The organism is Acinetobacter sp. NIPH 2699 (assembly GCF_022549355.1).
Lineage (GTDB): Bacteria > Pseudomonadota > Gammaproteobacteria > Pseudomonadales > Moraxellaceae > Acinetobacter.
In genome coordinates this window covers 57,672-173,014 of sequence record NZ_JAKZGL010000002.1, presented here as the reverse complement: position 1 = coordinate 173,014, position 115,343 = coordinate 57,672, and the positions used below count along the sequence as shown (strand labels likewise).

The following is a 115,343-nucleotide window of genomic DNA, read 5'->3' as shown; positions in this document are numbered from 1 at the left end:
GATTTTTGGCGCTTTCTTTATGCTGGTCGGTTCGATCGGTATGATTCGCCTACCTGACTTATTCATGCGTCTACATGCACCAACAAAATCAAGTACGCTTGGTTTGGGTAGTTTTTTAATTGCAGCCATGATTTTTTCTGCAACACAAGGCCGTTTTGGTTTTGCCGAATTACTCATCACATTCTTTGCATTTATTACAGCCCCCGTATCTGCAAATTTGATGGCGCAAGCCGCGATACATTTACGTCTACGTTCGAACAGTGGTGATGTACCAGAAGCCTTAAACCGCCCCCTTCCTTGGCAGCGTTATCGTCGCGTTGTCAATAAAAAAGACCAACTGTAGTTGGTCTTTTTTATTTTAGATTTCTAGAACTTACCGTAACAAGTTATTAATATATAACACTTTGATTACTAATAAGATCCTGTAAATACACTTGTTCACGCTGATTCGTCATAATTAATAGATCCTGATAGGCATCACTAGGCTGACCGCGAACACTCAATGTATTGGTTTTAGCATCTGTGTCATAAATAATCTCGATATAGCCTGATAAATTCGAGTCATTGGCATGACTATCCAATATCTGGGACAAATCAATCTGGTCTTCTGTAAGCTTAAAATCACTTACATAATCCACAGCAGTTTCACCAGAAGCATTTAACAATAATTGCAGAATATCGTTGCCCTCATTTAAGACAAACAATTCACTGATAGTTGCATCACTAATGAAGGTATTACTTCCTTCGTCACCAACCAGAATACGAGTCACTTCATCTTCAGCATTTAAAGGTCGATCAACACCAAATACCTGATAAAGCTGATGTGAAGAAATACTACCGCCTGTTTCAAAGCTAAAAGACTCAACCTCATGCGTACCGCCTAAGAAGAAATCTTTAACCGTCACCTTATTAGTATTACTGCCATTCACTTTTAAAATCAGATCATCACCAGATTTCGTTAGATAATTACCAACTTGACTAAAGGTAATTCCATTTCCAAAGATTACTTGGTCTGTTCCCAACTTTTCATCAATCACCATCGCACCAGAACTGTAGTTATAGATAGTATTAAAGGCATCTAAATCAGTTGGTTCAGGTGGTACATTTACTGGTGAACTTTGTTGTGGCATCGTCATTCCAAATGCCCCAAAAATCTGCTCTGCGGTAATTTGTCCACCTGTCTCAAACTGGAACGTTTCTACTAAATATTGCCCGCCTAAGAAGAAGTTTTTTACCGTGACTTTATTAGTGTTACTACCATTTACTTTCAGGATTAAATCATCACCAGACTTGGTTAAATAACTGCCGACTTGATTAAAAGTAATGCCATTTTTAAAGACCACCTTATCATTACCTGAATGTTCATTAATGGTTAAAGCGCCTGAAGTGTAGTGATAGGTGGTATCTCCTATAACCTCTGGACTTTCAGGGTTCTCTGGTTCATTTGGCGAAGCTGGAATGGTTAATCCAAAAGCTCCAAAGATTTGTTCGGCCGTAAGCTGTCCACCAGTGTCGAACTGGAATGTTTCTACTAGATATTGACCACCTAAGAAGAAATTCTTCACTATGACTTTATTGGTATTACTACCATCCACTTTAAGGATCAGATCATCACCTGATTTGTTGAGATAGTTCCCAATCTGACTAAAAGTAATTCCATTTTTAAAGATGACTTTATCAGTTCCAGAATGTTCAGTAATGATCAACTCTCCAGATGTGTAATTATAAGTCGTATCTCCTACAACCTCTGGACTTTCAGGAGTAGAAGGTTCAGGATTCTCTGGTTCAGTCGGTGAAGTTGGAATGGTTAACCCAAAAGCTCCAAAGATTTGTTCAGCGGTGAGCTGACCACCTGTTTCGAATTGAAAAGTCTCGACAAGATGATCACCACCTAAGAAGAAGTTCTTCACTGTGACTTTATTGGTATTACCACCATTCACTTTTAGAATTAGATCATTCCCCGATTTATTCAAATAATTACCAACTTGGCTAAATGTAATTCCATTCTTAAATAGGACAGTATCTTGACCAGAATGTTCTGTGATTGTCATTGAACCAGAACTATATTGGTAAATGGTATCGCCTATAGGATCAGACGAACCTCCAGAAGATGCATTCACTTTGACTGCAATTTGTGCAGCAGTAATGGTATACCCTCCATTTGGTTGCACACTGCTAATCGCCTTCTCACCACCTAAAAAGTGGTCTTTTACTCGAATCGACTGATTTGAGTTGTTATCAATCGTGACAATCAGGTCATTATTTTCTTTGGTAAATTTAATTCGATCTTCAGTAATACCATCATCCATTAACCAGAGGACATCATTACCCCCTCCGGTCTGGTCAATCGTTTCAGTACCATCAGTTAAATAATAGAAATATTTATCATCACCTGCACCTCCATCTAGGATATCGTGACCTGCACCACCTCTTAACGTATCGTTGCCATCACCACCATATAAGATGTCATCGCCTGCACCTCCATAGAGAATATCATTGTCCTGATCGCCATACAGGATGTCATCACCTTCATTACCTTCTAGATAATCTGCACCTATACCACCATACATTATGTCGTTGCCAGCTTGCCCCCATAAAGTATCATTGCCAGCCTGCCCGTAAATAATGTCGTTTCCAGCACCCGCATAGACTTTGTCATCACCAGCCCCCATTTCAAAGGTTTCATGAGTATTTCGATAGCCCCAAACCTCATCATCATTGGCTGTACCATGATAAGTCACATGGTTTTCAATATAGCTATTATCCCAAGTGGTTGAGTCAGCAAACTGAATTTCATTGATCTTATGATGTCCACCCACAAAGTAGTTTTGGATAGTGATTTGATCTGTCTGATTGATATGTTTGATGACGAGATCACTACCATAGCGATGTAAGCTAATATCAGTCGTTACTATATTTTGATCAAAGCGTAATACATCAAATGAGACAGCAACATTGTTATAATTTTGACCTGCTGGACGTTCAATAATCATGTCTTGACCATCACCTAAATTAAACAGGTAAACTTCATCACCAAATGAACCATAGATGGTATCGTTGCCTTGACCGCCTTCTATGTAAACAGCTCGTTGAGCTTCAGTCAGTTCAATATCCTGAATGACATGGTAGCCATCTTCATTATGGATAAAATCATTTTGGTTATAACTATCCACAAATTGTCTTCGGTTTACATTAACAATGAGTATGTCATCACCCGAACCACCAGAAAGTAATCCAAGTTCATCACCATACAAACCTGTTAAGGTGAGATGATCCTGTCCATCACCACCATAGAGTTTGCCTTGTCCTGTGATGATGTCATTACCTGACTGACCTTCCAATACGCCTTGCCCAGTCAGAATGTCATTGCCGTCACCACCAAGTAGATGTCCAGAGCCTTCAATTTCATCATCACCAGCACCACCATCTAGATAGCCTGTGGCATAGATTTTGTCGTTACCGTTCCCACCATAAACAAAGTATTGGGTTTCTGGTGATTCTGAATAGATTGAACGGCCATAAACAATATCATCACCATCACCTGCATGAATCACATCATGATCTGTGGTACCTTCGATAATATCGTCTAATTCAGTTCCCTTAACTGCCTGAATATTGAGTGCGGCCTCATTCCATTCTGTCTGGTCATCAAATCGAATTATATTAATTGGCTTATTGGACAGGTAGTCACTAAAGTGTGACTCAACAACCAATTGATCTCCTGTAGTGCGGTGAACAATCACCATATCTTGACCAACTTTTCTGACAATTAAGTCATTTGGATTGATGTTTTGAAACTCAATCACATCAATATCTGTTTGGTTTTTGGATTCATATCGGATCGTGTCCTGTCCCCAACCCAAATCAAAGCGATAAATATCGTTTCCTTGTCCACCAATCAGTACATCATCACCTGATCCACCAACTAAAACATCATCACCTGATCCACCATTTAGTTGGTCTGAACCAGCCCCGCCATCCAAAAAGTCATTGCCAGCCTCTCCATTTAGAACATCATTCCCAGTACCACCATAAAGCTGATCTGAACCTTCTCCTGCATCTAAAAGATCATCGCCAGAACCACCAATTAATACATCGTCTCCAGTTCCACCATAGAGTTGATCATCATCAGCACCACCATCCAAGTGGTCATCTCCATTGTCACCATAGAGCTGATCCTGTCCTTCACCACCGTAAAGCTGATCTGAACCGATATTTCCATGAATGACATCACTTCCAGCTTCACCTGAAATAGTACTACCTGTTGCATAAGCTCTTAAAATATCGGCTTCGGCTGTTCCCAATAAAACCAAAGCTTTTACAGCTTCAACATCAAGTATGGTATTATTTGAAAACTGAATTTGATCAATACGATAATGCCCTAAAGCATCCTCATTAAAGTAACTCTGTACCGTGATACTATTTTCACTATCCAACGTGCGAATAACCAAATCATTGTTATGCCGTCTAAAAGTAAAATCACTTTGCACTAAGCCCTCAATAAACTGGATGACATCCTGACGGTTTGCTGTACTGTCATAGTTATAAATAATGTCGTGACCAAAATGAGGAGCAAATACATAGGTATCATTACCTGTACCGCCATCCAGATAGTCATTACCATCACCACCAATTAGGGTATCATTTCCTATACCACCATAGAGCTGATCATCACCATCTCCACCATTTAAGTTATCATCGCCTGCATAACCATACAGCGAATCATGACCAGCCAAGCCATTGAGTTGGTCAGCACTGCTATAACCTTGTATTACATCATTATCTTCGGTTGCTTCAATAACTTTGGCTTTAATCGTTTCAACATCCCAAATAGTGCCATCTGCAAATGCAATTTGATCAATTCGGTACGCTGTTTCACCATTCTGATCAAAATAGTTTTTAACTATAATCTGATCATTTTCTGAATACTTAACAATCAGATCATGATCTTGACGTTTTAGACTTACGTGTATAACTTCAATACCTTCTTTAAAGACTATACGATCCAATTTATTGATATTATTTTCATAACTATGAATCGTATCTTGCCCATCACCTAAACTAAAAATATAAGAGTCATGGCCAGCCAAGCCATTGAGTTGATCAGCACTACTATAACCTTGTATTACATCATTATCTTCAGTTGCTTCAATAACTTTGGCTTTAATCGTTTCAACATCCCAAATAGTGCCATCTGCAAATACAATTTGATCAATTCGGTACGCTGTTTCACCATTCTGATCAAAATAGTTTTTAACTATAATCTGATCATTTTCTGAATACTTAACAATCAGATCATGATCTTGACGTTTTAGACTTACCTGTGTAACTTCAATACCTTCTTTAAAGACTATACGATCCAATTTATTGATATTATTTTCATAACTATGAATCGTATCTTGCCCATCACCTAAACTAAAAATATAAGAGTCATTACCTATTTTTCCATCTAGAATATCATTTCCTGTTCCTCCTATTAAAATATCATCACCGGTTAAAGTGGCAGATAAAATATCACCCCCATTCGTTCCAAGTATATAATTTTTAAGACCAATATTATTTTTAACAATTTCATAATCATCTTGGCTTAAATTATTTCTTAGTTCGACATCCATGCTATTTCTAAACGTATTATAAATATGATTATTATAAGGATTTATACCTCTAATGAAGGTGTACATTTCATTAACAAAATTTAAAACATCCAAAGAAACTGGCTGTTCCAATAAGGTATTTACAATATACTGATTAAATTGGGTGAAGTCAGCACTCCATGCCCCATTCACTCCTTCTATAAATTCAATTTTATCAAATAAATATGCATTATGGCTTTGTTGCATAAGTGTACTGTAAACAGAATTAAAGTACTTTTGATAAACAGTTTCTATACCAATAAATTCTGCTTGAGTAATACTACTCACTGGACTTTCGCCTAAAATCTTTTCTACTACTCGTACATGTTGAGCATTTATATTATTTCCCAAGGAGTTTACCTGTACATTCTGTTGCCCTGCCCAATGTAAAATAATCTTCTCAACTAACGCTAATCTAGTAAACTCATCTTTAAACTCTGCAACAAATTGCTTAACTAATTGTTTTAATTCACCAGTTGCATCAAGCTGCATTGCATGATGTAGAGAATAGACATTACCAAAACCAACCAATTCAGGTAATAACTGGATATCTTGATCAACCTGAATTTCTGAACCTTGATGTATACTTACAGGAACACTATCTTTACGATTGCTATCAAACCAAAGTGTATTGGTCACTGCTGTTGTGCCATCTCCATAAGTAAATATACTATTTTCTCTATGCTCAACATTATTTTCATCTCTTGTTATATTTGACTGATAATTTGTTGCGATTGAGCTAATATTTAGTTCTGTGAGTGATTTCAACTCTCCATCATCGACTACACCATTACTATTTAAATCCTGCCAAACACGCAGTTGTTGATAAATTTGATCTGCTTCTGTAATTTGCCCATCCAAATTATCATCTAGCTCACTTAACGCAACATAGCCATTCTTTGCCAGTGCACCATTTGATAATATCGTTTCTGTTCCAAATAATTCTGCCCCACCATCGATCTGACCATTACCATTTCGATCTAACACCAAGAATCCATCTTCTGGTGCAACCCAAGCTGTTTTTTCAGCAAATCCGCTATTATCCAAATCAAAATGTACACCTTGATCTATTCCAATCGTGGCAATTTTTCCATCACCATTTAGGTCTAAAGTCAAAGGGTCTCGTGGTGGTGGTGCAGGCGTATCAGATTCTGGTGTTGGTGGCTTGGGTTTTGTTGGTGAAGATTCTGTTAAAGTTAGGCCTAAATCACCATCTTCCCAAAACCATATTTGATATTGATATTCCCAATGATTAGCACTTTGTATAATTAGATTATATTTTGGCGTTGTAAATAAATCTGGACTATACAGCTCTTTAAAAGTTTCATCTGACCTTGCATACCAATCAGAACTCAATCCAGATGTTTCATAGCGTGTGATAACATACTGTTCATCACTACTTAACCATGTATTTGCAAATAATTTTCTGCCGATCTCAAGTTGATTTCCCAAAATAAGCTGCTGACCTCCTATATTCAGCATTGTACTCATTCGAATTTCACCCTGACCATCTACATCAAAGAGATTATCTATATAAAACTTGCCTTTAAAATTATTCTCTCCTCTAATATATTCATAAGTATCATAACCAGTGCCTCCCATAAGGAGATCCCCCCCTTTTCCACCCAAAAGGCGATCATCTCCAGCATCACCAACTAGAACATCATGATCATCACCACCATATAGTTCATCATCACCATCGCCACCAAAGAGGATATCATTTTCTGCATTTCCAAATAATTGATCATTATCCTTGCCACCGTATAGGTAGTCTATGCCTTCTGCACCTACAATATAATCATTACCTGCATATCCATAAGCATAATTGATCGTTCCACTATCACCCGCGTTTCCGAAGACCAATTTATTTCCTGTGTAGATTTCATCGCCACCTGCACTGCCATAAAGCTTATCGCTGCCCGAACCACCATACATAATATTCTTATCAGTATCCAATGTAGAGAGACGTTCGAAATCGACTTCTGTTCCTAACTTTCCATCGGTATCACCACTCTCTCCTGCGATTAAAATATCATCTCCAGCTCCTCCATATAACTCATCACCACCAAGCCCGCCAACTAAACGATCCTTATTATCTCCTCCATCTAAATAATCAACACCTGTTCCCCCATATAAACGGTCATCGCCATCCCCGCCATGCAATTCATCATTTTCGGCCCCGCCATACAGTAGATCGTTTCCATCTCCTCCATATAAAAAATCAATTCCATCCATCCCCTCTAAATGGTCATTATCATCCCCACCATAGAGTTCATCACTTCCAGCACCACCTTCTAAATAATCATCACCCTTTCCTCCAAAAAGTCGATCATTTCCACGACCACCATATATATGGTCTTTTCCAACAACCCCATGTATATCTATATCATCTCCTTCTGACCCAAATATAAAGGAGTTTTGTGGGGTACTAAGATTTGCTCCCATTTTAACCACTTTTATTCCTGTACTTAGATCTTCAATCAACCAGTTTTGATCTGGTAAAGGTGAACCTATTGTTGTTCCTGTTATCCAATAATTTCTTATAGTTAATAATGCCTTGGTTCTATCCTCTATCCACTGTTCAGTAATTTCACCTTGTTCTGTTAATGGATTATATAGTCTAAATTTGCTTTGGACTGCTGAACTTGTTTCGACTGATACCATTGAAAGCGCACTGAGAGCAGAACGAACATTTACATTTGTTTTTGCTAAAGTGATTAATTCGGATAGACTTGATTGGTTTAAAGATTGTGTTTCTAAATCTAAAATTGAGCTTTGAAAAAATGCTCTTGCATTCGCAAAAAAGTTATCATCATTCGTTGTTCCTATAATTGATTTGCCTAATACAGCACCCATTAACATATCAAGAAAACGATTTACACCAACACTATTAATTAAACCAAACGAAGATAATAATTTTTGATTATCTGTTCCCATTGCTAGAGTAGAGACATAGTCAATAAATGTTTTTTCTCCAGTAACATAACCATAAAATGTATCACCCAAAATTACCTGATCTGTACTTTATTGTATTGATTTTTCTAATAAAAATTTTGCTCTTGCTGCTTTAAAACCTGCTTCATAGCTTACATACGCATATAGCACATCGCGCCAGTCATTGAGGGAATCTACAGCTAAAGGATTATCTCCTTTACTCATTAAACGATAACTTTGATCACTTGTCAGTTGCGTGAAGAGCAATGTTCCTGACCATGCGGAGTTTGCTTTTTCTGATGCAGCAGTATCATTCGGGTCACGATTAAATAAAATCTTTCCTACTGCTGTTGCATCCTTACCTGCAATATCTTCAATTTTTGGTATGATTGCGTATGTATCTTCATTATCATTAACTTCATCAAATAAATATTTTAATAAGTTTTTAGCCACTTCATTTGATGCTTCTTGCATTTTTGATTCAGAGACTGTTTCCCCATAACGCAACATTGCCTGAGTACTACTATAAACACGAATAAGTTCAGACATCGAACCACGTCCAGCATTGGCTTCTGTTGCCCCTCTCAACCAAAGCACTGTTGGATTGGTTGATTCATAACCATAGTTGGTTTGTAATAAATTAGCTAAAGTTTGATAAATTCGCCAATAACCAATTTGTCCATTTTCTGCCTGTAGACGCATAGCAGCAATTTGATCCATATGTACTTAGCTTAATTTAGTTGACATAATTTATTTCCTTTATTTCTTCTTTTAAAATTTTTAATGCAGTTAGACAAACATCTAAATATTGATCATCTGTAATCTTTTTAGAATAGGTATTAGCATCAATATTAATAACTACTCCATTCCACTTGAAAATCTTCCTAAATGTATCTGATTTACAAGCTCTATCACTACTCAAATAATCAGTTTCACGATTATAATATTGAGGTGAGTACATAAAAACTCGAAACCCATCTTCCATCACAACATTATCCTCCCATTTTTTTTTCATTAGCTTATTAATATCTCTAACTCTAATAGTAAACCCATTAGCACCATAATATTCTCTAGGTATTAACCAAAAACGACCATTACGCTTTAATAGAGCATATTTGCGAGAGTCAAATTTTGGTAATCTAGCAAAATCTTCTGATGTATATGAGTCGAACTCTTGAGCTAGCCTCATCCTTTGCCGTTCCATCAATGAATGAATACGAGCATCCTGTCTCTTCTCCGTTAAAGGAACACATTTATATACTAGCCAAGCTGTAAAAATGATTAAAAGTAAAGTCCATATAAAACCTTTTGATGGCCTGTAGTTTTTTATATTCATCATTATTATTTATCCATTTTTAATAATTTTTTAGGTCTAACTTTTTCCACCTCCCCAAACAGACTAAATGTCTGATTTACATAATTCACTACACCACTTATTTGATCCATATAGTGCATAAGTTCAGGTGTTTTCTCAGCTTGAAGCAGTTTTATTGTGCGTGATGGATCAAAACCATCAAATTGACAGTAAAATAAAGGTTCACCACGTTTTAGAATTAAATCTGTAGAAGTGTCATGCCATTCAAATGCCCACATTAGTGGTCGAGGCCAGATATGAATCGGAAAACGTCCACCAAAGATCGTGCCTGGTAGCGGATTCTTGCGGTAATGCCCAAAGGCATCTAGTTGAGTGAGATACACTACTTCATCTGCAATAAAGCAATACGGAAGTTTCAGTTGTAAGATTGGGACTTGAGGTGTACGCCATTCATTCTCATTGACAATTGTGAGCAGCTCTCGTAATTTATTGGCACGCACGGGTGATTGATCACCAAGTACATTGACTAAGCTTGGTTTCCCTTGTGCATCTCGTGCAAAACGTAGATGAAAATCAAATGGGCTATTAATAACAAAATAGCGACTTTCCAACTGCAACACCGCAGGACAACGGCTTGCTGACTTTGCATGTTTAGTCTGAGACTGAGAACGCATCCGATAAGGTGCTTCATATAGAATTGCAGCTTTATCATCTGTTAAAAACCAACCAACCGGAATCGGTCCTTCCCCAATCAACTTTTCGTTATCTTCAATGGTAAAATGGATATGCATTTTAAATTTTTATTTCAGCCTTTTGTCTGCAATATTTTACGCTGACTTGCTTCTTTTTCATACAGATCAGTCTGCATATATTTTTGATTTAGCTAGCAAAATTTCTTTTAAATGAGCTACACTTCTCTTTAATAATCTTTTATTTCGAACAAACTAATTCACTCATTCCAATCCAAACACCTAACATAAAAAAGCCACCCTCAGGTGGCTTTTTAACTTATTCTTTATCTTGCTCGTGTTCAGGCAAATCCTTCACAGCTTCAGCAATCAGACCAAACATATAGTTACCATACGCATTGGTTTTATCATAATGGAAACGCAATCTTGGCGTAATACGCGTCTTGATGCGACGACTCAATTCATGACGCAAGAAACCAGAAGCCTTATTCAGCACATCTAAAGTTTCTTTATTTGCCGCTTCACTTTGATCATCACCCAGTTCACGCCCCATCACAGTGACATAAACTTCAGCATATCCCATATCGGCACTGACTTTCACGGCTGAGATGGTCACTAGACCACCTAACCGTGGATCTTTAAGCTCCTGACGGATGAGCTCAGACAACTCTCGTTGTACAGAATCCGCCATGCGCTTTAAGCGTTGGCTACCCGCCATTAAAGACTCCGTTTAATCAATTGAACATCATAGACTTCGATCTTATCTTGTACTTTGATGTCTTTATAACCTTTCACCGCAAGACCACATTCCATACCTGCGCGAACTTCTTCAACCACTTCTTTATAACGACGAAGAGATTCAAGTTCACCTTGGAACACAACCACGTCATCACGTAATACGCGAATCGGTTTATTACGGTGTAACATACCTTCAAGTACCATACAGCCTGCTGCTGCACCAAATTTACTTGAGTGGAATACTTCACGTACTTCTGCCACACCCAAGATGGTTTCACGGTGTTCAGGTGCAAGCTTACCACTCATTGCTGCTTTTACGTCATCAATCAGTTGATAAATGATACTGTAGTAACGAATATCAATACCGTCTTGGTCAGATTTCTGACGCGCAGTGTTGTCCGCACGGACGTTGAAACCAAGTAATACGGCTTCTGAAGATTCAGCTAAAGTGACATCTGACTCAGTGATTGCACCAACACCAGAACCAATCACACGTACTTTCACTTCATCAGTTGAAAGCTCATCAAGCGCAACATGCAATGCTTCTAAAGTACCGCGTACATCAGTTTTAAGCACAACATTCACATAAGGCACATCTTTCTTGCCCATAGACGCCATGATGTTTTCAAGACGCATCGCACTCGCACGTTCTAAACGCTTATGACGTTCGCGATCAGAACGAGCATCAGCAACTTCACGTGCTTTCTTCTCATCATTGACCACAAGGACTTCATCACCCGCCATTGGCGCTTCAGGTAAACCTAAAATCTCAACTGGAATTGAAGGACCCGCAGAGGTAATACGTTTGCCATTTTCATCGACCATCGCACGGACACGACCATACGATGAACCAGCAAGAACTAAATCACCAATGTTCAATGTACCGTTTTGTACCAGAATCGACGTAACCGCACCACGACCTTTATCAACACGTGCTTCAATCACCACACCTTGAGCCGCACCGTCCGCAGAAGCTTTGAGTTCCATCAATTCAGCTTGGATCAAGATCAGGTCAAGTAACCCATCAATACCGACACCTGAATGTGCTGAAACTTTAGCGATAGGGACATCACCGCCCCATTCTTCAGGCACGATACCTTTGGTGGTCAATTCATTTAAGACGCGATCGACATCTGCTGATTCTTTATCCATTTTGTTGATGGCAACAATAATTGGTGTACCAGCAGCACGCGCATGATCAATTGCTTCTGCAGTTTGTGGCATAACACCATCATCAGCAGCAACAACCAGTACCACGATATCAGTCGCTTTTGCACCACGTGCACGCATAGACGTAAACGCTGCGTGTCCTGGGGTATCTAAGAAAGTAATAATGCCTTTCTCAGTTTCAACGTGATAAGCACCAATATGTTGAGTAATACCACCCGCTTCACCCGCAGCCACTTTAGAGCGACGGATACGATCCAGTAATGATGTTTTACCATGGTCAACGTGACCCATGATTGTGACCACTGGAGGACGCGTTGTTTGCTCACCACGTGCTTCTTCAGCCGCAACTAACAAATTATCTTCTGCTTGCGTATCAGAAACCAGAACAGGATTATGTCCCATTTCTTCAACCACAAGTACCGCTGTATCTTGCTCAATGGCTTGATTCTGCGTGACCAACTCACCCATTTTCATCAGGGTTTTGATGACTTCACGAACTTTAACAGCCATCTTTTGAGCGAGATCGGCAACAATAATTTTCTCGCCAATTTCAACATCATAAATCTGTTTTTTCACAGGTTTTTCAAAACCATGCTTGTTGGCTTGGCTAGTTTTCAAACCACGCTTATGATGGGTCTTACTAAAGCTTTGTTCAGACTGAGCATCACCACCACGACCGCCTTTCTTACCCGCACGTGGATTTGCAGTTGCGCCACCACGTTTGATTTCACGGTCTTCCTTATTAAAGGAATCTTCATACGCCTGACCAACGAGACCCGCTGCTAAAGGCGAATCATCAATCACACGAACAGTGGTAGTGGTATCATCATTTGAATATTTTGATGCCATTTTACGCATTTGTTCAAGCGTACGTTGCTGAGCTTCTTCAGCCGCCTTACGACGCACTGCTTCTTCAGTCGCTTTTAACTGAGCCGTTTGAGCTTCACGCGCTTTTTTCTGTTCAGCCGTCTCTGATGGTTTTACCACTTGAGGCGCTTTAATTACCTTATCGCTATTACGCTTTTTCACCACAACAGCCGTTTTTGCTGGCGCTTGTGTTGAAGTATCAGAAGTATGCGCTGCACGCATCGCTTCTAAGGTTGCATTTGCTTTTTTCTCTGCAACATCACGTGCATTTTGCACTGCTTCAGTACGTACATTTTGTTCAGCACGTACTTTCACATTTGCTTCTACACGTGCTTTTGCTTCAGCAGCAAGCAACTCTGGGTTCGGTTTAGCAAAAACTTGTTTCTTACGAACTTCAACATTGATGCTTTTTGCTTTACCCGAAGTACTTGTAACTTTAGCAGTACTCGTTGTTTTACGTTTCAACGCAATTTTTCCTGTGTTACCACTTTCCTGACCATGAACTTTTTTCAAATGATTGACTAAAGTGTCTTGTTGCTCAGTGGTAATAATATCATCTGCTTTACGCTGTGGTAGACCTGCATCACGAACCTGCTCTAGGAGTTTCTCTACAGGACGTTCTACGCTGAGCGCTAACTCTTGAATCGACTTGTCCGTCATCTATTATCTCCTAGTTAAACCATGATTCACGTGCTTTCATGATGAGTTGACCCGCTTTGTCATGACCTAAGCCTTCGATATCAGAGATATCATCAGTCGCTTGATCTGCCAAATCATCAACAGTAATCACACCACGTGCCGCCAATGCATACGCAATCTCAGTCGTCATACCTTCCATACCGAGAAGTTCTGCACTTGGCTCTTGAATATTTTCTTGCTGTTTTAACGCATCGGTTAATGCAGCTTCTTTTGCACGACTTTGTAGTAATTCAACTAAGTCTGCATCAAGCTCGATTTCATCAAAGGTCTCAGCAGGAACATAAGCAATTTCTTCTAATGAAGTGAAGCCCATTTCTACTAAAGCCATCGCTAAATCTTCTTCAATATCGAGACGTGATACAAACATATCAAGATATTGTTGTGCTTCATTTTGCTGACGAGCACGATACTCTTCTTCTAACATCATGTCGAGTTTATAACCGGTTAATTCCGATGCTAAACGAACATTTTGTCCTTGCGAACCAATCGCACGTGCCAACTGATCGCTGGTCGCAAAAATAATATCTGCGCTGCGTGCATCTTCATCAAGTACGATACCTGACACATCTGCTGGCTCTAATGCGCTTGCAATATATTGCGCTGGATCATCAGACCACACCACAACATCAATACGCTCACCATTTAACTCTTGTTGTACCGCTTGGATACGCGTACCACGCATACCAATACATGCACCCACAGGGTCAATACGATGGTCATTGGTTTTCACTGCAATTTTAGCACGCACACCCGGTTGACGCGCTGCTGCTTTAATTTCAATGATTTCTTCAGAAATTTCTGGAATTTCTTTTTTCATTAACGCCATTAGCATTTCAGGGCGGGCACGAGACAATAGCAATTGTGCACCACGGCCTTCACGGTTCACGTTATACAAAATTGCATTGATACGCTGCTTAGGACGTAAAATTTCTTTATGAATGGTTTCTTCACGTGCCAAATATGCTTCCGCATTGTCACCAAGATCAATGATAAAGCCATCTTTGGTTTGCTTTTTCACTTCACCATAGATCAGTTCGCCAACTTTAGACTCATAAGCATCTGCAACCAATGCACGCTCAGCTTCACGAATCTTTTGCACAATCACTTGTTTTGCGATTTGTGCTGCAATACGACCAAACTCGATCGATTCAACTTCAAGCTCGCGGATATCACCAATTGACCATTTTGTTGCGTCTACATCAGAAATCGCATCTTGACACGCTGGCATTTCATGATCTTCATCCGCAACGAGCGTCCACTGACGGAAAGTACGGTAATCACCTGTTTTACGGTCAATCTCAACACGAAGTTGAGCTTCTTCTGAATTTGTGCCTTCGTAGAATTTTTTCTTCGTCGCGGCAACAAGTGCTTGCTCTAACGCTTCGAAGATCGCTTCACGACTAACACCTTTTTCATTACTAACCGTTTCTGCAACGGTAAGAATTTCACGGCCCATAAGTCACCTACCGATTTCTTATAAAATTAAGTTAATATTAGTCTTGATAGATTAAATTTGCTTTATCAATATTATTACTATCAATTTCAAGCACGTGATCACCTTCGACTTCAACCTGAATCATTTCATTTTCGAGGTCAACAGAAAGTAATTTCGCTTGAAATTTACGACGGTTCTCGACAGCAGCAATTAATCGTAAAGCGACTTGCTGTCCAATATACCCAGACATTTGTGACAACTGAAAGAATGGGCGATCCCAACCTGGTGAAGACACTTCTAGAGCATACTCACCTGAAATCGGATCATGGACATCCAGCATTGCACCCACTTGTTGTGTGACCAGCACACAATCTTGAACGCCAATACCACGCCCTTGTTCTGCTTCACCCTCTTCATTTAGAAGTGGTTCCACATTCTCATCGGTCGCTTTGTCAATATAAATACGTAATAAAGAACGTTTACCTTGTGGTAGGAACTCAATCCCCCACAGATCTACATCACAAGCAGCTACAGCTGGTGCGATAAGATCAAACAGTGCTTGAGATTTATTTGATAATTTCATTTACTCTCGTCGCTCTCATGCGAGCCAATCAATCTTAACCGTATAGTGAACACGATGATTTGATCTTGCGCCGTATACGGCTCATATCGACACTACACGATAGCTAAACAACCAATAAAAAAGGGCGTAATCGCCCCTATGTTACACAGAAAAGCAAAGCCCACTGTGCAAAAAGGCCCACCTATTGTGAGCCTCTTTTTAGAAACTTGGTAGCGGGAGCTGGATTTGAACCAACGACCTTCGGGTTATGAGCCCGACGAGCTACCAGACTGCTCCATCCCGCATCAACGTGCAAAATTATATACAATTATGAAGAAAAGTCAATCTAAGTTTTCTTCACCATTGCTTGATTAAGTTGCACCTTAATCAAATGGTAGCGGGAGCTGGATTTGAACCAACGACCTTCGGGTTATGAGCCCGACGAGCTACCAGACTGCTCCATCCCGCATCAACAAATCACTGCGTACACCAAACTTACTGGTTATTAAGCTTGGTGCGGAAGGGGGGACTTGAACCCCCACGCCCGAAGGCACTACCACCTCAAGGTAGCGTGTCTACCAATTCCACCACCACCGCAGCTTTGTGGGACGAATTCTAGTACCTAAAACAGAAAAAGGAAAGCATTAATTCAGCTTATTCAGTCGTTTTTGGTGCATTTGGTGAAGTTTCAGCCGATGTTACTGGAGCGGAAGTTGAACTTTGCACAGTTTTTAAACTATACGCATCCGTTGTATGTTTTTTGGCAAGCACAGCTAAAGTTAGACTGGTCACAAAAAAGATTGCAGTAAAAACTGCGGTTAAACGCGTCAAGAAGTTACCCGCACCTGATGCGCCAAATACGGTTGCAGCGCCGCCGCCGCCAAATGATGCGCCTGCTTCTGCACCTTTACCTTGTTGTACTAAAACCAAAGCAATAATCAAAATTGCTAAAATAATGTGTACAACGAGTATAAAACTATACATTTCTATTCCTCGTTATTTGCTTTGTGCAAATGCTTTTGCAATTTGGTAAAAAGATTGTGCATTGAGAGATGCACCACCGACTAAGGCACCATTGATATCTGGGCATGCCGCCAATTCAACAGCATTTTCAGCTTTAACACTACCGCCATATAAAATGGCCATGTTTGCGCCATATGATGTGATTTGCGTTAAACCTTCACGGATTTTTGCATGCATCGCCTGAGCATCTTCTGGTGAAGCCGTCTTACCCGTACCTATTGCCCAAATCGGTTCATAAGCGACCACGATATTTTGCCATTGTTCAACATTAACAACAGAAGCGATATCACAGATTTGCTGTAATACCACTTGATCAGCCAAACCTTGCTCACGTTGATCAAGACTTTCACCTACACAGTAGATCACAGTTAAACCTGCATTTAATGCATGATGCAACTTCTCTTTTAAAATTTCGACCTTATCACCAAACAACTCACGGCGTTCAGAATGGCCAATGAGAACAAATTCAATGCCACTGTCTTGAAGTAATTCTGCACTCACCTCTCCCGTGTATGCCCCTGTGCCAGCCACCCGCGAAAGATCTTGCGCGACAGTATAAACCGTTCTAGCTGCATCTTTTAGTTGAGCTTGAATACTGGTTAAAGCGATTGTGGTTGGTGCGACACCGATATGACACTGCTCAGGAGCAATATTATCTTGCTCTAATAACTGTTTAAATTCTTGTATTAATTGGAAAGCATTCGCATGCATTGGATTCATTTTCCAATTACCAACAACCCAAGGGGTAATGGTCGAATTCGACATACTCCGCCTACCTAATGTTAATTTCTCAAAAATGCTGCATATTTTACACGGATTTTTATCAAATTGAGTTTTTTTCTATTGTTTAAATATAAATCAGATCGAAAACGAACACATCTCAATAAAATATCCTTCGAGAACTCACGGTTACTTTCTATATACACTGGAAAACTAAATCGCATGCTTAAGCGCAAATTAATCTCATGCCCTTTAGCAGTAGAAGCAATAAAAGAAAATTAATTTATAAAAAACTCGATTAGTTCAAAGTTTTATCTATGAACCAAGTCAAAAACGACACTTTCTCTAGTAGTATTTTTGCATAACAAAAGTATAATTTTTAGGATACATATTATAAACATTTATTGTCATAAGGCGGACAGATGTCAGGATTACATACGTCTCCAAAATTTTCGGGGTTTATTCGACGGTTGGTCGAAGATGGTCATATGTCTGCATCCAGTATGCAAACAGCAATCGACACAGCAAAAAAAGCGCAACAAGATATTGTTGCGCATCTGATTGAACATCATCGTCTTTCTCAACTTACCATTGCTGAAACTATTGCAGTAGAATTCGGTGAACCCGTATTTGATTTAGCGGTGTTTGATACGGCTTTGTTGCCGCGTGAACTCGCCGACAGTAAGCTGGTCCAAAAACATCGGATTGCACCTCTGATTCAACGTGGGCAAATCTTATATGTCGCCACCAGCAATCCAACCAATATCGATGCACTGGATGCGATTCGTTTTAACACCAAACTCAATATCGAACCGATTATTGTTGAGCACAGCAAACTAGAAAAACTCATCGAGCAACAATTTGGGGATTCTGGCAGTTTTGATTTTGGTGATAGTGAAGATTTTGATCTCGATATTGATGTTGTTCCAGATCAGTCAGATGACGATGATAATGCCGCGTCTCAGGGCGATGAATCACCGATTGTAAAATATATTAATAAACTGTTGATTGACGCGATTCGTATGGGTGCATCCGATTTGCACTTTGAACCGTATGAAAAAACCTATCGAGTTCGCTATCGTGTCGATGGTGTTTTAAGACAAATTGCCAATCCCCCATTACAAATGGCAACTCGGCTTGCTTCACGTTTAAAAGTCATGTCGCAAATGGACATTTCTGAGAAACGAATGCCGCAAGATGGCCGTATTAAGCTCAAACTGTCCAAGACCAAAGCGATTGACTTTCGTGTCAACTCATTACCCACCTTGTTTGGTGAAAAGTTGGTTCTGCGTATTCTTGATCCATCTAGCGCCATGTTAGGCATTGAAGCACTCGGTTATGAAGATGCACAAAAAGCGTTATTTTTGGAGGCACTCGACAAACCTCAAGGCATGCTATTGATCACAGGTCCAACAGGGTCTGGTAAAACGGTTTCTTTATATACCGGTATTAATATCCTGAACACTGAAGACACCAATATTTCAACAGCAGAAGATCCCGTTGAGATTAACTTAGAAGGGATCAATCAGGTTAACGTCAATACCAAAACGGGCTTAACCTTCTCCGCAGCACTTAAAGCCTTTCTCCGTCAAGATCCTGATATCATCATGGTCGGTGAGATTCGTGACCTAGAAACTGCTGAAATTGCAATTAAAGCAGCGCAAACAGGTCATATGGTGATGTCTACACTACACACCAACAGTGCACCTGAAACACTGACTCGTTTGCGTAATATGGGCGTACCTTCTTTCAATATCGCAACGTCGGTTAATCTGGTAATTGCCCAACGATTAGCGCGTCGCTTATGCCCACAGTGTAAACAAGCGATAGACATTCCAAAACAAAGCCTTTTAGAGTTAGGATTCACTGAAGAGGATTTAGCAAATCCTGAACTTCAAATATTTCAGCCAGTGGGTTGTTCGGAGTGTCGTGAAGGCTATAAAGGTCGTGTGGGTATTTATGAAGTAATGAAAGTGACCCCTGAAATCTCTAAAATTATTATGGAAGATGGCAATGCTTTACAAATCGCAGCCGCATCTGCACAAGCTGGTTTTAACAATTTAAGGCGTTCAGGTTTACAAAAAGTCATGCAAGGGATCACGTCATTGCAAGAAGTTAATCGAGTCACCAGTGAATAAAATTAATAAAAAGGATTAATAATCATGGCAGCTAAAAAAGCGCAAATGATGCCTACTTTTGCTTATGAAGGGGTAGATCGTAAAGGGGCAAAAATTAAAGGGGAATTACCTGCACGCAATATGGCTTTAGCAAAAGTCACGTTACGTAAGCAGGGTGTAACCATTAAGAATATTCGAGAGAAACGCAAAAATATTCTCGATGGCTTAACGAAAAAGCGAGTCACAACACTTGATATTACTGTGTTTACTCGCCAACTCGCGACCATGATGAAAGCAGGTGTACCGCTGGTTCAAGGTTTTGAAATTGTTGCTGAGGGTTTAGAAAATCCATCTATGCGCGAAGTGGTACTCGGTATTAAAGGCGAAGTCGAGGGGGGGAATACTTTTGCAGGTGCACTCAAAAAATACCCACAGTATTTTGATAACTTATTTTGTTCTTTGGTTGAATCTGGTGAACAGTCTGGTGCACTGGAAACCATGCTGGATCGTGTCGCTATCTATAAAGAAAAAAGCGAACTCCTAAAACAAAAGATCAAAAAAGCCATGAAATATCCAGCCACAGTTATCGTGGTTGCTGTGATTGTGACGATTATTTTGATGGTCAAAGTTGTACCTGTTTTCCAAGACCTGTTCAGTTCATTTGGTGCTGACTTACCGGCCTTTACAAAAATGGTGGTGAATATGTCGGTATGGATGCAAGAATACTGGTTTATCCTGATTATTGTGATTGGTGCAATTATTGCTTGTTTTCTCGAAGCAAAAAAACGAAGCAAGAAGTTCCGCGACACACTGGATAAAATGGCACTGAGATTACCTATTTTTGGTGATTTAATTTATAAAGCCATTATCGCGCGATATAGCCGTACTTTAGCGACAACATTTGCAGCAGGTGTTCCACTGATTGATGCCCTTGAATCAACGGCTGGTGCAACCAATAACGTGGTCTATGAAAATGCAGTGATGAAGATCCGTGAAGATGTCGCAACTGGACAACAACTACAATTTGCCATGCGTGTATCGAATCGCTTCCCATCTATGGCGATTCAAATGGTTGCAATCGGTGAAGAATCGGGTGCTTTAGACAGTATGCTCGATAAAGTGGCAACCCACTATGAAAATGAAGTCGATAACGCGGTTGATGGCTTAACCGCCATGATGGAACCACTCATCATGGCTATTCTAGGTGTACTGGTCGGTGGGCTTGTGATTGCAATGTACCTTCCAATCTTCCAAATGGGCTCTGTGGTCTAATGCAACAATTCGTATCGTATTTTGTCGAAAACCTAACTGCGCTATATATTGCAGTTGGGTTATTGAGTTTATGTATTGGTAGTTTCCTCAATGTGGTTATTTACCGCACGCCGAGAATGATGGAGCAGGAATGGCAACAAGAATGCCAGATGTTGCTACATCCCGAACAACCACTCATCGATCAAAGTAAATTAACTTTAAGTCAACCCGCGTCAACATGTCCCCAATGTGAATCAACTATCCGTTGGTATCAAAATATTCCTGTGATCAGTTGGCTCGTGCTACGCGGTAAATGTGGTTCTTGCCAAAATCCAATCAGTATGCGTTACCCATTGATTGAACTCTTAACCATGCTGTGCTCACTGGCCGTGGTTGCGGTGTTTGGCGCAACATTACAGATGCTATTTGGATTAGTGTTGACGTGGATACTGATCGCCCTCACCTTTATTGATTTTGATACACAACTGCTTCCTGATCGCTTTACCCTTCCCCTTGCAGCGTTAGGCTTGGCAATTAACAGCTTTGCAATTTATACCACAGCAACCGCAGCTATCTGGGGCTATGTGATTGGTTTTCTGTGTTTATGGATTGTGTATTACCTCTTTAAACTGATCACAGGTAAAGAAGGTATGGGCTATGGCGACTTCAAGCTGCTCGCAGCATTAGGTGCTTGGATGGGGCCGTTGCTACTGCCTTTAATTGTTTTACTCTCTTCAATTGTGGGTGCAATTGTGGGTATTATTCTGTTGAAAATGCGTGGTGAAAATCAGCCTTTTGCATTTGGCCCTTATATCGCGATTGCAGGTTGGATTGCTTTTTTATGGGGTGATCAAATTATGAAAGTTTATCTTGGAGGTTAACATGCAATTTATCTTGGGAATTACAGGTGGCATTGGTAGTGGCAAATCTGCGGCGACCCAATGGTTTGAATCTCAAGGTATTTGTGTTGTTGATGCCGATATTGTGGCAAGAGAAGTGGTTGAGCGTGGTCAGCCTGCATTAAAAAGCATTCAACAGACCTTTGGAGATTGGGTGTTATTAGAAGATGGCAACCTAAATCGGCGTGCTTTGCGTGAGCATATTTTTCAATCACCAGACGCGCGTCAAACTTTAGAAAAAATTACCCACCCTGCGATTCGCCAGTCCATTATCCAACAACTCCAACAAGCCCAAAGTGCTTATGTGATTTTGGTTTCGCCACTCCTATTTGAAACCAACCAGCATGAATTGGTTCATCATACGTTATTAATTGATACGGATGAGCATATCCAATTACAACGTGCCAGCCAACGCGATGGGCAAAATGAAGCAGAGATTAGAAAAATTATTGCAGCACAGATGCCTAGAACTCAAAAACAACAATTGGCCAATGACATTGTGCTCAATGATGGTTTATTAGAACATCTGCACAAGCAGCTTAAGCCCTTACATTTAAGTTATTTACAACAGGCCGAGCAATTTTTTTAATCGTGTTTTTGCTGAGCGAGTTGTTTAGCTAAGCTATCTTGGCGGAACCATCGCCATGGCTGTAGTGCTCCGATTGCCATCCCCAGCAAACCACAAGCAACAGCAGCACTTAACGGTTCATCTAACAAAGGAACTGCAAGTACAGCAGCGATAAACGGCGCTAAAGTGACAATACTTCCCGTCTTAAATGCCCCTAAGCGTTCAATTGCAGCAATATAGGTCAACGTTGCAACAATCACCACCAACACGCCATGAAATAACCCTTGTACCAGTAAATGTACAGCGTCAACGTCTTGGAAATGCTTTGGAATAAACAAAAAATAAATTGGTAGATAAATCAATGCGGACCAGATTGCCACACTTGCCATTGCATGCCATGCGGATAACTGCCACTGTTTCAACAACACAGTGAAGAGTCCCCACCAAACTGCACTCAAAAAGAATAACAAATCACCCAAACCAAATGAGGAAGCCTGCTCATGCAGCATCAAATAGCTCATGACTGCCAACGCACTCAACATGATGATCAAACTCAACCATGTATGTTTATCAAAGGTCTGCTTAAAAAATAAATAAGCAGCAACGGCAGTACATAATGGGATAAAACCATTTAAAAAAATCGCTGCATGTGCGGCAGGAGCATGTAGAAAAGCAGTATAGACGGTAAAACAGTACGCTAGACCACCTGTTAATGCCAATATCACGGCCCGTGGATGCCACAAAAAAGCCAAATCTTTCTTGTACATCAGGATCGGCATCAGAATCGTAAATGCAATCGCAAAGCGCATTGCCACCAAATCCCAAGCACTGATATGCCAATGCGCATTTAAGCGGGAGAAAATGGTAAACCCGCCCCAAATACACATGGTAATGAAGACATATAAATAGCCTTGCGTTCGAACAGTCATGCTAAATCACTTGAATCATCATACCGCATCAATGATTATACATTGCGCTGACGACATGCCTCATACAATGCCATCCCCGTGGCCACACTGACATTCAAACTCTGTAAGTCACCTGACATTGGAATATAAACCGTGTGATCACATTGAGACTGGGTAATTGGTCGCAAACCTGTATCTTCAGCGCCCATCACGATCACAACAGAGCCACTAAAATCACATTGCTGAAGAGGCAATGCCTTTTCATCTAGCATCGTGCCAATAACACGAGTATGCGTGGTGTCTTTTAAATGTGCCAAAGTACGCGCCAGATTGGTGACTTGAATAAATTTAACTTTTTCAGCTCCCCCTGCTGCAACCTTACGAGCAGTCGGTGTCAGACCTGCCGAACGGTCGCGAGGCACAATCACAGCTTGCACCCCCATTGCAGCAGCGGTACGAATACAAGCACCAAGATTATGCGGATCAGTCACTTGATCGAGTGCTAACAGCAACGCATTTGGAGACTGTTGCATCAGTTGATCTAAGTCTTGTTCATTTAAAGTCGGATGTGGACGTACAGCAGCGACCACCCCTTGATGGAAAGGCAGACCTGCCAACTTTTCCAAACTGTCTCGACTGGCCTTTTGCACACTAATACCAAAAGGTTCTGCAAGCTGTAAAATTTTTTGTAGCCGTTGATCATCACGACCTTTTAGGGTAAATAAAGTCAAAACTCGCTCAGGCTCTAACTCTAACAATGACTCCACTGAGTGAACACCATAATAATATTCAGATTTTGCCATGAACGAACGACCTCTTTAAAAAACCCACTCTTCAAAAAGGGGATTTAGCTTGTAAAAAGTTTCTCTTTTAAATGGAGAACTTATGGGAGACTTATAAAAAATAAAAATCCTGCAAAGTGACTTTACAGGTGAGGAGCGAATAGCTCCGCAATGGAATTTAATAAAAAAATCCTGTAAATGACTTTACAGGATTCTCTTTAGATATAGTGTACTCGATTTAAACGGCAATAGGTTAGCCTTCTAGATGGCAGACATAATCGAGGACTTCATCAGCTTCGATATGAAAGACACTATTACCTGGCACATAAAAAGACTGACCTGCACGGAATAACTCACTTTCAGTGCTGTCTGCAATTTTTACGCGACATTCGCCAGAAATAATTTCCATACGCTCTGGCACATGTGTCTCAAATGCTAAAGGCTGTTCAGTAGGCAAAAGCACACCTAAAGTCTTTTTCGTACCATCTTCAAATTGTACCGTATGGCTAATACATGCCCCACCAAAATACACATTTGACTTTTTAATGACCGTAACATGATCAAACTGCACTGAACTCATGCCTACTCTCCAAATAATGCAGCATTTATATTAGGTTATGATGGACGTAGTTTAATTGTGCCTGCGCCACTAATCAATCCATTTTTTTCATGCTTTTTGCAGCAAATCGCCAAGCGCCAAAGTGCTTTGTCACAGCGAGAACCACCATATCCTAGGCAAATAAGCAAAATGCTGTATTCAACCCTTGTGGCAACTATAAAACTTCTCTATCTTTAAGCAAAAGATTTTGTGCATTGGATGCGTTTATGCTCACCCATTTAACTTTAATTAATTTTGCACTCGCCGACCACCTCGCTTTAGATATTGAACAAGGTTTTAATGTACTTACTGGTGAAACTGGTGCAGGTAAATCATTATTGTTAGATGCATTGTCAGCTTGTTTAGGTGAACGTACAGACACCCATTATGTCCGCTATGGGGCGGATAAAGCTGATGTGACTGCCGTATTTAGTTATCAACCCGAAAGTGCTGAAGCCTCTTGGTTGAAAGAACATGAACTGGATGATGACACAGGTGAAATTCATTTAAGACGTGTGGTTTTTGCCACTGGTCGAAGTAAAGCATGGATTAATGGACGACCAAGTAGTTTAACTGAGCTGAAAGAAATTGGTCGTTTGCTGGTACAACTTTATAGCCAACATAGCCAACAACAATTACTTGAGCCGCCTTATCCTAAACATTGGTTAGATCGTTATAGTAACTTTGCAGAGCCAGCCAACGCTGTACGTCAGGCTTATGCAACTTGGCAAAAAAACATTCAACAACATCAAGCTGCTTTAGATGCGCAAACAACACGTATTCAAAGAATACAAACGCTCGAATCCCAGCTCGAAGAACTCGAAGAAGTCATTCAAACGGATTATCGTGACACTGAACAAGAATTTGATCGTCTGAGCCATCATGAACACATCATGCAAGACTGTGGTTCTAGCTTAAATGTGCTAGATGAAGCCGAACAAAATATCACCCAAGAACTTGCATCTATCATCCGTCGTTTGGAATCTCACGCAGGGCGTAGTGAACAACTTTCTAGTATTTATAATTCATTATTGAATGCGCAAAGTGAAATAGATGATGCCACGGCGAGCTTACGTCAATTTATTGACCGACAAAGCTTTGATCCTGAGCGGATGGAACAGCTCAATGCCACTTTAGAGATTTTCCATCGACTTGCACGTAAGTATCGTACCCAACCTGAACAACTCAAACAGGAATACGAAACTTGGCAACAAGAGCTGCAACAGCTACATCATCTTGAAGATCCAGAAACCTTGGCTGAACAAGTTGAGCTTTCATATCAAGCGTTTATGCAGAAAGCACAACATTTAGATGAGATTCGTCGTGCAGCAGCCATTCCATTGGCAAAACAACTGATTGAACAAGTCAAACCACTTGCCTTACCTGAAGCCTATTTTGAGTTTAAGTTCGAACCTTTAACGCCAGCCAATGCTGAAGGTTTAAGTGCTATTCAACTGTTATTTACTGCCAATAAAGGCATCCCACCGCAACCGCTGGCACGCGTGGCATCAGGTGGTGAGCTGTCGCGTATCGCGTTGGTCATGCAAGTCATGAATGCTGAAAAAACCGAAGCTGAAGTACTGGTATTTGATGAAATTGATGTCGGGATTAGCGGAGGAACGGCAGAAGTGGTTGGTCGCCTCCTTGCTGATTTGGCACAACATGTTCAGTTACTGTGTATTACCCATCAAGCGCAAGTGGCAGCACAATCTGACCAGCATCTCTTAGTGAAGAAGCAACAAACTGATCCTGCCAGCAGCACCATCATTGAACTGGATGAGGCACAACGCATTTTGGAACTTGCACGTATGTCTGGTGGTGTTGAAATTAGTGAAACCACCTTACAGCATGCCAAACAATTACGTCAGCTCAAGTTTCAATCGACCTAAGTTCTGCAACAAAATATCAGAAAATGATTGGCGAAATCCGATTAACTCTTGTATGTTGATAAAAAGAACCTATATAGGGTCTGTTGGCATTTCACAAATACTTGCGCCAGATGGAATGTCAACAGACCCTCGATAAATCAACAGAATATTTTGATGGAGAACCACCTAGGTGACGAAACAATATTTAACTCATCGTTGTCTAATTGCTCCACCAGACATGGCAGATGACTTTTTTGCAAACACAGTCATTTATGTTGCTCGCCATGATGAAGACGGCGCTCAAGGCATTGTTATCAATCGCCCTTCTGACCTACAAATCAAAGAATTGCTCAATGATTTAGAGATTGATGCCGACAATGTACAACCCCATGCAGTTTTGCAAGGTGGACCTTTACGTCCTGAGGCTGGCTTTGTCCTACATACCGGTCAACCGACATGGCATTCATCAATCGCGGTGGGTGAAAATGTTTGTATCACCACCAGTAAAGATATCTTGGACGCGATCGCACACAATGAAGGGGTTGGTCGTTATCAAATTGCATTGGGTTATGCGAGTTGGAGCAAAAATCAACTTGAGGAAGAAATGGCTCGGGGTGATTGGCTGATTTGCGACTCAGATATGGATTTGATTTTTAATTTACCCTATGACGACCGTTGGGACGCGGCCTACAAAAAAATTGGGGTAGATCGTACGTGGTTTGCTTCCGAGATTGGTCATGCCTGATTTAAACACTGCTCAATCCATTATGGCTTTTGACTTTGGTACCAAAAAAATGGGCATTGCGATTGGTCAGTCGAGTATCGAAAGCACCAACCCTCTCCCTCTATTCATCATGAAAGATGGCATTCCTGACTGGAATCAGTTATTGAAACTGGTCAAAGAATGGCAACCCAATCTTTTTTTAGTGGGTTTGCCACTGAACATGGATGATAGTGAGTCAGAACTTTCTGCACGTGCCCGCAAATTTGCACGACGCTTACGCCATCAAACCAACATTGAAACATGGATGGTCGATGAACGCTTAACCACTCGAGAAGCACGAGAAGAACTTGAATTTTATCAAGAGCGAGGTCGCGCCAAGCGCATATCTGCGGATAGTTTTGCGGCTGCGTTGCTGATTCAAAGTTGGTATCGAGATCCTACTGGAGTTACGCCTTAAATCATTTCTCAATAATTCTAACCGTTGCCGTACGTCCAGACACAAAAGCCAGCGGATTCTGAGGTTGTTCATCTAATACGATTTTAACAGGTACACGTTGTGCTAAACGCACCCAACTAAAGGTTGGATTCACGTTAGCCAGTAGGTTAGAACTACCTGAACGCTCACGATCCTCAATCCCTGTTGCCACGCCTTGAACATGCCCCTGAATCTGTTGACGATCACCCATGAGTTGAACCGTTGCGTGATCGCCAACATGGATGCGATTTAATTTGGTTTCTTCAAAATACCCCACCACATAAAGCTGATGCCGATCAAGTAAAGCGGCAACGGCTTGACCCACGTTGACATAACTCCCGACACGCAAATCAAAATTTGATAAGGTTCCATCCGCAGGCGCAACCACTTCCGAGCGATGTAAATTCAATTGAGCTAAATGCAAACTACTTTGAGCAACGTCAATCAACGCTTGTTGTTGTTGAATGGCTGCATTGGACTGTTCAATACTTGCAACCAGTTGCTCGCGTTCTGCCACAGCTTGATCACGGCTTGCAAACACTTGATCCTGCTCTTGCTTGGAAATCGCGCCATCCATGAGGCTGGCATATCGCGCCGCATTCTTTTCAGCCAAATTCATAGTGGCTTCGGTTTTGACTAAATTTGCTTTAGAGCCCGCCAAATTCGCATGGGCTTGAGCCAGACCAGCCTTGGCTTTGGCTAAATCAGACTTGGCTTGCTCAACATCAAGTGCCTGACGTGCAACATCAATTTTAAAAAGCACCTGCCCCTTTTTCACAGTTTGGTTATCTTGGACCAAGACCTCCGTGACTAGACCATTGACATCTGATGCAACCTGAATCACATCCCCTCGCACACGACCATCTCGCGTCCACGGGGCTGCATTATAGTAATTCCATAAATGCACGACCGCATAAACCGCGATCACCATCGCAACGAGTAAGACCATAGGACGTATGACTTTTCGCACATCAAATGCATTCATGTTAATTACCTTTAGTACGTATTTTTAAATCAATAAATTTCAAACTGAGCGTTTATTAACAGCGTTTAGACCCACAACCATACAAATAGCCCATGTACCAGTAACAACAATGCTAAGTAAAAACATAGATTGAAAATACTCGGCAGTGCGATCCAGCCCTTGATGATCAATCGATCCACCCATGGACTGAACAGCTTAAACAAGACATAAGCGACGATGGCTTGCACCAAAAGAATGGGGATATAAATGCCATAAAGATTAATTTCACCCATGTGACACTCCTACGCCTAACATTGCTAAATCCAGCTTGTCTGTTGAAATATGACCAATGCTTTCACAAATATTATTCAGAGAAATCAATAGTCGTTGCTGTAATTGCGCATCTTCAATCTGCTGAGCAATGCGATGAAGTACATTCACTTGTTGCACAATTTGGATTGAAAAATGATGCAATGAACCTTGTTTCTCTTGGGCTTGGAAATATTGAGTTAACTGCTGTTGTAATACTGCAACTTCAGTTTGCAGTGTGGGGAGCTGTGGCAGCTTTTGGCTAATTTCCTGTAAACGAACCAGATCAACAATCGAACTACTCTCAATCAATGCATTCTGAATCGCTGTTTTAATCTCAGGATTTTGCACCAACTTAGTATTTAGGATACCCACGCGATCTAACATACTGCGTAAATGGATTTTAAAATCACTGCCATACGACATACTGATTGCCTGTCGCATCGCTTGGTAATGTAAAGCCAAAATACGTGTCGCACTGGTATCCGGCGAAACTGCACGGACCAAATCAATGACGATCAGCGAAACCAACACCCCCAAGATCATGGCAAAGGAACTATCCAGATAAGAAACTGCATCCATCGTATATTGGTTATGCAGATTTAAACCCATCATGGTATTGATCCCAAGGACCATGCCAATCGGCATCAGCATTTGATTGGCCATCATGGTCACAGCCACAAGGAACATTGGAAACAACACCAAAGCCAATTGCCAAAAGTGTGTAACATGCGGAAAAATACCAAAGGCATATAAAAACACCAGACCCGCAGAGAAAATACTGCCCCAAATGAAAATCCGCAAAACAGGTACAGGATTATCCAAAGCAGTCAAAATACAAGCCGTCACCGCTCCCATTTGCGCCATCATAAACCCAGCTTTCCAACCTGAAAGAATCCATGCGCCAGTCACAATAAAGGTGATCAGCACAGCACTGATCCCCCCACGAACAGCGATACCATGATCACGATGTAAACTTGGATACTTGGTGGTAATCGCGGTAATTTCGACGGGGATCTCTTTGTTCCCCTGCTGAATTTGCTGCCAAATTAGCTTTACCGCCAAAATATTGGCAATAAAATGACGAACATCCATTTTTAATGCAGCCAATACAATTTGCTGTTCAGAGCTTGCCATCGCCATCAGTTCAACGAAATCCTGCTCAAAACCGCTCGGTAAGGTCTGTAAATCGCTCGGTGTTAACAACTGTTCCTGCTTTAAAAATGCCAAACTATGCTGATGAATGAGATCTAAGTGTGGTGCAAGATTGGCCATCTGCATTTTTTTAAGTTGTTTCACACGTTGGGACAATGCGACAAGATTCGCGACCACTAACGAAACCTGATGCAACATTTCCTGCAAAGGTTTGGTCATCCCCCTCAACTCGCCTTTTTCATAGGCCAAATGCACCGCCAACGCATGAATGTCCGAAGCATCACGCGTGATCACAGATAGAATTTGCGTATCATCTTCAGAGCTTGCCTGAACAGTCATTAGATTCTTAAAGGTGCTTTCCAGATCACTTAAGGTTTTATTGACACGCTGCTTAATCATTGCGCCAACATGAACAGGGAGAATTGTTGCCGAAACCACCGCTGATGCAATCACACCGATTGAAATTTCTAATACTCGCGCCAATGCAATATCAAAAATATTGTAGGTATCGATATATGTAATCGCGTTATAAACAATCATTGCAGTTGAATAGCCCGCCAACATAAACACATAACTACGTGGCGTACGATCAAGCAATGAAACATATAAAGCGAAACCCACCCATAAAGACAAAATAATGGTGAATAACCAAGGCGTATTAATAAAATGCGGGGTTAACAATAAGGCAATGATTGCCCCAACCACAGTTCCCACTAAACGATAAACACATTTTGACGACACCATGCCTGAATATGGATTGGCAATAATCAACACCGTACCAATCGACCACATTGGATTAATTAAATCGAGTTCAAATGAAATAAACAGTGCCAGCATACCTGCCACAAAGGTTTTACAGGCAAAAATAAGGTCCAGTCGGCTCGGTCTAAAAGCCAACAACTGTTTAAATAACATGAACGTGTCTCAATTCTGAGTCAGTCTTCTCACGGGTATTCTTTCAACCACATAAATTTATGTGACGACGAATTCAACTGACTTGGGTATGTCCAAATCAGTGTGATATGAGCAAAGCTGATGATGGGGAATAATGCACAATGCTTAGCGGTTTCTAGGATATTTATTCTAAAAACAATTATCCAAATAAGACATTGTGTGGTTAATTTTTCCAAAACAAAGCCAAATAGTCAACATAAATTATCACTATTTGATAATTTTTCAATTTAATTTAAAATTATCTCACTAAAGGTGATCTTGTTTCTCAAAGTAGTACTTACTTGATTAATCCATCGTGCTCAGATTTAAAAGCCCATACACGAAGCAAGGCTTTTCTGTTATAAAACAATAAAAGTTTGATTTTCACGTTATTTTTAAGGAGTAGATGCCCCATCATGGCAATTTCGAGTTTTGGTAAGATTCTCACTGTACTGGATCTATTCTCAGTTTCACGCCCAATTATCAATGTCGATATCATTTGTGATGAGCTTGGTCTATCCAAACCTACCGCCTATCGTTATCTTAAAGAACTGGTTGCGACCGATATGCTGAAACGTATTAGTGGCACTTCAGGTGACTACACTTTAGGGTCTAAAATCGCGGTTTTAGACTATATATCGCATAGCACTGATCCTTTAGTCCAAATTAGTATTCCATTTATGCGGGATATTGTAGAGAAAACCGAACTTTGCTGTTTGCTGACCTATTTAAATCATGACTATTGCATTGATTTACATCATGAAACCTACAAAGAATCAGAGTTATTATCCTTCGGCCGTGGTTGTCCACGCCCTGTCTATATTGGCGCATCACCTAAAATCGTCATTGCACATTTAACCAAACAACGTATACAGGCTTACTACCAACAGTTCAGCCATGAGCTTGCTCAGGTCGGATTTGCACAAAACTTAGATGAACTTGTTCAACAGATGCGAAAAATCAAGAAACAAGGCTTTTATCTATCACAAGGTGAGATTGATCCACTGGTTTGCGGTCTTTCAGTACCGATTCGTTTTTCAAGCAAAGAAGCACCGATTGCCCTCACTTTAGTGGCATCAAAAAAGCGTTTTGACTTTCTCAATATTCAAAAACTGATTGAGATTCTGCAAAACAATGCTGCTCATATTGAACTTAAGTTTGCAACGCTTTCAGACAGTCAGCTCAGCTAAATTCGAGAATATAAAAAACATTTACATTTTTAACCGTTGTAAAAATCAATAAATTCTCATATTATGATTATGTTCTTCAGCATTCTCTCTAAAAGAGTATGTTTCCTCAGAGAACTAAGCTTATCCTTGTGATGGGCTTTTTTCTTGTCTTGCTTTTCATACAACCAATAAAAAGCCCTCCATCAGGAAGGCTTAAGAATTTTGCAGCGGATCAATAAAAAATCTGTTTTAAGGTTGTTTCAAATATGGCCACGCAGCTTTGAGATAGATAAACATTGACCATAATGTCAAAATAACCGCAGCATAAAGCAAAGCATAGGCCCACATTTCCAGTGGTTTCCAATTCAACAAAAACACACTAATCGCGATCATTTGAAAAGCGGTCTTATACTTGCCTACGGTTGAAACCGCAACATTGGTCCGCGCACCAAGTTCAGCCATCCACTCACGCAAAGCAGATACGGTAATTTCACGGGAAATAATCACAATTGCAGCGAATGCCATAGATATCGTAGGTTGCCATTGCACCAATACAATTAATGCGGCAGCAACCATCAACTTATCTGCAACGGGATCAAGAAATCGCCCAAAAGCTGAACTTTGATCTAAAGTTCTCGCCAAATAGCCATCAAACCAGTCTGTGAGCGCAGCAATTACAAATATTGCTGTCAGCACCATATGGCGCAGCATTCCCCCATGGTGTTCAGCGCCAATGGCGGGTGGCCAATAAGCGATGACCAAAAATACTGGTATTAGAGCAATACGCGCCAAAGTTAAGATATTGGGAATGTTCAGGATTTGCCCTGTACTCATAAACACCGCCATGTTGTTCGCGTCAAATTTGCATATTGCACAAAGGATGTACCGAGATTGTATCCATCTGTAAGCAACTTTATACGAAATATAGCCCAATGTCGATTAGGCAAAAACAGCAACGGTCTGTCTCAACACTGCAATAAGCTGGTTTTCTTGATCCCACACATAAGCATATTCCGTTGAATAGCCCTGATGAGCAAACTCAGTCACCACTTTATATTTAAACCAATCCTGAACTTGATGTGCAATTGGACTGAGATACGTAATCTGCCATGTCAATGAACTGGCGGGTGCTGGAGTCTTAAACATCGGTAATACGCCAGGGGGCCAGACATCCATTAATGCAAATAAATCTGCAAGTTGCATATCACGATTTGGATGTAAGCTAGGTGCAAAACGACTCCAACCACCAAAGTCTGGCACTTTACTGCCTGCCATTGGATAGCTTCCCTCTGCCCAACACAGTTCAAATTGTTGTAAGCATTCAGGCATCAAGCCTTCGAGATAGAAAGTTTTTTCCAATTGGTCTGCCGTCGGATAATCAGGAACTTGTGGCAAATTACGCACATGAATACGAGACTCGCGCTGTGAACCAAAACTTGCAACTAAAATACTTTGCACCGCATCATCTTGCCACAAACGTACTTCCAAGCTTGTGACCGATTTTCCCTGTCTTAGAATCTCAGCACTCAGTTTTGCTCGCCCTTGTTGTACTGGGCCAACGAAAGTGATATTACAGCTTAAAAGTTGTTTTGCTGCATCATTCACCACACTCATGGCTTTTTGAATCATTAAGCCTGCAACTAAACCACCAAATACCGTCCGACCTTGTAGCCATCCCGATGGAATATCAATCCATTCTTGTTGTTCTACCTGCTGATATAACGAAAGCAATGACATTATTTTTCCCTTAAACTTCAGAACATCCTATCTTTGAATGTTTTGACCGATTTGTGAATGATCATTGACCCATCAATCCGTGAAAGATTTGGTCACTCAGTTGAAATCCGAAACTTATAATTGATCTAAACGAAGTTCTAATGGTGTTCCAAGCCAAGTTGCATACACCGTATGCGCTAGAATTTCATTCTCAAGAATTGGATGAATGAGAACAGAAAAACCCAGACATTTTTGAGTCAGTACTTGCTGTACATAAATCGCATCTACATTTTCATATTCGAGCTGGAACATCGGCTTTGGTAATGGACCTACCGCACGACATAATAACCTGCCAACAAAAATTCGCTCTGGGAAAATGTGTAATAGCTGTTCTCTTAAACGTATCGCGGCTTGTTCATGATCTAGGTCAAAGAAAATATGAGCATGGTATTGCATGATTTAATCCGACTTACTCATGCAAAATTTTATAAATGGTGCGTGCCATGACTTCACCTAAGCCTTGTACCAGCGTGAGTTCCTTTTCAGATGCCCTCAGCACACCTTGTATCCCACCAAAATGCGTCAGTAGATCACGACGACGTTTAGGACCTAGCCCTGGAATCGCCTCCAAGACTGAACTACTGCGGCGTTTATCGCGCTTCGCTCGATGCTTGGTAATCGCAAAGCGATGCGCTTCATCACGGACCTGTTGAATCAAATGCAAAGCCTTATGATCTTCTGCCAACTGGAGTTTAGTACCATCCGTAAAATGTAGCGTTTCCAAGCCAGCTTTACGCCCCTCACCTTTAGACACACCGATCATAAAAGCATCCAATTCTAATTCTTGCATCACCTCCATTGCCATATGTAATTGGCCTTTGCCCCCATCAATGAGGAGCAGATCAGGCAATATATTTTTCTTATAGCGACGAATCAATGCTTGACGCATAGCGGCATAGTCATCACCGCCCGTGATATCTTGAATCGCGAACTGGCGATAATCCCGCTTTCTCGCACCGCCTTGATCAAACACCACACAGGAAGCAATTGGTGCTTCTCCCATAGTGTGACTAATATCAAAACACTCAATCCGATCAACTGGTCTTCCAACTACCTGTTCAAGTTGATGAAAACGCTCGTTGAGCTCTAGATAATTACTGAGTTTGCCTTTAATCGCATGTTGCACATTCATTTGTGCCAACTCTAGCCACTCCGCACGTGTTTCACGCACCTTATGTTTGATTTGAACTTTCTTATTAAAGGTTTGCTGTAACGCTTCTTCGAGTTGTGGTCGATCAGGCACCTCAATATTCACAATCAACTCAGTCGGCACTTCATCAGCCACCTGAAAATAAAAGTTTGCGATAAAATCACTGAGCATCTGCCCCAAATCATCTCCCAACATATCTGGAAAATAACTTTTTCCCCCAAGCATTCTTCCGTTACGAACATACATGATCTGCACACAAGTTACGCCCGCTTGATAGGCAATCGCCAAAATATCGGCTTCACCTTTAATTTTAAAGACGGCCTGTTGTGCCTGAACCTCACGCAATAAGCCTAAACGATCCCGATAGAACACCGCCTTTTCAAATTCCAAGGCTTCTGCCGCTTGTTCCATTTTTCCAATCAGCTCTTGATTCAGCTCTTTGGTATCGCCTTGTAGAAAACGAATCGAGTTATCGACATCTTCTTTATAGGCTTCAGGGCTAATCAAACCGACACAAGGCGCGGTACAGCGCTTGATTTGATATTGCAGACAGGGACGTTTTCGTTGAGAAAAATAACTATTTTCACACTGCCGCACATTAAACAGTTTTTGTAAGGTTAACAGCGTATCTCGAGCACTATAAGCACTTGGATAAGGTCCAAAAAACTTGCCAATTTGATGTTTGCCTTTGCCACGTCCACTCGCAATCCGCGGATAAGGTTTATCTGCTGAGACAAAGATATAGACATAAGACTTATCATCGCGCAGCATAATGTTATACGGCGGATGGTGCAGTTTGATGAGATTTTGTTCCAGTAATAAAGCTTCTGTTTCTGAACGAACAATCAACGTTTCAATGTCATAAATACGTGCCACAAGCGCTTGTGTTTTAGGATGCTCAATGGTTTTCACAAAATAGCTGGATACACGATTTTTTAAATTTTTTGCCTTCCCCACATACAATAACTCACCCTCTTTGCCTAGCATTTTATAAACACCAGGCAATTGGGTCATATGAGTCAAGATTGTTTCAATGTGTTCACGTGCGTTTGAGTTCACAATAGCTTTTCATGAGCAGAATTAGGTTGATGATGTAGTCTGTGCACCCGAATTTCAAGCCTAACTCAGTGAAATTGATGTGTTGTTCGGTATTGATTAGAATACTCGACCTAAGATTCGATCAACCTGTTTAAATGCTGATTCATTAAAAAAGTCACAGGCCAATACATTATTGGGCTGTGCCGTATTCACCTCTCTTTCATTGTGGAAAAAGCCCCAATGTTCCTTCGCTTGATAACGAATTCTTGTATCCGCTAAATTAAGCTCAGTATTGGGTTGAAAAGCCGTCCACGCGGCATTTTGCCAAACTCCTTGGTTTTGGATATTGCTATCGATACTCACATGAGTAAGGTTTTGTGTTGGATATGACTCAATATAATCTTGGGTACTGAGTTGAACTTGTTTTTGCCAACATGTTGCGCCTGAAGGGAACTTATCTTGTGTAGAAAAAATGAGATTCTGAATAATTTGTAAAGTTACATCACTGATTGATGCTGAAGCAGAGGCTTGATTCATAAAATAACGAATATAGTCAGCTACATTCAGTCCTGATAAATCAACTTTTTGTAATTGATAACTGAGTTTAAAAGATGCTTTTTGCCCAAAATTATAAGGTTCATATTCTAAAACAGAATCATTGAAAATTACTTTTGTTCCAATCAGATATTCGCCTGCTGTATTTTGCGGAGGTAGTATGGTCGATATTTCATCTTTAGTTAAAAGTTACGTAACGCTTCTGTCCGTAATTTCGGCGTTTCCGAGTATGTTAAAGAAAGAATTTTATCTTTATCGACTTGATATACTTTTTTGATTAATGCCTTTGAAGCACGAGCTGACTCAATATCATAGCTATAAAAGCCTTTATTTTTAGGGTCGACCACACCATAAATGTCATCATTTTCTTCTGTGCAAGCAACCAAACTCAATACACTCATACATATCAATAATTGTTTTTTCATTATGTATTCTCATCATTCAAAATCGCATTGATTATCTTATTTTGTACCATTTGATACAACTAGACATTGATTCTAATGGTGCTTCGATGACAATAAAAAAAGCCCTGAAAATCGGTTAAGACTTCAAGGCAGAATATCAATCTCTTTGCTTATCGGTAGCTCATAACTCAGTGGCTACAGCACACCTTTAAATACATAAGGTCGAACAAAAATAAGGAAGAATAAGCCAAGCATGATGAACCATTTCAAAAAGTAATAAAGCTGACGATTTGATTTCTTCAATGCTTTCGCTTTAATACGAATTTGATAGACATAACCGAAGGCTTTATTTAAGCCGCCAGTCTGATCGCCCACTTCATTGGGTGAACTTGCAGCTGTCATCACACTTTTACCAAACCAATGATTAAACTTTTCCATGAAACGCGTTTTTAATGGACGCTCAACATCAGCGAAAAAGATAATACGGTTTTGATCTGTTGTATTCTCTGCATAGTGAATGTAGGTTTCATCAAACACCACACTTTCACCATCACGCCAAGAATAACGCTCACCATCGACATCAATGAAACAGCGATCATCGTTCGGTGTAATCAAACCTAAATGGTAACGCAATGAACCTGCATAAGGATCACGATGGCGCACCAAACGGCTGTCAGGTGCAAGTTCAGTAAACATCGCGGCTTTGATACTTGGCAGTGTTTTTAACAAAGCTGTTGTTTTTGGACAAAATTCTGATGCTGATGGATGTGCAGAGTCATACCATTTCAAATAAAATCGCTTCCAACCCGTTTTAAAGAAAGAATTAAAACCCAAGTCATCATATGTGCTTGATGCTTTAATGCCACCTTTGTCATAAAGCGCTTGCGCTTCATCACGGATCATTTCCCAGTTTTCATCTAGAACTTTTAAGTCCTTAAAATGCTGTGTGTCGATATAGGGTTGATTCGGCACGCTGGAAAACATGTACATTAAATAGTTAACGGGTGCGAATAGCGTTGAATGGTCAAAAAATTGACGATAAAACGAGTGTCTAACTTTACCACGGCGATGAATATACAAAGCCGAAATGATAAAAATCGCTAATATGATCCATTTAATCATATAGTTACTCACTTTTGCGTATTACTTCAAATACAGCAATGAAATGTTAAATTTTAAAAGTGAGAAGATAGTATCAAATTATTAAAAAAAATTCAGATCAAGTTAATATAACGACCATGGACCTCTAAAAACATTAATTTTGAGAGGTCCATATACTCAATATGTTTTAGTTTTTATAAGGCTGCCAATCTAAAGATGGTAAAGTATAGAGTGCTTCTGCAGCTTTTTCGTTATACACATAACAACCAGACTTCAATTGAGCAATCTTTAATTTTGCAGCACGGATCTGTTCCGTCTCACTTACATTTTTTAGATATGTTTCCCAATGTTCAATTTCTTTCTTCGCAGTCCATTCAATGCTACTGGTATAATCAGCTTCATAAGTTTGACCTTGATATTGAACAGCTACACTCTCATTAGCTGAAAAGCCTAAACTTGTGCTGTAAATGGTCGTCCAAGGTACGCCTTGCCACGTTCCTTTGGCCGCTCTATAAGTGAAACCAAATGGGTTATTTGCATTGAGACCAGATAAATACCATTCATTCTCTAGATTAAAATCTACAAAACTCTGTTCAATCATCGTTTTTTGATTGAAAGCAAACGTATCTTGATTCGATTTTCTAGATACCAATCGATAACAAGCACTTCCAGAAGGGAATACCTTATTGCCATGAACATTTAAGAATATCTCAGCATTACCCAAAGTAAACTCATCAAAGCCCAAAGCTCGGTAATTAGGCAATACTGTATCGAACATATTTTTGTTTGCGAGATCAACGCGCTCAAGTTTCCAATCTTCTTTGACATCGCCAATGACATCATATGTCCAACCTGTCATCGAACGAACATTCATCACCTTAGTTGCGATATCAGTCGGTGAATAAAGCTTTTTCTCTGTTAATAAATATGAATTTAATGGTTGATTTGATGCAGAGTCCTTGACTTGTTTATTAAAAATCTCGAATGCACCAAAAGATAAGGTATCACCGATATCCATATCTGTATCTTCAAACTTTGTGACTTCATAGTCCATAAAATAATAACGTGTCCCATTGGAAATAGAGTCCTGCGCTCCATTACCACCTGATGAACTACTATTACTTGAACTATCGCCACCACCTCCACACGCACTTAGCATCAATGGAAGCATTGCCAAAACAACAAATTTAATTTTTAACATAATATTACTTTCTAGAACATTTTTATAACACAAATTTTATCCAAATATACAGAATCAGACAACACTTTCTGTCCAACAATTCATAAAAAAGTCGTACTTTTTTATCATTAATTCAAAAAGAATTAACAACATCAGCACTCCTTATCATTTTTCTACACACTGGCTTTTTTCTAGATAACAGCATTATTTCATCACTCTTTTTTATAACTTGGATTATCCAATAAAGTAACGTGTCTTTATCCATTTAGTACATTTTTCGATCTTTTTATATTTAAATCTGACCTAAGCAACGATCAGTGATCTATTCCTTAAAAAATTGATGACCACTGCGTCACGGCTTGATACAACTTGTTATGTCCTTTTTGGATATAGTTATCGTAAGATTAGCGAAGCTTTTTTGTGTGCTTCATCGCACACATGCTTTATGACATCCACTCAGAATCCTCCACAACAAGGGAGATCAGGCATGATCCACGCTGGCAATGCCATTACCGTCCAAATGCTTGCGGACGGAATTGCAGAATTCCGCTTTGACTTACAAGGTGAGTCGGTTAATAAATTTAACCGTGCAACCATTGAAGACTTCCAAGCAGCGATTGCTGCGGTTAAAGCCAATAACGATATTAAAGGCTTAGTTGTAACTTCTGGAAAATCAACGTTTATCGTTGGTGCAGATATCACTGAATTTGGCGATAACTTCGCCGCAGGTGAACAAGCAATTGTTGATTGGCTTATGCCTGTACACGAAATCTTCAATAGCTTTGAAGATTTAGACATCCCTAAAGTTGTTGCTATTAATGGCATGGCGCTAGGTGGTGGTTTCGAAATGTGCTTAGTCTGTGACTACCGTGTCATGTCTGAACAAGCACAAGTCGGCTTACCAGAAATCAAATTGGGTATCTACCCTGGTTTTGGTGGTAGCGTACGTTTAAGCCGTGTCATCGGTATCGACAATGCCGTTGAATGGATGGCAATGGCGAATCCGAAAAAACCTGCTGCTGCACTTAAAGATGGTGCTGTAGATGCGGTTGTTGCTGCTGACAAACTCCAAGAAGCTGCTGTTGACTTGGTTAAACAAGCCATTGCTGGTCGTTTGGATTGGAAAGCAAAACGTCAAGAAAAATTAGACGCGATTAAATTGAACCCACTTGAACAAATGATGGCGTTCAATACAGCGAAAGGTGCGGTACTTGCGAAAGCGAACCCTGCACAATACCCTGCTCCAAAATTATTGCTTGATTCATTACAAGCAGGTGCAACTCTCACACGTGATGATGCATTAAAAGCAGAAGCACAAGGTTTTGCCAAAGCTGCAATCACACCACAAGCAGGTGCATTGATTGGTTTATTCATCAACGATCAAGTTGTGAAGAAAACAGCGAAAAAATATGAGAAAGGTGCGCATCCTGTCAACCAAGCAGCGGTATTAGGTGCTGGGATCATGGGTGGTGGTATTGCTTACCAAGCGGCAAGCAAAGGCACACCAATCATCATGAAAGACATTGGTAACCCACAACTTGCATTAGGTATGAAAGAAGCGAATGGCTTACTGACCAAGCAAGTTGAACGCAAGAAAATGAAACCTGCGCAAATGGGTGAAACACTTGCTCGCATCCGTCCAACTTTGAGCTACGATGAGTTTAAAGAAGTGGATATCGTGATCGAGGCGGTGACTGAAAATCCAAAAGTAAAAGAAATTGTACTTGTTGAAACTGAGAAACATGTTCGTGAAAACACGATCATTGCTTCAAACACATCTACAATCTCAATTACACGTTTAGCGAAAGCATTACAACGTCCTGAAAACTTCGTTGGTATGCACTTCTTCAACCCAGTACACATGATGCCATTGGTCGAAGTGATTCGTGGCGAGAAGACCTCTGACGAAGCGATTGCAACCACTGTTGTTCTTGCTCAGAAAATGGGTAAAACTCCAATCGTTGTTAACGACTGCCCAGGTTTCCTTGTCAACCGTGTATTGTTCCCTTACTTTGGTGCATTCGACCTGCTTGTAAAAGATGGCGCGGATTTCCAACAAGTTGACAATGTGATGGCGAAGTTTGGCTGGCCGATGGGTCCTGCATACTTGATCGACGTTGTGGGTATCGATACAGGTGTTCATGGCGCTGAAGTCATGGCTGAAGGTTTCCCTGACCGTATGAAGCCAGACTACAAAGGTTCTATCGAAGCGATGTACGAAGCAAAACGTCTTGGTCAAAAGAATGACGTTGGTTTCTACAAATACGTGTTAGACAAGAAAGGCAAGAAAGCGAAAACTGTTGATCCAACAGCTTACGAAATCATTGCACCTTTCGTTACTGGTGAAAAACGCGAGTTTGATAACCAAGAAATCATTGACCGCATGATGCTTGCTTTCTGTAACGAAACTGTTCGTTGCCTAGAAGACAACATCGTTGCAACGGCTGCTGAAGCAGATATGGCAATGATTATGGGTGTAGGTTTCCCTCCATTCCGTGGCGGTCCATGCCGTTACATCGACCAAACAGGTGTTGCTGAATACGTTGCGCTTTGCGACAAATATGCACACTTAGGTAAGGCTTATGAAGCGCCACAGATGTTGCGTGACATGGCTGCTAACAACACAAAATTCTACGGTTAAGGAGCGACGTGAATGGCTACTTTAAATCCACGTGACGTTGTGATTGTTGATGGCGTTCGTTCTGCCATGGGCAAATCGCGTAACGGTATGTTCCGCAATGTACGTGCCGACAGTTTATCTGCTGAATTAGTACGTGCACTGGTTGCTCGTAACCAGTTTGATACAAACGAAGTTGAAGATGTAATTTGGGGCTGTGTCAACCAAACTTTAGAGCAAGGTATGAACATTGCTCGTAATATTGGTTTATTGGCTGACATCCCTAAAACTGCTGGCGGCCAAACCGTCAACCGTCTTTGTGGTTCATCTATGCAAGCAATCCACACGGCTGCTGCACAAATTGCAACCAACCAAGGTGACGTGTTCATCATCGGTGGTGTAGAGCATATGGGCCACGTAGGTATGATGCACGGCATCGACCTTAACCCAGAAGCGTCTAAACACTATGCTAAAGCATCTAACATGATGGGCTTAACTGCTGAAATGTTAGGCCGTATGAATGGCATTAGCCGTGAAGAACAAGATGCGTTTGGTGTTGAATCGCACCGTCGCGCTTGGGCTGCAACTCAAGAAGGTCGTTTCAAAAACGAAATCGTGGGTATCGAAGGCCACGATGCCAATGGTTTCAAAATCCTTTGCGACATCGACGAAGTGATTCGTGCTGAAGCAAACCTTGAAGCGTTCAAAGCATTAAAACCTGTATTTGATCCTAAAGGTGGTTCAGTTACAGCAGCAACCTCTTCTGCGCTTTCTGACGGCGCATCTGCAATGTTGCTGATGTCTGCTGAACGTGCGCAAGCCTTTGGTTTAAAACCACGTGCTGTGATTCGCTCTATGGCGATTGCGGGTTGTGATGCTGCGATCATGGGTTACGGTCCAGTTCCAGCAACTCAAAAAGCGCTTAAACGTGCTGGTTTAACCATAGCAGATATCCAAACTATCGAGTTAAACGAAGCATTTGCTGCTCAAGGCTTATCAGTCATGAAAGGCTTAGGCGTTTATGACAAACAAGACATCATCAACTTGAATGGTGGTGCGATTGCATTAGGTCACCCATTGGGCTGTTCTGGTGCGCGTATCACTACAACATTGTTGAACGTGATGGAACAACAAGATACACAAATCGGTCTTGCAACGATGTGTATCGGTCTTGGTCAAGGTATCGCGACCATTATCGAACGTGTTTAATCGACACTAGGATATAAAAAAACCCGCTAAGGCGGGTTTTTTTATATTTAACGTCTATTTAGTCCATCTTGAATTTGCTGCTGCAATTTCAAAATATCGTCCATGTTTATTTTAATCGTTCCATCACTAATCCCCTCTATATTATTAAGATTAATATTCAAAGGTTCTAACATTTTAAACAGACCACTGGTCGGATCAGATGATTGTAAACCTTTAGCAACAGCTAAAATATGCTGCTCTAATAAAGGTGAAAGTTGCGACGAATCTGGTTCTTCTATTTTTGGCTGATAATTAACCGTCGTTACACTCTCCTTTACCCCAGCATTCTGTATATCACTATGGACTTTATAGATCTGATGCTGCAGGGCTTCACGTACTTTTTCATCTTCTTGAAATGGAACAAAACCCACTTCTTCACGCAACTCAGACTCAGCCATAATACGAATCGTTGGTAATGTAACCACCTCATCGGCTTGAACTGTTGGCAAACCAATAGCAGCAAATACGGCGATAAACGCTGATCGTTTTAGGAAGTTCATGGCTCGCTCCAAAAATCAGTCACTATACAAAAAGATAATGAGTTAAATAAAAGCTTCTATGAATAGGCTACAATAAAGTTAGGCTTGATTCAGTAAGGCTCAGATAAACGGTAAATATCATCAATTTTTTGACCATAAAATCAGATGAGTTGAATAATCGAACGGATTTAATCGGTATGGAAATCTCCGATATATCGGGAGTATTTATACCTTTTAGAAAAATGATGAACCAATTTATTAAAAATAAAAATGAGAACTATTTACTAAAATCCATTATTTCTTCATAATTTTACAAAAGTTCACTCAACCACTCGAAGTACACATGAAAAAATTAGCATTATGCTTTGCCATCAGTCTCTCCATTACTGGCTGTGCAACTACAAAAATTTCTCCCGAAGATCGTAATAAACTCAATCAAACACAAACCCTACTGAAAGCAACTGATGTTGCTTTGATCGCGGATGGATGTTTGGTTAGAAGTGAATTGGGAACAAGCCTTATTGAAGGTGAACAATCTCGCTTAACTGCACAGAAATTTGCTGAACTATTATCCAGCCAACTCAATGAGCAAGGTGTAAAAGTAAACAACAAACTGATGCCTTTTGTGTGTGGTTTTATGCCTGAAGCACAAGTGAAAAAATATGACTATCGTTTGGATAATGAAACTAAACGCGCTGAGATTACAAATTACCCATTAATGAATATGGAAAATAAAAGCTTGTCCGAGCAACAGCAACAAGCTTTACTTAACCTCAATCAAAGCTTCAATAAACAGGCTGCATTAGCACTCAAAAATGTAAAAGAAAAAAAACCAGTGAGTAATCTTCTTGAGTTAAGTGATCAAGATGTACTAGTCATCAAAGATTTAACACAATCAAATTATGCATTTATCGCCTCAGTTACAGGTACGGATGCTTCTTTTGGTAAGAAATTCGCAGCAGGCGCTTTAAGTGTAGGTGTGAGCCTTGCTACAGTTGGTGCTGGTGCTGGCTTAGCGACCGTCTACATTCCACAAGAAGGTCAACAGTACATTGTGCACATCGTTGATTTAAATGCGAAGGAAGTCATGTGGTCTAAAGGCGGTATGCTGATGGGAAAACCATACTCTAAGAAAAATCATTCCGTCGAAGCAAAAGAAATTTTAAATCCTTTATTTGAAGTGGTCAGCAAATAAGAATTTTCGAAAAAAAGTCCTCGCGAAATGTGAGGATTTTTTTATGCAAAAAAGCATTTTAAATCGAGTAAAAAATGAAAAACCAATGTTTGAACGGCAAGCTTATCAATACATTGAAAAATCCTATAAAGAGCAAGGTCGTGATCAAGCAAATGCTGATTTCCGTAATATATTACTTAAGAACTTAAAAATCATTTAAATTAGAAATTATCATGAATTGATATTTTTAAGATTCAAATCATTAGGAGAAATGAATGTTATCTATACGAGCGAAAACAACAATTGCATTCGCAATCACTGGAACACTTCTAACGGGCTGCGCCACCAAAACCCTCATCACCAAAGACAATAGAACCTACACTCGCACTGCAAAAGTCACTTTAGTTGAAGACAATGTGGTCGCTTTTGGCCGACCAGCGCAAGCATCGACAAATTTACCAAGAGATAGCATCGTCATTGCTGGTCAAAAGAACAGTTATATTTTGACCCAAGGTGGCACTCAGTTTGTGACTATCATCAACAAGCTTGATCCCAAGAACATTCAAATTACACGTGACTTAAATTTCTACTCTGAAAAAAATGACGGACATTTTTCAGGCACTTTACCCATTTCCTATGTAAAACTTAAAGAGGATTTAAGCAAAAAAGACTTAGAATTCTTTATTGAAAATGGTGCTCGAGAATGCTCGACAACCAGTGATACACGTATGCAAGCGCAACGCTTCTGTTTTGATATTAAACTTGCTGGTGTCGTCTACCCTATTGCAAATAATCTCAGCTCCTTAAAAGCGTTAAGTAAACCGTATCAAGTCACCATTTATACCAATCAACAAGAAAGCTATAAATCAAGATCAAGTCTGAATCCTTTTGAAAAATTGGTACTTCTACCTTTCGCTGTTGCAATTGACGTGGTGAGTTTACCGTTTCAAGCGGCCGAAAAGATTTTCGATTAAGCTTAAAGCACAGGTCTTTGAATCAAAGCAATCATTTGTCTCAAAGACCTTATTCACACCTTTATTCTAAAATCATTATTCCATCAACTATGTGTCTCTTCTTCACCTTCATTGTCAAAAGTCTTGGCGATTTTATCGATATTTAGACTTTTCGCCATCGCATCAAAAATATCTTTATAAACACCTTGTTGCTGATAGAGCTGATAATGTTCACCATGCTCAACAATCGCCCCATCCTGCATCACATAGGTATAATCCGCATCAATGATCTGTGACAGACTATGAGAAATAATAATCACCGTTCGCCCCTGCTTGATTTCATCCAGACTATGTTTAATTTGCTCAGTGGCAATCGCATCTAAACTTGCTGTCGGTTCATCTAAAAAGATAATCGGTGGATTCTTCAGGAACATCCGAGCAATTGCGATCCGTTGTTGCTGACCACCCGATAACAGCAAGGCATCTGATTGATAGCCTTTCGGTAATTTCAAAATTTGTTCATGAATTGAGGCTTTTTTCGCTGCTCTGATAATCTCGTCTTCAGTCGCATCCATTTTTCCATAGCAAATATTGTCTTGGATGGTGCCTTGGAAAATATGATTTTTCTGCAATACCAAACCAATATGATCACGCAAATATTGGGTATCCATATTATTTAAATCAATCCCATCCATCAGAATCTGCCCGGATTGCGGAAGGTAAAACTTATCCAGCAAACTGATTAACGTAGACTTTCCAGCGCCCGACAATCCAACCAAAGCAGTGATTTTATTGGGTTGAATCACCATATTGATATTCTTAAGGGCATGATGACCATTGGGATAATAAAAATCGACCTGTTTTAACTCAAACTTTCCCGTGAGCTTTGATGGCTTCTGTTGACCTGATTCTTCTATTTCATTATCGGCTTGAAGAATCTGGAAAAAGCTTTCCGCATAAATCATGGCATCATTGACCTCATCATAAATGCGGTGTAATGAACGAATAGGAGCAGAGACATTATTGAATAAGAGAATATGGAACATGATCATCCCAATGCTCATATCTCCAACCAGTACAAAATAAGCAGTTAGGATGATAATAAAGACAATACCGATTTGTTCTGTAAAGGTTTTCAAACCATCAAAAACAAAGCTGATTTGACGGGTATACATCTGATTATCGGTCAGTTGCTTTTGTAAAATCAGCTGTTTTTCAGCTTCAACTTTTTCCCGATTAAATGATTTGATCACCGTGATGGAATTGATAATGCTGAGAATGCCCTGACTTTTACGTTCACGTCCATCACGTAAATTTCGTCTAACCCCACCTAGTTTCTGTGCTTGCTTAAATGTCAGCCAGAAATAAATCGGCACGATACACAGTGCAACCAGTCCAATCCAAAAATTAGCGTAGAACATCAAAGCCAATGCCAAAATCGCACTGCTAAAAAGTGGTAAAATATCGATAAAGAAGATTTGAATCAAACGAGTAATCGAACCAATTCCTCGGTCAATCCTCGTTTGTAATTTGCCCGCTTGATTGTCATCTTGGGTAAAAAAAGCAAGGCGATAAGTCAGAAATTTTTCAATAATCGCCTGTGCGACATCTTGGGAAACCATAATTCTGAGGCGTTCACCAAATAACTTTTGACCAAACTGAATCAGTGTACTGAGGACTTCCTTACTCAGTAAAATCACACTAATCGTCACTAAAATATGCATCCCTTCAGCCAAACCACCACCAGACTCAACCAAACGATTGATCTGGTCGACAGCATATTGAAGGGTTAAAGCATTGACCTGAGCTGTCAGCGCACCGATCAAGGTCAGAATCAATGTCACAATCACCAGTAATTTATACGGTGCGACAAAGGGTTTTACTCTATTAAAAAGCTGCCATAAATTCATATTGATACAATTCTTTCCCAAGGTGCTTGCGATACATTTCAACTTGTAGCCATGAGCTCAACAGAGTTGATGCCATTTTTTTAGTGTTGGATCTAAGAAAATAGCTATAACTCTTCCTCCAATACTTCAACATTATTGTTCTTAATTTTGTCTATCTTAGTGTTGAGATTGATAACATCTTGATAAAGTGTATTAAATTTTTTCACTGGGGCATTCTCATAAAACAGAATCGTGTTATTTTTTCTTTGCCATTGATGGCTTTTTAACAGATCAAACATTAGCTGTGCCTTTTCTATCACCTGTTGCTCAATGGCAAAAATATCTTGACCTTGATCTGCATTCAGGTTGCTTTCTAATTTTGCTTGCAACAAATCACGCATATCACGCTGAATAGATAAATTCTTCGCCTGTTCCAGCGAGCCTAATTGTATTTTTTGACGTGCTTGCTCATATTCAGTCGAGATTTTACGAACATCGCTTAGCATCTGCTGCGTCTCTTTATAGTCCTGTTTACGATCACGATCTAATCGCTCTACATTTAAAAAGGTATCCCAATGAGCGGCTTTCAGTGCTCGTAGATAATCATTCCGTGCTTCAACATTTTGTGTCCAATAGCTTAATAAGAATTCCGACATTAATTTATAATCACCCGACAGGCGATCGTCCTGTACATCAAGTTGAACTGGGGTTGACCAATCTTGTGCTTGGTCGTACAGCTCACGCATTTTCTCGGCCATGACCACATCAAACATTTGCTTATTGTTTACTGCGCGTTGTTGTAGCTGATGTTGATATAGAAAAAATGAACCGATACAAATGACTATCACAGCAACAAATAATAGAAAACGGCGCATATTGCCTCCAAGCTTAATTATATTTTTTATGTCCTTGATTTCATTCTAATCAATAATCTATCTGACTTTAGTACTTTTTATTTCATTTCTCGTAACGGAGCATTACATATTACAAACTTTAAATTCAAGCACTTCATCCCTATTATCTCTTTAACTGAAATTGAAGAGATACGCCATGCGTGTAGATATTTGGTCAGATGTGGTCTGCCCTTTTTGTTATATCGGTAAAAAACGTCTTGAACATGTTGCAGCAGAAGCTGGAATCGAACTTGATATTCACTGGCATAGTTTTGAACTCGATCCAGATGCACCAGCAAAACACGATACATCGAATACAGAACGTCTAGCCAAGAAATATGGTCGAAGCTATGCTGAGATTGAAGAAATGGAACGCAATATTGCAAGCATGGCAGCAGAGGAAGGCATTGACTTCCAATGGCAAAAAGCCAATTCAGGCAATAGCTTTAATGCACATCGGATTATCCATCTCGCCCAAAGCAAAGGCATGGGCAATGAAGCAAAAGAGGCATTCTTCCACGCATATATGACGGAAGGTTTAGCCATTGGTGAACGTGAAGTAGTTGAAGAAATTGCTTCACGTATTGGACTCGACAATGCTGAAGTCGAATATGTCTTGGACTCGGATGAATTGGCTGATTTTGTTCGGCACGATGAGAAGATTGCACATGAACAGTTGAAGGTGACAGGCGTTCCTTTTTTTGTTTTTGATCAAAAGTTGGCACTCCCAGGTGCACAACCTCGTGAGATTTTTTTGCAGGCATTACAAAAAGCACAATCAACATCTGATCAAGAAATACAATCCACTGATGCAGCCCAATGTCATGATGATCAGTGTGAAATAAAACCGCAATAACACGACTCATAGACAAGCTTCAAATCTAAGCTTGAAGCTTGTCTGATGCAGTATAATTTTTTCTATTTATTTCAATATTTTATCTTAGATTATTAGAGCGCCCTCACTGGAATTGATCTTTTTGCCTGCTTTTTAACCATTGATTTGTGCGGTGGGTCACAACTCATGCACAAATTTATAGATACATTTCTATTTTATTATCTATTTATCCGATTTATTCTTTTAAAATGTTTCTATTTTTGATCATAAAGCATGAACAACATCTCGATTTACTCCAATCAAATGAGATTGTTTGCTAACTCAAGTGCTATAGATTTTGCATTGTTTTCTTCTATAATTGTCATAATGTGACAATCTTTTGTGATGAAAATACCAACATGATGCCCGAATAGATCGTTAAATTTAAGCAACAGACATCTATCTCGAATCGCTTATAGGATGAGTAAAAGTAGAGGCTCACCACGACAAGCGATGACAACAAATTGTTAAAAATATGATGACTTAATTTTTTATCTAAAACAGGCTCAAGCCTATCTCTAAGGAAACAATAAATGGACGTATTAGAGAAAGCACTCTTGGTTGATGAGCTCCAACATCTCATTGAAGGGCTCAATGATGATAAAACCTCACTGTTTGAAATTGCCAAATCAAAACAACGAATTAAAGATATTTGTGCGTCTTGTGACGATCCTACTTTTCAGGATCAAATCACGCCTTTTAAGGCATATATTCAAAATGAAGAGTTCTCAACGGATGAATTAAGTAACCATGGTTATGCCCTGACCTATCGGGGGACTTATAACTTTATGGGGCGAGTAGAGAATGCTTTATTTGCCTCAGCAGATATGGGGTGGGCTGCATTGCGTCAAGCCCAACACTGGCAAATCTGGGTTATTCGTCCAACCTTATCATTCCTCAAAAGTCCTTGGATGAGTTCATCTCAAGAAGCATTACACTGGCTAAAAAATCATGCCAGTGAATATGTCAAAACAGACCACGACCTCCAACATTTGATTCCTGTTTTAGAGCCGATTAGCCAAACCTCATCCGCTGCATCATCAAGCGCACATCCAATCACTCACAGCAGCCCATTGTCAGTGATAAGAGAAGAAACTGCTCAGTTTCAGTCACAACTCGAAGCAATTATTCAGGAAAAGATTCAACCCGTCCCAGCTCAAAAAACAACACCGGTTAAATCAAACTTTAAACAGACCACAGCGACCTCTCGTAATCTCAATAAAGCCAAACCCGTTGCGCTTCATGATTTTAATTTAGATGGCTTAATCTGCCGCCTAGAACGTGTCAATGCCCGCACCTTCCCCTCTTTATATCGTGTTGACTTACACAATGAGATTGATCAAAACATCAAAATTGATTGGTTATATTTAAAAGCCGAGAATGAAATCCAGCCTGTGTGGGAATCAGCACAGATTTTCATTGCGGAACAGCTCTATCCACAAGGTCAATTTTCGCATTATGTGGTCCTTATTGGTACACATAGCGTCGAGTATGCCATTTCTGTCCTACAGTCCTATACAAATCCACTGCATACCCAAACCAGCTCAATCCATCAAACGCACTGGAGCAATTTTAAGCAACATTATCATCAACACGAAAGTTTGTTTAATGAATGCATCATGAATGGAGCATTGATTTGGCAACGCGATCAACGCGTTTATCCATATATCCCAGCTTCATTTGTGAATACACAAAAATTTATTCCATTCGATGAAACCTCTGCGACTTTTCTAACCCCTGTTATTTTATTAAGAGAACGTCATAAGATTCGGGTGATTCACGGTACTGAACGGATTAAGCTATCCAATGAAGATCAAGCCTATCCTTATTTGTTATTAGACCGTGCCGATGGTTATACATGGCAATTGATTCGCCAAGCGATTAGTCGATTACCTCAACCCATTTCGGTACATGACTTATATCAAGCACTTGAAAGTAGTGCACTATCAGAATCGACTTGAGATTTTCACAAAATACATAAAAACACATCGTTCGATCATCTGCTTTGCAAAGTTTGGGTCGCATGTCAGGTGATCGATTCTGAGTGAACGAAGTCATTCTTTTCACTCACCTTTTATACGATAAAATTGCAGTTTTTTGTGATTATTACTTGATTTTATAGGTTGAATCATCAAGAGTTAAAAACAAGAACAATATATAAAGTTTGCAACATGATAAATTCCCAACCAACGGTATTAGCACAGCTCTTTTGTACAATATTCACCCTTTCCTTCGGGTTAGTGGGTATAGCCAATGCAGCCGAAATTCCACCTCAGCCGCAACAACAAGGCGACCGCAACACACAGACATCACACACCACAAATACTGAAAATCTTTTGAACTATATTCCGAGATGGGTCGACGCAACACCGACCCTTCTTCCAGAACAATCCAATCAACCCATGGTTCCTCGAGTTGCTGAAACAGAAGAAAGAACCTGGGTTGATCGTAAACAACGTGACGTCAGAGAATGGGCTGATCGAACTTCAGTTAAAATTGATCATTGGTTTGGTGACGTCGATCCAGACAAGCCTGCTTCTGCCACCATTCGTTTAATGCTCGACAATTATTGGAATGAGTATGATAACTATGAAGTGAAACCACGTATTCGCGGTAAAATTAAACTGCCGACACTGGAAAAAAGACTTAGTTTGGTGTTTGGTGATGATTCCTTAGATGATGAATTTGATAATCATATTGCCAATACCAATCAGCAGCCCAACCAAGACCCTGATAAAAGATTTGATTCTAAGCAAACTCGGGATAACAACGGCTCAGTTGCCTTACGTTTCTCCGACCTGTCTAAAAAATTACCTTTTGAAACTGATGCCGATATTGGTTTACGTTCGGGCAGTGATATTTATCTTCGTTTAAGAGCAAAAAGGAATTGGGAATTAAATAATGACTTTAATTTCAATGCTGAACAAATTTATCGCTATGGTAGTCGCAGTGAAAATTATCTTCGAACCAATTTAGAACTGATCCATGCCCGCCCCAATCATGCGTTTTTATCCAATCAGCTCAGCCTGACCTATGCAGATAAACAGGATGATGATTTACGCTGGGACAATCGAACCTTCCGTCAACACCAATTCTTTGCACACAATAACTTTAACTATGGCATCTACACAGGTGGTTATTACAACGACAATGACTTGCGTTTGAATAGCTGGGGGCCTTTTGTCTCATGGCGACAACCGCTATGGCGTGAATGGTTTTATGTGCAAGGTGATCTCAATTATTTTAATGATCATCGTGAAGATAGGGATCATTATGTCAGCACGTTCCTCCGTCTTGAGACATTATTCTAGTTTTGATGGAATTATCAGCACAACTGTGGATAACTTTAATGTTATCCATAGAGATAAAAAAACTCTGCCGAAGCAGAGTTTTTTTATGAAAAGCGTTTATTTTAATAACAAGCTATTAATGCGTTTCACATACGCCGCTGGATCTTCAGGTAAACCACCCTCTGCAATCACCGCCTGATCAAAAATCACATTGGCGAGATCATCAAATTGTGCCGAACTCTCTAATTTCTGTACTAAAGGATGTTCAGGGTTAATTTCCAAGGTTGGCTTAATTTCAGGAACGGCCTGACCTGCCTGTTTCAGCATACGGATCAGTTGTGGAGAAAGTTCCCCTTCACTGGTCACCAAACATGCTGGAGAGTCCACCAAACGCGTAGTGACACGTACTTCTTTGGTTTTGTCTTTTAACGATGTACTTAAACGATCGACTACGGGTTTGAATTGTTCAGCCGCCTGTTCAAGGGCTTTCTTCTCTTCAGCATCCTGTAGATCACCTAAATCAACTGCACCCTTGGAGACATTCTGTAATGGCGTACCATCGAACTCAAACACAAAGTTCATGGCCCATTCATCAACACGATCTGCCATGAGCAACACTTCTATGCCTTTTTTCTTGAACAGTTCAAGTTGTGGCGAGTTTTTCGCTGCGGTTAAGCTATCAGCCGTCACGTAATAGATGGCTTTCTGCCCGTCTTGCATACGTGATTTATAAGCTGCTAAAGATGTTGAAATCTCATCATTATTTGAAGTCGCATAACGCAATAATTTCAAAATACGGTCACGATTTCCAGTATCTTCACCCAAGCCTTCTTTTAGTACCGAACCAAATTCAGCATAGAAAGTTTTAAACTTCTCTTGGTCTTTGTCATCTTCCGACTTCGCTAAACCATCGAGTAAAGTAAGAATACGACGCGCGTTGCCTTCACGAATGGTTTTAACATCACGGCTTTCTTGCAACAACTCACGGCTAACATTCAGCGGTAAATCAGCACTGTCCACCACACCTTGAACAAAGCGCAAATAATTTGGAATCAGGTTGTCAGCTTCATCCATGATAAATACCCGTTTGACGTAAAGCTTGATACCAGCTTTGGCTTCACGGGTAAATAAATCTTGTTTGGCCTGACTTGGGATATAAAGCAACTGGGTATATTCAGTACTGCCTTCCACACGGTTATGTGCCCATGCTAAAGGTTCAGCAAAATCATGGCTGAGATTTTTATAGAACTCGATGTACTGTTCATCCGTAATCTCGCTCTTATTGCGTGTCCATAAGGCACTCGCAGAGTTAATCGCTTCCCACTCATCAGTTTTGACCATTTGACCGGCTTTAGGCTCTTCACCTTCAGCAACTTCTTCTTCCTGCCAAACTTCTTTTTGCATTTGAATCGGCAAGCTAATATGGTCGGAATACTTATTGATGATTTGTTTTACTTTCCAAGATTCTAAATAGTCGAGGGCATCATCACGTAAATGCAGGATAATATCTGTACCGCGCGAGGCTTTGTCGATCGTTTGAACTTCAAACTCCCCTGTTCCACCACTGATCCAACGGACACCTTCAGCAGCGTCTAAACCCGCACGACGGGATTCAACCGTAATCTTATCAGCAACGATAAAACCCGAATAAAAACCAACACCAAACTGTCCAATCAATTGCGCATCAGATTTTTGATCACCTGTCAGCTTAGACACAAAGTCTTTGGTTCCTGACTTGGCGATCGTTCCTAAGTTATCAATCGCTTCTTGTTGAGTTAAACCAATCCCATTATCCGAAATCGTTAAGGTTTTATGGTCTTTATCTAAAGTGACACGAACACGCAAATCTGAATCATTTTCATAATATTCAGGATGGTTGATTCCCTCAAAACGCAACTTATCACAGGCATCAGAAGCATTTGAGATCAATTCACGGAGGAAAATTTCAGGGTTGGAATAAAGAGAATGCGTCACTAAATGCAATAACTGAGCAACTTCAGCTTGGAAACTATAATTTTGTGCGACTTGTTCACTCATAAATCACTCCTTATCTGTGGGGCTTATTCAATTAGAATGATTTATGAATGGTGTATAACTGCATTTTTTCAATGCCCCAATTTTAATTTTTTTATCTTTAAAAGGATTCAAGCTCAAAACTAGAAAGGTCCTCGACTCAATACACGCGCTTGTAAAAGCTGATCAAGCTGTCGTTGACGTTGTGAATAGGCACGTTTTATACACGGTGTATTTGCACCACAAGCATTACGCTGTTTTAATAACTGGAACTGTTTATCTTTTTCCGCATCACGTCCGCCCATGGGTAAAGCATGTAAAATGATTTGATAAGTGGTTGCCAGTTTCACATCGGCATCATTTAGTCCTCGATCATTACAGATTTGTTGTTCAGCTTTTAATTGAGCAGCTTTACACGAAAAACTCGCTGCATTCGCATTGGAGAGAAAAAGCGTCGACATCAATAAGATTGTTATATAGATGAGCTTTTGTTGCATCATATCTTTCTCTAGCTTGCTCTGATCATTTCTCAGCATACAAAACTTAATCTTTTCAATCTGTATTTCTTTGATACTTAAATTGCAAAAAACCCCACAAATATGTGAGGTCTCTTGGCACTCTTTAATTTAAAACTTATAACTATAGCCAAGGGTATACACCATTGGATTAATATCTAAATCAGTCAATTTTGTATTGTTCAGCTTCACTTCAGGGCTGAGCTGTGCATAACGTGCATCAAAGAAAACGCCCCAGTTTTTTGCATCCGCAGGTTGGAAGGTAAAACCAAGCTGACCAGCAAAACCAAAGTCTTCTTTCACTTTAATTTTCTCACCAGCTAATGGGCCTACCGCTTTTTCATCCCAAGCAATAAAAGCCGTTCCACCTACCCCAATATAAGGTGTAAAACCTGTCGAGTTTTTAAAGTTATATTTGGCAGTAATCGTTGGTGGTAAGTGTTTAAGCTTCACCACTTGAGTACCATCTAAAGAAACATCGTGCGAAATGGGTGTTGCGAGCAATAATTCAGCAGAAAAAGGCGTATCCCCAAAGAAATACTCAACAGATGGCGTAAAAGCAAATTCATAATCCGCTTTTAACGTACCGACACCAGCGACTGTTGTTTCATCCGTTGGCGAAATCACACTCGCACCCACTTTAACTTGAAAACCACCAGCAAAAACAGTTGAAGACATCCCCAATAAAGTAACAAGCAATACTTTTTTTAACATTTTAAAAAACCTCTTTAATAAAAATTTAACCGTGCGATTAATAATAATCATGAGTTTTTATTTTATGCAATACGTATTAATTCCGACCAATTTAATTATATTTTCAAGCAACTGATTAACAACAATATATATTTGTAAATATATGTAACCCCAAACAATCCAGACCATTTACATTAACTTAAATCACTATAAAACCTAGCATTTTACTCTGAATGGATAGTTTTAAATAAAAATAAATTTAGAGGAATTAAAATATATAATCAAATAAAACTTAATATTAAAATCTTATTATAAAATAAGATTAAAAAAGAGACAAAAAATGTCATTTAATGATCTTTTTTATATTTTATTTACAAAATTAATAATCCAAAAAAAATGGCTCATTTTGAGCCATTTCTATTATAAAACCATTGCAGCAATCCAGCCAAAAATAAGCAGCGGGATATTAAAATGTATGAATGTTGGCACAACCGTATCCCAAATGTGATCATGTTGACCATCAACACCCAAACCAGCAGTTGGTCCCAAGGTCGAATCTGAAGCAGGTGACCCTGCATCGCCTAATGCAGCAGCAGTACCAATGAGTGCAATTGTCGCTAAAGGAGAGAAACCAAACTGCACGCATAAAGGCACATAAATCACCGCAAGCACAGGTACACTTGAAAATGATGAACCAATACCAATCGTGACAAATAAACCGATAAACAGCATCAGGAAGGCAGCTAAAGCATGGTTATCACCAATAACATGGACAACACCATTGACCAATTGATTAATGTCTCCAGTATGCGTCATGACCGAGGCAAAACCTGCGGCAGAAATCATGATAAAACCGACTAAAGCCATCATGCGCATGCCTTGTACAAAGACGTCATCTGCATCTTGCCATTTAAAAATGCCAGACGTAGACAGCACTGCGAAACCAACCAAACCACCCAGAATCATCGACCCTGAATACAACTGAGCAACCAAGGTTAAGACAATGGCAAGCAATGCCATAAACATGGTTTTCTTGGAGATGTAAGGAACATTCTCTGCTTCTTGTTTCAGTTCCTCAGCATCTGCTTGCAGATCAGATTCAGCTTGTGTTGTTACTCTCAGTGGCTTATCTAGATCAATGGTTTTTACCGTCGTAATGGAACGATCCACATAGATCCGTGGCTTACGATAACTAATAAAGACCGCAACCAAGGTCCCAATGACCATACCTAATACTGGAATCGCCATACCGAGTGGCATCATGCCGCGCTCAACATGCAAGCCATATGCCGCACCAATCTTATTGATATTGCCCATCAAAATCTGTTCAAGGAAGATCGCACCAAAACCGACTGGAATAAAAATATAGGTTCCGACCAACCCCAAGGTCAGTACACACGCCGCCGCACGTCGATCCAGTTTTAAATGGTTCATGACTTTTAATAACGGTGGAACAAGTACGGGAATAAAGGCAATATGCACTGGAATTAAGTTTTGAGAAAAAATAGCTGCGATCAGTAAAATTGTTAATAAAAGATATTTCACTTTTTTCTGCTGATTTTTACCTGCTTCCATCCCCAATAAACCAATCAGTTTATGTGCAAGCAAATCGGGTAAACCTGACTTTGAAAGTGCCAATGCAAAAGCACCGAGAACAGCATAAGCCAATGCAACCTCAGCACCATCACCTAAGCCTGCATTAAATGCCTCTACAGTTTGAGAAAGACTTAGACCAGCGACTAAGCCGCCAATAATGGCTGAAATCACTAATGTGAGAACAACAGAAACGCGTGCCAGTGACAAGATAAACATCACGGCGATCGCAATGACGACAGCATTCATGAAAAAATTTCAGGGGAAAAGAAAAGGCGACATTCTAGCAGATTCATTGAAATGAAGCTGAAAATATCGCCGAATTAAGATCAATCTTATGTGATTTTTAGTTTGATTAATCCGTTAAAGCTTAAGCTGCCTGACGTTGCACGAATTGACGAATCAGTTCAGCAATCTTTTCTGGCTGACTGAGTACCGCCCAATGGTTGGCATCAAGCTCAACATACTCGAATTTTTCCACCCATTTCGGCATTGATTCAGTGATGTATTCACGACTCACAAAAGCGTCACGACGCAATACGATCGCCTGAACAGGACATTGAGCATAACGCTGGCGCGGTTGTGTCAACGATGGAAGAAAGTTAGCACGATATAAGTTAATGCCATATTTACCATCCGCCACAATATTGGCATTTAATGGTAAACCTTGTTTTTTCTCTAAGCCACTTAAAATCTTACCCCATCTTTCTGGACTAAACAATGTCCAGACTGTTGGCGCAAGTAAAGGTAAATGAAATGCACCGATGTACCAAGATTTGGTTAGTATTTTTAATACATTACTTGGCGCTGTTTTAAATTTCTCACGCAAATACAATGAGGCGTGATCCAAACAAGGACCAGAAATCGTTGTATAAGAGAGCAAGCGCCCTTTGAATTTTGGTTCAGTCACAGACTCCCATGACTGTAAAGACCCCCAGTCATGTGCTGCCAGATGGAAGTTACGATTCGGTAGTACTTGATCAACCACTTCTTGTAAATCCAAAGACAAACGAGCCAAACGATAATCACGAATACGCTTAGGAATTGAAGATAGACCTGCACCACGAACATCATAGGTCACAACATAATAGTCATTGAGCAATTTCTCAATGATAGGCTCCCAGACTTCCTGATTATCAGGATAACCATGTACCAATACCAATGCTGTCTTTTTCTCATCACCCCATGTTTTGACACAAAGCGTTTGCTGATCAGAGGTTGTTACAGTTTCTACTTGTACTTGCATAATTGTTTCCCATTTTGTTTTCAGTCGGTCTGGTCGTTCAATCGGCCATTGCCAGCGATACAATAAAAATGCTACTTATGCAGTATGAATAGAGTTGTAAGAAAAAAAATTGACCATGAAAAACTTTTTCAAAAAAATTCGAACCATTCCTGCGGTTGCTAAATTTATGATCAACCACTATTCGCCGTATCGTGGTGCAGGAATCACAATTGAAAGCATGGCTTTGGATGATTATCACATTCGAGTCAAAATGCCACTCACTAGAAAAAATCGAAATATTGTGGGTACGCATTTTGGCGGTAGCCTTTATTCAATGGTTGATCCCTTTTATATGCTGATCCTGATCCATCATTTAGGTCATAAATATATTGTTTGGGATAAGAGTGCTACGATAAATTTCCTATCACCCGGTCGTAATACCGTCTATGCAGACATTAAACTCAGTGCCGATGAGATTGCCGAAATTAAACTACTGGCCGAAAATCATGAACCCGTGTTACGCCACTACACCTTAAATATCGTAGATGATGCGGGCACACGCATCGCGGAAGTTGAAAAAATCTTATACATCCGTCGTAAAAAGCCGAAAGCAACATCGAAATAAAAATGCTTAAAATAGAAAATGCCTGCACGTCATCACTTGCAGGCATCCTTATTCATATCATCCAGAGCCGTTGAAAGCACCAACGACTATTTCTTTTCTTGGATTGCTGCGCCAGCACCACCACCGATCGCGCCACCAATCGCAGCACCCGAATCGCCACCGAAAATCGCTTTACCAACGACAGAACCAATACCTGCACCAACAGCACTACTGGTCGTGGTCTTGCTACTCCCACCTTGGGTATTCGCACCAACACCAGCGCCTGCTGCCGCACCGACACTAGCACCTAAACCACCACCAACATGATTACCTACACCACCGCCTACCGCACCACCTAATGCAGCCGCACCAATACGTTGGTCAGATGCACTCATATTTTGGCAGCCTGTAAACATAACCGTAGACAACATGACAGCAGAAACTAAAGCTATTGTTTTTTTCATGACCGTATTCACTCCTTTCTGTTCTTATAAAAAGCATAGTCTTCTTTTATGAGAATTTTGATCACATTGTGTTATCACTCTGTCCGAATCGCTTGAACTTTTGTAAAGTACCTTTCCCTTTTCAAAAATGGTTGAGTAAAAACCCTATAGGCCAAATATCACCTAATTAAAAAAAGCCCTTATCACGATAAGAGCTTCTTTTTTACTTTCTTTATTTCTTTCTAGTACTTACCTTTTTTCTCACCATAAGCGGCTCCAGCACTACCACCAAGCGCACCACCTGTCGCAGCACCCGCTTCACCACCTAATACTGCACCACCCAGCCATGCACCGACACCAGCGCCTAACGCACTGTTTCGGGTATTTTTACTATTAGCACCCTTCGCATTAGCAGCGACACCCGCACCAACAGCAGCACCGATACCCGCACCAAGGTTACCACCGACATGCTTACCTACAGCACCACCAGCACCACCACCAATCGCAGCTGAACCAATACGTTTACTTTCTGGACTGGCATTTTGGCAACCCACAAATAGGGTCGTTGACATTAAGGCAACACCAGCAATCATCATCATTTTTTTCATTGGAACGACTCCTCTCTCCATCTGCAATAACATAGTACGGTTTCATGAAGTATCTATTCAGATCAAGTAATGAAACATTAACGCTCTAAGGTGTTTTTGTAATGCTTTACACTCAATTTCTTCACAAAAAAAGACACCCGAAGGTGTCTTTTTTGAATCAGCTTAAACTTAGAATTGATCTGAGTTCAAAGCTTGGCTAAATGCTTGGTCAACTTCACTAAAATCATTGTGAAGTTCCAACTCAGCAGCTTCAGCTTCTTGACGACGACGTTCTAAGTGATACGCAAGACCCGTACCTGCTGGAATCAAGCGACCAACAACCACGTTCTCTTTCAAGCCACGTAAGTCATCTTCTTTACCTGTTACAGCCGCTTCAGTTAACACACGCGTTGTTTCCTGGAACGATGCAGCAGAGATGAACGAGTCAGTAGAAAGCGATGCTTTGGTAATACCCATGAGCTGACGTTCAAACTTCGCAGAGAACTTGTTCTGAGCCGAAACAGCTTGGTTTTCTTGAACAACGCGGATGTAATCCACTTGCTCACCTTTGATAAAGCTAGTATCGCCACCATCAGTGATATCAACTTTACGCAACATTTGACGTACAATGACTTCAATATGCTTATCGTTGATTTTTACACCTTGGAGACGATATACGTCTTGAACTTCGTTCACGATGTAGTTAGTTAATGCCACTTCACCTTTCAAACGCAAGATGTCATGTGGATTCTGTGGACCATCAGAAATAGTTTCACCACGATTCACATGTTCACCTTCGAACACGTTAATGGTACGCCATTTCGGAATCAGCTCTTCGTAAATCTCAGAACCATCATCAGGTGCAATCACCAAACGGTTCTTACCTTTGGTCTCTTTACCAAAGCTTACAACACCTGACACTTCAGCCAAGATCGCATGCTCTTTAGGTTTACGTGCTTCGAACAAGTCAGCTACACGTGGAAGACCACCGGTAATATCACGCGTACGTGAGGTTTCTTGTGGTACACGACCAAGTACATCACCCACACCAATGGTTGCACCGTCACGGACGGTTACAATGGTATTTTGTGGCAAGAAGTAGAATTGTTCGCCGCCATCCGTTGTATCCAACACAATTGCGGGACGTAAATCTTTACCAGAAGCAGGACGTGCTGTTACAGGCAAGATTTCAACCGTGGTCATACCAGTTGCATCATCTGTCTTAGAGGTTGCAGTTACACCATCAGCGATTTGGCTGAAACGTGCTTTACCCGCAACTTCGGTAACGAGTGGATGGGTATGTGGATCCCAAGTCGCTACGATACCACCTGCCTCTACAGACTCACCATCTTTCAACAAGATGCTTGCACCGTAAGGAAGTTTATAACGTTCACGTTCACGACCTAAGTCATCCGCAATACCAATTTCACCTGAACGTGAAACTGAAACGAGGTGACCTTTAGCATGTTCTACAGTTTTCACGTTATGGAAACGTACAGTACCTTTATTACGTACTTGAACACTGTTTGCAGCAGACGTTCGGCTCGCAGCACCACCCACGTGGAAGGTACGCATCGTTAACTGTGTACCCGGCTCACCAATTGACTGTGCAGCCATTACACCCACAGATTCACCTGGATTCACCAAGTGACCACGTGCAAGATCACGACCATAACAGCGTGCACACACACCAAAGGTAGATTCACATGCAATCACTGAACGTACTTTAACTTCATCGACACCGGCTTCTTCAAGCTGAGCAGCGATTTTCTCGTCAATGAGCGTACCACGTGGCAATACAACTTCATCATCAGATGCACGACGTACATCTTCAGCAGTAACACGACCCAACACGCGATCGCGTAACGGTTCGATGACATCACCACCTTGAATGAATGGCGTCATGACTAAACCGCCAGCTGTACCACAATCAGGCTCAGTAATCACCAAATCTTGTGCAACATCGACCAAACGACGCGTCAAGTAACCCGAGTTCGCTGTTTTCAATGCAGTATCGGCCAAACCTTTACGCGCACCATGTGTTGAAATGAAGTACTGAAGTACCGTCAAACCTTCACGGAAGTTTGCTTTAATCGGTGTTTCAATGATCGAACCATCTGGTTTCGCCATCAAACCACGCATACCAGCAAGCTGACGAATCTGCGCCGCACTACCACGCGCACCAGAGTCAGACATCATATAAATTGAGTTAAATGATTTCTGCTTCTCGTCAATACCATCACGGTTTTTCACAGTGACAAAAGACAAGTTGTCCATCATTGCTTTCGCAACTTGGTCATTGGTACGTGCCCAAATATCGACAACCTTGTTGTAACGCTCACCTGCAGTTACGAAACCTTGCTCAAACTGCTGTTCGATTTCACGAACTTCTGTTTCAGCTTTATCGATGATCGTATACTTGGTTGGTGGAATCAACATGTCTTCCATACCTACAGATACACCTGAGCGCGTCGCTTGACGGAAGCCCAAATACATCAATTGGTCAGCAAAGATAACCGTATCTTTTAAGCCCAATTTACGGTAGCAAGAGTTGATTAACTTAGAGATGTTTTTCTTGGTCATCTCAAGGTTAATAGATTCAAAGCTTAAACCTTGTGGAACAACTTCCCACAATAAGCAACGACCAGGCGTAGTATCAACAATAATGGTTTGCTGTTCACGTTGACCATTTTCATCAATAACAGTTTGGTGTACACGTACTTTTACGCGTGCATGAATTGCAACTTGACCAGTTGCCAACGCACGGTTAACTTCGTGTGTATCCGCAAACACCATACCTTCACCTTTGGCATTTACTGCATCACGTGTGATGTAGTAAAGACCCAATACAACGTCCTGAGAAGGAACGATGATCGGCTCGCCGTTTGCAGGTGACAAGATGTTGTTGGTTGACATCATCAATGCACGAGCTTCTAACTGTGCTTCAAGTGTCAACGGAACGTGTACCGCCATTTGGTCACCATCGAAGTCGGCGTTAAACGCAGCACAAACGAGTGGGTGTAAACGGATCGCTTTACCTTCAATTAAGATCGGTTCAAATGCTTGAAGACCTAAACGGTGAAGCGTTGGTGCACGGTTCAACATCACTGGATGTTGACGAATCACAGATGCAAGTACGTCCCAAACTTCAGGTGTTTCACGCTCAACCATTTTCTTCGCAGCTTTAATGGTTGTTGCCTGACCTGATGCTTGTAATTTTGCGAAAATAAATGGCTTGAATAATTCAAGTGCCATTTTCTTCGGAAGACCACATTGGTGAAGACGTAAAGTAGGACCAACAGTAATAACCGAACGACCAGAATAGTCAACACGCTTACCAAGTAAGTTCTGACGGAAACGACCTTGTTTACCTTTGATCATATCAGCCAAAGATTTCAATGGACGTTTGTTCGAACCAGTGATTGCACGACCACGACGACCGTTGTCTAGCAAGGCATCGACAGACTCTTGCAACATACGTTTTTCGTTACGTACGATAATGTCTGGTGCAGATAGATCAAGCAGACGCTTCAAACGGTTGTTACGGTTAATCACACGACGATAAAGGTCATTTAAATCAGACGTCGCAAAACGACCACCTTCAAGTGGTACAAGTGGACGAAGATCTGGCGGAAGTACTGGAAGTACTGTCAACACCATCCATTCTGGCTTGTTGTTTGAGTCTTTGAAAGCTTCCATCAACTTCAAACGCTTAGACGCTTTTTTAAGTTTCGTCTCAGACGTTGTTTGAGGAATTTCTTCACGCAAACGCGCAATTTCAGCTTCAAGATCAATATCTTTCAATAGATCTTGGATTGCTTCTGCACCCATTTTTGCGGTGAATTCATCGCCATGTTCTTCAAGCGCATTGAAGTATTCTTCGTCTGTTAAAAGTTGATACTTTTCAAACGGAGTCATCCCTGGATCTGTCACAACATATGATTCGAAATATAATACGCGTTCGATATCACGTAATGTCATATCAAGTAACAAACCGATACGGCTTGGTAATGATTTTAAGAACCAAATATGCGCAACTGGAGATGCAAGGTCAATGTGACCCATACGCTCACGACGAACTTTAGCAGTCGTAACCTCAACGCCACATTTTTCACAAATGACGCCTTTATATTTCATACGCTTGTATTTACCACACAAGCATTCGTAATCTTTAACTGGACCAAAGATTTTGGCACAGAACAAACCGTCACGTTCAGGTTTAAAAGTACGGTAATTAATGGTTTCTGGTTTTTTTACTTCACCGTGAGACCATGACTTAATCATTTCTGGTGACGCAAGACCAATACGGATACGATCAAATTCAACAGGTGCATGACCTTCAGAATCCGTTTTCTTACGCATGATATCGAGCAAGTCTTTCAATTTTTTTCTCCGTGTGTCAGGGAGCTAAGCTCGCCCAACTGGGTCACAAATATTGTTTTTAACTGATTAATCCTCCCACTTCCCTTTTTGATAAAGAGATGTGGAAGGATTGAATGGAGATGTTTAGTCACCATTTTTCAGTTCAATGTTGATACCTAAAGAACGGATCTCTTTGGTCAATACGTTGAACGATTCAGGCATACCCGGATCCATATAATGGTTACCATCTACAATATTCTTATAGATGCGGGTACGACCTTCGACGTCATCCGATTTCACAGTAAGCATTTCTTGGAGTGTATATGCTGCACCATATGCTTCAAGTGCCCAAACTTCCATCTCACCAAAACGCTGACCACCGAATTGTGCTTTACCACCAAGCGGCTGCTGTGTCACAAGCGAGTAAGAACCTGTTGAACGCGCATGCATTTTGTCATCAACCAAGTGGTTCAATTTGAGCATATACATGTAACCCACAGTTACAGGACGGTCAAACTGTTCACCTGTACGGCCATCAAACAAAGTCTGTTGACCAGAACGCGGCAATTCAGCAAGTTCAAGCAATTCTTTAATTTGATTTTCTTCAGCACCATCAAACACTGGTGTTGCTAAAGGAACACCTGCACGTAAGTTACCTGCAAGCTTCAACACTTCTTCATCAGTTAAGCTATCAAGATCTTCTTGCTCGCCACCAACTTTGTTGTAAATCTTATCGAGGAACAAACGAAGTTCAGCAACTGTACGTTGTTGTTGCAGCATCTTATCAATCTGCTCACCCAAACCTTTTGCTGCCAAGCCCAAATGGGTTTCAAGAATCTGACCCACGTTCATACGCGACGGTACACCCAATGGGTTCAATACGATGTCAACTGGTACACCGTTGGCATCATGTGGCATATCTTCAACAGGTAAGATGTTAGAGACAACACCCTTGTTCCCGTGACGACCCGCCATCTTATCACCCGGTTGGATACGACGTTTCACTGCAAGGTAAACCTTAACAACTTTTAATACACCCGTTGTTAATTCATCACCTGTAGAGAGTTTGCGTTTCTTCTCGGCAAATTTCTCATCAATTTCGATACTCTTCTCTTTCAAGAATACCTGAATTTGAGTTAAACGTTCAGCAATCGCTTCATCTGTTGGTTGGATTTCTAACAAATCAACCAGCTCTAAACCAGACAGCATATCTTCTGCAAGTTTATCGCCACGCTTAGTTGTTCCACCACCATTAGACTCTTTGCCTTTCAACAAGCGAACAATACGTTCACGTGCTGCTTCTTCAAAGATTTTGTATTCTTCTTTCAAATCTTTACGATAAGCATCAAGTTGTGCTTTTTCAATTGCTTGTGCACGATCATCTTTTTCCAAACCATCACGCGTGAAGACTTGAACATCGATCACTGTCCCTTTGGTACCAGACGGAACACGTAAAGATGAATCTTTTACATCAGCCGCTTTTTCACCAAAGATGGCACGAAGTAATTTTTCTTCGGGGGTTAACTGGGTTTCACCTTTAGGCGTTACTTTACCAACAAGGATGTCACCTGCAGTGACTTCAGCACCGATATAAACAATACCAGACTCATCCAACTTAGACAGCGCAGCTTCACCCACGTTAGGAATATCGGCAGTAATTTCTTCTGCACCTAACTTGGTATCACGTGCGACACATGACAATTCTTGGATATGAATCGAGGTTAAACGGTCTTCTTGAAGTACACGCTCAGAAAGTAAGATCGAGTCTTCGTAGTTATAACCGTTCCATGTCATGAACGCGACGCGCATGTTTTGACCAAGCGCAAGTTCACCCATGTCCGTTGATGGACCATCAGCCAAGATATCACCACGCGCAACTTTGTCGCCCATGTTCACGATAACATTTTGGTTGATACAGGTATTTTGGTTCGAACGGGTATATTTGATCAAGTTGTAGATATCTACACCTGCCTCACCAGCAATCATCTCATCTTCGTTAACACGAATAACGATACGTGATGCATCAACATACTCAATCGCACCACCACGGTTTGCGATCACACACACACCAGAGTCACGCGCTACGTTTGCTTCCATACCCGTACCAACAAGCGGCTTGTCAGCACGTAAGGTTGGAACCGCCTGACGCTGCATGTTCGAACCCATCAATGCACGGTTCGCATCATCGTGTTCAAGGAACGGAATTAATGACGCTGCAACAGAAACAACCTGCTGTGCAGAAACATCCATATGTGTGACACGCTCAGGTGACATACGTACGAATTCGCCTTGATGACGTACAGAAACCATTTCTTCGGTCAAAGCACCTTCTTTATCAATTGCCGAATCGGCCTGTGCAATCACAGTACCCACTTCTTCAATTGCAGATAAATACTCAACTGCATCGGTCACACGACCATCAACAACTTTACGGTACGGTGTTTCCAAGAAACCAAAGTTGTTGGTTTTTGCATACACAGAAAGCGAGTTGATCAAACCAATGTTTGGACCTTCTGGCGTTTCAATTGGACAAACACGACCATAATGCGTTTGATGTACGTCACGAACCTCAAAGCCTGCACGTTCACGTGTCAAACCACCAGGTCCAAGCGCTGATACACGACGTTTGTGTGTAATCTCAGACAATGGGTTGTTTTGATCCATGAACTGAGACAATTGGCTTGAACCAAAGAATTCTTTGATCGCAGCAGCAACTGGTTTTGCGTTGATTAAATCCTGTGGAGACAGGTTATCAGCTTCAGCTTGGCTCAAACGCTCTTTAACAGCACGTTCAACACGGACTAAACCAACACGGAATTGGTTTTCTGTCATTTCACCAACAGAACGTACGCGACGGTTACCTAAGTGATCGATATCATCGACTTCACCTTTACCGTTACGAATTTCAACCAATGTACGGAGTACATCGATAATATCGTCGTGCGATAAAATACCTTCAATTTCACGAGACTTCTGATCAGTACCGACTTCGTATGGACGACCCAAACGACGGTTAAACTTCATACGACCAACAGGAGACAAGTCATAACGTTCAGAAGAAAAGAATAAATTATTAAATAAGTTATCCGCAGCTTCTTTGGTTGGTGGCTCACCTGGACGCATGACTTTATAGATTTCAACCAGCGCTTCTTCGCGACCCGTTGTGGTATCTGCACGCAACGTATCAGCAATAAAAGAACCACGGTCGATGTCGTTCGTAAATAGGATATTAAATTGCTTAACACCACCTTCAGCTAACTTCACCATCACTTCATGGCTTAGTAAGGTATTTGCAGCAATCACTTCACCATCTTTTAATGGAATATCTTCAGCAGTGATACGCTCATATAAATATTCATCAGGTACAGAAAGCTTAGCTAAGTTAGCCGCTTCCATTTGACGTACGTGACGCGCATTAATACGTTTACCTTGCTCTACAATCACTTTACCGTCATTGTCAGCAATATCAAACTGCGCCATCTCTCCACGCAAGCGATCTGGAATGAGGTCAATTTGATAGCTACCCATATCAAGATATACAGGTACTTTTTCATAGAACAAATTCAAAATTTGCGCATTTGTATAATTTAAGGCACGCAGGATCACCGTTGCAAGCAACTTACGACGACGGTCAATACGCACAAACACAAGATCTTTTGCGTCAAATTCAAAGTCTAACCATGACCCACGGTAAGGGATAATACGTGCTGAGTACAACACTTTACCACTTGAGTGAGTTTTACCTTTGTCATGGTCAAAAAATACACCTGGTGAGCGATGCAACTGAGATACGATCACACGCTCAGTACCATTGATAACGAAAGTACCGTTATCTGTCATGAGTGGCATTTCACCCATGTACACTTCTTGCTCACGAACGTCTTTAATTGATTTCGTTTCACGATCTTTAATGATCAAACGAATTTTTACGCGCATTGGTGCTGCATAAGTCGAACCACGTAAAATACATTCACGTACGTCAAACTCAGGCTTACCAAGACTATACTCAACAAATTCTAAAGCAGCATTGCCAGAATAACTTTCAATAGGAAAAACTGAACGAAATGCGGCTTGGAGACCGATATCTTCGCGGTTCTTTGGAGTTTTGCCACCTTGTAAAAACGTACGGTACGAATCGACTTGAATCGAAAGTAAGTACGGTGCTTCCATCACTTGGGGCAATTTACCAAAATTCTTACGGATCCGTTTCTTTTCGGTATATGAGTATGCCATCTGGAGTCCTCGGGAAGTAAACTAAGCCCGCCTGCAGAACGGGCCTAGAAGGATTACGCAGGCCGATATGGCCACCACTGTTTACAAATGCTGCAATTTTTAGTGGTATTAAAACGCTTAACAATATTTTTATAAGCAAAAAAATATTGTTAAACATTTGATATTAGTCTTTTTATTGCAAAAAACCGCACATTATATGCGAAACTAACAAAAAACGAGCCGATTATTGTAACGCAAAAAGGCTGATGACCCAAGAGCCATCAGCCATTTTTTGGAGCCGATTATCGAAAAATCGACTCCCTACACATTACTTAATTGTAACGGTAGCGCCAGCAGCTTCAAGCTTAGTCTTAAGCTCTTCGCCGTCTTCTTTAGAAACGCCTTCTTTAAGAACAGCAGGAGCGCTTTCAACAAGATCTTTCGCTTCTTTAAGACCAAGACCAGTTGCTTCACGAACTGCTTTAATAACAGCAACTTTGTTCGCGCCGAAAGAGGTCAATTCAACATTGAATTCTGTTTGTTCTTCAGCAGCAGCAGCAGCAGGACCAGCAGCTACAGCTACAGCAGCAGCAGATACGTTGAATTTTTCTTCGAAAGCAGAAATAAGTTCAACAAGTTCAAGAACAGTTTTTTCAGCAACTGCGTTTAAGATTTCTTCGTTTGTTAAAGCCATGAGAGTAACTCCAAATGGGTATTGAATGGTGTGAAAGTAGTTTTAAGCTTAAGCAGCTTCTGACTCGTTTTTCTCTTGAAGCGCTGTAAGTAAGCGACCCAATTTCGAAATAGGAGCTTGAAGAACAGAGGCAAGCATAGTAAGCGCTTTTTCTTGGTTCGGAAGATTTGCGATAACGCTAACATCAGCACCTTGATAAACTTTGCCATCAAATGCAGCAGCTTTTAATTCAAATGCTTTGTTAGTTTTAGCAAATTCTTCGAACAAGCGTGCAGCTGCACCCATGTCGTCTTCAGAAGTTGAGAATGCTAAGATTGTTGGACCAACAAGGTCGTCATTCAAGATAGCGAATTGTGTATCTTGAAGAGCACGTTTAGCTAAAGTATTACGCACAACACGTGTAGCAACACCTAGTTTACGAGCTTCAACACGAAGAGCAGTTAATTGCTCAACTGTTAAACCTTGATAGTCAGCAACAACGGCAGCGAACGCTGTAGAAGCAATTTCACTTACTTCAGCAACGATCTGTTTTTTGTCTTCGATAAGAAGAGCCATTGTAAAACCTCCTAACGGTGATTTATGTACTCATATGAGTACACTCCCAATTCGTAAATCTTATTCAGACTTACACGCGGAGGAGGAACAAATCACACCACCGCGTCTACTCAGACTGGGTTTTTAAGAAGAATATTCGAAAATATTCCTCGCCTGAGGTCTTTGACGCTGATAAATATTCATTTATCAATTCAAAGTTTGCTTAGATTTTTTTCAACAAAAAATCTAAGGCTTTAAAATTCTGTCTAATTACTTAGAAACGTTGCTTACGTCAACGATCAAACCAGGGCCCATAGTTGAGCTCAAAGTGATCTTTTTAACGTATACGCCTTTAGACGTTGCAGGCTTTAACTTTTTCAAGTCTGCAATTAAAGCTTCAACGTTTTGACGTACAGCTTCTTCGCTAAAGCCAAGTTGGCCGATCGCAGCATGGATAATACCTGCTTTGTCGACACGGTAACGTGCTTGACCAGATTTAGCATTCTTAACCGCATTCGCAACATCAGGAGTTACAGTACCCACTTTCGGGTTTGGCATTAAGCCACGCGGACCAAGAATCGTACCAAGCTTACCAACAACACGCATAGCGTCAGGTGCAGCGATGACAACATCAAAGTCAAGATTACCTTTCTGAATACTTTCAGCCAAGTCTTCAAAACCAACGATATCAGCGCCTTCAGCTTTAGCAGCTTCAGCAGCAGCACCTTGTGCAAATACTGCAACACGTACAGTTTTACCAGTACCCGCAGGTAAAGTTGTTGCACCACGAACCACTTGATCAGATTTACGTGGATCAACCCCAAGGTTTACCGCAACATCAAGAGATTCTTTGAACTTAGCAGCTGGAAGGCTGTTCAGAACTTGTACTGCTTCTTCCAAAGTATAAACTTTGTTTGCTTCTACAGCAGCAGCAATGGCTTTTTGACGTTTAGTTAACTTTGCCATGTCTTATAGCTCCACTTCCAAGCCCATAGAACGTGCAGAACCAGCGATGGTACGAACACGAGCGTCTAAATCAGCACCAGTTAAGTCTGGTTCTTTAGTAGTCGCAATTTCTTCTAATTGAGCACGAGTCAACTTACCCACTTTAGTTTTGTTAGGTACAGCTGAACCCTTTTGAATACCAGCAGCTTTCTTAAGAAGAATAGATGCAGGTGGAGTTTTCATGATGAAAGTGAACGACTTATCGTTGTACACAGTAATCACGACAGGAATCGGCAAACCAACTTCAAGTTTTTGTGTAGCAGCATTGAATTCTTTACAGAATGCCATGATGTTTACACCACGTTGACCCAATGCAGGACCAATTGGTGGAGATGGATTTGCTTTACCAGCTGGGACTTGCAGCTTAATATAGCCGTCAATCTTCTTAGCCATTAAAAATTACCTCTGGGTACAGTCGCCGTTAGGCTCCCCAAAAATCAAGTAACGCCAAAGCATTACAACAACAATGCCCGATCAAATCGGGCGCTTTCCAACCAACTCAAATTAAATCGTTTTTTCGACTTGGCGAAACTCGAGTTCAACCTGAGTAGGTCGATTAAATACATTAATCGTCAACGTTAAACGTGACTTTTCGTATTGTACTTCCTCCACGACCCCTTTAAAGTCAGTGAACGGACCATCAATAACGAGTAATTCTTCACCTGGTTCAAACATCGTCTTAGGACGAGGTGCTTCACCAAGATTACGTACACGAGCAAGAATTGCATCCGCTTCACGTTGTGTGATTGGTGCAGGTTTTTCTGGTGTTCCACCAATAAAACCTAGAACCTTTGGACACTCTTTTACAATGTGCCAAGTATCATCATTCATTTCCATTTCGACTAACACATAGCCAGGAAAGAATTTACGTTCAGACTTGCGCTTCTTTCCGTCCTTCATTTCCACTACTTCTTCAGTAGGAACAAGGACTTCACCAAAGCTATCAGCTACTGTGCTACGTTGAATTCGTTCATTAAGTGAACGCATTACTTGTTTTTCAAAACCTGAATAGGCATGAATAATATACCAACGTTTCATTGCGCTCTTACCCGATAATTAACTTAATAAACCAGCCTAACCCGTAATCAAAACACCACAATACTATTGCTGTTACAATTACAACCAAAAGCACTTGCCACGAAGTTGTGATCGTCTCTTGTTTTGTCGGCCAAGCCACTCGACGCAGTTCTATTCGCGCATCTTGCAATAAACGCACAAAGCCCTTACCTTGATGGGTGGCGTATAATAAACCTAAAGCGACGACGATACAAGCCAAAATCACCCCGATGCGCACCCAAATATCATTTGCGGGTGCCCAATGGGCTGGCAAATACTGATTTACCATTGCTGAACCAATCAACAGGGCCAGAGCAATCAACCATAAGACGATATCTAATGGAGAGCCCGAGCGCACAACTTCTGCAGCATTATTTCTTTGGGGAATTGGCGCGTCGCTTAATGCGTCACGCGATTTATCATTCGACATTTTTTTACTCGTCGTAGAATTCGCGACTTATTATATGACAACTTAGCCAGAATCAAGCTTTTTTATTTAAAAAAAGTGGCAGGTCAGGAGGGACTCGAACCCCCAACATTCGGTTTTGGAGACCGACGCTCTACCAATTGAACTACTGACCTATTATGCAAACCGAAAGCCGAAGCTTCCGATTTGAATCGCATATCGTATTATGCAGTTACTTTCGCAACAACACCAGCACCTACAGTACGACCACCTTCACGGATCGCAAAACGTAGACCTGGGTCCATTGCGATTGGGTGAATTAATTCTACTGACATTTCAACGTTGTCACCTGGCATAACCATTTCAACGCCGTCTTGTAATTGGATTGCACCAGTTACATCAGTTGTACGGAAGTAGAACTGTGGACGGTAACCATTTAAGAATGGAGTATGACGACCACCTTCTTCTTTAGAAAGTACATATACTTCTGCATCGAATTTAGTGTGCGGCTTGATTGTACCTGGTTTAGCAAGTACTTGACCACGTTGTACGTCTTCACGCTTAGTACCACGAAGAAGAACACCACAGTTCTCGCCAGCACGACCTTCGTCAAGCAATTTACGGAACATTTCTACGCCAGTTACAGTCGTCACAACAGTGTCACGAATACCAACGATTTCAACTGATTCGCCAACTTTAACGATACCAGATTCTACACGACCAGTTACAACTGTACCACGGCCTGAGATAGAGAATACATCTTCGATTGGCATTAAGAATGCTTTGTCGATTGCACGCTCTGGTTCTGGAATGTAAGAATCAAGCGCAGCAACTAATTCGATTACAGCTGATTCGCCATAAGGACCATCGTTACCGTTTAATGCTTGAAGCGCTGAACCACGGATGATTGGCGTGTCATCACCTGGGAAGTCATAAGTAGAAAGAAGTTCACGAACTTCCATTTCTACTAATTCAAGTAATTCTTCATCATCAACAAGGTCACACTTGTTCAAGAATACGATGATGTAAGGTACACCAACCTGACGTGAAAGTAGGATGTGTTCACGTGTTTGTGGCATAGGACCATCAGTCGCAGCACATACAAGGATCGCGCCATCCATCTGAGCAGCACCAGTAATCATGTTTTTAACATAATCGGCGTGGCCCGGGCAGTCTACGTGAGCGTAGTGACGGATTGGTGAATCGTATTCTACGTGTGATGTATTAATGGTAATACCACGTGCTTTTTCTTCAGGAGCTGAGTCGATTTGTGAGTAATCTTTCGCTTCACCGCCGTAAGTTTTTGCACAAATAGTTGCAATCGCAGCAGTTAAAGTTGTTTTACCATGGTCAACGTGACCAATTGTACCCACGTTTACGTGTGGTTTATTACGTTCAAACTTAGCCTTAGCCATTTGACTTTCCTCGTTTACGTCGACACCAGTTTAGAGAACAACAACCCTGAAAAACTTTTCTTATCGACATTCGCCTAAAAAAACTAAACACCCAATACTTGAAAAGCAGACTATAATAGCCTGCTTCTTTAAATCTTTTGTAGAAATTCTACTAAGCTGTATATCTGGAGCTCTTATCGAGATTTGAACTCGAGACCTCTCCCTTACCAAGGGAGTGCTCTACCACTGAGCTATAAGAGCGATGTCTTCGATAACAATGGAGCGGGAGACGAGGTTCGAACTCGCGACATGCAGCTTGGAAGGCTGCCACTCTACCAACTGAGTTACTCCCGCATGTTGGTACTTACCACTTCAATCGAAGCTAAATGGTGGTGAGAGAAGGATTCGAACCTTCGAAACTTTCGTAGCAGAGTTACAGTCTGCCCCCTTTGACCGCTCGGGAATCTCACCACATCACACTTACACAGTGCTGTTCTTTACTTAAATGTATCAAAAACCTTAAGATGGTGCCGGCACACGGATTCGAACTGTGGACCTACTGATTACAAGTCAGTTGCTCTACCAACTGAGCTATGCCGGCGTTTCTTAGTGTTTCGTACGTTTCGTATCGGAACGGTGTGCAGTTTAGCAAAACTTACACATGATGCAAGCAGTTTTTTTAGAAAAACTGCGAAAAACTCATAAAATCAATCCGTTTGACGATAATTCAACCGCTTTGATCACTGCACGCGCTTTTATTTGAGTTTCATTCCACTCTGACTCAGGATTGGAGTCTGCAACCAGCCCTGCGCCTGCTTGTACATAGACTTTTTCATCTCGAATCACACAGGTACGAATCGCAATCGACATATCCATTTCACCATGCCAGCCCAAATATCCGACCGCACCACCAAATACACCTCGTTTTACCGGCTCAACCTCATCAATAATTTCCATGGCACGAATTTTCGGAGCGCCTGAGAGTGTACCCGCGGGGAAAGTCGCTTTAAATACATCTAAAGCATCTACATCATCGCGCACTTCGCCTTGTACATTGGAAACAATATGCATGACATGCGAATAGCGCTCAATCACCATTCGGTCGGTCACTTGAACTTTACCAATTTTAGACACGCGCCCAACATCATTACGACCGAGATCGATCAACATTAAATGTTCAGCAATTTCTTTTTCATCAGACAACAAATCTTGTTCTAAGGCCAAATCTTCTTCTTTGGTCTTGCCTCTTGGTCGCGTGCCTGCCAAAGGTCGCACCGTGGCAATACCATTTTCCAATCGCGATAAAATCTCAGGTGATGACCCGACAATATGAAACGGCTTTTGATCTGTCAGGGTTTGCCCCTGTACCAAAAACAAATAAGGGGATGGGTTTAAGTGGCGTAAAGCACGATAGACCTGCAATGCCTCACCATCAAAATCAGAGACCATACGCTGCCCTGGTACCACCTGCATCACATCGCCCGCACGAATGTATTCTTTGACTTTTTCAACTGTTTCAAGGAACTTTGCTTTACCCGTAATCGATTCAAAGTGAGGTGCAGTATGCGGCTTCGCCTGTAAACTGACAGGTATCGCAAGCAATTGCTCAAGTTGGTCAAGCTTCTCTTGTGCCTTTGCATAAGCATCTTTTTGATTGGCATCGACATGATGAATCAAAAACAAAGTATCTTTTAAATTATCAAACACAATCACGGTTTGAGACAACATCAACCATAAGTCGGGCAAGGTCACTGGATCAGCGGCTGGAATATTTTTGAGTTTTGGCTCGATATAACGAACGGCGTCATAACCTAAATAACCAACCAGCCCACCTGTAAAGCTCGGCAAGTCTGGCAAGTCGTTTTGCGTTGGAACTTTAAATTGGCTCTGAAAGTCACGAATATATTGAAATGGATCAGTACAACTTTGCTGGGTCACCGACCCATCCGCTTGTTGAATGGTTAACACGCCTTCATTACATGAAAAAACGATCGACTCACCCAAGCCAATCATGGAATAACGCGCCCAATTTTCCCCACCTTCGACCGACTCAAATAAATAAGCTTGTTTTTGCTGTTTAAACCGTGCAAAAACTGAAAGTGGTGTTTCCGTATCTGCCAGACGTTGGCGATATACAGGTATCGTGTTAAAGCCTGCTGATTTTAGTTGTTCAAATTGTGCGAATGTGGTCATGAATATTCTCTATGGTTTCGATTTTTGTGCGTTTCCCTATTTCAATTACGTGAAGCCCGCCATCGAAAAACCATAACAACATTCATACCTTGCTCCTTACCCGATCTTCTTCAATCAACTCGACCAAACTATCCACCACTTGTTGTGGATGACAGTCATGGATATTTTCTCCATGATTATAGCCATAGCTGACCACAATACAATCAATACCTGCTCGTCTTGCTGCTTCGACATCATTACTCGAATCACCAATCATCAAACTTTCCGATGCGGATACATTTTGACTTTGCATGCAGTGCAATAAGGGTAAAGGATGTGGTTTGCGCTCAGGCAAGCTATCACCACCGATGACCATTTTAAAATACGGACTCAACGCTAAAATATCGAGAATCCCTTTTGCTAAATGTTCAGGTTTATTGGTAACACATACCATCGAGATCCCATGCGCTTGACAATGCTCTAAAAAGGCGAGAACACCATCATAAACAGTGGTGTTCACACACAATTCTTGCGCATATACCTGCATAAAAGTCTCAAGCAATTGCTTTTGCAGTTGTGCATCCACTCGCCCAAACAAATGTTCAAGCACAGTTTCACATAGTTTTGCAGCACCCTTGCCAACCCACTCCCGAACCTGCACTTCGGTTACCAAAGGCAAGCTCAACTTCTCTAAACTAAGATTCATGGCGCGATATAAATCAGCAGCCGAGTCCACCAGCGTACCATCCAGATCAAATAAAATAAGATGACGGCGTTGTAACTGTGCAACAGACATGATATCTACCCTAGAAAGAAAAGGCATATCTGAGCTATTTCCCTTGTGGAGCAATGCTCCCCATGCTTTGGTTGCAGTGCAAGGTGAAGCTCAAGATATGCCTTTCATTGTAAAAGCTTAAATTGACTATTTAAAGAACAGCCAAGCCACCATTGCTAAAATCATTAAGACAATAATCGAAATCAGACCGACCGAAGCATTTTTTTGTTGCTCTTTTTCTTGTGCCACAGGCGCTTTATTTACAACAGGTTGTTGTTCTGCGGCTGCTTGAATATTCACATGTTCAGGAATTGGCGCTGGCTTTGGAATCGCAACCTGTTGCGGCATACCATCACGACTGATCGGTGTCTCAACTGCGCGCTCAGCAATGCTTGGCATACCTTGATCATGTGCGGTCGAGCTGACAGGTTCGACTTCAATTTCTGGCAATTCAGTCACTGGCGCTAGAACTGAGAATACAAAACTCGAAAATTGCAGAATATCGCCATCATGCAATTCAGTTTCTTGATCTATACGCAGATCATTAATAAACGTACCATTGGATGAGTTTAAGTCCTGCACCCAAAGCATTTGATCTTTGAGCAATAGCGCCGCATGACGACGTGAAATATCCGCTGATTGCAATAAAATATCAGCATCTTGATGTCGCCCGACCAACATATCACGTTCAATCGTGATTTCTTTCCCCGTAAATTCACCTGTAATGGCTTGTAATTTCCAAGTCATAAACATCAATCCTTATCATAATTTCTTGCGATCATAGCATTGTGCCATATGCGCTTGTGTGCATCTACTGTGAAGATGCGGGATGAATCGTTGTGGTGGTCACCGTATTTTTACTTCGCTCAACTGCTTTCTTTTGTAAGGGCGGCTCTACTGTCGCAACTGGCGTGGTCACGGCCGTCGTTTGGTTTTGTGTTGCCGTTGGGACATTTTGATAAGGTGAAGCACTCACCGCAGATTGTTGACGATAAATATCGTTTACATTCTCAGGTAGTTTTGCAAAGTTGCCATTTTTATCCATCGAAAGCTGCAAACTATAGAGCTGATTATAGCGCTGTTGTGAGATACGACGGATATCATCCGAATCCCCTACAATAGTCGGATGGATAAACACCAAAAGATTACGTTTTTCATTACTGCGCGTATCGGCACGGAATAAACGTCCTAAATACGGAATATCCCCTAGCACTGGGATACTTTGACGAGTTAGGCTGGTATCATCAGAAATCAAACCACCCAAAATCACAGTTTGTCCATGATCAGCCAATACCGAGGTCTTAATCGCCCGTTTACTGGTCACCAAATCTGTTGCCTGCCCTCGATTAGGCTGAACATTCGAAACCTCTTGTTCAACCTCAAGACGAACTGACCCTCCTTCACCAATATGAGGTACAACTTTCAGCGTTATCCCCACATCCTTCCGCTCAACCGTCGTATATGGGTTCACGGTACTATTACCCTGAGTTGCAACTGACCCTGTGACAAATGGAACATTTTGCCCCACCACAATATAAGCTTCTTCATTGTCCATTGTGACAATTGATGGGGTCGATAAAAAGTTCGATTTAGTATTCGCTCTCAGCGCTTGTATCAGGGCACCGTACGCCTTGCGTGGGTTTTCAAAATTCCCGACACCTATTGAAGCCCCATCCCCCAAAGCACCTGCTGCACCTGCTGCACCGCCAGTTAGATAACCAGCTGCAATTTTGGACAGTCCAGAACCAAGATTGGAAAAATTAACCAGTCCAACACCGCTACTTAGATCACCTAGTACCCATTGCACACCGAGTTGATCGGCATCACTACCCACAATCTCAATAATCGCAGCCTCTATCAGCACTTGCTGACGACGGGTATCCAATTGTTGAATTGCTGATTCAATCTCACGCATTAACTGCGGATCAGCCTTAACCACTAAAGCATTCTGTGTACTGTCCGCAATAATACTAACACCACCACTATTAAAGCTGGTCACATCATTTTGACGATTATTAAAGCCACTGTTGAGGCTAATCCCCGAACTACCCGATGAATTACCTGAGGAACTGGTGCTTTGGTTATTCGAAATCAAATTGTTGATCGGATTGGATGCATTACTATTATTTGATGTAGATGATGATACCGACTGACCAGTAACCAAACCTTGTAAAATTTCAGCGAGACTTTTGGCACTGGCATATTTCAAACGGAAGACTTTTAAACCACCCAAACGATCTGCCGATGGCACATCCAACATCTCAACAATTTGACGCAAACGCTTACGTGAATCAGGATCGCCTTTGATCAGAATACGATTGGTGCGATTGTCCGCAATAATACGCACGCGCGAACCCATAAAATCTTTTGATGCGCCAGTTGCACTCATGGTTTCCAGCAAAGTGATCACTTCTTCAGCCTGACTCGACTGCAAGGTAATCGCCTCGATATCGTTCTGACCAGTGCCATCCAAATTACGTACAATATTTTCAAGCTGATAGATATTGGCTGCGCGATCAGAAACAATCAATGCATTGGTTCCAGCAACTGCCGCCAAGTGTGCAAACTGCGGCATCAGCGGACGTAAAGCAGGAACCAAATCATTCGGATTGGTATTTTGCAACCAAATCACACGGGTTACAATTTGATCACCACCTGCACTGTTACGCCCATCGTAGGGAATACCTGCATTTTTTACATTACTATCAGGCACCAAACGAATGGTGTTACCCGAAGGCAAAGCCACTACACCATTGACGCTGAGCACACCTAGAAACAGGTCATACACCTCATCTTTATTCAGCGGTTTATTCGAAATAACAGTAACATTGCCTCGCACACGAGGATCAACCGCAAAATTCTTGCCTGTAATATCTGCAACTTCGTTAATAAATGCTGCTAAGTCTGCATCACGTAGATTGATCTTCCATGTCTGTGCGTGTACATGGGTACTGATTGTCGCAACCAAAGGTGCTGCGGCAAGTAATGCCCAAAGTGGACGATGATGATTCAAAGAAGCCATAACCTGCACTTATTCCTAACTAATGTGATGAGGTGTTATCACTGAAAACTCTGTTGTATGGTCATCACTTGATCACCACGTTTTATTTCTATTTTGGCATGTCCTTGACGACGTACTTGCTCTAATAATTGTACTTCGCTCAGTCCTTGCCCGATTGTCTGTCCATTGACTGACAGGATACGATCACCTGAACGCAAACCCAACGTATTTTTTAAATTTGCTGGTGTTTGATCGGATATTTCATAACCATCCGCCCCACCACCGCTTACGCCCATATTTTTCATATATTGTTCGCGGTTGTCTTGCATCTGTTGAATCGCTTGACCCAATGCAGACTGCGGCGAGTTCTGAACAGGTTCTGGCATTTGGGTTTGAGGTGGAACATTATTCGGAGGGTTGATAACGGGATCGATCGGTTGATACAAACCTTTATCTAGTCCTTTGAATTTCACCTCACGTGTCGCACCATTTCCCTGCTTCAACACCACATGATCCCAATACACTTCCGCCAGTTGGTATGAGGTCGAACCTAAGGTCTCACCAACACGATAGCGGTCCGCCACATCGTTCAACTTTATGACCGCTGAAGACAAGAAGTTCGGCGAACCGAGCAGCACACCTTGTAATTCTAAATTGACATTGTCTTGGGTCGCTGTTGCTGCTGGCTCATTAAATAACGCAAATGAACTAATATTGGGAACTTGAGCTTGCTGCGAGCCCAGTTCAACTCGATCAAATTGCATCGATTGTGGCGGTGCAACCACCCACCAAAACAATGAAGCCAGTTTCCAGCAGAGCCATAAAATAAGCAAGGCTAAAATCAAAGGACTAAGTTTATCTAACTTTTGCCAACGCAGTTGTTGTATTTTCTGCATCAATGCGTCCATTACAAACCACCTTGCAGCAATGGCTGACGTGAACTAATCACAAAAGTATCCAATCCTGCTTTGCCTTGATAAGACGGAACATTGAGAAGCATGCGCTGTGTCAATTGCACATCAAGCATAAGACTTGCATCTAAACTTAAATTTGCCATTTTTTGACTGCGCTGATCACGAACATCAAGCTGTAATTGCCCGTTAGTATCTTTTAATTCAGCAACGAGCGATGGCATACTCATACGATCTTGACGTTGACCAAAGGTATAGGTCAACTCACCACCACCCCAGTTCAATCGTCCTTCTGTTGTACTAAAGCCCTTTTCTTGTTGATAATTCAATTGCACATCTGTGAGCTGAATTGCGTTCTCAGGCCACTGCCAATCTGCAAAATATTTTAATGTTTCAGGTGAAATTTCACCATTCAGATCCTTAATCACGATTTTTTTCCCCAAACCATAACCAAAGATACCGTTAAATTGAGTATTTCCACTGTGTATATCAAGATTGGCGCCTAAGCGAAATAACAACAAATCCAAGGGGCGTGTTTTCCAATTCACCGAACCACGTAGCTGGCCACGTTGCCAATCCGCCTGTCCCTGCCAAATATTGCCACTGACGTTATGTAGTAATTGATTATCTTTAGAAAATTTTGCGATTAGCCATGTTGCTGGAATCTGTAAAATAATAAAAATTAAAAATGCAAAAATGGCGAATACCCACCATCTCCATTGCTTGGTTTTTTTGTTCATCCTGCCCATACCAACATACAAGATATCATCCTTTTTTTGAAATACTCGCTCTGAATGACATTATGCATAATTTTTCAACATCGCCAATTCTCTCATATAAAAAAACCAAGCTTTTTCAGCTTGGTTTTTTACAAAGGATAAAGTCAGCGTATGACAAAACGATGACTTTTAAAACTTACTTAGATTAAGAAATCTTCAAGTTTCGCACCTTTTTCTAACTCAGCAACTAACCAGCGTGGTTGTTTACCACGACCAGTCCAAGTTTCCTCAGTATTGTTTTTATTACGGTAGCGTGGCTCTACAGCTTTACGTGTTGTTTTCTTACGTTTTTGCTCACCCGCTGCCAATAACTCTTCAACCGTAAATCCGATGCCTTCAGCAATCGCAACGATTTGATTATATGCATCTTCAATTGCTTGGTCTTTTTTACTCGCAATCAGTACTTCAGCTTCTGCTTGCAGACGCTTTAAATCTTCAACAGATAAATCACTAATATCTGGTTTCATCCGAACCACTCCAACTCAATAAGGAAATATATATCACGCAAAAATAAAATGAATTCAAAAATTCAGTTCAATATTAATTTATAAGCGATTAACTAATCAATATAAGAATAGTCGATTTAATGGCACTATAACAAAAAAAATGCTTTTTATTTACAATAAACTTCAAAAACATAAACCCAGTATAAAATATATATTTATCTATTTTAATTTAAACCAATTCAAAAACCAGCTTAACAACGCGCATATTAACCCCAATAAAAACACTTTTCGCCCTATTGATTAGAGCGGGATTCAATTACTCTCATTTTTATTTAAACAATAAAAGAACCCCATTATACACACCCTAAATAAAGACATAATTGTCTTTACAATTACATATTTAACATCAAATCATTTCCAACACTTGCCTCAAGCTGCACAATTTTCTGTCTAATCAGCTCTGGAATATTCGATTTCTTTGACGATACTTTATCAACACAGACAACCACCGCTTCACCCGTTGCGACGATCTGGTTTTGTGTTTCACTCCATAAAGTATATTGCATCCGAAATGCACTATTTCGAAGCTCTTCAACTTTCGCACCAATATGCAATACATCAGGGTAAAATACAGGTCTTAAATATTTACATTGGCTAGACGCCACCACCGTCAATATATCTTGATCGAAGATATTTAATGCCATTAAATAAACAATGCGAGCACTTTCGATATAACGATAATATTGCACATTATTTACATGACCAAAAGCATCCATATCCCCCCAAGCAACGGTTTGCTTATGCACAACTGGATAGACAGACAATTCATTCATATTTAGACTCATAGCTTAAAATTAAGAAAATTAACATCATTTTCAAATATTAAATTCAACTGTTTGATTAAATCAAGATTATCCCCAAGCACTGACTTAATTCGTAAATAACTCATTAATATATTATCAGGATATAAAGTTAATAATTGTTCTGCATCAAGGTGACGCTGGGTTGCGACATAAATATGCCACTTTGCAAAGGTCAGCATGGGAACACTGGTATAGCGCTGTTCAAGCTGCATAATACGTTGTTCAACATAACCATAATCAGGAATTTGCTTTAACAACTGTTGCTGGAACCAGAGATAAAATACTTCTGGATCAAAATGCTCCTGCAACAAATGTAACGCCAAATCTTCATGCTGCAGACTCATCTCTGGCATCCGTGCCAATAATTTTAGCCACAACACTTTGCTACTATAAGGACGAGCTTGAATTTCGCTTTGCAACGCGAGATAACGCTGCTGTAAGGCCGCTAAATCATCAACGGAAGCCTGATCGAACTGGATCAAAAGCTGTTGTAACCATAAATCACGGTGCGCTGCATCCAACAAACCATATTGCGTCGTTTGTAGAAATAACCAAGGTTTTTGTAAAGCAAGTTTCCCCCATAGGGTGGTCATACGTTGCTGATACGCTGTTTCTACTTCAAGCAACCATGGAGAAAGCTGGTGCTGCATCAAAAACTCTAAGTGTATCAGTGCTTTTTCTGTTTCTTGCTGTTCTAGAAAAATATCAATCCGTTGCAGTTCTGCCAGCTCAAAAGCCATCGGGGCTGACCGATCCAAGCACTGCAAGGCTGTATCAAAATCGCCATTTTTATAATCAAATTGCGCATCAACAATATGACTCAGCAATCCTGACTGCGTAAAAACACGTTCAATAAACACCTGTTGATCTTTCGCTGCATCCAGTAACCAAACAACGCAAAGCTGCTCATAAGGATGCAAATCATTAAAATGCAAAACCGTTTCTTTTTTGCGTTGCTCACGCACAATATAACGTTTACCAAACAGCCAAAAGAGTTGCGCTAAAAAACTCACAGAAATGAACAGCGCGATCAATCCCCATACGCTACTTTGGAATTGCCATTCTCGCCAATAGATATAAGCATAGCCGTGGCCATAGCCATAACTCAACACCGCAAACAAGGCGAATAACACTATGCTTGCAAGTAAATAGATCAGTACTAAATGCTTCATGATCAACTATCCCAACAAGCCTAGTGTGATTAATTTTGGTGTTGGTACTGCCGGAAGATTTAAAATTTTATCCAAGCGGCGCTTCATTTTCTGGCTGTTCTGATCAGGCAACTCAGCCAATAAGGTCATCACCTCTTGAACCGACTTACGGTATTCGATTAATTGCCCCTGATTCAACGCTTGTGATGCCAGTAATAAGCGCAACTGCGCCTCTTTCAAAGTAATATTACGATGCATTAAATCAGGTGAAGAGCGCTGCACTTTTTCCAACCTAAACCAATGCCACCATGTAAAAGACTCATCTTTTGCAATCGTCAACTTAGGATTTTTCAGCTCGTGCTGGATTTGCTGATCCAGTTCCTGCAATAAATCCTGCAATTGTTGTTGTTGCTGGTTTTGGGCCAGAATAAATTGCTGAATGGCTTGTTTATCTTGTTCAATTGCGTTGGTGAGACTGTGCTCTAACGCTGGTGATAGCACGGATTGAGCAATATGTTGATGCACCTGATCTAAATGATCTAGTGCATAAATAAACTGTTGCTGATCTAAAGCAAATTGAACCAGTTGTAATTGTTGTTGAATTAAAATGACTGGGGCAATTCCCGTCACCATCATAGGCGTCATACTATAATCAGTAGATTCTGCAACACCACTATTTTGTAACTGACGCTGCACAGCAACCAATTGGTCATTCAATAATGCATAACGTTGTTCTGTTTGAGCAAGTTGTTGTTGTAGTTCAGGAACGCTTTGAGTATTTTGCGCAACATCATAACTCAGCTTGGCTAACCACAATAAGCTCAGCAGTAGGATTAAATACACAACTTTTCTCATACCATTCCTTGCCAGTCACTCATGCGTTGAATAATCTCTGATGCAGATAAATTTTCAAGCTGAATAATGTTAATTGCGCCGCCGACTTGCACTTGCGAATCCATTAGAATTTTTGTCAACCGCTCGCCTAAAGTCAGATAAATCCATTGCACATCGCTTGGGTATTGAGCACAAAGTTGCAACCAATTGTGCCAACTGGCTTCACTGCTGATCATCACAGCAACAGGTTGATGGGGCTTAAGTTTTTTCAATATATCTAAAAAATCTGTCAAACTTTGTTCAGGGCACTGACGACGATAGAGTACAAAGTTAAGAATAGAAACACCACGTTGCTGCAATTGTTGCATCATAAACTGCCGCCCCCCCTGACCTCGCCAGAAAGCAATTTTATTTAAATTTTCCCTTTGTTTTAAAATGGGCAGCTCTAGCATTCCTTCTGAGTTTTCAACCTCAGGGACCTCACTTACAATATTAAACTTGGCCAGCGCATGTGCAGTTGCCTGCCCCACAGCAATCCATTGAATATGCTTGAGCTGCGCCAACTGCATACCCGCTTGTTGTAAGTAACGCATGCCAATTTCAGCAGCGGTCGGACTCACCACGACGATGACTTGAGTCTCATCAAGTTGCTGATAAAGGTGTTGCAATGCATCGGAAAAATCTTCAGCAACCAACTCAAGTAACGGCAAAGCCTCGACCTGATACCCCACCGCAACTAATGCTTGTGTCAGTGAAGCTGCGCGATCTTCAGGACGAGTATTGATAAAAAGCATTAATACAACGCTTTTAACAATTCGTCCGCACCTTGTTCACGTAACCGCTGTCCAAGCTGCTCACCCAATTGCTCCGCCTCTGCCGCCGTACCGACCAGTTGCTCTTTCAATAAGATCTTACCATCAACGCTGCCAACTCGCCCTTCGATCCGCAATTGATTATTTGCTAAAGTCGCATAGCCTGCGATTGGTACTTGGCAACCGCCCTCCAAATAAGCATTAAAGGCACGTTCCGCACGCACACAAATCGAGGTTTCTTCATGTTGCAGTGGTTGTATCAATTTGAGTAATTCTGCATCATCTGCACGACATTCTAAACCAAGCGCACCTTGTCCAACTGCGGGTAAGCTCACCACTGGCGTTAAACAATGACGAATTCGGTCTGCCAAACCTAAGCGCTTTAAACCTGCACTGGCTAAAATAATGGCATCATACAAACCATCATCCAACTTCGATAACCGCGTGCCGACATTACCACGCAAATCAATGATTTCTAAATCAGGACGTTGTTGTAAAATTTGGCATTTACGACGCAGGCTAGAAGTCCCGACTTTTGCACCTTGTGGCAATTCATCAAAATGCTGATATTGATTTGAAACAAATGCGTCTAAAGGATCTTCACGTTCACAAATGACTGCAAGCGTTAAACCTTGCGGCAAGTGCATTGGAACATCTTTCATTGAATGTACGGCCAAATCAGCACGACCATCCAACAAAGCGGCTTCCAACTCTTTCACAAATAATCCTTTGCCCCCAATTTTGGCTAATGGGGTATCCAAAATCTTATCACCTTGTGTTACAAACTTAACCAGTTCAACCGTTAAATCTGGATACAGCTCGTTTAAACGAGAACGAATATGCTCCGCCTGCCACAGTGCAAGAGGGCTTTGTCGAGTCGCAATTTTTAAGGTTTTCATAAATCCAAATTAGGTATTGATCAAGGCAATTGTTCCAAACTTAACTTGATCACCTAAAATTGCAAGTAAAAAATCATAAAGCCGTATGTATCCTGCTAAAAAATACGGTATTTACAATTGATGCATACAGTCTCTTAAACTGGGTAAATGACGACGACTCACCGACAAACGCTCGTCCAGTTCACGCAATCGCACCTGATATTGTCCTGCGGCCACCAGTTCAAGACCTTCTAAATAATCAAGAGAAACCAGTGCATTTCGATGAATTCGAATAAAACGATCAGCAAACTCCAACTCTAAATCTTTCAGTGTTTCATCAATCAGCACACTGCCATGCTTATGGCGCACGGTGACATATTTCTGATCTGCTAAAAAGTAATACACATTTTCTAAGGGGATCAACTCGACCCCACGATAAGTTTTTGCAGCAATTTGATGACGCTGATTTTTTACATCATACAACTCATCTTGTTGCAAACCCGTCATTTGAGCTTGCGTCAGTTGGGTTAAATGATGAAATACCTGTTCCAAATCTTGTAGCGCCACAGGCTTGAGTAAATACCCCTGCGCTTGAAACTTAAATGCTTCCAGTGCATGTTGATCGTAGGCTGTACAAAAAATAATGGCAGGGCGAGGATTTAAATGGCGCAGTTGTTCCGCACATTCCAAACCATTCATTCCAGGCATTTGAATGTCTAATAAAACAACATCGGGCGAAGCATTTTCAATATGACTTAACACATCTTGTCCATGATGTGCCGTCGCAACGACTTCATGTCCCATTTGAGTAACTAAACGTGATAAACGCTCTACCGCTAACGGTTCATCATCCGCAATTAGGACTTTCATCCTTTCCTCCTTGTCACCGCTAACATCATCCATATTTTTTATGGTTAACTTGACTTATTATTTTACTCGATAGTGGTAGCACACCACTGTGGTATATAACGATGCGCCCCCATAAACCTGAAATTTTACGGTTTGACCATAATATGCTTTCAAACGCTGCTCTACATTTTCAATCGCAATACCATTTCCTTTTCGCGGTTTTATTGTATCGCGAGAATAAGGGTTAGTAATGACTATGCTGACTTGATTTTGCAATATTTCAACCAATACGCTGATTGTTGACTGCTGCAAAACCTTTTCTACCCCATGAAAAATACTATTCTCAAGCAAAGGTTGCAATGTTAATAATGGAATTGTGACTCGTTTTAACTCAAGTGGTGTCGCTTGTATATTCCACTCGACCTTTAAACGATCCCCCAAACGTATTTTTTCGATGCTTAAATACTGCTGACATAAATCTATTTCTTCAGCCAGACTCACCAATTTAAGCTCCTGAAAACTCGCACGGAATAGTCGTGACAAACTAATCAACATATTTTCAGCTTTATCTGGATCTATGCTAATTAAACTGACCACACTGTTTAAACTATTAAAGAGAAAATGTGGATGAATCCGTGCCTGCATCGCTTGAATACGCGCATTCAGCTCACTATATTGCTGATTGAGCCACTGTTCCCGCATATATAAATATCGCAAACAAAATGCACCCAGCAACACACCATAACTCAAATGCAGACTCATGCCATGAAACAAAATTGCCTCAGAAAAGCCCCCTGAACGCACCGTCCAATATTGGAGAATATTCACCGCACAGGTTGTCAACAACACTATCAGCAGCAATAAAATAAAACCTAGAGTTAATGCGACTTTCTGACTAAATTTGGCAAAAAAACCTTGAAAATAATCAACACATGCGGCAAAGGACAAAATCACCCAGTTAATAAAGAAGATATATTGCAAGACACGAACACCTTGTAATGCTTGCCATGACTGAGCTTCAGCCAAGGCCAACACCATTGCCAAGACATTACTGGCAACAATTAATTCCAATAAGTATTGCCATTGCCCAATTTTCGTAAAAAAATAGGAGCCAGATCGATTCAACTGACGAGATTGCGATAACTTCTTACGTCGAGTTTCGGCAACTGCGTTTGGATTTGCTATACTCTTTTTTATTTTCCTGAGCTGCCATGACCACATCTTCTCAATCCTCTTCTTCAGCAAACCCTCATCAAACCTCTGGAATGTGGGGCGGTCGTTTTTCAGAAGCAACAGATGCCTTTGTTGCAGAATTTACCGCATCTGTGCAATTTGACCAACGTTTTTATAAACAAGATATTGCTGGCTCAATCGCACATGCAACCATGCTTGCCAAAGTGGGTGTACTCACCGAAGCTGAACGTGATGACATTATTCAAGGTTTAAGCACAATTCAAGCAGAAATTGAAGCGGGCAACTTTGAATGGCGCATTGATTTAGAAGATGTGCATATGAATATTGAGTCTCGCTTGACTCAACGTATCGGTATTACAGGCAAAAAACTGCATACTGGGCGTAGCCGTAATGACCAAGTTGCGACGGATATCCGCTTATATTTGCGTGATGAAATTGATGACATCCTCGGTTTATTACTCCGCTTACAAAAAGGCTTACTTGGTCTAGCGAGCAAAAATACCGACACCATCATGCCAGGATTCACTCACTTACAAACCGCTCAGCCTGTGACTTTTGGTCATCATCTCTTGGCTTGGTTTGAAATGCTGGTACGTGATACTGAACGCCTACAGGACTGCCGCAAACGTGTCAATCGTATGCCACTTGGTTCAGCTGCTTTGGCAGGTACCACCTACCCGATTGATCGTGCTTTTACCGCTGAGCTATTAGGTTTTGAGGCTATTTCTGAGAACTCGCTTGATGCAGTGTCTGATCGTGATTTTGCCATTGAATTCAATGCTGCGGCATCTTTAATCATGATGCACTTGTCACGTATGTCAGAAGAATTGATTTTATGGACTTCAGCGCAATTCAAGTTTGTGAATATTCCTGATCGTTTTTGTACTGGTTCTTCAATCATGCCGCAGAAGAAAAACCCTGATGTGCCTGAGTTGGTTCGTGGGAAGTCTGGACGCGTGTTTGGTGATTTGATTAGCCTACTAACATTAATGAAAGGTCAACCTTTGGCCTACAACAAAGACAATCAAGAAGACAAAGAACCTTTGTTTGATGCAATTGATACCGTTCGTGGTTCATTGATGGCTTTTGCCGACATGGTGCCAGCATTGGTCCCAAATATTGAGATCATGCGTGAAGCAGCATTACGTGGCTTCTCAACAGCAACGGACCTTGCAGACTATTTAGTAAAAAAAGGTGTGGCTTTCCGTGATGCGCATGAAATTGTGGGTAAAGCGGTTGCTTTAGGTGTTGCGGAAGAAAAAGATTTGTCTGAACTCACACTGGAGCAATTACAGCAATTCTCTGATTTAATTACTGCGGACGTTTTTGACAAAGCATTGACCTTAGAAGCATCTGTCAATGCGCGTAATCATATTGGCGGAACTTCACCAAAACAAGTTGAAGCTGCTATTGTACGTGCACACACTCGCCTAGAACAGTTATACGCTTAAGGATTGATGATGACTAGACAAGTATTTTGCCGTAAATACAAACAAGAGCTTGAAGGCTTAGATTTTGCCCCTTTTCCAGGTGCAAAAGGTCAAGCCTTTTTTGAAACGGTTTCAAAACAAGCTTGGCAAGAATGGTTAAAACACCAAACCACACTGATTAACGAAAAACGTTTAAATGTGTTTGAACCAGATGCAAAGAAGTTTTTAGAAGAACAGCGTGAAAAATTCTTTGATAATGATGAAAGTGTTGAAAAAGCTGAAGGCTGGAAGCCTGAAGAAAATTAAAGCAACGCTTTAATTTTCTTCAAGACAAGGACGAAGTCCGCGTAGGCTGTAATCGAAAAGAATCTAACTGCGCAAGATGAGAAGCTATGCTTCGAATTCTAGGAAGGCAACACTTTAATTTTCTGCAAGACAAGGACAAAGTCCGCGTAGGTTGTAATCGAAAAGAATCTAGCTTCGCAAGAAAGGATAACGCTTTGTCTTCTGTAAGGACCACATCTGCATAGGCTCTAAGCTCAAAAGCATCACCGAAAGTGTATCCATTATTCAACGTAAAAAGAGAGCCTAAATTGGCTCTTTTTTTACGTGACATTTACATTAGCAATAAAGCCTTACAGAGCATACACACTTGTCTACATGACAGTGATGCGCGTTGCGCTTATATTTAATTCAGAAGGACAAAGAGATACGTTGATATCTCACGTAACACATGATATTTCTCTCCCAGACTTTCCCCCGAAGTCTGGGATTTTTTTATCTCACTAATTCAACAATACGTATTCCCAGATCACAAAACCTAAGCCAAATCCTAGAAAGGCATAAAGGATAATAATAAAAAATACAAAACTTGCTTTATTGTTCTTTTTTAAAAAACGCATCATCGTCTTCGTACCTTAATCTGAGATTAAGATCATTTTGAATGCATCTACCGTCAAAACATAGACACAGAGTTTTTGCAAAAAACTATAACAGACCTACTCACCTAAACATGAAGGGTGGCAACATCATGCTATAAACAGAAAAGCTGAGCCAGAAATCACTTCAATGCTCAGCTAATCTTTTTTAATTTATTAAAATTCAAAGAAAACAGGACAAATTATTTTTGATGTAGTTTTTGTTCAATTTCTTCAATACTGGTATGGCGGACATCTGTACCCTTTGCCATATAAATCACTTGTTCTGAAATATTGCGAGCATGATCACCAATACGCTCTAATGAACGTAGTACCCACATCACATTAATCACACGTGAAATATGACGCGGATCTTCCATCATATACGTCATTAAAGTACGTGTTGCAGACTGATATTCACGGTCAATATCCACATCTGCCATCACAACTTTCAAGGCTTGCTCCACGTCCAAACGCGCAAAAGCATCTAAGGCATCATGGATCATCACACGGACTTGGTTACCAATATGACGCGTTTCCATATAGCCACGTGGTGACTCACCTTCCTCACATAAGTTTTGAGCGATACGGGCAATTTTTGCCGCTTCATCACCAATACGCTCTAAATCAGTATTGGCTTTACTCATCGCAATAACCATACGTAAATCAATCGCTGCGGGATGACGACGTGCCAAAATCAAGGTTAAACCTTCATCTATATCACGTTCAAGCTGATTAACGGCATTGTCTTTAAACTGTACATCCATTGCTAAATTGGCATCAGTATCTAAAAGTGCATGAATTGCATTGGCAACCTGTTGCTCAACCAATCCCCCCATGCTCATAAATTTGGTATGCACATCTTGTAAGTCTTCATTAAATTGAGAAGAAATATGATGACTTAACACAGGATTACTCGGACTCACAGTATGCCTCCACTAGACACATGGAAAATGATGGATGATTAAAACACAGCAATGATGAAACTTTTATGACAGTCAATCCTTCGATTTCATCTTTATATCTCAAGCCTTATAATCATGCCGCGATAACAACTTATATCCAAGAACTTTATTATGCGTATTTTAAATCTTTGTATAACGAGCTGCATTTTATTACTCGGCTGCCAAAAACCAATACAATCACAAAATGAACAGGCTCCCCAACAAGCTGCCAAAAAAACAACTTCTCAAGAGAAGTGTCAAGAATTAGATCAAATCATGCAGAAAATTGATAATCACAGTACCATTGAAGCATTAAACCAAATTAACGCTCAACTCAAACAATGTATTGCAACAGTAGAAAATGCTCAACAATTAAAATGGTTGGAAAGTTCAACACAAATGTATCAACGTTTTTTTGCAGAAGCAGGTTGGAGTGTAAACAATAACAAATTCTACGATTACACCATCAGTATTTTAGATAATACTGATCAAGCCGACGATGCCCCTATAAAACTAGGTGACCCCGCATTATTTAAATTATTGCCTGCTCGTGATCAGTATTTATTAAAGCATCAAGGAGAAGCCTACATCAAATTACAAGATGTGGGTGAAGCAATTTTTGAATACCATAGACAGCCCCAATATATCATTGATATTTTTGCACCAGCTCTACCCAAAGACCAACAAGTTTTTGTACAACGGATGGCAAAGGATAATCAAGACTTACTGTATAGTGACGCCGCTCTCACTGTATCATGGGCAGAGTTAGTAGAACGTGCCTTATTCTGGGAACAATATTTACAACAATATCCTAATGCAATATTTAAAGCAGATGCGCAGAATTTATTCCATGAATACCGCTATTTAATTTTCTTTGGGTCGGATAACACACCTGTTTCCGACCTATTTTTCAAAGATGCATGGATCAATGAAGAGGCTTTAACCGAAATAAAAAAGTTAGCCAAACGACAGGACACAAGTCTACACATTCCTGCCAAAAAATTTCTCAACTTTATTCAGTTTTCACTTGATGAACACAATCAAGTAATGAATATCAGTGATTCCCCTTATGTACACTTACAAAAATTTTTAGATATAAAAAATCCTTGGGATGATCACAATGGACGAGACTGTCATACTGATGCTGTCTGTTTGCAATATTCAGTGAATTAATCCTGTAATTTTTTCTAAACCTGCTAAACTTTCCCCATAGCTTGACGGAGCGCAGTTAATCAACTGCTGAGATGATCTTAATCCTTAGATTTAAAGATCAGTACCGTTGAACCTGATCAGGTTAACACCTGCGTAGGAATCAAGCCCAACAAAAACCTAGCCTCTATTTATTCAAAAGATAAATCTGCCATTGTTTTTGATCGTGCTTGATTCGTTAATGCTCTCCATAAGGATCATGCCATGAATCAATTAACGAATCTTTCCCCTGCTGATATTTCTGCTCAACATGAGCAAGACGCTAAAGATTTAACTCGTATTTTACCTGCATCAAACAAAGTTTATGTAGAAGGTTCTCGCCCAGATATCCAAGTGCCATTCCGTGCAATCAGTCTCACTGACACGCCAACAGGCTTAGGCGGTGAACATAATCCACCCGTAATGATTTATGACACCTCAGGCGTTTATACCGACCCAAATGTACAAATCGACCTCAACAAAGGCCTACCCTCTGTTCGTCAAGCATGGATTGAGGAACGTGATGATACTGATGTTCTTTCAGGTTTGAGTTCTGAATTTGGACAAGCACGTTTAAAAGATATTCGTACTGCTGACATTCGTTTCGCACATATTCAAAATCCACGTCGCGCTAAAGCGGGCAAAAACGTCTCACAAATGCATTATGCTAGACAGGGCATTATCACCCCTGAAATGGAATATATTGCTATTCGTGAGAATCAACGCCAACGTGAAGGCGTTGATATGCGTCAGCATGCAGGTCAAAACTTTGGCGCAAGAAACCTAAAAGAAATTACCCCTGAATTTGTGCGTCAAGAAGTTGCTGAAGGGCGTGCAATTATCCCTGCCAATATCAACCATCCTGAAATTGAACCAATGATTATTGGTCGTAATTTCTTGGTGAAAATTAATGCCAATATCGGCAACTCTGCACTTGGCTCATCGATTGATGAAGAAGTGGCTAAAATGACGTGGGCAACCCGTTGGGGTGCCGATACCATTATGGATCTATCGACAGGTAAGAATATCCATGAAACCCGTGAATGGATTATTCGCAACTCACCTGTTCCAATTGGTACTGTGCCAATCTATCAGGCGTTAGAAAAAGTAGACGGCGTTGCAGAGGATTTAACTTGGGAAATCTTTAAAGACACGCTGATTGAACAAGCTGAACAAGGTGTGGATTATTTCACCATTCATGCGGGTGTGTTACTGCGCTATGTGCCAATGACAGCAGGTCGTTTAACAGGCATCGTGTCTCGTGGTGGTTCGATTATGGCGCAGTGGTGTTTAGCGCATCATGAAGAAAACTTCTTGTACACCCATTTTGATGAAATCTGCGAAATTATGAAAGCCTATGACGTGTCATTTAGCTTAGGTGATGGTTTACGTCCGGGTTGTATCCAAGATGCCAACGATGAAGCACAATTTAGTGAACTGAAAACTTTAGGTGAGTTGACACATCGCGCTTGGGAACATGATGTTCAAGTGATGATTGAAGGCCCGGGTCACGTGCCAATGCACATGATCAAAGAAAATATGGATCTACAACTTGAAGTGTGTAAAGAAGCGCCGTTCTATACACTTGGACCACTGACCACTGATATTGCACCAGGCTATGACCACATCACCTCTGCCATTGGCGCAGCAATGATTGGTTGGTATGGCACTGCAATGCTGTGTTATGTCACCCCAAAAGAGCATCTAGGCTTACCGAACAAGAAAGATGTGAAAGACGGCATCATTACCTACAAAATCGCAGCCCATGCAGCCGACTTAGCCAAAGGTCATCCGGGCGCTCAGGTTCGGGATAACGCACTGTCGAAAGCACGTTTTGAATTCCGTTGGGATGATCAGTTTAATTTGAGTTTAGACCCAGACACTGCACGTAGCATGCATGATGAAACGCTTCCGAAAGACGCACATAAATCAGCGCATTTCTGTTCAATGTGTGGCCCTAAATTCTGTTCAATGAAGATCACACAGAATGTGCGAGATTATGCGCAAAACCAACACAATGCCAAGCAATCAAATGATGCTGAAACAGAAGTTGAAGCAGGTCTCAATGCAATGAAAGCCGCCTATCAGGAACATGGTCAAAAATTGTACCACAAAGTGTAAATCAGCTAAAAAAAGATTTGCCTGCCAAACATTCTCGGTTAGGATGAGATATGTACAATCTCATCCTAATTGAAGATGAATATTCTTGAACACGCCAGCTATTCAGCATCCGACGTAACCATAGAATCTCGAGAGCTGTTATTTCGAGGATTCATCCAAGTTGAGAAAGTGAGCCTAAAACATCGCCTCTTTCATCGAGCTGATTACTCACCGAGCATTCAACGTGAACTCGTTCATCGTCCTGAAGCCGCTGGCGTTTTATTATATAATGACCAACAACAACGCTTTGCACTCATTGAACAATTCCGTATCGGTGCATTCAATGATGCTGACTCAGCATGGCAACTCGAAATTATTGCGGGGGTGCTCGATGGAGATGAGTCTCCTGAAAGCTGTATTCGCCGAGAAACACTAGAAGAATCAGGTTGTGAAATCACGACATTAAAACACTTATTTAGCTTCTATCCCTCTGCTGGCGCTTGCTCTGAATTTTTTCATTTATATGTCGCAGAAGTTGAATTGCCAATAGATGGGGGCATTTTTGGGGTATCAGATGAAGGTGAAAATATTCAGCTTCATTTATTCGATTATTGCCAATTAGACATATTATTACACAATGGGCGGTTGAGAAATGCACCTGTAATTATGGCATTACAATGGCTTGCTCAACATATACAACAACAACGATAACAAGTCTGAGGGGCTAAAGACGGTGACATTCCAAGTCTCAACATCATCTCAACAAGATTTTGTGATGATACAGATTACTGATACCCATTTATTAGAGTATCCACATTTAGAGTTCGTTGGAATGCAGCCCGAACTGAGTTTTCGTGCCGTCATCGACTTGATGCGTGAACAACACCCTCAGATCGACCTCATTGTTCACACAGGTGATTTAGCCCAAACACCAACGCCTATGACCTATCAGCGCTATGTTCAACATATGCAAAGCCTCGGTATTCCCTTTTTTCACACGCCTGGCAATCATGATGATGTGACACATTTCCCATTCCATCAAGCCGACCAGACACAGCCTACAGTGATTGAACTAGGGAAATGGTGCATTATCCTACTGAATAGTGCTCAACCCCAACGCATCGACGGGAAAATTGCCGATATTCAGTTAAAACAGTTAACCGAACTCCTCCCCCAATTACAGGATCGTTATGTCATCATTGCCTGCCATCACCATCCATTTGCCATGGAATCTGCTTGGATTGATCAACACAAATTAAAAAATTCTTCTGATCTCCTAGAAATAGTTAAACCTTTTTCGAATATCAAAGCCATTGTTTGTGGACACGTCCATCAAGACTCTATTCATACATGGCAAGGCATTGAGTTTTTATCCACCCCATCGACTTGTATTCAATTTAAACCGAAAAGCGATAAATTTGCCTTAGATGAAGAACATCCGGGTTATCGCTACATCTGTCTCAAAGCCAATGGAGAGTTGGAAACTCAGGTTTACCGCTTATCTACATCTGAACGTTTAATCAGCTCAGAAGTTTTAGGTTATGACTAGCACCGATGAACAATGAACCAATGCTAAACTTTTGATTACAAATCACATCCATGATTTCTCACCAAATCTAGACAGGAATGACTACCATCTTGCTGAAAAAATCTATATGATGACGACCCCTGATGGAAAAAACCATCGAGAGTTTCTATAAAAACACTTGCATATCACCATATTTTTTGCGTATAGATAGTACGTGTAAGATGAGGAATGCCCTATATGGCGAATGACAACCAAAATCAAGTCTTGGATGAACAAACAGAAGTGATTGACGAGCAAAAAGCGCCTGTAAAACGTGTGCGCAAAACCAAAGCTAAAACCTCAGACGCTGGAACAACTGCCAGCTTGTTTGGTATCGCACCTTATCAGCCAAAGAAAAACGAAGAATACATGTCTGATGGACAACTGGAGCATTTCCGCCAGATCTTAAATGCGTGGAAAGCTGAGTTGATGTCAGAAGTTGATCGCACCTTAAACACCATGCAAGACGAGTCGTCAGCACTGCCTGATGTAAACGACCGCGCGACACAAGAAGAAGAGTTTGCGATTGAACTGCGCACACGCGACCGTGAGCGTAAATTGATTCGTAAAATCGAACAATCACTTGAGGCAATACAAGCAGGTGATTATGGTTTCTGCGAGACCTGTGGTATCGAAATCGGTTTACGTCGCTTAGAAGCACGTCCAACCGCGACCCAGTGTATTGACTGCAAAACTTTGGCTGAAATCAAAGAAAAGCAAAATAACGGATAAATTCTCCCTCAGCCCCTCCTTTTATTTAATGGAGGGGGAACGCCTCCCTGAGATGCGACCAGAGCATCGTAAGAAAGGGAGGTTGGGAGCAATTGAAAAATAAAAACACTTGCTTTATGCCCACACCAAAACCGTACATCGGACGTTTCGCTCCCTCTCCTACAGGTCCTTTACATTTTGGGTCATTAATCACTGCTGTTGCCAGCTATTGCGATGCCAAAGCCCATCAGGGCAAATGGTTGGTCCGTATTGAAGATACCGACATCCCACGTATCTATCCTCACAGTGAAGCACATATTCTTGCCTGTATTGATGCCTTTCAGCTTGAACCAGATAACGACATTATTTTTCAAAAAGATCGTTTAGATATTTATGAACAGGTGATTGAACAATTAAAATCATCTCAAGCCATTTATGCCTGTCAATGTACCCGAAAAATGCTCGGTTCCAATCATATTTATGCTGGAACATGTCGTGACTTAAAACTGGATTTTGCTCAACAAGCGATCCGCCTAAAAGTCGCCAATCAACCCATTTGCTTTGAAGATCGTCTACAAGGTCAACAGTGCTCAAACCTAGAACATGAACTCGGTGACTTTGTCTTAAAACGTCGTGATGGGATTATTAGTTATCAGTTGGCTGTCGTGGTTGATGATTATTTACAAGGCATAACACACGTCGTACGTGGCGCAGATTTACTAGATAATACAGCGCGACAAATTTGGCTTGGCTCTTTGCTCAACTATCCTTTATTAAGCTATATGCACCTTCCCCTAGCCATGAATGAGCAGGGCCAAAAACTCTCTAAGCAAAATCTAGCACAAGCCTTGGATGTGTCTAAAGCACCTAAATTATTACAACATGCCATTTCAGCCTTAGGCCAAGCGCAGGTTGAGCTTGATCAACCCCGAATCATGCTCCAACAAGCCGTTCAACAGTGGGATATGGATTTGATTCCTAGGGGCGATCATTTGACTGGAATCTACCAGTAGCCCATAAAAAGCCCCAAGCAACTACGTTCCATTGCTTAGGGCTTTTTTACTTTTAAATCAATTAGAAATTTGATTCTTCTTTGACAGGATTAAGCTCTTGTGTTGACGCATCAATTTTTAAAATCAAACTGATCATCGCCGCACACATCATCAGCGAAGTACCACCATAACTAATAAATGGCAGTGTTAAACCTTTGGTTGGCATCAAGCCCATATTCATGCCTGCATTCACCAAAATTTGTAGCAAGAAAATAATACTAATCCCATAAGCTAAATAACCTGCACGCAAGTAGTTATGCTGCAATGCACGATGCCCGATCTTGATACAGCATGCCAACATTGTGAATGAAAGGATCATGACCAAGGTCACACCCACAAAACCAAATTCTTCACCAAGGACAGCCAACATAAAATCGGTATGTGCTTCAGGAAGATAGGAAAGCTTTTGTACACTGTGCCCTAAACCTGTTCCAAACCACTCACCGCGTCCAAATGCCATCAGCGCATTAGATAGCTGATAACCGACACCCAATGGATCTGCCCACGGATTGGTAAAGGAAAGTAACCGTTGAAAGCGGAATGGCTCAAAGATAATCAGTGCGCTAATACCCGCCAAAATCGCACCCAACATGATCAGGAATTGAGTCGCAGGAGCACCAGCCAAAAAGAACACGCCCACCATCATCAATACAATCACGACAGTTGCACCAAGATCAGGCTCGGCGACAATGAAGCCAACCGTTAATGCCATGACCCCACTTAAACGCAACAAGCCTTTCCAATGCGTTCGAACCTCTTTGGCACGGCGTACAACATAATCCGCAGTAAAAATCGCCATCACAATTTTGGCAATTTCTGTAGGCTGCAAGGTAAAACTGCCGACTTTAATCCAACGATGTGCACCATTTACTTCAGTACCAACCAACAGTACCGCCAGTAACAATGCCATGGTAATGAGCCATAATAGGAATGCATTTTTAAACCACAGATTCAAAGAAATCCGATAGGTGAGAAAAGCAACCACTGATGCGACAACAATCGAAATACCATGACGAATCAAGAAGTAAAATGGGTTCTCATGAATATATTCAGCATAAGGCATCGATGCAGATGCCACCATCACCGAACCGAAACACAATAAAGAAATAACACAAAAAATGAGCAGATTACGTGCCGTCATTTCCGCTGGAAGCTTTGGCAGACGACTCAACAATTGCGAAATCTTTTGTGCCGTATTTTGGGCTAAATCAGCCATAGTGTTGTTCCTAGTTTTTATTTTCATTCAAGGCATGTACACATGCCACGAATTGATGTCCACGGTCATTATAGCTTTTAAACATATCAAAGCTTGCACACGCAGGAGAAAGTAACACCACATCTTCTGCTTGAGTTGCTTTCTGAGCAGCATCTACCGCCTCTTTTAAGCTACTCGCATGTTGGATGGCCGTCGTACCTTGTAGTGCTTGTTCAATCACTGCCGCATCTTCACCGATCAGTATCACCTGCTTCACATATTTTTGTATTGCATCACGTAACGGCTTGAAATCTTGTCCTTTGCCTTGACCACCTACGATCAATGCCAGTTTACCTTTGTTGGCTTCAATAGCAGCACCTAGACCATCAATAGCAGCCAGTGTTGCGCCGACGTTGGTACCTTTAGAATCATTGTAATAACGTACACCAGCAACAGTTTCAACATATTCACAACGATGTTCTAAACCTTTAAAGGTTTTCAGTGTTTCAAGCATAGATGACATTTCTAAGCCAATGGCTTCACCAAGTGCCAAACAAGCCAGTGCATTGGCAATATTGTGCAGACCTTGAATATAAAGATCCGAGCTTTTGATCAAGCGTTCACGGCCTCGTGCCAACCACATCCCGCCATCGGCTTCTCGAAGCACACCATATTGATTTAAATCAGGTGCATTCAGCCCAAAACTTTGCATCGGTATCACATCTGGAACCAATGGACGACTCAAACTATCATCACGGTTATGCACGACCTTTTTGACACCTTGGAAAATACGATGCTTGGCTTTGTGATAACCCAACATATCACCATGACGATCTAAATGATCTTCACTCATATTGAGCAACACAGCCACATCTGCATTGAGATGCGAAGTGGTTTCAAGTTGAAAACTCGAAAGCTCCAATACAATCAGTTCAGGTTGATCCTTGAGTAAATCCAACGCTGGACGCCCAAGATTACCCCCTACAGCCACTTCCCTGCCCGCATCTGCGGCCATTAAACCGATGAGTGTCGTCACTGTACTTTTTGCATTTGACCCTGTAATCGCAACAATAGGAACTTCAGTCACGCGGCGGAGTAACTGGATATCACTCACCACAGGAATTCCTTGGGCAATCGCTTGTTGAATCTCTGGCAGTTGTGGAGCAAGCCCGGGACTTAAAATAATTTCTTCTGCTTGAAGCAAAAGATCCGTATCTAATTTTCCAAAACTCGTTCGCACGTTTTCAGGAATTTGATCGTGTCCTGGGGGTGTTGTTCGAGAGTCCGTTACTGCAACTTGGTAGCCTTGTTCATGCAGAAAGTTTACTGCTGACACGCCTGAAATACCCAAGCCTGCCACAACTTTTAATCCACCACGTTGTATTAACATTTTTGCCCCATTTATTACGGATCACGGAATGGCAAAAATGTTAGCACTTTACTGTTTTAAATGCTTTTTCAGTTTTAGTTTTATTCAGTCTTTTTTGTGTCAGTGCGTAAAACCATTAAAAAAATTGCCCATATCCTTAAATATGGGCAATCAGTAGATTTCTAACGCCATTTCACCGTTTGAATGGCTTCTGGCTTTTTAGCGGTCGCTTCATCAGTAGGGCAACCACAATTTCCACCACAACCCGCCACCGCTTTAGGTTTTAACCATTTCGCCAAACGCTGCCAACCTAAACGCTGGCACAGATTTGACACAGCAAGAAATACTGAACCTGCTGTTTGAGGAAATACCTTTTTAAAAACAACAGTGGTACTCCATAGCAGCAGTACCGCAATAATGAAGTATTCAAACATAAGCTTCTCCTTTTAACCCCAAATGCTTGATGCGATTTGGTAAGTGAAGAAAGACATCAAATAAGCCAATCCAAACAGATAAGCCGTCATGATGCTCACATGTTTCCAAGAACCTGTTTCACGACGTACCGTTGCCAAAGTCGCGAGGCAGTGCGGTGCATAAATAAACCACACCAATAAAGACAAACCTGTTGCCAATGACCAACCTGAACCATCAGCACTGATTAAGCTCGCCAAACCCTCGGCAATGGCATCATCATCAGCACCAGACAATGCATAAACAGTACCTAATGCGGCAACCACCACTTCACGTGCCGCCATTGCGGGGATCAATGCAATACAAATTTGCCAGTTAAAACCAAGTGGCGCAAAAATAGGTTGCATCAAATGACCCAACATCCCAGCAAAACTATAATCAATCGCTGCTCGAGTTGCGTCTTCTGGCGCTTGAGGGAAGGTACACAAAAACCAAAGTAAAATCGAGAGGGCGAAAATGATTCCACCGACGCGTTTTAAGAAAATTTTGCCTCGGTCTAATAAACCAATTGCCACACTTCTGATGTCGGGAATACGATAACTTGGTAACTCCAGTAACAATGCATGCTGTGATTTATCCTTTTGTAAAAACTTCGTCACAAAGGCAACACACAAAGCACTGACAATACCTGCCATATATAAACCGAACAGCACCAAACCTTGCAGATTAAAAATCCCCAACACGGTTTGACTTGGAATAAATGCAGCAATTAACAGCGCATAAACAGGTAAGCGCGCAGAACAGGTCATCAACGGCGCAACCATAATCGTGGTAAAACGATCCCGATGGTCGCTAATACTCCGCGTCGCCATAATTCCTGGAATTGCGCAAGCAAAGCTAGACAATAACGGAATAAACGCACGCCCGCTCAAACCTGCTTTAAACATTAATTTATCAAGTAAAAATGCCGCGCGGGGTAAATAACCCGATTCTTCTAACACCAAAATAAAGAAGAATAGAATTAAAATTTGTGGCAAAAACACCACCACACTGCCCGCCCCAGCAATAATCCCATCCACCACTAAACTGTTCAGCAACGGATTCGCAATGGATTCGCCCAATATCTCACCGAACCAAGCAAAAAAGTCCTCAATACCATCCATAAAAGGCGCAGCCCAAGCAAAAACAGCTTGGAACACAACAAACATCATTACAGCAAGGCTGAGTAGACCCAACACTGGATGTAAAAATATTTTATCCAGAAAATCAGTACGTTTATCTTCCTGATCAACAAAGCTCACCACGTCTTTGAAAATCACTTCGATTTTCTGATGATGCTCACCAGTCAAACCACTGAGCTCAGTTTGCGGGATTGAATATTTTTCTTGTTCTAAAGCATGTCGTAAATTCTCGATACCTGCGTTGCGTACAGCAACCGTTTCAACCACAGGTACACCTAAGCGTTGTGATAGCTTCTGTGTATTGATCTGGATACCACGACGACGTGCCTCATCCATCATGTTCAATACAACCAGTATCGGACGCCCAAGCTCAATCATTTCTAAAACTAAACCCAGATGTAGTTTTAAATTGGTTGCATCCACCACACATAAGAAGGCATCTTGCTGCCCTTCTTCTGCAATTGTACCGTTGCAAACATCACGGGTAATTTCTTCATCTGGACTGGTTGCTTGTAGGCTATAAGTTCCCGGCAAATCGAGTACACGTACACTTTTGCCTGACGGTAACTGGAAATGTCCAACCTTACGCTCAACCGTTACACCCGCATAGTTGGCAACTTTCTGACGGGTTCCTGTCAAATGGTTAAATAAAGAGGTCTTACCACAGTTTGGATTTCCCACAAGGGCAACACGTAGCGCATCACTCATGCAGGTACTCCTTCTAGTTGAATCTCAATTTTGTCGGCTTCAGCTTTACGCAATGCGAAGCGCGTAAAACCGATCTGGATTAGAATTGGGTCACCACCAAAAATACCTTTGGTCACCACTTGTACTTGTGTACCTGGCACAAAGCCTAAACTCTCTAAACGAACCGCCACAAGATCTGCATGTTCCGTATCATCGACTGAGCGATTGACGTTGGTAATCACCGCTGTTTGCTTGACTTTTAATGCTGATAAACGCACTACTTCTCACCATAAACCTTTTTCATCAAGTATACAGACAAATGAGAATAATTACCAAAAGCAGTCTCAATGACATTTACAAGAATCCTTCAATCGACAAGCCTTTTGTTTTCTTTTACAGTGCCAACAAATAATGCATATCTGAACTGTCATGTTAAATAAAAAACCGCGCATCCCTGTCGCTGTGACCATCCCCGAACATTTAAGTTTTTTACAGGGTTTTCGTGATTATTTAGTAGCACAAACCGTAAGCCCCCATACTCGCAATGCGTATTTATCCGATCTGATTCAATGTAGTGAATTACACAAAAATGGCTTATTACCACAATGGAGCAGTGATGATATTGCGGATGTATTGATTGCATTGACCAAAGCGGGCAAGAGCCCTCGCTCTATCGCACGCTGCTTGTCCGCTTTACGTCAATTTTATAAATTTTTAAGAGAACAAAAACTCAGAGATGACAATCCTGTTGCCACGCATCAATCACCGAAAATCGGTCGGGCGCTCCCCAAAGACTTATCCGAACAGGATGTAGAAGCTTTAATTCAAGCACCAAACGTTGAAACGGCTTTAGGATTAAGAGATCGTGCCATGTTAGAGGTTTTATATGCCTGTGGTTTACGTGTTTCGGAGTTACTCAATCTGCGTTTAGAACTGATCAACCTCAAACAGGGGTTCTTGCGTATTACTGGTAAAGGCAATAAAGAACGTCTTGTGCCACTTGGGCAATATGCTTGCGAGTGGATTGAAAAATATTTAGCAGAATCTCGACCACAATTGTATAAAAGCAGTACCGATTATTTATTTTTGACCCAACAGGGTGGAATTATGAGTCGTCAAAATTTTTGGTATGCGATTAAACGCTATGCGCTACAAGCCAATATTCAGACTGAACTATCGCCTCATACCTTACGCCACGCTTTTGCAACACACCTTTTAAATCATGGTGCTGATTTACGTGTTGTACAAATGCTGCTCGGACACAGTGATCTTTCCACAACGCAAATTTATACCCATGTTGCACAACATCGGATGCAACAACTACATACCAAACACCATCCACGTGGCTGAAATGACCTTTTATCTGAGAATCAACGAGAACATCTTCTCATTCACAGAGTGTCAGCAAGATTTAACGAAGTCATTTGATTTTTTTGGTATGCTAAGCCGCTTATACACATGAATACGTACAAAAAGGTTCTTTATGGTGTTTACTCGATCTCAGCTTGTACTTGCTTGTACATTAGCCTCAACATTATTGGTCAGTGCTTGCTCAAAAGAAAATTCAGCACAAAAACAAGATACGCTCACAGCAAGTACACCTGCGACAGGTGAAGCATCCACGTTAAATGAGCGGAATACGCAACAACGTTTGACCGCGACCTTAGAAAAGAATTTTAAAACAGCTAAAATTAACGCCAAAATCGTTGCGATACAAAGAACTGAAGTCCCCAACTTATTCTGGGTCAACCTTGAAGGGATGGGCTCTGTTTATGCAACCAGTGATGGTCAATATATTATTCAAGGGGATGTCATTCGCTTGGGAGACAAGCAATTACACAATGTCAGCGAAGCATTACAAGCCACTGAGAATAAAAAACACTTGGCCTCATTAAAAAATGAAGACCTGATTGTTTATCCAGCCAAAGGCGGTAAAGCCAAACATATCGTGTATGTCTTCACCGATTCGAGCTGCCCATACTGCCACCGGCTACATGAAAATATTCCTGCCATAAACGAGAAAGGCATTGAGATTCGTTATATTGCATGGCCTCGTGGTGAGCAATTTATGCCGACTATGCAAGCGATTTGGTGTAGTAAGGACCGTAAAGCTGCATTTGATCAAGCGATTCAGGGCTTACCAGTTTCAGCCGCTGAATGTAAAAATCCTGTTAATGATCAATACCAACTCGGTTTAAATATGGGCGTGAATGGTACTCCTGCAATTTATAATGTTGACGGTGAGTATTTAGGTGGCTATATGACTGCGGATGAAATCGCTCAACGCTTAAACAAATAAATCTTTTCTCTACCGCTAGAAAAGAACGACTTGGGCGACAGATTAAAGATGATCTTAGCCCTAGTGTCGCTGCATTTTTTTAGCTATGATCAAGCTTCATTAAAATGATTGAATAAAATGGAGTGTGACGTGAAACCAGTTCGTCTGGCGATACTCGGTCTTGGTACTGTTGGTGGTGGAGCCCTTAAATTACTACAAGAAAATGCTGCTGAAATTAAACGCCGCACTGGTCGAGAAATTCAAATTACACACGTAGGCACACGCCGTCCACGTCCAGATCTACAACTCGCAGGAATTCAGCAAAGCGCTGATCTGATGGAAATTGTGCGTCAACCAGATGTTGATGTGGTTGTGGAAGTCATGGGTGGGATTCATCCTGCTTATGAACTGATTATGGAAGCGATTAAACATGGCAAGCAAGTCGTAACGGCAAACAAAGCCCTACTTGCTGAACATGGCAATGAACTGTTTAAAGCTGCTGAAGATAATGCGGTACAAATCGCCTATGAAGCAGCCGTTGCGGGTGGTATTCCAATTATTAAAGTGATTCGTGAAGGTCTTGCTGCCAACCATATTCAATGGCTGGCTGGGATTATTAACGGAACAGGTAACTTTATCCTCACCGAAATGCGTGAAAAAGGTCGTGCATTTGCAGATGTCTTGGCAGAAGCGCAACAACTTGGTTACGCTGAAGCTGACCCAACCTTCGATGTTGAAGGGATTGATGCTGCACACAAGCTGACGATTTTAGCCTCTTGTGCTTTTGGTATCCCACTTCAATTTAACAAGGTGTATACCGAAGGCATCAGCAAAATCACCGCGCAAGATGTGAAATATGCTGAAGAACTGGGTTTCCGTATCAAGCATTTAGGTATTGCTCGCCGCGCAGCCAACGGGATTGAACTTCGTGTACATCCAACCTTGATCCCTGCTGAACAGCTAATTGCCAATGTAAACGGCGTTAAAAATGCAGTCTTGGTACAAGCGCATGCTGTGGGCCCAACACTTTATTACGGCGCAGGTGCGGGTGCAAGTCCAACAGCGTCTGCCGTTGTGGCGGATGTGATTGATATTGTTCGTGACATCTCGTATACCGAAGATGGTGCAGGTACCATTCCTCAATTGGCATTTGAAGCCTTAGCGGATATGCCAATTTTAAGCCGTGAAGAAATGACCACGGGATACTACATCCGTCTAAATGCCGAAGATCAAACAGGTGTATTAGCTGATGTCACCGCGATTTTAAGCCGTACAGGTATTAGTATTGATGCCATTATGCAGCAATCTCGCCTAAAAGATTTGATTCCAATCGTGATCTTAACGGATCCAATTGTTGAATCGAAAATGGATGAAGCGCTTGCACAAATTCAAGCATTACCTGCAATTCATGGCGAAATCGTAAGAATTCGTTTAGAATCGCTCGATAGTTAATCAGGTTTTTAAATCCCCCTAAATCCCCCTTTTCGAAGGGGGGCTTGCACAACACCAAGCCCCTTTTGAAAACAAAGATTTAAAATATCTATATATTGGAACACCATCATGTCGAATGCCAATCGTTATACTGGTCTTGTAGATCGTTATCGTGACCGTTTACCTGTATCTGCAACTACGCGTGCAATTTCTTTAGGTGAAGGTAATACACCACTCATTAAACTAGAGAATATCCCACGCATTATTGGTAAAAACGTTGAAATTTACGTGAAATACGAAGGTCTTAACCCGACGGGTTCGTTTAAAGACCGTGGTATGACCATGGCGGTGACCAAAGCAGTTGAAGAAGGTTCTAAAGCAATTATCTGTGCATCTACAGGTAATACTTCAGCAGCCGCAGCAGCTTATGCAGCACGTGCAGGCATTAAAGCATTTGTCTTGATTCCAGAAGGCAAGATTGCCATGGGTAAAATGGCTCAGGCGATGATGTACGGTGCGATTACCATGCAAATCCGTGGTAACTTCGATGATGGTATGCGTCTGGTTAAAGAAGTGGCAGATCAAGCACCTGTCACTATTGTGAACTCAATCAATCCTTACCGTTTACAAGGTCAAAAAACCATTGCTTATGAAATCGTTGAAGCTTTAGGTCGTGCACCTGATTATCACTGCCTACCTGTTGGTAATGCAGGTAACATCACTGCACACTGGATGGGCTATACTGAAGCTGTTGCCAATCAACCTGCTGATCAATTTGAGCAAGTGATTTATGATGCAGCTACAGATCAGTTCACAGGACCTAAACCAGAAGGCTTACCGACTATGGTCGGTTATCAGGCGGCTGGTGCTGCACCGTTCTTACGTGGTGCACCTGTAGAAAACCCTGAAACGGTTGCAACTGCGATTCGTATTGGTAATCCACAAAGCTGGAACCATGCAAAAGCTGTAGTACGTGATTCTAAAGGCTGGTTTGATGAACTGACAGATGCTGAAATCTTAGAAGCTCAACGTTTACTTTCCATGTATGAAGGTGTCTTTGTAGAACCTGCATCAGCAGCGTCGATCGGTGGTGCAATCCGTGATCTTAAAGCAGGTAAAATCGCTGAAGGTTCTGTGATCGTCTGTACTGTGACAGGTAATGGCTTAAAAGATCCTGATACTGCCATCAAGCAATGCGCTGATGCCGTGATGTTGTCAATTGACGCAACTATGGATCAAGTGAAAGATTCGATTCTTTCTAATATGTAAGTATAAATTCTTAAATGAAAAAACCAGTTGCATGCAACTGGTTTTTTATTTGCTCAATGATAATTAAACACGTTTTGGTAAAGAATTTAACCATGTCAGCAAGTTGGTTGCATCACTATTACGTGCTTGTGTACTTGGCGCACCCAATAACACCACAACCGCTGGACGTGAATTCACGGTGGTATGCATCACCACACAGCGTCCTGCTTCATTGATATAGCCAGTTTTAGACAAATTAATATTCCAGCCACCATTGCGTACAAGCGCGTTGGTATTGTTTGACTTCAACACACGATAACCGAGATTAAAATCATAGGTCGGTGTGGTTGAAAATTGGCGTATCAAGCCATACTGCGATGCGGTACTGACCAGAATGCCTAAGTCACGTGCCGATGAAACATTGCCAGGATGTAAACCTGTTGACTCCACATAATGCGTCGCGGTCATCCCCAATTGTTTTGCTTTGCTGTTCATCGCTGCATAAAAAGCCGTACGCCCACCTGGGTAAGTCCGCGCTAAAGCAGCAGCAGCAGGATTTTCTGATTTCATCAAAGCGAATAACAATAATTCTGCTCGATTCATACTATCGCCTGCGCGCAGTGTAGAACTTGAGTTTTTCCCACCCGCACCAGCAAAATCAATGCTCTGTAAGGTAATTTCTTCCGACATGTTCAATCGAGCATCAGCAGTAACCACGGCTGTCATGACTTTGGTGATTGATGCAATTGGCAAAGCTGAGTTGGTATTTTTGCTATACAGCACTTCACCGGTTTGCGCATCCATCACCAATGCAGCACGTGCATTGACCGAGGGTTGACTGATTGAGCCAGAAGTATCGCGGATTTGAACACTTTGTTGCGGCGTTGAGGATGAACTAATCGTAGCAGAACCACCACTACGTAACGTCGTCGTTACCGACGTAGAACCTTGTGGAGCAAGCAGCTCCAATGACTCATCATCGTTCATCAGTTGATTGACATCACTGGCCGACCAGCTCAATGAGGCTGAACCACTCTCAATCGAAGACGCTGAATTGTTATTGACAACTAATTCAGCAAAACTTGTTGAACTCCAAGCCAACAAGATAGACATGCCTAAGACATGCATGACAGATTTTTTAGCATTTTTCACGACACAATACTCAACTCAGGATGCTGCACATTTGCGCTTACTATCATTATGCCTTACATTTGAGCATATTGGGTAAAGCTTTTATAGACACAATTGTGTACAACTATTCTCTTAAAATGAAGAATAGCATTGCTAATTTTGTCATTTCATTGCAAGCTAATTTTGCTTTATGTAACAAAAAACCAATTTTTTGATAAAGGAGGTCTTCTTGATCACTGTTCTCGTTGTTGATGATCATGAACTCGTACGCACAGGTATTTGTCGTATGTTAGAAGACCACCCAGAAGTTGAGGTCATTGGACAGGCCGAATCTGGAGAAGACGCGATCGCGATCGTTCGTCAAAAACACCCTCAGGTTGTGCTTCTGGATGTAAACATGCCGGGGATTGGTGGTGTAGAAACCACACGACGCTTATTACAAAGTGCGCCTGAGACCAAAGTCATTGCTGTGAGTGGTTTAGCCGAGGAACCTTATCCGTCACTTTTACTTAAAGCTGGTGCAAAAGGATACATTACCAAAGGTGCACCGATTGCGGAAATGGTTCGTGCGATTAACAAAGTGATGCTGGGTGGTAAATATTTCAGTGCTGACATTGCTGAACAACTGGCCAGCTCCTATCTTTCTGATACACAACAATCCCCTTTTGATGCTTTGTCTGAACGTGAAATGCAAGTGGCAATGATGGTGGTCAACTGTATTAGCGCTCAAGAAATTGCGGATAAATTATTTGTAAGTGTGAAGACGGTCAACACCTATCGTTATCGTATTTTTGAAAAACTGGCAATTGATAGTGATGTCAAACTCACCCATCTTGCGATTCGTTATGGACTCATTAAACCTTAAACACTTGTGAATCGCCTATGTTGGGAAAAATTGCATCCTCAGTGTCACAAACCATTTACCAACTAGGCACTTGGTATAGCGGATATCGTCTGATTATTTCCGTTAGCTTACTGCTTATTTATCTGTTAACTGCTGAGCAACTCTCCAACAATTATATTTACCCATCTTTATATTTCTATACGCTGATTGCTTATGTGACGCTCAATATCAGTCAGCTTTTATTTCTAAGATTGGTTCCATCACAAATTAATAAACAGCTGATATTGATCTTCATCATTGATGTGATCTGCTTAAGTATCATCACCTTTTCAGCAGGTGGCCCCAATCTGCAACTCAGCTTACTCTACGTCATTATTATTTTTTCATCCGCGATCTTACTCGATGCTCGACTTTCCCTGATTATTACCCTTTTTGCTGTCATCATGGTGGTTTACCAACGGTTTATTGGCAATTTCCTCGATTACAACAACTTAAATCATTTGGGCAATAGCCTTCTGCTGGCATTTCTCTTTTTCGTGGTATTTGCGATTGGTCGTATTGCGGTACAACGTTTTAATCTTTTAGAAGCCTTGACCTTTCATCAATCCATTGAAATCCACCAACTCCAGAATATTAACCGCTATATTCTTGAACAAATTGAAGATGGCTATTTGGTGCTAGATGAAAGCAATCATATTGTATTGACCAATCCAGCCGCCAATACCCTGTTAGGCATTCACGTGCCTGTCTCGACCGAAAAAACGCCTCTCATGAAGTGGCAACCCGATTTATTTGAACTGATTAAATTTAGTGACTTAGAGGATGGTGAACAATTTACATTTGAGTCACAACAAAGTCTGTATACCGTCAATATTCGGGTTAAACATTTGATCGTTCCCGAACAAGCGCTGGTGTTATTGGTTTTAAAAGATGCGCAGAAACTCACGCAACAAGTACAACAATTAAAATTAGCTGCGCTTGGGCAACTCTCGGCTAGCATTGCCCATGAAATTCGTAATCCTTTGGCGGCGATTGTTCAAGCCAATGAGTTATTCAAAGCCAGTGATGCCCATCAACAAGAAATGTTATCACGCATGATTAGCAAGCAAGCCAAGCGGATTGACTGCATTGTGCAAGATACCTTATCGATGGCACGTAACAAGCCGACAGAGCCTCAAATTATTGATCTAAACATGTTCTTTGAGAGTCTCTGCAATGAAGACTTAGCTGATGTCAAACACATGATTCAGCTCAATCTTCCTGAACAGGTCCACGTTTTATTTGATGACAAACAATTACGCCAAGTGCTGATTAATTTAATTCGAAATGCATTGCGACATAATGCCTCAGATGCCCCTTATATTGAGATTGAAGTTCACTCAAATGAAGGGCGAACGTGCATTGATGTCATTGATTTTGGTACTGGCGTTGCAAAACGTGACCTTTCTCAGCTGTTTAAACCATTTTTTAGTACCGAAATTAAAGGAACTGGTTTAGGATTGTATTTGTCTCATACATTTTGTGAGGCAAATCATGCAAAGCTCACTTATGTAGAGCGACAACAAGGAGCATGCTTCAGGATTGAGTGCTCAATAATTAATTGATTAAATTAGGTTTTTCGGGGAATGACAACTAAACAACCACTCGTCTTGCTGGTAGACGATGAAGAGGACTTGTGTCTCTTAATGCAAATGACGCTTGCACGAATGGGCATCAAGACACATCTCGCCTACCGTGTTGAGCAAGCCAAAAAGTTTTTCACAGAGTTTCAGTATGACGCTTGTCTAACAGATTTGAACCTCCCAGATGGCAACGGTTTAGATTTAGTCAAACACGTCACTCAGAATCATCCCAATACACCCATCGCTGTACTCACCGCTTATGGCAATATGGACATTGCGATTGCAGCCTTAAAAGCTGGGGCATTTGATTTTGTCAGCAAACCAGTCAATCAAAAGCATTTGGATCAATTGATCCAAAAAGCCTTGAATCGACCGCAACCTGAACAAGAGGCGGCTGAAACCGCTTTAGAAAATAAACTGCTGATTGGGCGCTCAGCTCCAATTCAACAGTTACGTATCGCGTTAAAGAAAATTGCGCGTTCTCAAGCCCCTGTATTTATTACAGGTGAGTCAGGAACAGGCAAAGAGGTCGTCGCAAATCTCGTCCACCGTCTAAGCAATCGTAGTGAAGGGCCATTTATCGCCATTAACTGTGGCGCGATTCCAACTGAATTGATGGAGAGCGAGTTATTTGGACATAAAAAGGGCAGCTTTACTGGGGCGACTCAAGACAAACAAGGCTTAATTCTTTCTGCACATGGCGGTAGTTTATTTTTAGATGAAATTGCTGAACTGCCATTGAATATGCAGGTTAAATTACTGCGTGCAGTACAGGAAAAGAGAATTCGCCCTGTTGGTTCAGATCAGGAAATTGATGTTGATTTTCGGGTGATTAGTGCCAGCCACCAAGATCTCGAACAGTTGGTTCAACAAGGCCGATTTAGACAAGATTTATTTTTCCGTATTCATGTGATGGATATTGTACTTCCTCCCTTACGTGAACGCGGGCAAGATATCCTGTTATTGGCCAATCACTTCATCCAGAGAATTAGTCAGGAATGGGATTTATCGGCTAAATCCTTATCAGCTCGTGCTGAACAGTTCTTACTACAGCAATACTTCCCTGGCAATGTCCGTGAATTGCGCAATATCATTGAACGAGCCATGACGCTCAGCGATGATAACAGCATTGACCTAGCGCACTTACAGACAGCGCCTCTACGTAGCCCGATCTCGATGCCGACAGCATCTTTCTATGCTCAAGAAGATGCGGAACAAGCACAATATTCAGCCAGCCCAAGCACCAGTTCTAAAAAGCTTCCACCTGAGGGCTTAGAACGTTATTTAGAAAATATTGAGAAAGAAGTTCTGCTCAATGCGCTTAACTTAACCCATTGGAATCGAACCTTAGCCGCTAAGAAATTAGGCATGACCTTCCGCTCTTTACGCTATCGGTTAAAGAAATTCGGCTTAGATACCGAAGAGGATGAATAATCCTTAAAAATTGAAGCCCCTGATGATCAGGGGCTTCATTGCATTAAGGCTTACTTTTCAGGACTAACTCGCTGATATGCTCTAAATAATAGTCTTCTTTCATTTCAGGCTGCAGAGCATAGCTTTGATTTGGCTGTATCCCTTGCCCTTCTATCATCTGATCTTTCGGTGTGTAATAGTGAGATACTGTCATTTGTAGCGCAGCACCACTTGGTAATGGAAAGAGCTTTTGTACCACACCTTTACCGTAACTATTTTCTCCAACCACCCATGCACGTTTATGCTCTTTTAATGCGGCTGTAAAGACTTCAGCTGCCGATGCCGAACGACGATTAATCAGTATTCCTAATTTAAGTTTCTGAAACTCATTAGAAGGGAGAGCCTGAAATTGCTGATCGCCTTCGGAACGGCTCTTGGTGGTCACGATCAAACCTTGGTCCAAAAATAAATCTGCGGATTCAACGGCTGCTGAAAGTAAACCACCCGGATTATTGCGTAAATCCAACACCACGGCTCTTAACTTATTCGAACCAAATTCTTCGATCAGTCGCTTAATTTCATTGGCCGTATCTTGCTGAAAAACCCTGATTTTAAGGATCAACACTTGATTTTGTAATAAAACAGGTTCTATATCTGTTTCGACTTTCTTATTTCTGACCAAGATCAGCGTACTCATATTGTTTTCTGGCAAAATTTGTACGGTGCTGCCAATTGAGCCATACAATAAACCTTGTACTTGGTCTTGGTTTAAACTTTTTAATTCTTGATTATCAATTTTGAGAATGATTTGCCCATTGCGCAAACCCAGCTTATTCGAATCCGAACCTGTTTTTAAACCCTGAATCTGCCACAATTTTGTATGGGCATCATAATTTAAATTAAAATCGACCGAGGCCAAATCACCTTCGGTATATTGAATCAGTTGACGGTACTCTTCAGCAGATAAGTAACGTGAATAATTATCTAAACCACTCACCAAACCTTTAATCGATTGCTGAAATAAAACATCATCTGATTTTTTATCGACATAGTTATCTCGAACAATGCCATAAATCTGCACAAACTGTTGAATCGACTCAATCGGCACTTCAGCACTACGTGATGTGGTGTCATCGCCCCAACCAGAGGGAGCAGCATGAAGTGTATGCCCCCAACACATCAACAAACTTGCCCATAGCACTCGGTAAATGTTGTTGTGTCGAGTCATACGTTCACCTTCTAAAAAATCGCTCTATAAACCGCGATTAAGGGAGATTACTTTAAAGTAATTAAGTTCTTACCCTGCATTTCTGGCGGTACAGGAATCTGCATCAAATGAAGTAACGTTGGTGCAACGTCAGCCAAAATACCACCTTCAGCAATAATTGCTTGGGTAGGACCGACATAAATAAACGGAACCGATTCAGTGGTATGCTGAGTATGCACTTGCCCACTGACATAGTCTTGCATTTGCTCTACATTACCATGGTCAGCAGT

General features: G+C 41.2%; 98 protein-coding genes, 8 tRNA genes, 1 pseudogene and 1 riboswitch (2 of these 108 cut by a window edge). Of the genes and pseudogenes, 33 read left to right on the top strand and 74 right to left on the bottom strand.

Annotated elements, in window-relative coordinates:
* Nucleotides 1–343, top strand: the 3' portion of a protein-coding gene (locus tag MMP72_RS02760; protein ID WP_241314291.1) for a Na+/H+ antiporter subunit G. Its footprint begins 38 nt before the window's first position; the window shows 343 of its 381 coding nt (coding positions 39–381); the start codon falls outside the window, past its left edge; the stop codon is at nt 341–343.
* Nucleotides 344–389: 46 nt separating this feature from the next.
* Here MMP72_RS02760 and MMP72_RS15880 read toward each other — a convergent pair whose 3' ends face one another.
* From MMP72_RS15880 to tpiA, 13 genes are all read right to left on the bottom strand, one after another.
* Complete coding sequence (locus tag MMP72_RS15880) at nt 390–8,639, bottom strand: calcium-binding protein (protein ID WP_277606310.1); 8,250 nt, start codon at nt 8,637–8,639, stop codon at nt 390–392.
* 18 nt (nt 8,640–8,657) lie between these two features.
* Nucleotides 8,658–9,287, bottom strand: coding sequence for a hypothetical protein (locus MMP72_RS02740; protein ID WP_241314289.1), 630 nt, complete (start codon nt 9,285–9,287; stop codon nt 8,658–8,660).
* Between the two features lie 16 nt (nt 9,288–9,303).
* Nucleotides 9,304–9,906 carry a hypothetical protein gene (locus tag MMP72_RS02735; protein WP_241314287.1) on the bottom strand — a complete coding sequence of 201 codons (603 nt, stop codon included), beginning with the start codon at nt 9,904–9,906 and terminating at the stop codon, nt 9,304–9,306.
* 2 nt (nt 9,907–9,908) lie between these two features.
* Nucleotides 9,909–10,673: a hypothetical protein gene (locus MMP72_RS02730; protein ID WP_241314285.1), complete on the bottom strand. Its 765-nt coding sequence runs from the start codon at nt 10,671–10,673 to the stop codon at nt 9,909–9,911.
* Nucleotides 10,674–10,890: 217 nt separating this feature from the next.
* Complete coding sequence (locus MMP72_RS02725; protein WP_130161884.1) at nt 10,891–11,289, bottom strand: ribosome-binding factor A; 399 nt, start codon at nt 11,287–11,289, stop codon at nt 10,891–10,893.
* Nucleotides 11,289–14,006, bottom strand: coding sequence for a translation initiation factor IF-2 (gene infB / locus MMP72_RS02720; protein ID WP_241314283.1), 2,718 nt, complete (start codon nt 14,004–14,006; stop codon nt 11,289–11,291). Before infB ends, MMP72_RS02725 begins: the two co-directional genes overlap by 1 nt.
* A gap of 10 nt (nt 14,007–14,016) precedes the next feature.
* A complete protein-coding gene (nusA, locus tag MMP72_RS02715) occupies nt 14,017–15,501 on the bottom strand; it encodes a transcription termination factor NusA (RefSeq protein WP_241314280.1) in 1,485 nt (494 codons plus the stop codon).
* 37 nt (nt 15,502–15,538) lie between these two features.
* The gene (gene rimP / locus MMP72_RS02710) at nt 15,539–16,063 is read right to left on the bottom strand and encodes a ribosome maturation factor RimP (protein WP_241314278.1); all 525 of its coding nucleotides are present in this window, start codon (nt 16,061–16,063) and stop codon (nt 15,539–15,541) included.
* 207 nt (nt 16,064–16,270) lie between these two features.
* Nucleotides 16,271–16,347, bottom strand: a tRNA-Met gene (locus MMP72_RS02705).
* An 87-nt stretch (nt 16,348–16,434) separates the two neighbouring features.
* A tRNA-Met gene (locus MMP72_RS02700) sits at nt 16,435–16,511 on the bottom strand.
* A gap of 43 nt (nt 16,512–16,554) precedes the next feature.
* A tRNA-Leu gene (locus tag MMP72_RS02695) sits at nt 16,555–16,639 on the bottom strand.
* A gap of 57 nt (nt 16,640–16,696) precedes the next feature.
* Nucleotides 16,697–17,026, bottom strand: a complete 330-nt coding sequence (gene secG, locus MMP72_RS02690; RefSeq protein ID WP_241314276.1) for a preprotein translocase subunit SecG — start codon at nt 17,024–17,026, stop codon at nt 16,697–16,699.
* 12 nt (nt 17,027–17,038) lie between these two features.
* The gene (gene tpiA / locus MMP72_RS02685; RefSeq protein ID WP_241314274.1) at nt 17,039–17,830 is read right to left on the bottom strand and encodes a triose-phosphate isomerase; all 792 of its coding nucleotides are present in this window, start codon (nt 17,828–17,830) and stop codon (nt 17,039–17,041) included.
* Nucleotides 17,831–18,207: 377 nt separating this feature from the next.
* Between tpiA and pilB the strand changes: the two genes are divergently transcribed.
* From pilB to coaE, 4 genes are read left to right on the top strand one after another with little or no spacing between them, the layout of a single operon-like run.
* Nucleotides 18,208–19,923: a type IV-A pilus assembly ATPase PilB gene (pilB, locus tag MMP72_RS02680; RefSeq protein ID WP_241314272.1), complete on the top strand. Its 1,716-nt coding sequence runs from the start codon at nt 18,208–18,210 to the stop codon at nt 19,921–19,923.
* Nucleotides 19,924–19,947: 24 nt separating this feature from the next.
* Entirely contained in the window at nt 19,948–21,174 is a 1,227-nt protein-coding gene (locus tag MMP72_RS02675; RefSeq protein ID WP_241314270.1) for a type II secretion system F family protein, read from the top strand.
* Nucleotides 21,174–22,034 (top strand): A24 family peptidase, encoded by an 861-nt coding sequence (locus tag MMP72_RS15875; RefSeq protein ID WP_277606309.1) that lies wholly within the window; start codon nt 21,174–21,176, stop codon nt 22,032–22,034. The genes MMP72_RS02675 and MMP72_RS15875 overlap by 1 nt, the downstream gene beginning before the upstream one ends.
* Nucleotide 22,035: 1 nt before the next feature.
* Nucleotides 22,036–22,641, top strand: a complete 606-nt coding sequence (gene coaE, locus MMP72_RS02660) for a dephospho-CoA kinase (RefSeq protein WP_241314268.1) — start codon at nt 22,036–22,038, stop codon at nt 22,639–22,641.
* Here the strand turns inward: coaE and MMP72_RS02655 are convergent.
* From MMP72_RS02655 to MMP72_RS02645, 3 genes are all read right to left on the bottom strand, one after another.
* A complete protein-coding gene (locus tag MMP72_RS02655) occupies nt 22,638–23,549 on the bottom strand; it encodes a DMT family transporter (protein WP_241314266.1) in 912 nt (303 codons plus the stop codon). The two genes, coaE and MMP72_RS02655, sit on opposite strands and share 4 nt — an antisense overlap.
* A 35-nt stretch (nt 23,550–23,584) precedes the next feature.
* A complete protein-coding gene (gene rlmB, locus MMP72_RS02650; RefSeq protein WP_241314264.1) occupies nt 23,585–24,331 on the bottom strand; it encodes a 23S rRNA (guanosine(2251)-2'-O)-methyltransferase RlmB in 747 nt (248 codons plus the stop codon).
* 232 nt (nt 24,332–24,563) lie between these two features.
* Nucleotides 24,564–24,890, bottom strand: coding sequence for a pyrimidine/purine nucleoside phosphorylase (locus MMP72_RS02645; RefSeq protein ID WP_004668356.1), 327 nt, complete (start codon nt 24,888–24,890; stop codon nt 24,564–24,566).
* 245 nt (nt 24,891–25,135) lie between these two features.
* On the opposite strand from MMP72_RS02645, the gene recN reads away from it, so the two are divergent.
* The 3 genes from recN (at nt 25,136) to ruvX (ending at nt 27,957) form a co-directional block, all read left to right on the top strand.
* Nucleotides 25,136–26,797, top strand: a complete 1,662-nt coding sequence (recN, locus tag MMP72_RS02640; RefSeq protein ID WP_241314262.1) for a DNA repair protein RecN — start codon at nt 25,136–25,138, stop codon at nt 26,795–26,797.
* Nucleotides 26,798–26,966: 169 nt separating this feature from the next.
* Entirely contained in the window at nt 26,967–27,521 is a 555-nt protein-coding gene (locus tag MMP72_RS02635; RefSeq protein WP_004668352.1) for a YqgE/AlgH family protein, read from the top strand.
* On the top strand, nt 27,514–27,957 hold the full coding sequence (gene ruvX / locus MMP72_RS02630) for a Holliday junction resolvase RuvX (protein ID WP_241314260.1): 444 nt from the start codon (nt 27,514–27,516) through the stop codon (nt 27,955–27,957). The genes MMP72_RS02635 and ruvX overlap by 8 nt, the downstream gene beginning before the upstream one ends.
* 1 nt (nt 27,958) lies before the next feature.
* Here ruvX and MMP72_RS02625 read toward each other — a convergent pair whose 3' ends face one another.
* The 3 genes from MMP72_RS02625 to MMP72_RS02615 form a co-directional block, all read right to left on the bottom strand.
* Entirely contained in the window at nt 27,959–28,960 is a 1,002-nt protein-coding gene (locus tag MMP72_RS02625) for an HlyD family secretion protein (protein WP_241314258.1), read from the bottom strand.
* Nucleotides 28,961–29,025: 65 nt separating this feature from the next.
* On the bottom strand, nt 29,026–29,232 hold the full coding sequence (locus MMP72_RS02620; protein WP_241314255.1) for a DUF1656 domain-containing protein: 207 nt from the start codon (nt 29,230–29,232) through the stop codon (nt 29,026–29,028).
* Nucleotides 29,225–31,318, bottom strand: coding sequence for an FUSC family protein (locus tag MMP72_RS02615; RefSeq protein WP_241314254.1), 2,094 nt, complete (start codon nt 31,316–31,318; stop codon nt 29,225–29,227). Before MMP72_RS02615 ends, MMP72_RS02620 begins: the two co-directional genes overlap by 8 nt.
* A 434-nt stretch (nt 31,319–31,752) precedes the next feature.
* On the opposite strand from MMP72_RS02615, the gene MMP72_RS02610 reads away from it, so the two are divergent.
* Nucleotides 31,753–32,526: an IclR family transcriptional regulator C-terminal domain-containing protein gene (locus MMP72_RS02610; RefSeq protein WP_241314252.1), complete on the top strand. Its 774-nt coding sequence runs from the start codon at nt 31,753–31,755 to the stop codon at nt 32,524–32,526.
* A gap of 228 nt (nt 32,527–32,754) precedes the next feature.
* Here the strand turns inward: MMP72_RS02610 and pgsA are convergent, their stop codons facing one another.
* The 7 genes and pseudogenes from pgsA to MMP72_RS02575 all read right to left on the bottom strand — a co-directional run bounded on the left by pgsA (nt 32,755) and on the right by MMP72_RS02575 (nt 39,730).
* On the bottom strand, nt 32,755–33,339 hold the full coding sequence (pgsA, locus tag MMP72_RS02605; RefSeq protein WP_241314250.1) for a CDP-diacylglycerol--glycerol-3-phosphate 3-phosphatidyltransferase: 585 nt from the start codon (nt 33,337–33,339) through the stop codon (nt 32,755–32,757).
* A gap of 105 nt (nt 33,340–33,444) precedes the next feature.
* The gene (locus MMP72_RS02600) at nt 33,445–34,242 is read right to left on the bottom strand and encodes a thioesterase family protein (protein ID WP_241314248.1); all 798 of its coding nucleotides are present in this window, start codon (nt 34,240–34,242) and stop codon (nt 33,445–33,447) included.
* Between the two features lie 114 nt (nt 34,243–34,356).
* Nucleotides 34,357–34,677 (bottom strand): DOPA 4,5-dioxygenase family protein, encoded by a 321-nt coding sequence (locus tag MMP72_RS02595; RefSeq protein WP_241314246.1) that lies wholly within the window; start codon nt 34,675–34,677, stop codon nt 34,357–34,359.
* Nucleotides 34,678–34,690: 13 nt separating this feature from the next.
* A complete protein-coding gene (uvrC, locus tag MMP72_RS02590; RefSeq protein WP_241314244.1) occupies nt 34,691–36,490 on the bottom strand; it encodes an excinuclease ABC subunit UvrC in 1,800 nt (599 codons plus the stop codon).
* A 96-nt stretch (nt 36,491–36,586) separates the two neighbouring features.
* A pseudogene (locus MMP72_RS02585) lies at nt 36,587–37,449 on the bottom strand (hypothetical protein).
* A gap of 174 nt (nt 37,450–37,623) precedes the next feature.
* A complete protein-coding gene (gene lpxO / locus MMP72_RS02580; RefSeq protein WP_241314242.1) occupies nt 37,624–38,550 on the bottom strand; it encodes a lipid A hydroxylase LpxO in 927 nt (308 codons plus the stop codon).
* Nucleotides 38,551–38,716: 166 nt separating this feature from the next.
* Nucleotides 38,717–39,730 (bottom strand): hypothetical protein, encoded by a 1,014-nt coding sequence (locus MMP72_RS02575; RefSeq protein ID WP_241314240.1) that lies wholly within the window; start codon nt 39,728–39,730, stop codon nt 38,717–38,719.
* A gap of 466 nt (nt 39,731–40,196) precedes the next feature.
* Between MMP72_RS02575 and fadB the strand changes: the two genes are divergently transcribed.
* Both fadB and fadA read left to right on the top strand, forming a co-directional pair.
* Nucleotides 40,197–42,350, top strand: a complete 2,154-nt coding sequence (gene fadB / locus MMP72_RS02570; RefSeq protein WP_241314563.1) for a fatty acid oxidation complex subunit alpha FadB — start codon at nt 40,197–40,199, stop codon at nt 42,348–42,350.
* Nucleotides 42,351–42,362: 12 nt separating this feature from the next.
* Nucleotides 42,363–43,535, top strand: a complete 1,173-nt coding sequence (gene fadA / locus MMP72_RS02565; protein ID WP_241314237.1) for an acetyl-CoA C-acyltransferase FadA — start codon at nt 42,363–42,365, stop codon at nt 43,533–43,535.
* A 47-nt stretch (nt 43,536–43,582) separates the two neighbouring features.
* Here the strand turns inward: fadA and MMP72_RS02560 are convergent, their stop codons facing one another.
* The gene (locus MMP72_RS02560) at nt 43,583–44,074 is read right to left on the bottom strand and encodes a hypothetical protein (protein WP_241314235.1); all 492 of its coding nucleotides are present in this window, start codon (nt 44,072–44,074) and stop codon (nt 43,583–43,585) included.
* 322 nt (nt 44,075–44,396) lie between these two features.
* Here MMP72_RS02560 and MMP72_RS02555 point away from each other — a divergent pair, with 322 nt between their 5' ends.
* From MMP72_RS02555 to MMP72_RS02545, 3 genes are read left to right on the top strand one after another with little or no spacing between them, the layout of a single operon-like run.
* Complete coding sequence (locus tag MMP72_RS02555; protein WP_241314233.1) at nt 44,397–45,248, top strand: hypothetical protein; 852 nt, start codon at nt 44,397–44,399, stop codon at nt 45,246–45,248.
* A gap of 43 nt (nt 45,249–45,291) precedes the next feature.
* Nucleotides 45,292–45,447, top strand: coding sequence for a hypothetical protein (locus MMP72_RS02550; protein ID WP_241314231.1), 156 nt, complete (start codon nt 45,292–45,294; stop codon nt 45,445–45,447).
* Between the two features lie 55 nt (nt 45,448–45,502).
* Complete coding sequence (locus tag MMP72_RS02545; protein ID WP_241314230.1) at nt 45,503–46,201, top strand: hypothetical protein; 699 nt, start codon at nt 45,503–45,505, stop codon at nt 46,199–46,201.
* An 83-nt stretch (nt 46,202–46,284) separates the two neighbouring features.
* Here MMP72_RS02545 and MMP72_RS02540 read toward each other — a convergent pair whose 3' ends face one another.
* Entirely contained in the window at nt 46,285–48,090 is a 1,806-nt protein-coding gene (locus MMP72_RS02540; RefSeq protein WP_241314228.1) for an ABC transporter ATP-binding protein, read from the bottom strand.
* 104 nt (nt 48,091–48,194) lie between these two features.
* Nucleotides 48,195–48,944 (bottom strand): hypothetical protein, encoded by a 750-nt coding sequence (locus tag MMP72_RS02535; RefSeq protein WP_241314226.1) that lies wholly within the window; start codon nt 48,942–48,944, stop codon nt 48,195–48,197.
* 175 nt (nt 48,945–49,119) lie between these two features.
* On the opposite strand from MMP72_RS02535, the gene MMP72_RS02530 reads away from it, so the two are divergent.
* From MMP72_RS02530 to MMP72_RS02520, 3 genes are all read left to right on the top strand, one after another.
* Nucleotides 49,120–49,818: a DsbA family oxidoreductase gene (locus tag MMP72_RS02530; RefSeq protein WP_241314224.1), complete on the top strand. Its 699-nt coding sequence runs from the start codon at nt 49,120–49,122 to the stop codon at nt 49,816–49,818.
* A 551-nt stretch (nt 49,819–50,369) separates the two neighbouring features.
* Nucleotides 50,370–51,797 carry a hypothetical protein gene (locus MMP72_RS02525; protein WP_241314222.1) on the top strand — a complete coding sequence of 476 codons (1,428 nt, stop codon included), beginning with the start codon at nt 50,370–50,372 and terminating at the stop codon, nt 51,795–51,797.
* 210 nt (nt 51,798–52,007) lie between these two features.
* A complete protein-coding gene (locus tag MMP72_RS02520) occupies nt 52,008–53,147 on the top strand; it encodes a hypothetical protein (RefSeq protein WP_241314221.1) in 1,140 nt (379 codons plus the stop codon).
* Between the two features lie 96 nt (nt 53,148–53,243).
* On the opposite strand, the gene htpG is transcribed toward MMP72_RS02520, so the two are convergent.
* The 5 genes from htpG to MMP72_RS02495 all read right to left on the bottom strand — a co-directional run bounded on the left by htpG (nt 53,244) and on the right by MMP72_RS02495 (nt 59,186).
* Nucleotides 53,244–55,163: a molecular chaperone HtpG gene (gene htpG / locus MMP72_RS02515; protein WP_241314219.1), complete on the bottom strand. Its 1,920-nt coding sequence runs from the start codon at nt 55,161–55,163 to the stop codon at nt 53,244–53,246.
* Nucleotides 55,164–55,282: 119 nt separating this feature from the next.
* Nucleotides 55,283–55,636 carry a hypothetical protein gene (locus MMP72_RS02510; RefSeq protein ID WP_241314561.1) on the bottom strand — a complete coding sequence of 118 codons (354 nt, stop codon included), beginning with the start codon at nt 55,634–55,636 and terminating at the stop codon, nt 55,283–55,285.
* A 129-nt stretch (nt 55,637–55,765) separates the two neighbouring features.
* Nucleotides 55,766–56,368, bottom strand: coding sequence for an OmpW family outer membrane protein (locus MMP72_RS02505; protein WP_241314217.1), 603 nt, complete (start codon nt 56,366–56,368; stop codon nt 55,766–55,768).
* Nucleotides 56,369–56,767: 399 nt separating this feature from the next.
* Entirely contained in the window at nt 56,768–58,189 is a 1,422-nt protein-coding gene (locus MMP72_RS02500) for a Na+/H+ antiporter family protein (protein ID WP_241314215.1), read from the bottom strand.
* A gap of 121 nt (nt 58,190–58,310) precedes the next feature.
* Nucleotides 58,311–59,186 carry an alpha/beta fold hydrolase gene (locus MMP72_RS02495; protein WP_241314213.1) on the bottom strand — a complete coding sequence of 292 codons (876 nt, stop codon included), beginning with the start codon at nt 59,184–59,186 and terminating at the stop codon, nt 58,311–58,313.
* Between the two features lie 115 nt (nt 59,187–59,301).
* Between MMP72_RS02495 and MMP72_RS02490 the strand changes: the two genes are divergently transcribed.
* Nucleotides 59,302–59,790, top strand: a complete 489-nt coding sequence (locus MMP72_RS02490; RefSeq protein ID WP_241314211.1) for a DUF4442 domain-containing protein — start codon at nt 59,302–59,304, stop codon at nt 59,788–59,790.
* A gap of 86 nt (nt 59,791–59,876) precedes the next feature.
* On the opposite strand, the gene MMP72_RS02485 is transcribed toward MMP72_RS02490, so the two are convergent.
* The 30 genes from MMP72_RS02485 to MMP72_RS02340 form a co-directional block, all read right to left on the bottom strand.
* Nucleotides 59,877–60,233 carry a YMGG-like glycine zipper-containing protein gene (locus MMP72_RS02485; RefSeq protein WP_241314209.1) on the bottom strand — a complete coding sequence of 119 codons (357 nt, stop codon included), beginning with the start codon at nt 60,231–60,233 and terminating at the stop codon, nt 59,877–59,879.
* A 221-nt stretch (nt 60,234–60,454) separates the two neighbouring features.
* Nucleotides 60,455–60,820 (bottom strand): DNA transfer protein p32, encoded by a 366-nt coding sequence (locus MMP72_RS02480; RefSeq protein ID WP_241314207.1) that lies wholly within the window; start codon nt 60,818–60,820, stop codon nt 60,455–60,457.
* A gap of 168 nt (nt 60,821–60,988) precedes the next feature.
* Nucleotides 60,989–65,182: a DNA-directed RNA polymerase subunit beta' gene (rpoC, locus tag MMP72_RS02475; RefSeq protein WP_241314205.1), complete on the bottom strand. Its 4,194-nt coding sequence runs from the start codon at nt 65,180–65,182 to the stop codon at nt 60,989–60,991.
* A gap of 123 nt (nt 65,183–65,305) precedes the next feature.
* The gene (rpoB, locus tag MMP72_RS02470) at nt 65,306–69,394 is read right to left on the bottom strand and encodes a DNA-directed RNA polymerase subunit beta (protein ID WP_241314203.1); all 4,089 of its coding nucleotides are present in this window, start codon (nt 69,392–69,394) and stop codon (nt 65,306–65,308) included.
* 307 nt (nt 69,395–69,701) lie between these two features.
* Entirely contained in the window at nt 69,702–70,067 is a 366-nt protein-coding gene (gene rplL, locus MMP72_RS02465) for a 50S ribosomal protein L7/L12 (protein WP_241314201.1), read from the bottom strand.
* A gap of 48 nt (nt 70,068–70,115) precedes the next feature.
* Complete coding sequence (gene rplJ / locus MMP72_RS02460) at nt 70,116–70,622, bottom strand: 50S ribosomal protein L10 (protein ID WP_130161840.1); 507 nt, start codon at nt 70,620–70,622, stop codon at nt 70,116–70,118.
* 249 nt (nt 70,623–70,871) lie between these two features.
* Nucleotides 70,872–71,567: a 50S ribosomal protein L1 gene (gene rplA, locus MMP72_RS02455; RefSeq protein ID WP_241314199.1), complete on the bottom strand. Its 696-nt coding sequence runs from the start codon at nt 71,565–71,567 to the stop codon at nt 70,872–70,874.
* Between the two features lie 3 nt (nt 71,568–71,570).
* Nucleotides 71,571–71,999 carry a 50S ribosomal protein L11 gene (rplK, locus tag MMP72_RS02450; RefSeq protein WP_004668262.1) on the bottom strand — a complete coding sequence of 143 codons (429 nt, stop codon included), beginning with the start codon at nt 71,997–71,999 and terminating at the stop codon, nt 71,571–71,573.
* A 111-nt stretch (nt 72,000–72,110) separates the two neighbouring features.
* On the bottom strand, nt 72,111–72,644 hold the full coding sequence (nusG, locus tag MMP72_RS02445; protein ID WP_004668261.1) for a transcription termination/antitermination protein NusG: 534 nt from the start codon (nt 72,642–72,644) through the stop codon (nt 72,111–72,113).
* Nucleotides 72,645–72,651: 7 nt separating this feature from the next.
* Nucleotides 72,652–73,092, bottom strand: a complete 441-nt coding sequence (gene secE, locus MMP72_RS02440) for a preprotein translocase subunit SecE (RefSeq protein ID WP_004668260.1) — start codon at nt 73,090–73,092, stop codon at nt 72,652–72,654.
* A 76-nt stretch (nt 73,093–73,168) separates the two neighbouring features.
* A tRNA-Trp gene (locus tag MMP72_RS02435) sits at nt 73,169–73,244 on the bottom strand.
* Between the two features lie 48 nt (nt 73,245–73,292).
* Nucleotides 73,293–74,483, bottom strand: a complete 1,191-nt coding sequence (gene tuf / locus MMP72_RS02430) for an elongation factor Tu (RefSeq protein WP_241314197.1) — start codon at nt 74,481–74,483, stop codon at nt 73,293–73,295.
* A 165-nt stretch (nt 74,484–74,648) separates the two neighbouring features.
* Nucleotides 74,649–74,723, bottom strand: a tRNA-Thr gene (locus tag MMP72_RS02425).
* Nucleotides 74,724–74,740: 17 nt separating this feature from the next.
* Nucleotides 74,741–74,816 (bottom strand) — tRNA-Gly (locus MMP72_RS02420).
* 33 nt (nt 74,817–74,849) lie between these two features.
* A tRNA-Tyr gene (locus tag MMP72_RS02415) sits at nt 74,850–74,933 on the bottom strand.
* Nucleotides 74,934–74,987: 54 nt separating this feature from the next.
* A tRNA-Thr gene (locus MMP72_RS02410) sits at nt 74,988–75,063 on the bottom strand.
* Between the two features lie 98 nt (nt 75,064–75,161).
* Nucleotides 75,162–76,655: an anthranilate synthase component I gene (gene trpE, locus MMP72_RS02405; RefSeq protein ID WP_241314195.1), complete on the bottom strand. Its 1,494-nt coding sequence runs from the start codon at nt 76,653–76,655 to the stop codon at nt 75,162–75,164.
* Between the two features lie 82 nt (nt 76,656–76,737).
* Complete coding sequence (locus tag MMP72_RS02400; RefSeq protein WP_241314193.1) at nt 76,738–77,430, bottom strand: phosphoglycolate phosphatase; 693 nt, start codon at nt 77,428–77,430, stop codon at nt 76,738–76,740.
* 126 nt (nt 77,431–77,556) lie between these two features.
* A complete protein-coding gene (locus tag MMP72_RS02395) occupies nt 77,557–78,156 on the bottom strand; it encodes an FHA domain-containing protein (protein ID WP_241314191.1) in 600 nt (199 codons plus the stop codon).
* Nucleotides 78,157–78,220: 64 nt separating this feature from the next.
* Nucleotides 78,221–80,431 (bottom strand): type II secretion system secretin GspD, encoded by a 2,211-nt coding sequence (gspD, locus tag MMP72_RS02390; protein WP_241314189.1) that lies wholly within the window; start codon nt 80,429–80,431, stop codon nt 78,221–78,223.
* Between the two features lie 38 nt (nt 80,432–80,469).
* Nucleotides 80,470–81,318 carry a type II secretion system protein N gene (locus MMP72_RS02385; RefSeq protein ID WP_241314186.1) on the bottom strand — a complete coding sequence of 283 codons (849 nt, stop codon included), beginning with the start codon at nt 81,316–81,318 and terminating at the stop codon, nt 80,470–80,472.
* Nucleotides 81,318–82,061: a type II secretion system protein N gene (gene gspN, locus MMP72_RS02380; protein WP_241314184.1), complete on the bottom strand. Its 744-nt coding sequence runs from the start codon at nt 82,059–82,061 to the stop codon at nt 81,318–81,320. The genes MMP72_RS02385 and gspN overlap by 1 nt, the downstream gene beginning before the upstream one ends.
* Before the next feature lie 179 nt (nt 82,062–82,240).
* Complete coding sequence (locus MMP72_RS02375; protein ID WP_241314182.1) at nt 82,241–82,567, bottom strand: H-NS histone family protein; 327 nt, start codon at nt 82,565–82,567, stop codon at nt 82,241–82,243.
* Between the two features lie 371 nt (nt 82,568–82,938).
* Nucleotides 82,939–83,379: a thioesterase family protein gene (locus MMP72_RS02370; protein WP_241314180.1), complete on the bottom strand. Its 441-nt coding sequence runs from the start codon at nt 83,377–83,379 to the stop codon at nt 82,939–82,941.
* A gap of 8 nt (nt 83,380–83,387) precedes the next feature.
* Nucleotides 83,388–84,581, bottom strand: coding sequence for a heme biosynthesis protein HemY (locus MMP72_RS02365; protein WP_241314178.1), 1,194 nt, complete (start codon nt 84,579–84,581; stop codon nt 83,388–83,390).
* 6 nt (nt 84,582–84,587) lie between these two features.
* A complete protein-coding gene (locus tag MMP72_RS02360; RefSeq protein ID WP_241314176.1) occupies nt 84,588–85,415 on the bottom strand; it encodes a hypothetical protein in 828 nt (275 codons plus the stop codon).
* Nucleotides 85,412–86,188 (bottom strand): uroporphyrinogen-III synthase, encoded by a 777-nt coding sequence (locus tag MMP72_RS02355; protein WP_241314174.1) that lies wholly within the window; start codon nt 86,186–86,188, stop codon nt 85,412–85,414. The genes MMP72_RS02360 and MMP72_RS02355 overlap by 4 nt, the downstream gene beginning before the upstream one ends.
* Nucleotides 86,188–87,105: a hydroxymethylbilane synthase gene (hemC, locus tag MMP72_RS02350; RefSeq protein WP_241314172.1), complete on the bottom strand. Its 918-nt coding sequence runs from the start codon at nt 87,103–87,105 to the stop codon at nt 86,188–86,190. Before hemC ends, MMP72_RS02355 begins: the two co-directional genes overlap by 1 nt.
* A gap of 111 nt (nt 87,106–87,216) precedes the next feature.
* A complete protein-coding gene (locus MMP72_RS02345) occupies nt 87,217–87,954 on the bottom strand; it encodes a LytTR family DNA-binding domain-containing protein (RefSeq protein ID WP_241314170.1) in 738 nt (245 codons plus the stop codon).
* Between the two features lie 57 nt (nt 87,955–88,011).
* On the bottom strand, nt 88,012–89,154 hold the full coding sequence (locus MMP72_RS02340; protein ID WP_241314168.1) for a histidine kinase: 1,143 nt from the start codon (nt 89,152–89,154) through the stop codon (nt 88,012–88,014).
* Here MMP72_RS02340 and argH point away from each other — a divergent pair.
* Both argH and MMP72_RS02330 read left to right on the top strand, forming a co-directional pair.
* A complete protein-coding gene (argH, locus tag MMP72_RS02335; RefSeq protein WP_241314166.1) occupies nt 89,145–90,578 on the top strand; it encodes an argininosuccinate lyase in 1,434 nt (477 codons plus the stop codon). The genes MMP72_RS02340 and argH overlap by 10 nt on opposite strands.
* Nucleotides 90,579–90,587: 9 nt before the next feature.
* Nucleotides 90,588–90,863: an oxidative damage protection protein gene (locus MMP72_RS02330; RefSeq protein ID WP_241314164.1), complete on the top strand. Its 276-nt coding sequence runs from the start codon at nt 90,588–90,590 to the stop codon at nt 90,861–90,863.
* Between the two features lie 479 nt (nt 90,864–91,342).
* On the opposite strand, the gene MMP72_RS02325 is transcribed toward MMP72_RS02330, so the two are convergent.
* The gene (locus MMP72_RS02325) at nt 91,343–91,459 is read right to left on the bottom strand and encodes a hypothetical protein (protein ID WP_121930643.1); all 117 of its coding nucleotides are present in this window, start codon (nt 91,457–91,459) and stop codon (nt 91,343–91,345) included.
* Nucleotides 91,460–91,677: 218 nt separating this feature from the next.
* A complete protein-coding gene (gene phoU, locus MMP72_RS02320; RefSeq protein WP_241314162.1) occupies nt 91,678–92,400 on the bottom strand; it encodes a phosphate signaling complex protein PhoU in 723 nt (240 codons plus the stop codon).
* Between the two features lie 150 nt (nt 92,401–92,550).
* On the opposite strand from phoU, the gene MMP72_RS02315 reads away from it, so the two are divergent.
* The 6 genes from MMP72_RS02315 (at nt 92,551) to gluQRS (ending at nt 98,997) form a co-directional block, all read left to right on the top strand.
* Nucleotides 92,551–93,591: a hypothetical protein gene (locus MMP72_RS02315; RefSeq protein WP_241314160.1), complete on the top strand. Its 1,041-nt coding sequence runs from the start codon at nt 92,551–92,553 to the stop codon at nt 93,589–93,591.
* A gap of 35 nt (nt 93,592–93,626) precedes the next feature.
* A riboswitch (TPP riboswitch) is annotated at nt 93,627–93,747 on the top strand.
* Between the two features lie 84 nt (nt 93,748–93,831).
* On the top strand, nt 93,832–95,727 hold the full coding sequence (gene thiC / locus MMP72_RS02310; RefSeq protein ID WP_241314158.1) for a phosphomethylpyrimidine synthase ThiC: 1,896 nt from the start codon (nt 93,832–93,834) through the stop codon (nt 95,725–95,727).
* Between the two features lie 75 nt (nt 95,728–95,802).
* Nucleotides 95,803–96,417, top strand: coding sequence for an NUDIX domain-containing protein (locus tag MMP72_RS02305; RefSeq protein ID WP_241314156.1), 615 nt, complete (start codon nt 95,803–95,805; stop codon nt 96,415–96,417).
* Between the two features lie 22 nt (nt 96,418–96,439).
* Nucleotides 96,440–97,255 (top strand): 3',5'-cyclic-AMP phosphodiesterase, encoded by an 816-nt coding sequence (gene cpdA, locus MMP72_RS02300; protein WP_241314154.1) that lies wholly within the window; start codon nt 96,440–96,442, stop codon nt 97,253–97,255.
* 216 nt (nt 97,256–97,471) lie between these two features.
* Nucleotides 97,472–98,005, top strand: coding sequence for an RNA polymerase-binding protein DksA (gene dksA, locus MMP72_RS02295; RefSeq protein ID WP_241314152.1), 534 nt, complete (start codon nt 97,472–97,474; stop codon nt 98,003–98,005).
* Nucleotides 98,006–98,121: 116 nt separating this feature from the next.
* The gene (gene gluQRS, locus MMP72_RS02290) at nt 98,122–98,997 is read left to right on the top strand and encodes a tRNA glutamyl-Q(34) synthetase GluQRS (RefSeq protein ID WP_241314559.1); all 876 of its coding nucleotides are present in this window, start codon (nt 98,122–98,124) and stop codon (nt 98,995–98,997) included.
* A 61-nt stretch (nt 98,998–99,058) separates the two neighbouring features.
* Here the strand turns inward: gluQRS and ftsW are convergent, their stop codons facing one another.
* The 5 genes from ftsW to MMP72_RS02265 form a co-directional block, all read right to left on the bottom strand.
* A complete protein-coding gene (ftsW, locus tag MMP72_RS02285) occupies nt 99,059–100,252 on the bottom strand; it encodes a putative lipid II flippase FtsW (protein WP_241314150.1) in 1,194 nt (397 codons plus the stop codon).
* Nucleotides 100,253–100,262: 10 nt separating this feature from the next.
* A complete protein-coding gene (murD, locus tag MMP72_RS02280) occupies nt 100,263–101,621 on the bottom strand; it encodes a UDP-N-acetylmuramoyl-L-alanine--D-glutamate ligase (RefSeq protein ID WP_241314148.1) in 1,359 nt (452 codons plus the stop codon).
* A gap of 161 nt (nt 101,622–101,782) precedes the next feature.
* On the bottom strand, nt 101,783–102,034 hold the full coding sequence (locus tag MMP72_RS02275) for a DUF6587 family protein (protein ID WP_241314146.1): 252 nt from the start codon (nt 102,032–102,034) through the stop codon (nt 101,783–101,785).
* Nucleotides 102,035–102,046: 12 nt separating this feature from the next.
* Nucleotides 102,047–103,900 (bottom strand): ferrous iron transporter B, encoded by a 1,854-nt coding sequence (locus tag MMP72_RS02270; protein WP_241314144.1) that lies wholly within the window; start codon nt 103,898–103,900, stop codon nt 102,047–102,049.
* On the bottom strand, nt 103,897–104,157 hold the full coding sequence (locus MMP72_RS02265) for a FeoA family protein (RefSeq protein WP_241314142.1): 261 nt from the start codon (nt 104,155–104,157) through the stop codon (nt 103,897–103,899). Before MMP72_RS02265 ends, MMP72_RS02270 begins: the two co-directional genes overlap by 4 nt.
* Nucleotides 104,158–104,308: 151 nt before the next feature.
* Between MMP72_RS02265 and xerD the strand changes: the two genes are divergently transcribed.
* The 4 genes from xerD to thrC all read left to right on the top strand — a co-directional run bounded on the left by xerD (nt 104,309) and on the right by thrC (nt 108,857).
* Complete coding sequence (xerD, locus tag MMP72_RS02260) at nt 104,309–105,229, top strand: site-specific tyrosine recombinase XerD (RefSeq protein ID WP_241314140.1); 921 nt, start codon at nt 104,309–104,311, stop codon at nt 105,227–105,229.
* Between the two features lie 133 nt (nt 105,230–105,362).
* Nucleotides 105,363–106,178, top strand: coding sequence for a DsbC family protein (locus MMP72_RS02255; protein WP_241314137.1), 816 nt, complete (start codon nt 105,363–105,365; stop codon nt 106,176–106,178).
* Nucleotides 106,179–106,307: 129 nt separating this feature from the next.
* A complete protein-coding gene (locus tag MMP72_RS02250) occupies nt 106,308–107,609 on the top strand; it encodes a homoserine dehydrogenase (RefSeq protein WP_004668219.1) in 1,302 nt (433 codons plus the stop codon).
* Nucleotides 107,610–107,717: 108 nt separating this feature from the next.
* Nucleotides 107,718–108,857, top strand: a complete 1,140-nt coding sequence (gene thrC, locus MMP72_RS02245; protein ID WP_004668218.1) for a threonine synthase — start codon at nt 107,718–107,720, stop codon at nt 108,855–108,857.
* A 63-nt stretch (nt 108,858–108,920) separates the two neighbouring features.
* On the opposite strand, the gene pbpG is transcribed toward thrC, so the two are convergent.
* Entirely contained in the window at nt 108,921–109,988 is a 1,068-nt protein-coding gene (gene pbpG / locus MMP72_RS02240; RefSeq protein WP_241314135.1) for a D-alanyl-D-alanine endopeptidase PBP7/8, read from the bottom strand.
* Nucleotides 109,989–110,196: 208 nt separating this feature from the next.
* On the opposite strand from pbpG, the gene MMP72_RS02235 reads away from it, so the two are divergent.
* Genes MMP72_RS02235 through MMP72_RS02225 form a run of 3 tightly spaced genes read left to right on the top strand, consistent with a single transcriptional unit; the run spans nt 110,197 to nt 113,867 of the window.
* Nucleotides 110,197–110,832, top strand: coding sequence for a response regulator (locus tag MMP72_RS02235; RefSeq protein ID WP_241314133.1), 636 nt, complete (start codon nt 110,197–110,199; stop codon nt 110,830–110,832).
* Between the two features lie 17 nt (nt 110,833–110,849).
* Nucleotides 110,850–112,415: an ATP-binding protein gene (locus MMP72_RS02230; RefSeq protein ID WP_241314131.1), complete on the top strand. Its 1,566-nt coding sequence runs from the start codon at nt 110,850–110,852 to the stop codon at nt 112,413–112,415.
* Nucleotides 112,416–112,436: 21 nt separating this feature from the next.
* Nucleotides 112,437–113,867 (top strand): sigma-54 dependent transcriptional regulator, encoded by a 1,431-nt coding sequence (locus MMP72_RS02225; RefSeq protein ID WP_241314129.1) that lies wholly within the window; start codon nt 112,437–112,439, stop codon nt 113,865–113,867.
* 43 nt (nt 113,868–113,910) lie between these two features.
* Here the strand turns inward: MMP72_RS02225 and MMP72_RS02220 are convergent, their stop codons facing one another.
* Together MMP72_RS02220 and gpmI are read right to left on the bottom strand one after the other, a co-directional pair.
* Nucleotides 113,911–115,074: a S41 family peptidase gene (locus MMP72_RS02220; protein WP_241314127.1), complete on the bottom strand. Its 1,164-nt coding sequence runs from the start codon at nt 115,072–115,074 to the stop codon at nt 113,911–113,913.
* A 47-nt stretch (nt 115,075–115,121) separates the two neighbouring features.
* A protein-coding gene (gene gpmI / locus MMP72_RS02215) for a 2,3-bisphosphoglycerate-independent phosphoglycerate mutase (RefSeq protein ID WP_241314125.1) crosses the window boundary here: on the bottom strand, nt 115,122–115,343 show its end. 1,323 nt of this gene lie beyond the right edge of the window; the window shows 222 of its 1,545 coding nt (coding positions 1,324–1,545); the start codon falls outside the window, past its right edge — the gene reads right to left on this strand; it ends in the stop codon at nt 115,122–115,124.

Excerpts from the sequence above, each read along its gene's own strand:
- MMP72_RS02740 (WP_241314289.1), bottom strand. The coding sequence starts at position 9,287 with ATGGATCAAATTGCTGCTATGCGTCTACAGGCAGAAAATGGACAAATT.
- MMP72_RS02735 (WP_241314287.1), bottom strand. The coding sequence starts at position 9,906 with ATGATGAATATAAAAAACTACAGGCCATCAAAAGGTTTTATATGGACT.
- MMP72_RS02730 (WP_241314285.1), bottom strand. The coding sequence starts at position 10,673 with ATGCATATCCATTTTACCATTGAAGATAACGAAAAGTTGATTGGGGAA.
- MMP72_RS02725 (WP_130161884.1), bottom strand. The coding sequence starts at position 11,289 with ATGGCGGGTAGCCAACGCTTAAAGCGCATGGCGGATTCTGTACAACGA.
- infB (WP_241314283.1), bottom strand. The coding sequence starts at position 14,006 with ATGACGGACAAGTCGATTCAAGAGTTAGCGCTCAGCGTAGAACGTCCT.
- nusA (WP_241314280.1), bottom strand. The coding sequence starts at position 15,501 with ATGGGCCGTGAAATTCTTACCGTTGCAGAAACGGTTAGTAATGAAAAA.
- rimP (WP_241314278.1), bottom strand. The coding sequence starts at position 16,063 with ATGAAATTATCAAATAAATCTCAAGCACTGTTTGATCTTATCGCACCA.
- secG (WP_241314276.1), bottom strand. The coding sequence starts at position 17,026 with ATGTATAGTTTTATACTCGTTGTACACATTATTTTAGCAATTTTGATT.
- tpiA (WP_241314274.1), bottom strand. The coding sequence starts at position 17,830 with ATGTCGAATTCGACCATTACCCCTTGGGTTGTTGGTAATTGGAAAATG.
- pilB (WP_241314272.1), top strand. The coding sequence starts at position 18,208 with ATGTCAGGATTACATACGTCTCCAAAATTTTCGGGGTTTATTCGACGG.
- MMP72_RS02675 (WP_241314270.1), top strand. The coding sequence starts at position 19,948 with ATGGCAGCTAAAAAAGCGCAAATGATGCCTACTTTTGCTTATGAAGGG.
- MMP72_RS15875 (WP_277606309.1), top strand. The coding sequence starts at position 21,174 with ATGCAACAATTCGTATCGTATTTTGTCGAAAACCTAACTGCGCTATAT.
- coaE (WP_241314268.1), top strand. The coding sequence starts at position 22,036 with ATGCAATTTATCTTGGGAATTACAGGTGGCATTGGTAGTGGCAAATCT.
- MMP72_RS02655 (WP_241314266.1), bottom strand. The coding sequence starts at position 23,549 with ATGACTGTTCGAACGCAAGGCTATTTATATGTCTTCATTACCATGTGT.
- rlmB (WP_241314264.1), bottom strand. The coding sequence starts at position 24,331 with ATGGCAAAATCTGAATATTATTATGGTGTTCACTCAGTGGAGTCATTG.
- MMP72_RS02645 (WP_004668356.1), bottom strand. The coding sequence starts at position 24,890 with ATGAGTTCAGTGCAGTTTGATCATGTTACGGTCATTAAAAAGTCAAAT.
- recN (WP_241314262.1), top strand. The coding sequence starts at position 25,136 with ATGCTCACCCATTTAACTTTAATTAATTTTGCACTCGCCGACCACCTC.
- ruvX (WP_241314260.1), top strand. The coding sequence starts at position 27,514 with ATGCCTGATTTAAACACTGCTCAATCCATTATGGCTTTTGACTTTGGT.
- MMP72_RS02625 (WP_241314258.1), bottom strand. The coding sequence starts at position 28,960 with ATGAATGCATTTGATGTGCGAAAAGTCATACGTCCTATGGTCTTACTC.
- MMP72_RS02620 (WP_241314255.1), bottom strand. The coding sequence starts at position 29,232 with ATGGGTGAAATTAATCTTTATGGCATTTATATCCCCATTCTTTTGGTG.
- MMP72_RS02615 (WP_241314254.1), bottom strand. The coding sequence starts at position 31,318 with ATGTTATTTAAACAGTTGTTGGCTTTTAGACCGAGCCGACTGGACCTT.
- MMP72_RS02610 (WP_241314252.1), top strand. The coding sequence starts at position 31,753 with ATGGCAATTTCGAGTTTTGGTAAGATTCTCACTGTACTGGATCTATTC.
- pgsA (WP_241314250.1), bottom strand. The coding sequence starts at position 33,339 with ATGAGTACAGGGCAAATCCTGAACATTCCCAATATCTTAACTTTGGCG.
- MMP72_RS02600 (WP_241314248.1), bottom strand. The coding sequence starts at position 34,242 with ATGTCATTGCTTTCGTTATATCAGCAGGTAGAACAACAAGAATGGATT.
- MMP72_RS02595 (WP_241314246.1), bottom strand. The coding sequence starts at position 34,677 with ATGCAATACCATGCTCATATTTTCTTTGACCTAGATCATGAACAAGCC.
- lpxO (WP_241314242.1), bottom strand. The coding sequence starts at position 38,550 with ATGATTAAATGGATCATATTAGCGATTTTTATCATTTCGGCTTTGTAT.
- MMP72_RS02575 (WP_241314240.1), bottom strand. The coding sequence starts at position 39,730 with ATGTTAAAAATTAAATTTGTTGTTTTGGCAATGCTTCCATTGATGCTA.
- fadB (WP_241314563.1), top strand. The coding sequence starts at position 40,197 with ATGATCCACGCTGGCAATGCCATTACCGTCCAAATGCTTGCGGACGGA.
- fadA (WP_241314237.1), top strand. The coding sequence starts at position 42,363 with ATGGCTACTTTAAATCCACGTGACGTTGTGATTGTTGATGGCGTTCGT.
- MMP72_RS02560 (WP_241314235.1), bottom strand. The coding sequence starts at position 44,074 with ATGAACTTCCTAAAACGATCAGCGTTTATCGCCGTATTTGCTGCTATT.
- MMP72_RS02555 (WP_241314233.1), top strand. The coding sequence starts at position 44,397 with ATGAAAAAATTAGCATTATGCTTTGCCATCAGTCTCTCCATTACTGGC.
- MMP72_RS02550 (WP_241314231.1), top strand. The coding sequence starts at position 45,292 with ATGCAAAAAAGCATTTTAAATCGAGTAAAAAATGAAAAACCAATGTTT.
- MMP72_RS02545 (WP_241314230.1), top strand. The coding sequence starts at position 45,503 with ATGTTATCTATACGAGCGAAAACAACAATTGCATTCGCAATCACTGGA.
- MMP72_RS02540 (WP_241314228.1), bottom strand. The coding sequence starts at position 48,090 with ATGAATTTATGGCAGCTTTTTAATAGAGTAAAACCCTTTGTCGCACCG.
- MMP72_RS02535 (WP_241314226.1), bottom strand. The coding sequence starts at position 48,944 with ATGCGCCGTTTTCTATTATTTGTTGCTGTGATAGTCATTTGTATCGGT.
- MMP72_RS02530 (WP_241314224.1), top strand. The coding sequence starts at position 49,120 with ATGCGTGTAGATATTTGGTCAGATGTGGTCTGCCCTTTTTGTTATATC.
- MMP72_RS02525 (WP_241314222.1), top strand. The coding sequence starts at position 50,370 with ATGGACGTATTAGAGAAAGCACTCTTGGTTGATGAGCTCCAACATCTC.
- MMP72_RS02520 (WP_241314221.1), top strand. The coding sequence starts at position 52,008 with ATGATAAATTCCCAACCAACGGTATTAGCACAGCTCTTTTGTACAATA.
- htpG (WP_241314219.1), bottom strand. The coding sequence starts at position 55,163 with ATGAGTGAACAAGTCGCACAAAATTATAGTTTCCAAGCTGAAGTTGCT.
- MMP72_RS02510 (WP_241314561.1), bottom strand. The coding sequence starts at position 55,636 with ATGCAACAAAAGCTCATCTATATAACAATCTTATTGATGTCGACGCTT.
- MMP72_RS02505 (WP_241314217.1), bottom strand. The coding sequence starts at position 56,368 with ATGTTAAAAAAAGTATTGCTTGTTACTTTATTGGGGATGTCTTCAACT.
- MMP72_RS02500 (WP_241314215.1), bottom strand. The coding sequence starts at position 58,189 with ATGAATGCTGTCGTCATTGCGATCGCCGTGATGTTTATCTTGTCACTG.
- MMP72_RS02495 (WP_241314213.1), bottom strand. The coding sequence starts at position 59,186 with ATGCAAGTACAAGTAGAAACTGTAACAACCTCTGATCAGCAAACGCTT.
- MMP72_RS02490 (WP_241314211.1), top strand. The coding sequence starts at position 59,302 with ATGAAAAACTTTTTCAAAAAAATTCGAACCATTCCTGCGGTTGCTAAA.
- MMP72_RS02485 (WP_241314209.1), bottom strand. The coding sequence starts at position 60,233 with ATGAAAAAAACAATAGCTTTAGTTTCTGCTGTCATGTTGTCTACGGTT.
- MMP72_RS02480 (WP_241314207.1), bottom strand. The coding sequence starts at position 60,820 with ATGAAAAAAATGATGATGATTGCTGGTGTTGCCTTAATGTCAACGACC.
- rpoB (WP_241314203.1), bottom strand. The coding sequence starts at position 69,394 with ATGGCATACTCATATACCGAAAAGAAACGGATCCGTAAGAATTTTGGT.
- rplL (WP_241314201.1), bottom strand. The coding sequence starts at position 70,067 with ATGGCTTTAACAAACGAAGAAATCTTAAACGCAGTTGCTGAAAAAACT.
- rplJ (WP_130161840.1), bottom strand. The coding sequence starts at position 70,622 with ATGGCTCTTCTTATCGAAGACAAAAAACAGATCGTTGCTGAAGTAAGT.
- rplA (WP_241314199.1), bottom strand. The coding sequence starts at position 71,567 with ATGGCAAAGTTAACTAAACGTCAAAAAGCCATTGCTGCTGCTGTAGAA.
- rplK (WP_004668262.1), bottom strand. The coding sequence starts at position 71,999 with ATGGCTAAGAAGATTGACGGCTATATTAAGCTGCAAGTCCCAGCTGGT.
- nusG (WP_004668261.1), bottom strand. The coding sequence starts at position 72,644 with ATGAAACGTTGGTATATTATTCATGCCTATTCAGGTTTTGAAAAACAA.
- secE (WP_004668260.1), bottom strand. The coding sequence starts at position 73,092 with ATGTCGAATGATAAATCGCGTGACGCATTAAGCGACGCGCCAATTCCC.
- tuf (WP_241314197.1), bottom strand. The coding sequence starts at position 74,483 with ATGGCTAAGGCTAAGTTTGAACGTAATAAACCACACGTAAACGTGGGT.
- trpE (WP_241314195.1), bottom strand. The coding sequence starts at position 76,655 with ATGACCACATTCGCACAATTTGAACAACTAAAATCAGCAGGCTTTAAC.
- MMP72_RS02400 (WP_241314193.1), bottom strand. The coding sequence starts at position 77,430 with ATGTCTGTTGCACAGTTACAACGCCGTCATCTTATTTTATTTGATCTG.
- MMP72_RS02395 (WP_241314191.1), bottom strand. The coding sequence starts at position 78,156 with ATGACTTGGAAATTACAAGCCATTACAGGTGAATTTACGGGGAAAGAA.
- gspD (WP_241314189.1), bottom strand. The coding sequence starts at position 80,431 with ATGGCTTCTTTGAATCATCATCGTCCACTTTGGGCATTACTTGCCGCA.
- MMP72_RS02385 (WP_241314186.1), bottom strand. The coding sequence starts at position 81,318 with ATGGACGCATTGATGCAGAAAATACAACAACTGCGTTGGCAAAAGTTA.
- gspN (WP_241314184.1), bottom strand. The coding sequence starts at position 82,061 with ATGAACAAAAAAACCAAGCAATGGAGATGGTGGGTATTCGCCATTTTT.
- MMP72_RS02375 (WP_241314182.1), bottom strand. The coding sequence starts at position 82,567 with ATGAAACCAGATATTAGTGATTTATCTGTTGAAGATTTAAAGCGTCTG.
- MMP72_RS02370 (WP_241314180.1), bottom strand. The coding sequence starts at position 83,379 with ATGAATGAATTGTCTGTCTATCCAGTTGTGCATAAGCAAACCGTTGCT.
- MMP72_RS02365 (WP_241314178.1), bottom strand. The coding sequence starts at position 84,581 with ATGAAGCATTTAGTACTGATCTATTTACTTGCAAGCATAGTGTTATTC.
- MMP72_RS02360 (WP_241314176.1), bottom strand. The coding sequence starts at position 85,415 with ATGAGAAAAGTTGTGTATTTAATCCTACTGCTGAGCTTATTGTGGTTA.
- MMP72_RS02355 (WP_241314174.1), bottom strand. The coding sequence starts at position 86,188 with ATGCTTTTTATCAATACTCGTCCTGAAGATCGCGCAGCTTCACTGACA.
- hemC (WP_241314172.1), bottom strand. The coding sequence starts at position 87,105 with ATGAAAACCTTAAAAATTGCGACTCGACAAAGCCCTCTTGCACTGTGG.
- MMP72_RS02345 (WP_241314170.1), bottom strand. The coding sequence starts at position 87,954 with ATGAAAGTCCTAATTGCGGATGATGAACCGTTAGCGGTAGAGCGTTTA.
- argH (WP_241314166.1), top strand. The coding sequence starts at position 89,145 with ATGACCACATCTTCTCAATCCTCTTCTTCAGCAAACCCTCATCAAACC.
- MMP72_RS02340 (WP_241314168.1), bottom strand. The coding sequence starts at position 89,154 with ATGTGGTCATGGCAGCTCAGGAAAATAAAAAAGAGTATAGCAAATCCA.
- MMP72_RS02330 (WP_241314164.1), top strand. The coding sequence starts at position 90,588 with ATGACTAGACAAGTATTTTGCCGTAAATACAAACAAGAGCTTGAAGGC.
- MMP72_RS02325 (WP_121930643.1), bottom strand. The coding sequence starts at position 91,459 with ATGCGTTTTTTAAAAAAGAACAATAAAGCAAGTTTTGTATTTTTTATT.
- MMP72_RS02315 (WP_241314160.1), top strand. The coding sequence starts at position 92,551 with ATGCGTATTTTAAATCTTTGTATAACGAGCTGCATTTTATTACTCGGC.
- thiC (WP_241314158.1), top strand. The coding sequence starts at position 93,832 with ATGAATCAATTAACGAATCTTTCCCCTGCTGATATTTCTGCTCAACAT.
- MMP72_RS02305 (WP_241314156.1), top strand. The coding sequence starts at position 95,803 with ATGAATATTCTTGAACACGCCAGCTATTCAGCATCCGACGTAACCATA.
- dksA (WP_241314152.1), top strand. The coding sequence starts at position 97,472 with ATGGCGAATGACAACCAAAATCAAGTCTTGGATGAACAAACAGAAGTG.
- gluQRS (WP_241314559.1), top strand. The coding sequence starts at position 98,122 with ATGCCCACACCAAAACCGTACATCGGACGTTTCGCTCCCTCTCCTACA.
- ftsW (WP_241314150.1), bottom strand. The coding sequence starts at position 100,252 with ATGGCTGATTTAGCCCAAAATACGGCACAAAAGATTTCGCAATTGTTG.
- murD (WP_241314148.1), bottom strand. The coding sequence starts at position 101,621 with ATGTTAATACAACGTGGTGGATTAAAAGTTGTGGCAGGCTTGGGTATT.
- MMP72_RS02275 (WP_241314146.1), bottom strand. The coding sequence starts at position 102,034 with ATGTTTGAATACTTCATTATTGCGGTACTGCTGCTATGGAGTACCACT.
- MMP72_RS02270 (WP_241314144.1), bottom strand. The coding sequence starts at position 103,900 with ATGAGTGATGCGCTACGTGTTGCCCTTGTGGGAAATCCAAACTGTGGT.
- xerD (WP_241314140.1), top strand. The coding sequence starts at position 104,309 with ATGTTAAATAAAAAACCGCGCATCCCTGTCGCTGTGACCATCCCCGAA.
- MMP72_RS02255 (WP_241314137.1), top strand. The coding sequence starts at position 105,363 with ATGGTGTTTACTCGATCTCAGCTTGTACTTGCTTGTACATTAGCCTCA.
- thrC (WP_004668218.1), top strand. The coding sequence starts at position 107,718 with ATGTCGAATGCCAATCGTTATACTGGTCTTGTAGATCGTTATCGTGAC.
- MMP72_RS02230 (WP_241314131.1), top strand. The coding sequence starts at position 110,850 with ATGTTGGGAAAAATTGCATCCTCAGTGTCACAAACCATTTACCAACTA.
- MMP72_RS02225 (WP_241314129.1), top strand. The coding sequence starts at position 112,437 with ATGACAACTAAACAACCACTCGTCTTGCTGGTAGACGATGAAGAGGAC.
- MMP72_RS02220 (WP_241314127.1), bottom strand. The coding sequence starts at position 115,074 with ATGACTCGACACAACAACATTTACCGAGTGCTATGGGCAAGTTTGTTG.